This window comes from Brevibacillus reuszeri (genome assembly GCF_001187725.1).
GTDB lineage: Bacteria > Bacillota > Bacilli > Brevibacillales > Brevibacillaceae > Brevibacillus > Brevibacillus reuszeri.
Genome location: NZ_LGIQ01000011.1, coordinates 918,579 through 1,008,415, shown reverse-complemented (window position 1 = coordinate 1,008,415; position 89,837 = coordinate 918,579). Strand labels below are relative to the sequence as shown.

Below are 89,837 nucleotides of genomic sequence, written 5' to 3'. Positions count from 1 at the left end.
CACGAGAAGGAGGAACTAACTTATTTCCTCTCGACCCGTGTCTTGACAATGGGGAGCATTACACCTTGGCGCTTGCCATTGGCATTGTAGCGTGGAAGTTCTGGCAGCTCTATCAGTACCCATCGCCCACTTTTCATACTAAAGCGTTCAAAGCTACGTTTAAAGATGAAGGTTCTCTGGCCAGATTGGCTCTATTCGTGGTTCTCGCCCACTATGCCATCCTGTTCGTGTTTCAAAAAGGTCTGGTTGATCGATGGAACGACGTGAAGAAATGGATGATCGTAGCTTCTCGTCTGGCGCGTAAATGGCATACACCTGCTGCCTTAGTGGCACTTGCACTCATCTTTATCCACGTCATAGGAGCGTTTCTATATGGGATTGAGCTGGACTTTTCAAACGTGAGCGGTCTTCTGGCTCTCCTCGTATTGCTCCCTGTGCCAATCTCCGGATTACTGCGGTATCGGAAGCTGGACAAGAAGTGGCATTTGCGTACAGGACTCGCTTTTGCCTTTCTTTTTTTGCTCCATGCTTTTTTATAAAGAGGAGAGAGGGAAAACGGGGGGAATAGCTATAGGTGAGTCGGTGGTACTCTATGAATAAGGATCAGACTACGGGCTGTCCATAAGGTTTCATCTAGAAGAAACCTTGAATGTATCGAAACTCATTTCGCACCGCCAGAGAGCGGTGTTTTTTTACGTGGAATTCTGGATCGGATGACAAAGTACCTCAGCGCTCCGTGCATTGCTTCGGTGAAACCTTCCGCTAAACGGAGTCGTCCTCTTTAAGGAAGTCTTGCCTCGATAGAGTTATTCATATGATCAAGGGGCAATTTAAAAAAATCAAAAACACCGAACCTTTTCCGGGCAGAGCGACAATATAGGGTGTAAGCTGCTTACTCAGGAGGGCCCTCTGAATGCAAAGTGAATACATGTACCAATTACTTATGGAAATGAAGGATGGCAATCAACAGGCGTTTCATGAGCTATATGATGCTACCTTTCAGGACGTTTACCGGACGGTCTCCTTTCTGGTGGATCATCAGCAGGATCGGGAAGATGTCATGAACGAGATCTATATGCAAATGTGGACCTCACTTGCAAACTACGATACGAATCGACCTTTCCACTTCTGGCTACACGGCTTGGTCATCCGTCAAGTGCAGAGATTTCGGGTAAAGAGCTGGCGGAGGTTCCGAATTTTTGAGCGCATTCGTGCCTTTTCCAGGGAAGAGTCTCATTGGGATCAACCAGGCGTGTTGATGGATGGGACAAACCAAATGATAGCGAAGGCTATCCAGAAGCTGACTGACAAGCAGCGAATGGTGATTATCCTCCGTTTTTTTCACGACTATACGCTTGAGGAAATCGCGACATTGCTTGCTATTCCACTGGGCACAGTGAAGTCCAGATATCATGCAGGCATCCAGGCGCTTCGAAAAAACATATGGAATCTCCCCCCAGAAAGGATGGAAGAGATCAATGAGTATTGAACGCAAAGTTCGTGAACATCTACACGAAACAGCAGAAACGATAGAGTGCCCGCCGGCTATTTCCAAACGAATCAAACAATCCTATTCTCACTATTTGCAACAAAAAAGGAGCGAAAAAACCATGAAAAAACGATTAATTGGTGGAATTGTTGCTGCTGCGTTTTTGATTCCAACTGCAGCATTTGCAGCCCCTGCCGTGATTGAATTGCTTACGAGAACACCAATGACTGCTGAACAAGTCACTGTGGATGAGATTGGCAACGCAACACTTGAGAAGCTGTATAGCGCATTTCCCGAAACAAAATCGTTTGAGATTATTGATGCAAGCAATGTCCAAGGCGTTCAAACAAGCATCACCCTGCAGGAAAATGGCGGCACTGGCAAAAAGATTACGCTTCATACAAATGGTACTACGGGTGCGATTGAACATGTAATTCAAGAGAATTGGGAACCGAAGGATAAGCCGCTCACAGCTTTAACTGATCAGGAGATCAAGGCAAAGGTAGATCATCTCATTGAAAAAATGTACGGCAACAGCAATGCGTACGAGGTTGCAATAGAGCAAATGGAGAACCCGGATCAAAAAACGTTTATGCTGAACTACACCAAAAAGGGATCGACAGCACCGTTCTACCAAGTATTTGTTCAGGGCGATTCCATCAGTGCCTCTCTGATCGGAGGGGAGACTACACCTTCAAACACGAAGGTAGAAGGTTTCTTTACTACAAATGGTAAGCCTGATTATTTTGGTGATGCCTTTTTAAATGATGAAAAACTGTTTTCTCTACTAAACATGAGTGGAACAGAATTGAAACAGGAATTGGCAAAAGGAAAATCTGTTGTGGAGGTTGCTGCCTCTAAAAATGTCTCGAGGCAACAAGTGATTGATGTCATTGCCAAATCACAGGTTGATATACAGATGCAAGGTGAAAAGAATGGCGAAGTTCCTAAAAGCAATGCTTCAAATGCACAAATGTTAAAAGCGATTGAACCGAAAGTATTGCAAGTGATTGAATATAAATCTGAAGCAACAGCGAAGTAATAACAAGTTTCTCTATCAAATACTCCACTAGATGTGGGGTATTTTTTATGCCCAGCGTGATAAAACGGCAGTAACAGCAAAAAGAATGAGTTTAATCAAAAAGACAAATCCCACAGTGATTACATACTCAATGAGCCCACCAATCATCGTACTCAAAATGAAATTTTATTATTAAACTGGTGATCAGCGGTGTACCTCATCTCGAACCCCGCAAAACCGTGATAAACCCATCCAATATCTCATGACTCACAGCAAAGCCCTTCCGTTTATAAAACTCCAAGGCGTTCTCATTTCCATTGGAGACAAAGATAAAATAATCATGAATATCCTCAAATTGCTTTAGCCATTCCATCGACTTGTCAAAGAGAGTTGATCCAATTCCATATTGTCTGTACGCTTCTTTTATATAAAATTGAGATAAGCATCCCACATTCTTTCCGTCAACAGTAGAAAGATCAAAAAAAGTGGCAAATTCATTGTTATAGGCTTCTTTGGGAGAGATGTTGGAATAGACATAGCCTACAATGTCGTCGTCGTGTTTTGCTACGATAATATGGTTGTAAAGTGCTTTTTGGACAGAGGGAACCATTCGGGTGTCAAAATTCATGCTGTCAAACCGCTCAGGGCTGACCTGTGTTTTGGATTTCTGGAATGCCATCAATTCATTGCACAGCTCTCTACAGCATTCTATGTTTTCATCGGGTATCCATTCATATTTTATGTTCATAGAAAATTACCCCCTCTATTTCATCGCTTTAATCATCATGGATTTAGTATAGAACATAGGGAAGCGATAACAAGTATGCAGTTTTTTCTTACTAAGTAAGGAAAAACTGAGTAAAGGAGCGCTTCAAATGAACCAGGAAGAAACGGGATATAAAAATATAAAAGATTGCCCATTAACCTTTGCCTTGAGCATCATTGGAGGATTACGGGTTAATCACACGCAAATTAGTGATAATCAGCGTGAATCCAGTAGTAACCCAAACACGACCACCTGATGAAGGTGGTTCTTTCTTTTTATCGATAAAAATTTTAAAAAGTCAACAGAAAGCGCTTACTCTTTTCTATATGCTTGAAAGCAATATCAGCGAGTGTTAGACTGATTTTTGTTTATAACAAGAGAATGACGAATATTTTCACGTTTGCCAATATTGCTAGGAAGTATAGTTAGAAGCTCCATTCTGACTACGAGGGGACATCCGATGCCTGTCTTACAAAGAAAGACAAACCACTGGAACAAAATTAGCCTGGTCACGCTGTTAACTGGGCTGGTTTCTATGTCTGTTGCTTTAACTGTTACGATTCTTCTCATCTCCTCCTATCAATCCAAAAAGCAAGCCCTGATCAACACAACATTGACCTTAAATCACACAAGTGCACTCAAAATGAGTCACACCATCGACTCTTTGATCAAATCGATGCGGAGCAGCTTGCGGTACTCTTCAAACCTCTTTTCAAAGCCGTTGTCCGCAGCGGAAGGATATTCGAAACTCGAGCTGATCCGTCATACAAACAACTATTTTAATTCGATTACGGTAGTGGATGAAACGGGGCTGGTACGATATGTGTCGCCCGAATCGATTGGAACAGTAGGTCAACATATTACAACGGAGACGGCGAAAACAGCACTGGCATTAAAAAAACCGTACATTTCCAAGCCATATGTAACGGCAAGCACCAATCGCCTCATCGTATTTATTAGCGAGCCCATTTTTGAGGAGAACGGAAACTATCGGGGATTTATCGCAGGAACAATCTATCTGCATGAAAACAATATTTTGAATACGATCTTTGGAAGCAATCCGACAGATGAGCTGGACTCCTCATTTTACATTGTAGGGTCAGACGGCCATTTGTTGTATCATCGTGATACAAATCGGATCGGTGAGGATATCAGTGAGAATCAAGCCGTACGCAAGCTGATTCAAGGAAAAAGTGGATATGAACAGATGGTCAACCTGCGGGGAGAGACGGTATTATCTGCGTATGTGAAGGTTCCAGAGAATGGCTGGGGCGTCGTAGCTGTGTCGCCGATTAGTGCCGTCTATGAACAATTAAATCGGCATCTTGCCTCTATTTTGCTTTATATGCTGCCACCCTTTCTACTATTAATGCTTGTCGTTATTTGGCTGGCGCGCAGAGTTGCAAGACCTTTTGTCTCCCTGGCTGATCTTGTGAGCAAGGCTGGACGAGAAGAGGTTGAGCTCGCCGAAGGAAAACAGCATTGGAATCGAGAGGCTGAGCTGTTAACTCGCGCCATTCGCTATGCATTCAGCGATATGAAAAAACAGACCGATCAATTGGCACATGATGCCAGGACAGACCCTTTGACAGGGCTAACCAACCGAAGAACGCTCGAAGAAACCTTGCAGCAATGGATGGAGGAGCCAATCTCTTTTTCTGTGATTATGATGGACCTTGATCATTTTAAATCAATTAATGATACCTATGGTCATCAATCTGGGGACGAGGTGCTGAAGCATTTTGCCCAGATTGTTTCTGCCTCTCTGCGGTCAGGTGATGTATGCTGTCGTTTCGGAGGGGAGGAATTCGTTGCATTGATTTCACACGCAGATGCTAAAGAGGCCTATCAGGTGGCAGAGCGAATTCGTCATACGCTAGAGACAAGTCCCAATCCAATCGGGCAGCCGATAACTGTGTCTCAAGGAATCGCGCACTATCCTTCGCATACGGATTCGGCAGAAGACCTGCTACATTTGGCTGACGAGGCATTATATAATGCGAAGAGATCCGGGAGAAATCGAACGGAAATAGCGGAAGGTTGAGGCGCTACCCGATGCGCTCGGAGCTGTTTACTTTCAAACAGTTGTTGTGGATTTATCTGCGGCGACTGTTTTTTTGTGTCACAAAATCTGTTCAGCTGGATCAAATAAGTGATCTGGAAGCAGAAAGGGAGAATGACATATGAAGAAACAAACGATAGTAGCTGTAAGCATGGTGGCATTGCTGTTGTCCGCAGCATCCCCGTTTACCAACATGGAGACACCTGTGTACGCAGCTGTTCAGGGTGAAGCTGTAAAAGCAGAAATGAAGACTCTCGCTCAGTTGGATAAAAACGTCGTAGAAGCGGCCAAGCACGCGATGCAAAAGCACGCGGGCAGCGTCCCCATCGAACTGGATAAAATCAGCGGGGAGAATGCCGATTGCTGGGTAATTTCCGCAAAAGACAACAGGGGAGAGGTCCTGGTTACCAAGAAAGAGGGAAAAGTCGTATTTGTAAAAGTAACTCTCAAGTTCAACGAAGTAGAAGCCAATCTGCAAAACACAGTTACGAGTACGTTGAAAGGGATGGATGCAAAACGTACCTATGTGATTGATTCAGTCGAGCGAATCAACCGGGAAAAAGGAAATGTTTGGCAATTTAATGGGGAAAATATATCGGTAAGCATTGACGTCGAGACTGGGAAAGTCAACACGGCGTCTCTGGGGTATACAAACCAACAAATGAACGCCAAAGTGGTCGAGACAGCGCAAAAGACACTGAAGTCGCTTTCTAACGGAAATACATCAGGGTTACTCCCGGACGTAACGCTTGTAAAAGATACGCAAAGACATTGGGATCAAGTATGGAGCTTTATGGATAGTAGTCGGACATATAGCATCATCATAGGGGCAAAAACAGGAAAGGTCGTTTCAGCAACCATTTTCAACGAGTTTAGAAATGACAACTATGTCTCGGACGAAGATATTCCGAAGGTGTTTGCTAAACCTTTCTATACAAAAGAAAAGGCGATTGTTGCTTTGAACCCCATGATGAAAAAAGTATTCAACCTTGATTTAAGCGGATACAATGTCTCGTCTAAATATAATGAGTATACGTTTACGAAAAAGGGAAAACCGACTGTAACGGCATCTATTAACAAAAAAGGTGTCTTCTATGATTTCACCGTTACGCCGGAAAACGGTTTGGTCAATTAGAAAATGGATTTTGCGACCCGACACTACTCTGATATAGAGTGGTGTTTTTTAATTTTAGTGATCAGCTGGATGAGTGATGCTGTACACTCCAAAAGCAGACATTGTTCGTTAAAAGCATGACTTGTTTACCAGAGGCTCGACAAGTAAATGTAACATTTTGTAATTAGATACAGTATAATTGATGAATAGGAAAAAATTACTACGAGAGGAGAATGTGCGTGGAATTCAAACGGCTAGATGGCGGTAGCAAGATGATCTTTATCGCTACTATTTTGGCAATCGTATCTTTATTTTTTAATTGGATTGATGCGGGAATTGTTGCATTAAGTGGATTTCAACAACAAGGTTATCTTCTGCTTATCCTATTTATCTATCCCTTCATGCAAGTGATTAAACTCAAGCCAGTAAATAAGGTTATTGGTCTTGTTTGTTCTATTCTTTCTATCATCAGTATTCTTATTTTTATCATGTCCAAAACGGTAGAGATCTTTGGTACAACGATTAATGTAGCTTCAACGGGTATGTATCTGTACCTAGTTGCTAGTATTCTGCTATTGATTGGCGTAATCAGGCATACAAAAAAAGAGGAAATCGTAAGTGCCTCCTAGGACTAGTTCCGGAGGTTTTTTCATTTCCATTTCGATAACTGTTTTTTACAAAATTTTCTGCATTCATGTAAATATCGTAAAGATCTTACCGATAATCTTTGAAAAACCTTTACCTGCGATTTATTAATTGAAAGTGATTCGCGAGTAGAGTGAAAGTGAAAGGATCACCTTGTGACAAAGCAGAGGGGGAGATCGAATGCGAAATGAAGGGATGCGGCTAGAACAGGGGCAAGTACCTCTTGCGGTCAAGCTGGCTGATCACGATGACGAACGCCAGCAGGTATGGAAGCTTCGCTATGCAGCTTTTATCGAGGAGGCTGGGCTTGCCAACGGGGAAAATGACAGGAAGCTGGATCAGGATCACTTTGACGACTGGTGCGATCACTTGATTCTCAAAGAAGAAGAAACGGGTCGTGTCGTTGGCACTTATCGACTCATGCCGGGGAAGAAGGCAGTGATGAATGGCGGTTTTTTCTCGGAAACATTGTTCGATCTCGGCCAGTCTCCGCTACCTCGCACACGGATGCTCGAGCTTGGGCGCAGCTGTGTGGACCCAGCTTATCGCAATGGCAGGGTCATTTAGCTTCTGTGGGAAGGGATCGCTGACTACGTAAACGAGCATGGGTATGACTACCTGGTTGTAGCGTGAAGGCAGTGCCACAGGAGTGGCTGTATTGGTTTAATGTGGGTGAAAGATGGACGACCGAAGAGCACAGCGTGGAGGAGGTATCATAATGGATACGGGGAGCCATCTGTTGTTTGGCGTGACGTTGGCTGGATTGGCACACGCGACTACACTTGCCGGGAATGATCCAGCAGTGAGTCAGGCATTGATGATTGCTACTGTTGTAGGCTCGCATGCACCCGATTTTGATACAGTAGCCAGATTGCGCGGTTTTTCTGCTTATATTCGTTTTCATCGGGGGGTTACTCATTCCATCCCCGCTTTATTCCTTTGGCCACTGGTCATCAGCTTGCCTCTAGCGTGGTCATTTGACGTGATGGACCAGCTCGGAATGCTATATTTCTGGACGTGGATTGCCGTGGTATTCCATGTCTTTCTCGATATGCTGAATGCGTATGGTGTCCAATGTGCACGCCCGATTAACCGGCGCTGGGTCCATATGGACGTGCTTGCGATTTTTGAACCGTTCCTGTTTGTCATCCATTCGGCGGCTGCCATCTGGTGGCTAGCTTTTGGGGGAGAAGCAAGTGTACTCTTTCCGGCTGCGTACGGGCTTACCTTGCTGTACATTGGTGTGCGCACCTGGCAGCATCGGCGATTGGTCAAGCGCGTGGCAGCTGCTCTGGAAACGAACGGCGTGTGTCACGTCATCCCCAGCTTTCACCCATTTCATTGGCGGTTTGTCGTGGAGACCGATAAGCTCTTTTATACCGGAAAGCTCGAATATGCGCATGTGATACTGGAAGAGGTTTATCCGAAGCAGCAGCATGATGACATTATCAAGGCGACAGTCGGCGTGGATGGCGTACGTGCGTTTCTCGGCTTTGCGCAGCGTATCCACGTTACCTGGAACGAGAGACAGGATGGCTACGAGGTCATTTGGAGCGATGTTCGTTTCTGGTACAATCGCAAGCTGCCCTTTGGTGTAGAGGTCCAGCTGGACAGGGATCTGAATGTCGTGAATCATCAATTGGGCTGGAGAAAAAAAGCGTGGGACCCACCGTTTGTGTAGAGGATAGGGCGGGGGATTGTCTGGTTGACAGTACGCTAAAAAGGAATGGATACAGGGAAGAAGGAGCGCAATTGTTGTCGCTCCTTCTTTTCTTTGTGAGTGACTGTGGTCTACCAATCCCACTGACTATTTCCGAGCCCGAGCTTTTCCGCGATCACATAGGCAATCGGCTGTTTGGCTGGTTGAAGCGAGCTTTCCGTACAGCTTGACTCTGGCTTGTAGTTTGCTTCCTCCGCCTTTTGCAGAGTTGCCTCGGCAATGTTATTGGTCTTTTGCGCTGCTTCATAGCAGGGAGGCGTGATATACGTTTGGTATGTATGCTCTAAAATGACTCGGGTAGCGGGAGAGGGCGCTGCTTCCAGCTTGACGGTAAATAATCCAACTACGATAAGGACAAAAAGGATAACCCAAAATGTGATGCGTTTCACGAGATCAGCTCCAGTGTAGCTTTTTTTCAAAAGGAAGCAAGACGCTTCATTTTAGCACTTTCTGGCATCATTTTTAATGGCTAACTAGGACTATTTTCCGATGTGACAAGCTGAAGTGAATATCGTACTTTTTAGTATAGGTGCTATACTATAAAAGATACAGGATTTTACAACGTTGAGGGGCGGAAAGTGTAGAGAGGGGGTTTCATTTTGCGAATATTGAGTTAAAATGGAACCGTTTTACCGACTACATGTATGAAGCTAACACGAAGAAAGGTGGTTCAAAAGCGATGCCGAGTGAACCTGCAATTGGGAGAAAAGAAGATCAGAAGCACTGTATTCAGCATTACATTCGTTCTCCAGATAGTCAAAGAAAGCTCTACAAGCGTACCTTGCTGATCGTCGTTATCTCTCAAATTTTTGGTGGTGCCGGGCTTGCGGCGGGTGTAACAGTCGGGGCACTGCTCGCACAGGAAATGCTGGGGACGGACAGCTTTGCCGGAATTCCAGCCGCGTTGCTCACGCTTGGTTCTGCCTTTGCTGCACTACTGGTTGGGCGGCTGTCACAGCGATTCGGACGACGTCTTGGACTCGCAACGGGCTTTTTAAGTGGAGGAATTGGCGCGATCGGCGTCGTTCTTGCAGCGGTCACGCAAAGTGTTCCACTTCTCTTCCTGTCCTTGCTGATCTATGGGGCAGGAACTGCTACAAATCTGCAAGCGCGATATGCAGGTACAGATTTGGCAGGGTCGACGCAACGGGCGACAGCTGTCAGTATTGCGATGGTGTCAACTACATTTGGAGCAGTGGCAGGTCCGAACCTCGTTGAAGTGATGGGCACATTCGCTACCTCCATCGGTGTCCCGGCTTTGGCAGGTCCATTTATTTTAGGAGCGGCTGCCTTTACTTTGGCAGGTCTTGTCTTTTTGATTTTCCTCCGCCCTGACCCACTCATCGTTGCTCAGGCGATCGCTGAAGCAAAACGTGCTGAAACGCAGCATGCAAGCACAGACCCAAGTACAGGCGCAGGAAACAATCGTGGTATTATTGTGGGAGCCTCCGTCATGGTTTTAACCCAGATCGTGATGGTCGCGATTATGACAATGACTCCGGTACACATGAAGCATCACGGGCATGGGCTGAGTGAAGTCGGACTCGTCATTGGCATACATATTGGTGCAATGTATCTTCCTTCTCTCATTACTGGTGTGCTGGTTGACAAGATCGGACGAATTGCCATGGCGTTTGCATCGGGCGTCATTTTGCTTAGTGCCGGTTTGCTTGCAGCCTTTGCTCCTGCGGACTCGATGCCAATGCTTATCGCAGCTCTTGCCTTGCTGGGGCTTGGGTGGAACTTTGGTCTAATCAGTGGCACGGCTCTGATTGTGGATGCAACGCACCCTACCACACGGGCAAAAACACAAGGAACCGTCGACGTCACGATTGCGCTGGCTGGTGCATCAGGTGGAGCGCTATCTGGGATGGTTGTAGCGAGTTCAAGCTACGCCACACTTTCACTGGCGGGAGGATTTCTTGCGCTCTTATTGATTCCTGTCGGTATATGGTATCGGAGCGATCAGAAAGTAGCGAAGTCCGAAAATATGAGTATGTAATCAAACATAAGCAAAAATGCCTAAAGCATCGTTCGATCAAGGAACGATGTTTTTTTGTTCGATGGGCTAGATATCCAATGAGGCTTCAAAATTCACCATGAGATGACACATTTTGCCGACTTACAGAAAAGGATTTTTGCAGAATAAATGGAATAATGACTAAACAAGTGCAAATAATCGGAAATAAAGGAGGCGGCAGTGATGTATCAGGGTGGAAAGTATATCAAGGTGGAACCAGGTGTTGAAATCTTTGTTCAGGACGTAGGAAGTGGCGATCCGATTGTATTCATTCCAGGCTGGACATTTACCACGGAGGTTTTTCACAAGCAGGTAGAGCATTTTCAAAAGACGAACAGAGTCGTAGTCATCGACCCAAGAAGTCATGGCAGATCGTCCGTTACGATGCACGGCAATGATTATGTGACACAAGGCTTGGATTTGGCAAAAGTTATCGAGGCTTTGGAATTGAAAAATGTAACGCTGGTTGGCTGGTCATTCGGGTGCTTGACCTCGTGGGAATATATCAGGCAGAACGGAACGCAAAACATAAAATCACTGGTCTTTGTCGACCTGTCACCGAAGCCGCTTTCGACCAACCATGAGCAGGACTGGGTGGAAGGGCCTTTGGATGAGATCGCAGCGGTTTATAGTACCTACTTGCGAGATTCAGAAAAGCAACGGGAGTTTGTGACAGCTTATGCGACAGATGTTATGGTGCAAAGAGAGCTGGAGGAACAGGAGTTAAACTGGATTGTCGAGCAATCTTTAAAAACACCGCATTACGTTGCAGCCAATCTGTTTGCGGCCGGGATGTTCGCGGATTATCGGGAAGAGGCCAAGCTGGCAAGTGATGAGGTACCGACTCTTACGATCATTGCGGAGCATTGGGCAGATCAAGCAAAAGGATTTGTCCAGAAGCATGCGCCCAAATCAGCTATAGAGGTTCTCGGGGGACATTTGATGTTTTGGGAGCATGACGAGAAGTTTAATCAGATTGTAGAGCGTTTTATCCAAGCTTGATTTCTCGAAGCGAGGTCACCTCACGGGGTGGCTTTTTTACTTGGAAAATGCTTGAACAAGGGCATTTTGTATGAATCGCAACTCATCTACTGTTGAAAATTTTTTGTCTCATGGATTATTCTTAATGATAGGAGTTGCTCATGGTGAGGATATTCTTTTAGGTAAGGAGCAAGCAGGGATATGCGCATGGATCAGCCAAACAACAATCCACTTATCTCGACCAAACTTAACGTTCCCAAGTACGGTTCTGATTTATTATGCAGACAACAATTAGTAGAGCAAATCGATGAGGCTGGTGCTTCCAGATTGATCCTCATTTGCGCCCCCGCTGGATTTGGCAAAACAACGGCAGTCAGCCAATGGATACAAAGCGTTGCTTATCCGACAGGCTGGGTTTCCCTTGATGAATCCGATAATGACCCCACCCGTTTTTGGCGCTATTTCGTACAGGCGATCTACATGGTTCAGGGAGAGCTTAGCAGGGAGACATCCCCTTTTTTTCAACAACCGCATTATTTAGCGTCATCGGAGACGGTAATCTCTGTATTACTGCAAGAAATAGCTGAGCTGCATAGCGATTTTTATCTGGTTTTGGATGACTATCATGTCATAAAGGAGCCTACTATTCACGAAGGCTTGCAAATGCTGATTTCGCACGCCTCCACATGTATGCACATCATCCTGATTACCCGCGAGGAACCCCCCTTATCCCTACACCGTTTTCGGGCGCGCAAGCAGGTCGAGCAGCTAGGGCTTGATAACCTTCGTTTTAATGAAGAAGAATGTCGCCGTCTTTTTAACGAAGTAATGGAATTGAATTTGTCACAGCAAGATATAGGCTTGCTAAGCCAAAGAACCGAGGGCTGGATTGCTGGTCTGCAGTTAGCAGCGCTCTCCATGCAGGGGAATAGGGATCAGGTCATTCAACGGTTTTCCGGCAATGACAAATATATCGCTGAATATTTGACCGAGGAAGTATTGAAGAGATTGCCGGAAACTGTTCAGGCATTTTTGCTCAAAACGTCCATCCTGCAACGTCTTTCGGGTGATCTGTGTGCAGCAGTTACCAATGAGCCAGAAGCTCATGACATTCTGCAAATGCTTGAGAGATCGAATTCGTTTGTGATCGCACTGGATAGTGTCAATGAATGGTATCGCTATCATCATTTGTTTGCAGAAATCCTGGAGACTCATTTGCGAAAAAAATATAAGGAACAGCTTCCCGTCTTTCATATGTTGGCGAGCGAGTGGTTTGAGAAAAACGGATGGATGACGGAAGCGATTGAGCATGCACTTGCAGGAGGGGACTGGGCTCGCGCTTCTCGACTGATCATTGCGAATGCTCCGTGGATGTTGAAGCGATACGAGAACAGGACACTGCGCAATTGGATGCATGGCTTTGAGAGATCCTGGCTCGAAAAGGATCCTGAGCTTTGTATAGCCTTTGCCTGGATGCATGTGCTGTCAGACGAAATTGAGCAGGCCGAAATGCTGCTTCGATTTGCTGATCAAAGAGTGTTTCCAGGTAGTGAAATTTTTGAAGAATGTCAGATTGAAATGTGTGTGCTACGGGGTTATATCGAGGTCATACGGCGAAATATAGAGCTTTCTTTAGCGTATATGGAACAATCTGTTCAAATGAAGCCCAAATTCAGCCGGTATTTCACCATAGGTATTGAGCTGAATGCAGATGAGCCTCATGTTCTTCGCAGTCGCGTGGCGATGAACGGATATTTAACCAAGGTCAGTGAGTATTTTCTTAAGCTTCGGACGGTCTTGAAGCACAGTGGGCTTGGCATTTTGGCATACGGATCGATCGTGCTTGCTGAGCTGTATTATGAGCGAAGTGAGTTTGAGCAATTGACTTATTTCGTTCCAAGAGCGATTGAGCTAGGAACAAATACTTTAAATTTCGGTGTACTCGTCCCCGTTTACTTTGTTTTGGCAAGATGGAGAAAAGCAGAGAAACGCTACAATGAGATGTGGTTGGCCATGGATGAAATCAGCGCGCTGTGTCGTGAGCACAATGCCCCCAGTCATTGGAGTGCGTTCGTGGATGTATACCGTGTCCGACTCTGGATCGATGAAGAGGCTCGCGAGAAGGTAGAAAAATGGGTGGAGTCCTTTGCCAAAATGAGCAGCGATGTGATCGCGTCGAGACATGAATTTGAGCGCATGATGCTGGCAAGAGCATTTGTCTATCTGAAAAACGATGAGGCAGCCATCAAGCTGCTAACCAGCATCCTGCATGAGACGGAGATGAAAGCAAGGCTGGGAAGTCGAATTGAAGCCTTTATTTTGCTCAGCCAAGCCTATCAAAATCAAAAGAAGCAGCATGAGGCAACAGATTGTTTTCGTAAGGCTGTAGGATTAGCAGCAACAGAGGGATATGTCCGCATTTTTTTGGATGAAGGTCCTGAGGTTGCCAAAATGCTCTACGGGCTCTACAAAAATAAAACAGCATCTAAGGAAGAACTGTCGTATGTCGCGATGCTTCTTGAGAACATGAAAAAAGAATTCCCTGCGCTCGATATTCAAATTCGTGTTTCCACGAAGCTGGACAAACTGACGGAAAGAGAATCAGAAGTTCTGGCCTTGATCGGAGAAGGCTTATCCAATTCCCAGATTGCCGGGAAGCTGCATCTCTCTCATGGTACTGTGAAAGGGTATGTGTATCATATTTTTAATAAGCTTCAAGTGCGAAATCGGGCACAAGCGATCATGAGGCTAAAAGAAAGCAAGAAAAACGAGTGATACGGTTATGGAATCGATGCATTCCTTTTTGCGCCCCTGCCTTATTGGCAGGTTTTTTGTTGGCGTTTTTTACAAAAAGCAACGGAAACTAGCAAAAATCATAACTAAAGTTAGGTTTCTTTCCAAAAAGATGTTGGTATCATAATCCTGTTTCTGGATTCATTCACCTATTCGGGAGGAAAACATGGAAAATGCCCTCATTGCCTTTGGTGCAACAATCATAGTTGGAATTGTTTCTTATATTGGTACTTGGTTAAGCAGCTTTGAGATTTCGCGAACATTTACGAAATGGTACTTTCTCGTTATTTTAGCAGCCGCGTTGATTCTGGGGGTCATTTCGTATTTCTTCTGGATTGATTAGGGGAATAGAAAAATAGCAGGGAGACTGACGGGAAGCCAGAGCACACTGGTTTCTTTTTTTTGGACTGGTAGTATCAACCTGAATTTTGTTCATCAAAATGACAAGGTATGGTGCAGACAGTCGGTACTTGTTGTGGAAATGGTAAATAAGGACAAAACGGTGAAGAATAGGCAAGGGGAGAAAATACTTCGTGGATAAAAAAGCAAAGCAGATCCTGATGAAAACATTTTGGAGCAGCCAGGGCTGGAAAAGCCGTCCGACCGAATATACGGGAGCGGATTTTGAATATGCGAAAAACAAGGGATTGATGTTTGATCCGCTGACGATCAGTCATGACGAGTGCGCACAAAGGCTGGTTGAGATACGCGAAAAGGTAACAAAGGAGCAAGTTGCGGCAGCCTTTTTGCATAGTCTGTCTACGAGAAAGGTGTATCTGCGCAGTGCGCTTTCCAGCTGGGCTTTGTCCAAGTTATTTACAGCACACGAGTTTGAAAGCAACAAAGGCAAGGATTTTCTGATAGAAAACGGTGTTCATTATGCGATGTATGGAGATTGCCATATTTGTGACGGCTACCATATTGCAAGCCTTGCGAACTATCAGAATGAAGATCTGAACGTACTCAATTTTGAGAGAATCAAGTGGGGCGGTGTGCGTCTGAATCATATATTGTATATGACGCTTGATTTGGAGCTGCTCGGCAGGGAAGAGAATATCGAGGTGCAAGAAGAGGATGTAGCTATATTGCGCCAGGTACTCAAGACGATTTCGGAGTGTGAGCCGACAGATGCAGCCCGTCAGCTGGAGAAGAGGCTTCACGGAGTGTTTCCTTCCAGCAAGGCGGAGCGGGATATGTTCATGGAAATTCTCGGAACGACTGGCATTCTGGTTCCGGCCAAGGACAGACCTGGACGCGGAGGGAAAAACGATTTTATGGCAGTCGTCAATTGGCGCGGTGAAGATGGCTATAGTGAGCCTGAGGTGCAAAATCTGTTTGGTCAATGGCTGTAGCACGCAATTTCACTTGCCCGCGTATGCTCCTCGAAACGTTCTGGAGTCGAGGAGCATCGCGGTAAGTATGGCAAACCCCTACAAATGAACAATTTCAATCCGCTTATCAAACTCCCGCAAATACTCCACAACCAATTTCCGATGGCAATGATGTGGCTTTTCTTCACTGCATAAAAAGCAAGGAACACGATCGCCGAGAAGCTCGTCCATCCTTGTTTCGATTTTCCTCTCCTGCAGTAAATCTGTAAAAGTTCGTTCAAATTCTCCCCAAGAAAGCTCCTTTTGCTTGATTGCTTTTAACAGGGGCTCTGTCGGCGCTAACGAGAGATCATGAATATATTCTATGTTCAGCAATTCCAAAACGTATTCCAGGTCATCTTTTTTGGCAAAGCCGGCGAGCTGCGATGTATTTTGCAGACGAGTATCGATCACACGCCCAACCTTGTGGTGCTGTAGAGTGGAGGCAAAGGTACGCAGAGATTTTTTAGAGAAGCCTATTGTCGTAACGAGCATGTCCATTCTCCTTATCTGTCTGTGCTTGTAATAGGGGGAGTATCACGCCGATTGCGAAAAAATTGTGCTATAGCATGGATTCGACCTAGGTAAGATTGGATCCTTTTTGTATATTTATTCGTTTTCATGTATGATTTTTCGGAAAAAACACAAAATAACTGGACATTAGGTAGCAGTTATAGCTATTGTGGAATTATACCTATATTAAAAGTGGGAATGAATCGCAAAATGATCGTTATCGGGTTTTGGATTGGGAGGTCATTATGTACAAGGTTGGGGTAATCGGTCCTCATTCATCCGTAGAACGCATTATTCATATTGGCAAGGAATATGAGCATACAATGGAGTTTGTTGCGTATCCATATCGTGACTTTCATGAAACGGAAAGCATTGTTCGCAAGCACAATCAGAATGTTGATGTTTGGCTCTTTTCTGGCCAAATTTCCTATATGACGGCGATGAAGGCGTTAAACTCGGAAGAAAAATTAGTTTACATTCAGCATACAGAGTCTGATATTTATAAAAGCCTACTGCACATGGGGTACTACCAGAATGAATTTTTAAATCGGGTGAGTATTGATGAAATTACCACCTCTCATCTGGAGCAGGCACTTCAGCAAATTGACATCGAGCCCAAGGAAATGTATATAAAGACGTTTGACATCAACTCAAGTACACAAGAATTAATAGATTTCCATCTCGAGCTGTGGAAAAGTGGCAAAACGAAGGGAGCCATCACCTGTTTTGAAGCGGTCTATCTCGGCTTAAAGGAAGCAGGTGTTCCGACGTATCGTATTTCTACGACCGACATGGAAATTCGTCAGGCACTGCGAATTCTGGCCGAACGTACACGGACCTTTTACTACAAAGACACGCAGATTAGCGTTCAGATCATTGAGATGGAGCATTTTGATAAGATTACCGAGAAGGCGAAGAGCTCCTATCATTTACAGTATTTTGAAATGAAGGTGAAAGAAACCCTTCTGCGCTATTGTGAGAACCTGGACGGCTCTTTGATGGAAAAAGGAAACGGGCGTTATGTCATTTTCAGCTCACGCGGTGCCATCGAGCGGGAAATAAAGGTTTTACAGGAAACGATTGCACAGCTGGCAGAAGAATCCGATCACTCGGTCGCAGTCGGAATTGGCTACGGGGTCACAGTGCATTCTGCCGAAATCAATGCCCAGCGTGCGATCCAGCTGTCAAAAGAAAGAGCGGAGCATGGGATTGTCATTATTCAAGAGGACGGGACGATGATTCAATCGGCAGGGGAAGAGGAGGAGCTGCGCTATTCCTACCGTTTTGACGATAAGGAGCTGATCGACAAGCTCAAGGATGTCAAAATTAGCGTGAAAAACTATCATAAGGTAGCTGCTCTGATCCGGAGAATGAATTGGAACGACTTTACTATTAAGGATTTGGCTGCCCATCTCTACTGGGATGAGCGAAACGCCAGACGTTTTATGGTCAGTCTGTGCGAGGTAGATTTGGCAGAATATGCAGGGGAAGAAGCATGCTCAACACGTGGAAGACCAAGCAAACGATATCGATTGAAATAACTGTCCAATATATGGGCGGTTATTTTTTTTGCGCGTAAGAAATTGGCGTTGTATCGCGGTTGATCCTCAATTGGAACAGTTCAGGAGAGATTTTTTTTTATAAATCTTCAGAATTTCAGATTGAAAAATAGAAATGATTAAAATATAATCCTTTTAAGTAAATTACCCTTTTATTACCCTTAAATAGATTTGGCTAATCCAAAGAGCTGATCCAAAGCAAGGGGGCGATTTGGGTTGAATGATGCTCAACGTGTCAAAAAATAGAGGAAGGGGGATCGTGTTTCCTGGTTTGTAAAAGGTATGCATCTATAGATACTACTACGTGAAGAGAGAGGTACACTCATGGATCAAGAACAATACCTGAAAAAGAAAATGGGCTTTTGGTCTCTCACAGCACTTTCTCTCGGGGGGATTATCGGGTCGAGCTGGCTCTTTGGTCCTTGGGCGACAGCAAAATTAGCTGGCCCTGCTGCGATTATGTCTTGGTTGATCGGTGCAATCGTCATTACTTTTATCGCACTTGTATATGCGGAATTGGGAAGGGTCAAGCCTGAGTCAGGCGGTTTAGGCCGCTATCCACTCTATTCCCACGGAAAAATGCTGGCAACCGTAACGAGCTATTCGATTTGGCTCGGCTATTGTGCCACGGCGCCAGTGGAATCTGCGGGTGTGATCCAATATGCCAATCAGTTTTGGCCAGGGCTTTATGATGTAGCCAAGGAACAGCTGACAACAGCAGGTATTTTGGCAGCATGCTTCCTGATGATCTTCTTCGTTGTCTTTAACTACTTCGGAGTAAAGCTGTTCGCCGTCACAAATACAGTGATTACCGTCATCAAATTCGTAGTACCAGTACTCACGATCCTTGCCTTCTTTATGACAGGCTTTCATACAGAGAATTTCACGAGTCAAGGCTTTGCACCAAACGGGTATGGAGCAGGGCTGAGTGCCATTTTAACAAGTGGGATTTTCTTCGCTTACACCGGTTTTGGAAACGTCATCATGATGAGTGGGGAAGTCGTCAATCCGCGGAAGAACATTCCGCTTGCCTTGATTGCCTCGCTGGTTGTTGCAGCAATTATGTACGTGCTGCTGCAGGTCGTCTTTATCGGAGCGGTTCCGCCAGAAATGCTGGCAAATGGCTGGAGCGGAATCAAGTTTGATTCGCCGTTTGCAAACCTGGCGATGATTGCCAACATGGTTTGGCTGTCCTGGATTATTACAGCAGATGCGATGGTGTCGCCAACAGGCTCTGCCCTCGCTTATACAGCGGGAACCTCCAGACACGTTTTTGGAATGGCGAAAAGCGGTTTCCTGCCATCCTACTTCGGGGTCATCAACAAGCGATTTGGTGTTCCAACTCGTGCACTTGCTTTCAATTTCGTCATCGGCTTGCTTTTCTTGTTCCCCCTCAAGAGCTGGACAGCGATTGTTGCCATCGTTGGGGCGATCGGAATTTATAAATATGCCTCTGCATGCGTAACCGTCATGGTTTTCCGCAAGGTTGGTTTGACAAAAGACAATGGTCTGCCAGGTATGGCTGTGATTGCGCCACTCGCGTTTGTCTTTGCAACCCTGCTCATTTACTGGACAAAATGGGGCAAGGTACAGCTGGGGATCGCGGGCTTGGCTATTGGAGTAGCAGCGTATTTGATCACTCACTTTCTCAAAAAGGAAAAGTCGGTGGAGATCCTCGGTGGTCTGTATTTGATTGTCTATATCCTGATGCTTATCCTGTTGTCTTACTTGGGCAATTTCGGTGGACTTGGTGTTCTTCCAGAGCCATTTATGTCTATCATTGCAGCTGTATTAGGGTTCATCTTTTACAACTTCGCGGTCTACAACGGTGTCTGGTATATGCGCAAAAAGGGCAACATTGCTGAGCTTGAGGAAAGCGTAACCCAGTAATCGTAAACACTCACATAGAAAAAGGAGAACTTGGATATGAAGCTTTGGGGAGGCCGTTTTAGAAAAGAAGAAAACAAACTGATGGAGGATTTTAATAGCTCGCTGCACGTAGATAAGAGATTGTATGCAGAAGATATTACAGGCAGCATCGCACATGTAAACATGCTTGTGCAATGTAGTCTGCTCACTCCAAAAGAGGGGGAGGATATCGTACAATCGCTGATTTCCATTCGGGAAGATATTGAAAATGGAACTTTGCCGATTGAAGGGAACTACGAGGATATTCATAGCTTTGTGGAATCCAATTTGACCCATCGAATCGGGGATACAGCGAAAAAGCTGCATACTGCTCGAAGCAGAAATGACCAGGTTGCAGTAGATATCAGGCTATACGCGAAAAACAAGGCTCTCGAAGTGGTTGAATACATTGAGGAGCTGCAAAGCAGCCTGGAGAAAAAGGCAAGAGAAAACAACGTCATCATGCCAGGCTATACCCACCTGCAGCGTGCACAGGTAGTGACTTTCCAGCATCATTTGCTGGCGTACTACAACATGCTGAAGCGTGACAGACAAAGAGTTCTGAATGCGATTGATATCATGGATGAAAGCCCACTCGGCTGCGGTGCACTGGCAGGGACTACGCATCAGATCAACAGAGAAATGACTGCCAAAGAGCTGGGCTTCAAAAAGCCAGTCGACAATTTCCTGGATGGAGTCAGTGACCGCGATTATTTGCTGGAGCTGATGTCCAGCTTCTCGATTCTGATGATGCATTTGAGCAGATTGAGCGAAGAATTGATTTTGTGGAGCAGCCAGGAGTTCCGTTTCGTTACGATCGATGATGCGTACTCAACAGGCAGCAGCATCATGCCACAAAAGAAAAACCCGGATGCAGCCGAGTTGATTCGTGGAAAAACAGGCCGTGTGTACGGATCGCTGACATCACTTTTGACAACGATGAAGGGACTGCCGCTTGCCTACAATAAAGACATGCAGGAAGACAAGGAGCCTTTCTTTGAGGCGCTGGATACGGTACAGTCGTCTCTGCAAATCATGTCTAAAATGATTGCGACCATGAAGGTTAACAGTGAAAATATGAAAAAAGCGGTGAAAGAGGGCTTCCTCAATGCGACAGAGGTTGCTGACTATTTGGTTAGCAAAGGTGTTGCCTTCCGGGATGCGCATAGCATCGTTGGCTCTATCGTGATTTATTGCGAGGATCATCAAAAAGCGATTGAGGAGCTGTCGCTTGCGGAATTGAAGCAGCAAAGCCCGTTCATCGAGGATGACATCTATGAATTCATAGAGTATCGCAACATCTTGAACAAAGGGATTAAAGTAGGCTTGCTGAAATAAGTGAAAAGAATGGAATGGGCAAAACCCGAGGACTTTTCCAAGTTTCTCGGGTTTTTGCGTGTTTTACTTGTCTGGTATTTTTTCGATTAGCTGACCAACCCATTTTTCCTTCTCTTGGTGTAGTTCAAGAGCAGCGTAGACACCATTTTCCCGTTTCCAAAGCATATATGCTTGCTTCTCGGTCGGATGGACAAGAAGTAGTGGCATCGTATCCCCTTTGATCCGATATTTTCGCAGCTCCGTTTTGGCTATCTCCTGTAAATAAGCGGCCTCGATGGGGGTGCCCAGGCTTTTTGGGGGATGATGGAGCAGTTCTTCCATCTCGAAATAGTCAATTTTTACCCAAGCGATATTTGTCAACTGGAAAGCGTCAATCGCTTCCTCCCAAACTGCCTGTAGCTTCTGTTCCAACTCTTTGTTTTCCTCACCAGTGCTCCGACTGAATTGAATGCTCATCAGCTCGCCTTGGGCGTCAAGTGTAACAAAGTAAGAAAAAGAGTTGGGGGGAGCAGGCATGCTTCTAGGCTGAAATTCGACGATTGATTTGAGCCGAACCCCAGTAGGCTTTTCCTTTCCTTCTTCTCCACTGATGGTTGCCGATGGTGTGACAGTGGAAGCGATATAGTCTTGCGCAAGCTGTTTGTCGATGTATGTGAGCCAATCAGTAGCTTTTTCTTTGGCTTGTTCGATAGACAGAGGTGTTTGCTCGTCATTTTCCAGTCCGTAGCGGGTGAATGAAATCAGCTGGCCGGTTTTTTCGTCGACGGTAATAGTAGCAACGTCTCCTGCTTTTTTCAATGTCATCTTATAGCCTTGACGATTGGTGGGCCTGTCATAGTCGCTTTCAATTATGTAAGGGAGCTTCAATTCCGGGAATGCCGTCAGCACCTTTTCAAAGGTAGCTTTAGCCGAGTCTGGCATATTGTTCAGCGTGACGTTTTTTGCGGTCGCTCCTGTCGTTATGTAGGGGGAGGGATGGGCCGACTGCTGGACAGGCAAAAGACTCTCGTAATTTTTATAGAATAGAAAGCCAAAAAAGAAGACCGCTGCGCCTATCACAGTCCATTTCAAGTGATAGTACCATTGTAACTTGCTCTTGGATTGCTCTACTTTTTTTAACAGGACCTTCTGAATTTCTTCTGTTTTCTGTCCGGTTAAGGTGTAATGGGGCATGCTTCTCAATTTTTGAAACAATCTTTCATGATCATGAGAAAGTTTCATGCTGTATTCCTCCTTTTGCTACAGGATTTAGCTCGATTTCTAGTTGTTTTAGTGCACGATGCATCGTGACATTTACTTTTGTTAGACTCCAGCCAAGGATTTCTGCCGTTTCTGCTCCTGATAATCGCTGGATTCCCCTCAATATCAATACTTCGCGATAGGACTGCTTTAGCTTGCTGATGGCTTCATATAGCTCGCGAGCATCCTCACTGGCTTCAAGTGCTTCGGTAGGTGTCTTTTCGGTGGATAAAAAGGAAGTCAGTAGCTTTCCGCTAAACAGCTTTTTTAGCTTTTGCTTTCTGTAATGGTCGATTGCTGCGTGACGAGCAATGCTGATAAGCCATGTCTTGCGATTGGATTTGTTCTCGAAACGATCAAAATGGGTGATGACCTTGATGAATACATCCTGAACGATATCTTCTACGTCCATATTTCCTGTGTAATAGACAAGGTAGTTATAAATGTCGTCCTTGTATTGAACAAATAAGCGTTCAATTTCTTGCTTATTCTGCACATTTTTCACTCCAATCTTATTCATGCACAGATTAGACGGATAATCTTTCTTTTTTATTACAGCATCTTCCATATGCATCCGAAGATGTAAGTAGCGTCCTCGTTTGAAAATGCTGCACCTTTGCTAATCTTCCCCCTTTTTACTATGATACAGATACAATCATATGGCTCTCTTCACTTTTGAAAAAATCCCTATTAGGATGATGATTCAATGAACATTTTACTTGTGGAAGATGATAAAACGATCGCGTCTGGACTTGAGTATTCATTGCAGCAGGACCAGTTTTCTACGGTTTTGTGCCATGACGTTGCATCTGCGAAAAAGGTTATAACCGAACAGCTGGATCAATTTTCTCTATGCCTATTTGATTTATCCCTGCCAGATGGAAGCGGGTATGAATTGTGCAAAATGGTGAAGCAGCACAGCGACATCCCCGTAATTTTTTTGACGGCTGTTGATGATGAGGTTAATGTCGTGATGGGACTGGATATGGGAGCGGACGACTACATTACAAAGCCTTTTCGCATTCGCGAGCTGCTTTCACGGATCAAATCGGTTTTGCGCAGGTATCAGAAGCAGCCGCAGCCCAAGACAGTCATCGACTTCGATCCGATCCGCATTCACACGCTGGAAGGAAAAGTATACAAGCATGGCGTTGAAGTTCCATTGACTGCGCTGGAGTACCGCTTACTGCTGATCTTCGCCAACCATCTCGGGCAGATTCTCTCCAGAAATCAGCTTTTGGAACAAATTTGGGATGTGGCCGGGGACTTCGTCAATGACAATACATTAACCGTTTATATGAAAAGGCTGAGGGAAAAACTGGAGGATGATCCAAAGGCTCCAACTATTATTAAAACCGTGCGCGGTTTAGGGTATAAGGTCGGTGAGTAGCATGCTGCGTAATCGCGAAATCCGTCTCGTCTTTTTGGTGATGTGTACGATTAGTTTGGCCTTGCTTGTAGTCGCGACGTTTTTTTCACTGGCTGCCGTCATCCTCGTTCTCCTTACTTCTATGTTACTCATCGGATGCAGCCTCCTTTTTACGAGACTAAGATATCAAGAGATTGAAAAGCTATCGGGCTATGTACGGCGAATTAGCAGTGGGGATTATACCTTTGACGTACGCGACAATCGCGAAGGGGAACTCAGCATTTTGAAAAATACGATTTATAAAGTAACGGTCATGCTATCCGAGCAAAGCGCCCTTTTGCACAAAGACAAAATCCATCTGACAGAAGCGATTTCAGATATCTCCCATCAGCTGAAAGCACCTCTAACCTCGATGATGGTCATGGCGGATTTAGTAGAAGACACCAATCTGCCGGAAGCGAAAAGAAAGGAATTTACGCGCAATATTCGGATTCAGCTCGAACGGCTGGATTGGCTTGTTTCAACGTTATTAAAGCTATCGAAAATTGATGCAGATGCTGTACCGTTCAAGAAGGATCAAGTCATGGTGGCAGGGCTCATTGAAAAAGCGCTACAGCCTGTTCTCATTCCAATCGACATCAAAGAGCAAACGGTTTCGATCATGGGCGAGGACAGCGTCTCGTTTTTAGGCGATCTGAACTGGACAACGGAAGCGCTGATCAATATTTTAAAAAACGCTGTAGAACATACGCAGGAAGGTGGAACCATCGAGATTTCCTTTTCAGAGAATCCATTATTTACGGAGATAATGATCACTGATAACGGGAAAGGCATCCCCAAAGAAGAGCTCCCTTTTATTTTCAAGCGTTTTTATAAAGGAAAGGGCGCAGGCGAGGGGAGCAGCGGGATTGGTCTCTCGATGGCTCACAGCATCATCACGAAGCAGAATGGAGTTATCGATGTTCAAAGTGATGTACATAAGGGGACTGAGTTTCGGATTCGCTTTTACAAGCAAGTCTTCTAATCGGGCTAAGTGACGAGATTGTCACTTTCCAGTCACTGCAGTGTCACTTCGGACAGATATACTACATCCATCAGCAAACGTATGGAGGTTTCAGTATGGAAATTCTGAAGATCGAACATCTGTCTAAAGTATTTGGAAAAGGTGACACGGCAGTAAAAGCGCTCGACGACGTATCCTTCTCGGTGAACAAAGGGGAGTTCGTCGCCATCGTCGGTCCATCCGGTTCGGGGAAATCAACGCTATTACATTTGCTAGGCGGTGTAGATCGGCCAACAAGTGGAAAAGTATTTGTGGATAATACGGACATGTATAGCCTGAATGAAACGCAGCTGGCAATTTTCAGGCGGAGACAAATCGGTTTGATTTATCAATTCTACAATCTTCTTCCGATTTTAACAGTGGAAGAGAACATGCAGCTGCCGCTCTTGCTTGATGAGCACAAGGTGGATCAAACACTTTTTGATGATCTGGTGAAGACCTTGAATTTACAAAATCGCTTAAATCATCTGCCCAACCAGCTTTCTGGCGGACAGCAGCAGCGGGTCTCGATTGGAAGAGCATTGATGAATCAGCCCGCGATCATACTGGCAGATGAGCCAACTGGTAATTTGGACAGCAAAAACAGCAGCGAAATCATTGACTTATTGAAAATGTTCAATAAGACCTTTCATCAGACATTGATTATGATTACCCATGATGAGCGAATTGCTTTGCAGGCTGATCGCATTATCGCAATTGAAGATGGACGGATTGCGAGAGATGAGGTCATCAGGCCATGAATATCATCAATAAGCTAACGCTCAGGCATTTAATGAAAAATAAGAAACAGACGCTTGTGACCATTATGGGAGTCATTATTTCCGTGGCTATGGTAACGGCTGTGATCACGCTTGGCTCGTCTTTTTTGACGCTGATGCAAAAGGAAACGATAAAAGACAATGGAGAATGGCATGTCCTGTACAGAGGCGTAAACAAAGAGCAGCTCGATGCGATCAAGCAGGATACGCAGACCAAACAACTCATGACTTCAAAGGAGCGCGGCTATGCCTTGCTGCCAGGGAGCCAAAATGCACGCAAGCCCTATTTGTTTATAAAAGCGTATAATGCCCAAGGCTTTACGAACTTCCCGATCGTATTGAGCGAAGGGAGACTTCCAGAGCGAGCAGATGAGATTGTTCTCTCGGAAGCGATCGCCACAAATGCCAAAGTCGTTTATCGAATAGGGGATCATGTAACCCTTGAGGTTGGACAGCGCCATATTCCAACGAACCCAAGCGATACGAATCTGTCGCAAAATAACCAATTGCGAACTAGCGCTGGTGCGAGCATGGAAACCTTAGTTGATACAAAAACTGAGGCGTATACCGTTGTCGGGTTTATCAAACGTCCTACGTGGGAGCAGACGTGGGCGCCAGGGTATACAGCCCTTACCTATATAGATGAGACCATGGTAGATGCAAACCAGTCAGTTGACGTGAGCGTTGTTGTGGAGAATATCGATAGCACTGTATTTGATCATGCCAATGACCTGGCGGAGAAAAACAGCATTAGCTCGTTTAAAACGAATGATTCGCTACTCCGCTATTATGGTGTGATGGGTGGCGGACTGGGCAAAACCTACAATTCGTTATTCCTCATTGTTGTGCTTGTGATTGTCGTCGGCTCTGTTTCGTTAATCTACAATGCGTTTGCGATTTCCGTCTCGGAGCGTTCACGTCATCTTGGGATGCTCTCAAGTGTTGGGGCGACGAGAAGACAGAAGCGAAATTCGGTATTTTTTGAGGGGGCGGTGATTGGCTCCATTAGCATACCCCTGGGCGTCATCTTTGGCATGCTCGGTATCGGCATTACTTTTGGCTTTATCAATCCGATCCTTGAGGATGCGATGGGTGTTACTGAAAAACTGACGTTGGTCGTCACACCTTTATCGATTGCCCTCGCTTGCCTGGTCTCGATCATCACGATCTTCATATCTACGTATGTTCCAGCTCAAAGGGCCTCAAAAATTTCTGCTATCGATGCCATTCGGCAAACGGCGGATATTAAGCTCACAAGTAAGGCACTAAAAACCTCTAAGCTGGTCAAACGGTTATTCGGCGTAGAAGCGGAGATCGGCTTGAAAAACTTGAAAAGAAACAAACGCCGATATTACGCCACTGTTTTTTCCCTTGTGATTAGTATCGTGCTATTTCTGGCCGTATCCTTTTTCACCTCCAATCTGCAGAAATCACTTGAGATTTCACAAAAAGGCTACAACTATGACATCGCTATATACACAGACGGCGAAGGGGCAACGCTAGAGGATGAACAATTGGTAAAAACGATCACATCGTTGGAAAATGTCACTGAATCAAATCTGATGAAACAAATGAATGGCAATTTCGTGTGGCTTGCTGAAGAGGTTGTTCCAGAAAATATAAAACCGTACTTGTACCAGGAACGTAACTTGTATAAATACAATATAGGTGTAAATAGCATGCAAGAAGAAAAGCTGAAAGCGTATGCCAAACAGGTTGGTGTAGAGTATGCGAAGCTAACGAATCCGGATCAGCCGAACGCCATATTGATTGATACCATGACGTTCCTCGATGAAAAGGGTAAATTTATCGAAACGAAAGTCAATGGGAAAGTAGGGGAAATGCTGGATCTCGTCTCCGAAGATGCTAAACAGCAAGTGGTCAACAAAATGGAGCTGGCAGCAGTCACTGACAAATTCCCTATGGGAATTGTACAAACCGATAGCATCCTTCAAGTGAATCTTGTCGTGTCCGAACCTGTCTACGAGCAGCTCTTGAAAAAAAGCGTCTTTGTTAGCTCTTATCCAGGACTCTACCTGAAAAGCAAGGAGCCTTTGAAAACCCAACAAGATATTGAAGAAATGCAGAAGGATGTATCTGTCATGAACTTATTTCAAGAAAGACAGCGCTCTGAACGAAAGATATTGTTTATGTCTGTCTTTGTCTATGGCTTCGTGGCGCTGATTACGGCGGTTTCAATGGCGAACATATTCAACACGATTTCGACGAGCGTGGCTCTTCGCAAGCGGGAATTCGCGATGCTGAGGTCGGTTGGAATGACGCCGAAAAGCTTTCATATAATGATCAACTATGAAAGTATTTTTTATGGAATCAAGTCGCTCGCTTACGGCCTTCCAATCAGTGCAGTGATTATGGTGTTGATCTACCGTTCCTTCAGGTATAGTTTTTCGTATGAATTCGTCTTGCCTTGGACTAGCATTTTGTATGTGATTGCTGCCGTGTTTGTAATCGTGAGCTTGTCCATGTATTACGCGAGCATCAAAGTGAAGAAAGCAAACATCATTGATGCGTTGAAACAAGAGAATCTATAGATGTAGAAGAGAAAGAAGCCCTACCTTTGGAGAGGGCTTCTTTCTCTATGCTTACTATGGTCCTAAATTGTAGAGGGAACGACGAACGTCGGATTTTGCTGATTCAGTATATCTTCCATTCGCTGTTTCACACTCTGCTTATAGGCTGGATCAGGCAAAATGTAAAAGCGATTGCTCTTGATCGCAATAAACGTCTGCTCCGCAATCTCATCTGGAGAGATGCCTTGTTCGACACCTGCACGGATGAACTGGTCAATCATGGTAGTCATCGGAGTAGGGGTTGCTATGTCACCAGGCTTGCTCAGCTCCACAGGACGATTGCGATCGGCATCGCAGATTTGCGTACGTACAAAGCCGGGGCACAGGACGGAAACACCGATGTTAGAGCGCATCAGCTTCAGCTCGTGGTAGAGTGTTTCCGTCAGACTGACGAGTGCATGCTTGCTTACCCGGTAAATGCTATTGCCTGGACCTGATTCAAGTCCCGCCAAAGAGGCTGTATTCACAATATGACACTCTGTCTCCTGCTGCAGCATGATTGGGACAAATATTCGTGTCGCGTGAATGGTTCCCCACAGGTTGACGTTCATGATCCATTGCCAATCGGCGGAGGTGCTGTTCCAAATGGTGGAGCCTCCGCCAACCCCGGCATTGTTAAACAGGAGGTGGACTGCACCGAACGTCTCCATTGTTTTTTGAGCCAAAGCCGAGATGTCGCTTTCTTTGCCAACATCCGTGACGACAGCAAGGACGGTTACACCAGCAGACTTCAATTCCTGCTCTGCTGCCTGGAGTGCCGCTTCTTCCACGTCTGCAAGCACGATCTTCATTCCTTCCTGCGCACAGCGCGTTGCGATTGCGCGACCGATCCCACTTGCAGCTCCCGTAATGACGGCTACCTTGTTTGAAAAGTTATTCATGACATCCTCCTTGGATAAATTAATAAACAAACGATTGTGATGTTTGTTTTTATATTAATAGACGTTTAATGTTTTTGTCTATTTATTTTTAGTTTTCTCGTATGCTTTTTGCGCCGACCAGAGCAGGTGTTTCCTAAAGCGGCACGATTGAGCTTGTAAATCCGGGGAAAGCGAGTTGCATACGTAGAAAAGGAGCATCTGGCGAGGTGTGATGGTTACACCAAGCCGAGATACTCCTTTTTTTGAAGCCTATATGAAAAAATACTTCGAGCAGACCTGTTTACCGACGAGCAGAAAACTTGCTTCCCCCATCGAAAATCCAATACTCAGGATCCTCCGCAGCCTTTTGAACCAAGTTCACGGAGCTGTGGGTCTGTGCAAAATGCAATTCATCCTCTGTGATCGGAATCATCCATAACAGATTGACAGGATCACCGCCGATTACAGGAAACGAAATATCAGGAGCTCCTTCTGGTTTTGCGAGCAGCATCGAAGTAAACCGCTCGTCTACCTCACTGATTTCTCGGCACGGAATCGTGTGCCCTTTTGCAAGGAAGGTCAGGTACGACCAGGGCAGAGAGGTTTGTCCACTGATGTAAGCCAAAAGGTGCTGTTCGTTTTTGGCGAGCCACTCGGTTTCGCAAGCAAAAGCGAATTCAAATCTGCGCAACAGCTCTGGTGTCCCTGTATACTGCTCGACCTTTGGCTGAGGCAAAAGGGACACGCCTAGTGTGACAACATAAGTGACGTTGCCCTTCTCAATGGTCACCATGGCTTTAGGCGGAAAGTGACCTCCGTCGATGGAGTAATACTTTTTCACAGGACCAAGGCTTGTGGTGATGGCAGAGAGAAATTGATCCTGTATAGCTGGCCATGGATCTTCGTCCCAGCTCGCCCAAAATTTTTGTGCCGACTCGATGCGGGCAAACAACTCGTTTGTGTCTGGTGTTCCTAGCGGAAAGCAGATAAGTTGTTGGGGCCCCCGCAAAGTATTCGGAATATGCTTCAGAGCATACTCGTCACTTTGTGGGGTATTGGAGGATTCCCCGATGCAATCTTTGGCATAAGGAGGATAACTGGAGCCATCTGGCGCAGAGCCCGCCCACCCGGGAATGACGGAGAGCACCTCACCTTGATAAAGCAGAGCAGCCGCGTCACCTTCCTCAAACCAGACGATGGATAGCTGATCCGGGTCCAGTCTGGGAGCGCCGTCCGGATGAGCACAGCAGTCACGTGGCAGCATCGGAGCTTGACCATCCTCCATCGCTTCAACATCTATGCTCTCAGGAGCCTTCCCGTAGTTTCTCACCCAACCGGCCCGGATGCTGGCGAACTCCTCTCCGGGATCATTCCACAAGTAAAAGTAGACACAATGTTCATCCTCTTCTACAAAGGCTTGAATCTGACAAATGGGTGAAAATTCCTCCAATAGAACGTTTTTCATCGAATCACCTTCAATCATTGAAATCGTTTATCCGATACTTATGTAGGGAGATTTCGTCTTGCGTAGAACAGGGATAGAATACCATAGTTGACTTTTGGTTACAAAATTCGGTCTAGTAAAAAATTGGCTGGGAAACGAGGGAGAAGGATGAAGCACTGCACGTTATACGTCTCCATACAGCAGCACCAAAAAGTAATCGATGCGATCAGCGAGGCTTTTCGTGACAAATCGGTTGAGGTGTCTGCAGATGGGCGGACCGTAACGGTAATAGATAAAAAATGGTTTAGTAAAAGTACTGTCACGTTTACTTTCATGCGCGAGGAGAACGATTCGGAAGCATTTCTGCAAATGAAGCAAGGGATGTACGGCTTCTTCGCACAAATCGAGACGAGACACGAAAAAGTAAAACAAAAGCTGCTACTGCAAATAACAGCGCTCAATGTGGCAGTAGGAATCGCAGCAAGCAAAGAGATCGACGAGGAATTGTTTCGTAGAATTATTACGGTTGCTGGGGAAGTACTCGGCATCGTTTTTCTACCCTCAGGAGATATGCTGGACAAGCAGGGCAGCTTGATCCTGAATACCTCAGGTGAATCGGAGCTCGATGATTTTATGTTAAACGTGAGTGTGGATTTGATCGACAGACACGTTCGGACTTCGGAGTCGGGAGAAGGGCGCAAAGCGCGAAGCATCAATCAATTGCAGGAGCAGGGAATACCTGCCATTGCACATCTGCCGGTCATCGTCGGGGACGAGGAGGCGGTCATCAGGACCAAAGAGGAGATTGTTCAGCGTGCAATCGCTTTATGCTTGATTGCCGTATACGCTGGCGGAATCGCCGAAAACGGAAACGTTCAGGAAGAGCGGGAGTTTATCGAGGAAATTATTGAGCAGTACGGGGCCGCCAGTTTCTTTACGGAAAAAGAAAAAATGCTGTTGGCTGATCCCGCCCCCAACCAGACAGATGCGGTCCAGATGGTATGGATGTACGAGTGCTACTGGGTGCTGTTGTGGGCGCTTGGGTATAAGGAAGAGCTCGAGTTTCCTGGACAAATTTGCGATGTGGGAATGGCGGTTGACGCTCTTCGCAGTGCTGGCGACTACGATACCTTCTATCAGCATGCAGTGGTTCGCAGCAAGGCAGAGATTTTGGATCAGGCCGATTTGATCTACCGCTACGACTGGGCTTGCGTCAATGCGAGAATAAACGGCAGGACTGTAGAGGGCGGGCTGAACGATGAGGTCGTATTGGAACGTCACAGAGCGCTGAACTGGCTCGTCAACTACATGGAAGACAAGTGGGACGATGTGCGGACAGATACGTAAGGACGCTGGATAATTGATGAAAAAGAAGCTGATGTCGTGAAAAGCGACGTCGGCTTTTCTTTTTGCAAAAAGCGTGTTCAGAGTCCATTTCTAATTTTTAGAAGCCAATGCTTCTGAGCTTGAATGGAGAGGGGGAAGCGGCACGTGAGACTTGAGTTCTAAGAAATAGAATGTTCTAAAAATTACGATCAAATTTTTTCCAGCCAGTATTTATCCGTTTGTAATTCTTGTCGGTAAACGAGCGGAGAAAGCAGTGTTTTTCCGCAAACAATGCGAGCCATACACGATGTAGGTTGCGTTTGGAGTGCTGGTTAGCTGCCATGGCATGGATGTTGCTTTATAGACTGGAGCGAGTGCACATTCCATTCCCGGTATTCCAGACAAAAAAGCAGGAGTGGGCTTGGATAGTGGACAAAAAAGCAGCATGTAGGAGGAGAACAGATGAGTGTAAATTGGGGGCGTCTCTTTACGGCTATGATCACACCGTACGATCAGGCTGGTGAGGTAGACGAACAGAAGGCAGCAGAATTGGCAGAGCATTTGTTGCAGCATGGCTCGGATGGATTGGTACTTTGGGGAACGACAGGAGAATCGCCGACATTGTCTGCCGTAGAAAAAGACCGGTTGTTTGTCGCTGTCAAGGAGCGGATTGGGACAAAAGGAACATTGATCGCCGGTACAGGTACGAATGGATTTTGACATAGCGAGTCCTCCTGTTGTTATTCTATTATTATAACATTTCTGCCTATTCAAAAAATATTTTTGTGGTGGATGATAACCGGGAATAAAACGATGAATATAGGGGGAGTTCGCGCGGAACTGGCTTCCACCCATGGAAAAAAGATGAAAAATACGTGTTGAATTTTCTTTAAATTTCAAATAGACTATTTTTAAACAAATAACGACACGATAACGACATGTGTCGTTAGAAGTAGTACCGAACAGGGAGGGGCGAAAGGTGTCAAACGACAGAATGGATCGCAGGGAAGTCAGAAGCAAATATTTTCGTGACAGAGACAAGGGGAGTTATCAATTTGTTGCTTACAGTCGGGTGAGGGCCTCATGAAGCAATATATTTTAAAAAGGCTGCTGTCGGGTGTCATTGTGCTCTTTGGACTCTCCGTTTTTACGTTTATGCTCATTCATTTCATCCCTGGCGATCCTGTGCGGATTATGCTTGGACAGCGGGCTACAGTGGAACAAATCGAGGTGCTACGAGAAGAACTCGGACTTAACAAGCCTCTCGTTCTCCAGTATGTAAACTACGCTTCCGGTGTGATCAAGGGAGATTTGGGCACCTCGCTCAAAACAGGCAGACCCGTGAGCACAGAAATTGCCGAGCGTTTTCCGGCGACGGCAAAAATGGCTGTGGCAAGCCTGGGAGTAGCGGTGGTTGTCGGAATTGGGCTGGGAGTGCTCGCGGCGCGGTTTAAAGATACGTTTCTAGATAGCCTTATCATGACGTTTTCAACCTTTGGCATGGCATTGCCGGGTTTTTGGCTGGGGCTGCTGGTGATTCTCGTGTTTTCCGTGCATCTGGGCTGGTTTCCAATTGCGGGAGGCACTGGGTTTATGGATATCGTCCTGCCTGCGGTTACGCTCGGTACGTTGACGGCGACGGCACTCAGTCGATTGACTCGTGCGGGCATGGTCGAGGTCTTGTCTAATGACTACATCCGAACCGCTCGGGCAAAAGGAATGGGAGAGCGAATCGTACTGCTGCGCCACGCGTTTCGCAATGTGATGATCCCGATTGTGGCGGTCATCGGGCTGGAATTTGCGGGACTATTGGGTGGTGCCGTCATTGTCGAGCAGGTATTCAACTGGCCCGGGATTGGAACCTTGGCGATTCAAGCTATCAGCTCGCGGGATTTTCCCATGATCCAGGGAACGACCTTGTTCATCGGTGCGATTTACGTCCTCGTCGTGATTTTGATTGACGTACTGTACGCCATTCTTGATCCGCGCATCGACTACACGGCAAAAAGGGAGGGAGCGTAGCGTGAGCGAGCTGAACAAAACGATTCCTGTGCGCTCGATATGGCGGAAGGAAAGATCGCTTCCCCGCTTTGAGCTGCTGGACAAGATCATGCAAAAAAGAAAAGCAAAATACAGCTTCTTCATGATGCTGGGGATTATACTCATCGGGATCATTGGTCCGTGGATTGCTCCGCATGATCCAACCAAAACGTATTACGAGGCATTCATGCAAGGACCCTCGGCGGAGTTTTGGCTCGGGACGGATGCGATCGGCCGTGATATTTTATCTCGCCTGTTGTATGGAACCAGAGTGACGTTGACGGTAGCGGTCATGGCATCTGCGATGACGTTTGTCGCCGGAACGCTCATCGGTGTAACCAGTGCGTACCTGGGAGGAATTTTTGACAACGTAATGATGAGGATCATGGATGTTTTGCTTGCACTGCCAGGGATTGTTCTGGCCTTGGCGATTGTGGCGGCACTCGGACCCAGTCAGGAAAATGCGATGATCGCGATTGGCATAGCGTCAATACCTGGATTTTCTATCCTGGTTCGCGGGGCAGCTTTAACGGTCAAAGGCTCAGGATATGTGGAGGCGAGCCGATCAATCGGAAGCTCCAACTGGTGGATCATCATTAACCAACTCATTCCGAATATTTCAAATATACTAATCGTTTATACGACAATGTTCATTGGAGGTGCAATTTTAGGGACGTCTGCGCTCGGGTTTATTGGACTTGGTGCCCAGCCTCCGACTCCAGAATGGGGAACGATGCTGAGTGAGGGCAAGGATTACTTGCGGGAAGCATGGTGGCTGGCGACGTTTCCAGGATTGGCGATTACGATTGTCGTTTTTACTGTATACATGCTAGGCGATGCCCTGCGCGATATTTTTGATCCGAAATCGTAACAGCGTGGTTCATTCATTTGCAAGGAGGAGACAACATGACAAACGTGCTGGAAGTGTCCGGTTTGACAACCACGTTTGCAAAAAATGAAAAGGCTTTCAAGGTAGTGGACGACCTTTCTCTGTACGTGGCAAAGGGGGAAGCCTTGGGCATCGTAGGCGAGTCCGGGTGCGGAAAAAGCGTCGCCTCTCTCTCGATGATGCGCTTGCTTGGAAAGAACGGAAAAATCGAAGGAAGCATTCAGCTAAACGGCAAGGAAATCTTGGCGTACAGCGAAAAAGAGATGCAGAAGCTCAGAGGAAAAGAAATGGCGATGATTTTTCAGGAGCCAATGACCTCTCTCAATCCAGTTTTGACCGTCGGCAAGCAAATGAGCGAGGGACTGGAAAAGCATGAAGGCATGAAGCGGGTCCAGGCAAAGGATACCGTAATTGAGCTGCTTACGCAGGTAGGGATCTCGCGGGCAAGTGAAATCTACCACGAGTACCCGCATCGTTTGTCAGGGGGGATGAGGCAGCGTGTCATGATCGCCATGGCGATTGCCTGCAGTCCAAAGCTGCTCATAGCAGATGAACCGACGACGGCTCTCGATGTAACAATTCAGGCGCAAATTCTCGATTTGATTCAAAAAGTCCGCAGGGAGATGGGCATGTCGCTAATCATGATTACGCATGATTTGGGAGTGGTTGCCGAGACCTGTGACCGGGTCATGGTGATGTATGCCGGGCAAGTGATTGAAACGGCAGACGTACGCTCCCTGCTGCGTAATCCGAAGCATCCGTACACTATCGGATTGATCCAGTCGAGCCCGCATAAAGCCAAAGGGCAGAAGCGCCTGAACAGCATCGCTGGCAGTGTGCCATCCCCAGACGAATATCCCAAAGGCTGTCGGTTTGCCCCGCGCTGTGACAAAGTAATGCCAGTCTGTCTTGAACACAACCCTCAGCTGATAGAGGTGGACCAGAAGTCCCAATGCCGGTGCTGGCTGTATCAGGAAAATAGCGAGAGATCGGCGGTGAATGTATGACGACACCACTGTTGGAAGTGAAAAATTTGCAAAAGCGTTTTCTCCTGGGGAAAGGGTGGTTTCAACAGCCGTCTTACGTCCATGCAGTGAACGGCGTGAATCTGGTCGTAAACAAAGGAGAAACGCTGGGAATAGTCGGAGAGTCCGGCTGCGGCAAATCGACGCTGGGCAGATGCATTCTACGCTTGGTGGAGCCGACAGATGGTGAAATCAGGTTTGAAGGCAGTGACATCCGCACCTTTAGCAAAGCGGGCATGCATGAGGCACGGCGGAACATGCAGATGGTCTTTCAAAACCCTTTTGACACGCTCAATCCCAAGCTGACCATCCAGCACATTTTAACCGAGCCGCTAATTGCCCATCACATACCAAGGCAGCAAAGACAAGCACTGATTGAAGAAACGATTGAAATTGTCGGCTTGAGCAAAAGGCATCTCACGCGATATGCCCATGAATTTTCAGGGGGGCAAAGACAGCGGATCGGAATTGCCCGGGCCTTGATGCTCAGACCCAAGCTGATTATTGCCGACGAGCCTGTGTCTGCGCTGGATGTGTCGATTCAATCCCAGATTCTTAATTTATTGCAGGATTTGCAGGAGCAATTTTCGCTGACTTATCTATTTATTTCCCATGATTTAAGCGTCGTTGAACACATTGCTGACAGAGTGGCTGTGATGTACCTGGGGGAAGTCATTGAGCTGGCGAAAAAGGAAGATCTGTTTCAGAGGCCGCTGCACCCGTACGCACAATCGCTTCTCTCTGCCGTACCTGTCTCTGATCCGGATGAAAAGAGGGAGCGAATTATTTTGACGGGAGATTTGCCCTCGCCATCCAATCCTCCGACAGGCTGCAAGTTCCATCCGCGCTGCTGGGCTTGCATGGACGTCTGCAAAAAGGAAGCGCCTGTCTTACAGGAAGTAGAGGGCAGAATGGTTGCCTGCCACCTCTATTAGCGGCGGGTAGCGAGAAATAAAAAACAGTAGATGGAGGTGGCATGGATCGATGTTGGACTCACGTCTTACCAAACTGGCAGATGTGCTGGTGAACCATTCAACTCACGTACAGCCTGGGGATCATGTCCTGATTGAAGCGATTGAAATAGACCCGCCATTGATTAAGGAGCTGGTGAAAGCTGTCCATCAGGCAGGCGGACACCCTCATGTAAATCTACGGGATTACTCCGTACATCGCCAGCTTTTGCTTGAGGGGACGACCGAGCAGTTTCAGAGCTGGGCAGAGATGGAACGGTTACGGATGGAGAAAATGCAAGCCTTTATCCTCGTAGAGGGCGGTCACAATATCAGCGAGCTGTCTGATGTGCCTGATGAACAGATGAAGCTGTTCACTTCCTTTTCCAATACGGTTCGTCAGGTTCGTCTCCAGAAAAAATGGGTGTATCTCCGCTATCCCAATCCCGCTGTGGCACAGCTCGCGAACAAGAGTACAGAGGCTTTTGAACAATTCTTCTTTGATGTTTGTACGATGGATTATGTGAAAATGGCCAAAGCCATGCTGCCGCTCAAGGAGCTGATGGAAAGGACAGACCGTGTGAAAATTGTTGGACCTGGTACGGAGCTGACCTTTTCGATCAAAGGAATCCCAGCAGTTTTGTGTGCGGGCGAAAACAACATTCCCGATGGAGAAGTGTTCACGTGTCCGGTTCGTGAGTCAGTAAACGGTGTCATTACGTTTAACACGCCATCTCCTTATCAGGGCTTTACGTTTGAGAATGTTCGTCTGGAGTTTGCCGATGGGAAGATCGTGAATGCGACAGCCAATGATTCGCAGAGAATTACAGGCATCTTGGACACGGATGAAGGGGCACGGTATATTGGCGAGTTTGCGATTGGCGTAAATCCTTTCATTCGAGAACCGATGAAGGACATTTTGTTTGACGAAAAAATTGATGGCAGCTTTCATTTCACACCAGGACAATGCTATGACGATGCTTCGAACGGGAACAATTCCAACATTCACTGGGATATGGTCATGATCCAACGACCGGAGTACGGGGGTGGAGAACTCTGGTTCGATGATCGGCTGGTTCGCAAAGATGGGCGTTTCGTGCTGCCAGAGCTGGAACCACTCAATCCTGAGAATTTGCGGTAGAACTACGGAAGTGAAAGCGGGTTTTATAAATAGAGAAACCAATCATGGAAAAGGAGAGGGACACGGCGTATGACAAATATCATTGACGCTCATTTTGATTTGCTGATGGATGTGGCTATCCAGCGGGAATACGGGAGAAAAAACGTCATTGTATCGGAGTATTTGCCTGGCTTTTTGGCAGGCGGGGTGCAAACCATTGTCGCAGCTGTGTATATCGACAGCAAATTTTTGCCGGAGATGGGGCTGCGCAAGGCGCTCCAGCAAATCAGCGCACTGCACGCTGAGGCAGAAGAGGCACCGGACAAAATCATGGTATGTAAAAGCGTGGACGATATCGAAACCGCCAGGAAGGCAGGGAAAGTCGGCTTTGTCCTCTCTCTGGAAGGGGCCGATCCGCTGTACAACGATCTGAGTATGCTCCGTATTTTTTATGAGCTGGGCGTGCGTTTTATGGGACTCGTTTGGAGCAGGCGCAACTTCGTGGGAGACGGCAGCCACTTTTCTCCGGTGCGTGAAGGGAAAAAGGGAGGCATTACCGAGTTTGGCGTGCAGCTGGTCGAAGCGGCGGAAGCGATGGGGATGATCATCGATGTCAGCCATCTAAATGATGAAGGCTTCTGGGATGTTATGGAGATTGCTAAAAAACCGATCATCGCTTCCCATTCCAACTGCCGTTCACTAGCCAGCTCGATGCGCAATCTGACGGATGAGCAGATCAAGGCAATTGCCTCTATCAATGGTGTGATCGGGATCAATGGCGTCAATATTTTTGTTGCTGATCGTGACGACGAATCTGATCTGGAGCATCTGCTGAACCATGTGGACCACATCGCTGCTCTCGTTGGGGTAGAGCACATCGGAATCGGTCTGGATATTATCGAGCCATTCATGAAGTATGAATCGCCAGTTGCCATAACAGAGGCAGCACGCAAAGATTTTGATGTCGTAAAGGGACACATCCAGGTTCCCGAGATTGTCAGTGCTCTTGCCAAGAGAGGGTATACAGATGAAGCCACCCAGCTGATTATGGGTAAAAATTTCATTCGGGTATATAAGGAAGTCTGGAAATAAGCAGGAAAAGGGAATGAACGATGATCATAAGAATAGCGGCAATCTCTTCGGAAGAATTCGTACCAAGGATTAGAAAGAATATCCATGCAGACGCAAATATTCATCTGACAGCGTACACCTACCAAAATCCAAAAGAGAGTGCGGCTTTGCTTGACCTCATTGATGATTGTGACGTACTGCTGTTTGCTGGACCATTGCCGTACTTTTTTGCCAAAGAAAAAACGGAACAAAAAAAGTGGCCAGCGGTGTACATTCCATCTGATGAGTACACGATTTCACTTTCGCTGTTTCATACGATGCTGCATGTCCAGGGGGGATTGGACCGGATTTCCATTGATATGCCAAAGGCTGCGTATATCGAGAAGGTAGCAGAAGAATTGGACATTCCGTCTACACCATGGTTCGTAACCGACTACAGCGAGATTGTCGAAGAAGGTGGAACAAGTTTTGATGTCGAGCAAGTCATCCGTTTTCACAGGGAGCATTGGGAAACAGGGGAGAGTAAATTTGCCCTGACCGGTGTTGATTATGTGTATGCGCGCCTGCGTGAGCTGAATATCCCCTGTGCTCCGCTCATCGTTCCTGATAAAAATATTCGGGATGCCATCCAGCAAGCGGTGGCGTACGGTCAACTGAAGATTAGCAAAAATTCACAGATAGCGGTGGGCATCGCTGCGATCAATCAGGTGGAGGCTGGCTATCAGGCAGAAAGTCAAATGCAGGACGCCACGATCATCCTGCTCCAAGAGCTGCTGGAGCTGGTCAAAGAGACCGATGCCTCTATCCAAAAGCTCGGGATGGATCAATTTATTATTTACGGGACGAGAGGCAGTATTGAGCAGATGATGGAATACGGCAAGATCGCCCATGTATTGGAAAATGTCAGTCGGCTGTGCAAGGTCACGGTATCGATGGGCTTCGGGTTCGGTCTTACAGCGAAAGAAGCGGAAGCAAACGCGCGAATCGCGATCTATCATGCGCGAAAAACGCAAGAAAGCAATGCTTACCTCGTAACCGATGAAAAAGAAGTCATCGGTCCAGTGAACACCGAGGCGAAAATCTTTCAATTAAAAAGCGAAAACAAGGCCGTCCTGGAGATTGCCGAAAAGTCAGGCTCGAGTGTCGCTACGATTAACAAGTTGATCCAGTATGTAAAGCTGAGGCGGGACAATCGGTTTACAGCGACTGACTTGGCCGAATACCTTCAGATCAGCAGACGAAGCTCAGAGCGAACCGTAAAAAAACTGATCGACCATCAGGTGATTGAAGTGGTCGGCGAGGAGCAGCCGTATCAACAAGGTCGTCCTCGCGCTGTGTATCGCTTCAACCATCATTTACTCTCTCGTTAATGAAAGTGAGCATGAAAACGTCCCGGCTGTTCCCAGTGGGGAGCAGTCTCGGACCAGCTCCATGTCATTTTACTTGTAGTCATCTACGAATCGACTCTTTCTCCATTACCTGTTAACTTGCCAAAAAGCAGAAATGAAATTAGCGACTATATGACGACTTATTGTCGTTTATACAAATGCTTTACCCACTATCACAATGCCAAAAAGGAGGCACGCAATGTTACGAAAACAGCTGGATCGCCGCATCAAATACGTTCTGTTCGCTTGCTTACTCGCCTTTTCTGCAGCGGGGTGTACATCTACTCCTCCATCCGCCAAGAACGTGGAGCAACAGCCAAAAGCGACTGCCAATCTGACACCAAAAACGGGGGGAACCATCACACTTGGACTTCCAGCGGAGCCAGATACGTTAGACCCGCAGAAAACAACGATGTCAGCGGGTAACTTCGTAGGTGGCTTACTGGGAGGAGCATTGATGATCCTCGACCCGTACACCTTTGAGCTGAAGCCTCATCTAGCTGAATCGTACACGGTCTCTGCGGATGGGAAGACTGTGACTTTCAAGCTTCGTCAGGGAGTGAAGTTTCATGATGGAACACCGTTGACTGCATCTGTCTTCAAGCAGAGTATAGAGCGAGCAATCGATCCAAAGACGGCATCACCAGTTGCGGGACAAGATCTGGCCGCAATCGAATCCGTTGGCGCACCTGATGACGCTACACTGGTTCTTCGATTAAAGGAGCCGTCAGCATCTCTGCTTAGTGCCTTGTCTTATGGAGGGTATCAACAGCCGATTTTGATGGATGCGTTGAAGAAATACGGCAGTGATTTTGGACGAAATCCGGTAGGTGTCGGACCGTGGAAGCTCGAGAGCTGGAAGACCGGGGAATCCATTACACTGAGCCGAAACGATGATTATAAATGGAGCGCACCGTTTTTGGAAAATCAGGGACCTGTACGCCCGGATAAGCTCGTTATCAAGTTCATCAAAGACAATCAGACCTTGATGGCTGCTCTGGACAGTGGAACCATCGACATCGCGGGTGTATCTGCCAAAGACGTGAAAAAGTACAAGGATGACAAGGAATTCACCGTTTTGGAGGGGATGCAGCCGGTGGAGAGCTTTATCGGCATGAATTTGGAAAATGAGATTTTGCGAGATGTCCATGTACGCAAAGCGATCAATCTGGCGATTAACAAGGAAGCACTGATCATCGCTGATTTACAGGGGGAAGGAGTACCTGTCTACGGACCGATCCCGCCTACCATGTTTGGCTACGACAAAGCAGTAGCGGAGTATGGCTACAAATACAACAAGGAAGAAGCGATTCGCTTGTTGGAGGAGTCTGGTTGGAAGCTGGGTGGGCAAGGAATCAGAGAAAAGGATGGCAAAGTGCTCAGCCTCACCATGATCATCGAAGATCCGAAGCCAGGAGATCAGCTTGTGCAAAGCATGCTGAAGGAAATTGGCATCGATCTGAAAATTCAAAGCTACGAAATGGCCACCGCTCATGCGCAGGCTGTAAAAGGTGAATTCGATTTGATGGCAACCTCTCACGGAGACATAGACCCGAATATTTTGGGGCTATTGTTACACTCCAACCAAATCGGCGGCTTGAACTTTTTCCGTGTGAACAATAAAGAACTAGACGCTCTGCTGGAAAAAGGCTCTATCACAACAGACAGTCAGGAAAGGCAAAAAATATACGCGGCTATCCAGAAGCTCGTCGTGGAGGAAGCTTACTGGGTTCCCCTGTATTCGGCGAAAACATTCCAGGTCATCAACAATCGGATCCAAGGAGTCAAGGCGAACCCGCTTGCGATACTTACCATTCAGGATATGTGGGTGAACGAATGACGTTTGTGAAGCATGAAGTCAAAGGATTTCACTGCCATTTATAGGGGGGAGTCATTGTGAAAAGAAAAAAATTTCGAGCGCGCATCTGGTATGTTGCACTCGTTTGCTTGCTTGTACTAGCGGTGATCGGCTGCAGCCAGTCAGCAAGTCCTGTGGCTCAAGGAGGCACCCAGCCGGAGAGCGGGGGAGAACCAAAGCTGGGTGGTACGATCACGATCGGGCTATCGGCAGAGCCGGATACTCTTGATATACACAAAACGAATATGTCGGCGAGCGAGGTCGTGACGAGGCTGATTGGGGGAGCGCTCTTGTCCATGGACCCTGAAACGAAAGAGGTCAAACCGTATTTGGCGGAGTCGTACAGCATTTCCGATGACCAAAAGACCTGGACATTTAAAATCCGCTCGGGAATCACCTTTCACGATGGCACATCACTGACAGCTGCTTCCTTTAAAGCGACCTACGAACGGGCGATGGCACCGGAAACGGCTTCTCCAGGAGCCGGTCCCTTGCTCGGCGTGATTGAATCGATCTCTGCCCCGGACGAGAAGACACTCATTCTTCAATTGAAGGAGCCTTCTGCTCCACTCTTGTCGTACCTGATTCAGCCGAATGTGACGCAGCCTTTGTCCATGGCTGCAATCGAGCAGTACGGCAAGGAATATGGGCGAAATCCAGTGGGGGTCGGCCCGTGGAAATTCGAAAGCTGGAAGACGGGGGAATCGATCACGCTGGTCCGTAATGAAGCGTACAAATGGGCGGAGCCTTTTGCCAAAGTGCAAGGACCACCTATGCCCGACAAGCTCGTCATCAAATTCATCAAGGATGCGCAAACAACGATTGCTGCCTTGGAAAGCGGATCGATCGACATCGCTTCGATATCGGCAAAAGAAGCGAAGGAATACAGGAGTAACGGCAAATTCGAGGTTTTGGAAGCAACGAAGCTGGGTGTGAATTTCATTCAGATGAATCTGGAAAATGAGATTTTGCAAGATCTTCGTGTACGTCAGGCGCTAAACATGGCACTCAACAAAAAAGCAATCATTCAGGCAGACCAGCAAGGAGAAGGAGAGAGTGCTTTCGGTCCACTGCCGCGGAAGATGTTCGGCTACGATCCTGCTGTTGAAACATACGGCTACCCATTCAATGTCGAGGAAGCCAAAAAGCTCCTGGAGGACGCTGGCTGGAAGACAGGAGCTGGGGGCATACGCGAAAAGGACGGGAAGCCGCTCAGCCTGCAGCTGTTAACTGCTATGAATTCACAAGGAATTCCTTTGATTCAAAGCATGCTGAAGGATATCGGGGTGGAGATCAAGGTGCAAAACGCCGAGCTGGGCAGTGTGCTGGATTTGTCAGCAAAGGGACAGTTTGATCTGAATGTACTGGGCTACACCGATCTGGACCCTGATATTTTGTATTTGTTCATGCACTCCAGTCAAATCGGCGGCCTGAATCACTCCCACATCCAGAATCCGCAGCTGGACGCTTTATTGGAGAAAAGCCGTACGGTAGTCGATCCAGTTCAGAGACAGCAAATTTTTATGGAGATCCAAAAAATTGCGGTAGAGCAAGCCTACTGGATTCCGTATTCCGAAGAGAAAACCTTCCTGGCCGTGAATAAGCGTGTACACGGAGTCAAGCTCGATGCGATGTATGGCATCATGCTGGGAGAGAGCTGGATGAATCAGTAAGGGATCAGCTGATGGATGGGGGATGGAGAATGGAAAACAAGCGATGGCAAAAGCAGTTTGCAGAGGCAGCGCAACCGCATATTGACAAGTGTGGCGTACCGGGCGTGTATGTGGGCTTGAATAAGGACGGTCAAAGCATCTATCGTCACGGATTTGGCTATCGGGATAAAGAGAAGCAATGGGAAATCACGCCTGATACGGTTATGGGCGTAGCATCGATCACCAAGTCGTTTACGTGTGCTGCGATTATGCAGCTGCAAGAAGCAGGGAAGCTACGGGTCCACGATCCCGTGCTCACCTATTTGCCGGAGTTTCGTACGCCTGATCAAGCCTGCACCGAGAAAATGACGCTTCATCACTTTATGACCCATACGTCGGGATTGCCGCTATTGCCGACCGATTATCTGGCAATCAAAGGCTTGCCTGATGGGAATATCGAAGACGGGGACCACCCGATTCACAAGCAAATCAAAAAAGAGGATCAGAAATGGGTGCATACGTACGAGGATTTTATGGAGGTCATCAAGAGGACTGACTTCCAGCTAGTAGGTCAGCCTGGAGCCCGATTCAACTACTCCAATGACGCTTATTCGCTGCTTGGCGCCATCATTGAGCGAGTCAGCGGGAAGACCTACGAGACGTACGTCAAAGAGCATATTCTTCAACCGGCGGGGATGCAAAATAGCTCGTTCGACTTGCAGGATTTGCAGCATTACCAAGAAGTAACGACAATTTATCGACTTAAAAACGAGGCTGGAGGCATGGAGGTATACCCTGATCCTAAGTGGGAGGAAGGCCCGGTCGTGCTCGCCTCCGGTCATTTGAATTCTACCGTCAATGACATGCTGCGTTATGCAGAGTTATACCGTACTGGCGGGCTGGTTGGCAAGGAACGCATTCTTTCCAAAGAGAGCGTGGCGCAGATGACGCATCCACATGTCCAAATGGGATATGGCCAGTATTATGGCTATGGATTAATCATTACACCGAATTACTACGGAGCTACAAAACTGGAACATAGCGGAGGGCTTAAAGGGGTGGCATCCCAACTGGTGATGATCCCCGAGCGAGGAATAACGGGTATCGCAATGGCGAATTTGGCAGAGACGCCTATTATCGAGCTGCTGAACTACGCCGTTCATTCGCTGGAGAACCGTCCGGCAGCTTCTCCCTCCGTGCCATTTCCTGCGGAGTGTAGTGTCAATGAAGCGCAGCTGCGGCAGTACACAGGGACGTATCGAGCAGGGGCCAACCACGATAGGCAAGTGATGATGGAGCAAGGAGCTCTAATGCTTGCTCTGGGCGGTAATATGGTTCCGTTACGCCCGATCGGAGATGATTATTTCGTGATGAAGCTTGATGAAGAGGAGCAAGCGATCCGGTTTCAAAGAGACGAGAGCGGTAACGTATCTGGCTTCTCTGCAGGTGTTCTCTACTTGGTGAAGCTCACAGATGAAAGCGTAAACGATGGGAAAGAGGTGTGAAGGATGAACAGACAAGGGTGGGAAAGCACGTTTGAAGAACTCGCGGAGAAGGTGATAAAGGAGAGCCGTGCACCTGGAATCGTCATCGGGGTGAATCAAGACGGTAAGAGTCTGTATCGAAAAGGGTTCGGGTATCGGGATGCAGAGCAAAAGCTGGAGATTACACCTGATACCGTTATGGGGCTGGCATCCGTCACAAAGTCCTTTACGTGCATGGCGATCATGCAGCTACAGGAAGCAGGCAAGCTGTCCATACATGATCCTGTCCTCGCTTATTTACCTGGGTTTCGAACCCCGGACCGTCAAAAGACAGAGCAAATGACGATTCATCATTTTATGACGCATTCAGCAGGACTTCCGCCGCTTCCTGTTGATTTGCTCGCTATCAAAAATTCCTTGCTCGATACACTTCCAGCAGAAGCAAATCCGATTCACCGATTTTTGAAGCGTGAAGATCAGAAGCCGATTCATACGTATCAGGAGTTTATCGAGGTGCTTTCGCGTGTGGACTATGAATTGCTGGGTTCGCCCGGACAGCATTTCAGCTACTCCAATGACGGCTATTCCCTGCTCGGAGCGATTATTGCCGAAGTCAGCGGAAAACCGTATGACGTCTACGTGAAAGAGCACATTCTTGAGCCGGCAAATATGCCGAGCAGCACCTTTCTTTTGAGTGATCTGCCCCACTTTCCAGATGTAACCACGATTTATCACATCAGGGACAATCAAGGGGTATCCGAGGTGTATCCTGATCCACATTGGGAGGATGGGCCAGCCGTAGCTGCATCCGGGCATTTGAATTCGACAGTGCGTGACATGCTGAACTACGCTGAAATTTTCCGCACAGGGGGAATGGTAGGTAAGGAACGGATTCTCTCCGAAGAAAGCGTCAAGCAGATGACAAGACCTCATATTCAGTGCAACTACAAAAAGTATTACGGGTATGGTCTGATGGTGGAGCCGAACTACTATGGGGCAACGCTCTTGAAGCATGGGGGGGCAATCAAAGGAGTTGCGGCTCATTTGACTATTGTTCCAGAAAGAGGGATTACCGCAGTGGCACTCGCCAATTTAGTCGGTACTCCGGTAGAAAAGCTGTCTTTCGCAGCCTTGAATCTGCTTGCGGGACGAGAAGCAGACGTGCCTCTGGTCACCTATGAAGAATATCGGGCAGCGACAAACCGATTTACGGAGTACGTCGGCAGATTTGTTTCTGGCGAAGGCATGGATATCAGCATAACGATAGAGGACAGTGTACTGACACTTGTCAACAATACGGCTATTTTCACAAGCGACCAAGGAGCGAAGTATCCACTCGTACAGATCGCCGAAGACTACTTTTTGGCCCGCATGGATGGAAGCGAGCTGACGATCGGCTTTACGAGCGGTGAAGACGGGAAAGTAAAAGCCGTTGCATTCGGATATCGCCAAATTCCCAAGGTTTCCTATACGGAGGTTTAGTCGAACATGAAAATAAAGTCTGTCCAGATCCATGCAATCAGATTGCCACTTTTGCGCCCGTTTATTGTTGCGTACGCTTCGTACTATGAGATGCCTTCGATTATTGTAAAAATAGAGACAGATAACGGGCTGATTGGCTATGGAGAATCCGTTCCCGATCAGCATGTCACTGGGGAGACTTGGGAGAGTACGTATGCTTTGCTCATCCATAATCTGATTCCAGCCATCATTGGCGAACATCCGTTTGCGATTGAGCGTATTCACGACTTGATGAATCAGTGCGTATACCAAGCACCGGCAGCAAAAGCGGCTATTGATATCGCGTGCTACGATTTAATGGGAAAGGTCGCAGGGCAGCCTGTCTATCATTTACTAGGTGGAAAATATCATCCGACTCTGTCCCTGCCATATGTGCTCAGTATTCTTGCGCCTGAGATTATGGCAGAGGAAGCAAAACAGGCTGTGGCTTCGGGATTTGACTCTATCAAAATAAAAGTAGGCGCCGACCTTGTGACAGATATCCAGCGCATTCGTGCTGTTCGGGATGCGGTCGGTCCTGCTATCAAGCTGCGGGTAGATGCCAATCAGGGCTGGGTCAATCGTACCAATTCCTTGCTGGCTCTCAGCCAAATCGAGGATTGTCAAATCGATTGGATGGAGCAGCCAGTCGTGGCAGATGATTTGGAAGCCTTGGCGGATATCCGCAGGCAAACGACGATCCCCATCATGGTAGACGAGGGACTGCTTGGCCCACGCGAGATGCGTGAGGTCATCACGAAAAAGGCAGCTGATAAAGTGAATATTAAACTGATGAAGTGCGGGGGAATCTACCCTGCAAGCAAGCTGGTTCATCAGGCTGAAATGGCCGGGATGGAGTGCCAAATCGGCTCCATGCCGGAATCATCGATTGGCAGTGCAGCAGGAGCGCACTTGTCGATCGCGAAGAAAAACATTATATCGAATGAACTGGCAGGTCCCTTTATTTTTGCAAAAGATGTGGGGAATCTGACGTGTCGGGGAAATCAAATTATCCTGAGTGACAAACCGGGCCTGGGTATCGAGGTTGATGAAGCGGTACTCGCCGAACTAACAGTCATGTCGGAGAAAATTCACTAACGTGGAGCTACAGGCAAACGAGAACGAGGAGATGAACAGCCATGAACAAGACAAAGGCGACAACACTTACAGTCGTGGAGACGCTAACGGAAGAACAGCTGATTATGCTGAAGGAGCTGGAGCAGGAAGCCTTTGGCGCAAATGGAGGAATCGATGAATGGGTACTCGTACCGCTTGCGCGACATGGCTGCATTGTCCTTTACCATGAAGAGGGAGACGCTAAGCCCGTTGGCGTTTGCGAGCTGATGAGAGATTTTCGTCATCCCGATAAAGCCTATGTGTACGGGTATTATATTCGAGCGGATAAAAAAGGCTTGGGGTACGGCTTTGCTTTTTTGAACCGATTGCTGGAGCAATTGCAGAATGATGGGTTTAGAAAGGTTTGTTTGACAGTAGGTCCCGACAATGTAGGAGCGGTTGCGCTGTATCAAAAAGCGGGCTTTGAAATTGCGGAGACACGATTTGCGGAATATGGCAGCGGGTATGACCGTTATTATATGGAAAAGACCTTGTAAAAGGAGGAGCCTCTGAGGATGAAAGCATTTCCTGTCTTTCGGATCAGTGGTACAGCGCACGAGAGGGGTAGGCAGTTCGGGCAGCTTGCCAAGGAGCAAATCCTGACGAATCTGCGAGCCTATGAACGAGCCTTTCGTGAGGGAGCAGCGATCTCGTGGGAAGAGGCAACGGCGTATGCTGCCCAATTTATCCCCTGGATTGAGCAGTATGATCAGGAAATCATGGAAGAAATCAAAGGCATTAGTGAAGGGGCAGGTATTGACCTACTGGACATCGTTGCTTTGAATGCCCGTAGCGAAATCATTACGAATCTGGGCAGCTCCACATCAAAAGCAGACGGGTGCACATGCATTGCGGCTGTCCCGCCTGCCACAGAAAAGCAGGAGACGCTCATCGGACAAAACTGGGATTGGATCAATCTTGTTGAAAAAGGGCTGGTCGTGGTCGAAATTGAGCAGTCGCCGCGCCCAACCATTCTGATGGTTACGGAAGCAGGCATTGTTGGGAAAATTGGAATGAATGCCAATGGACTGGCGGTATGCCTGAATTTCCTCAGAACGTCAGAGAAAACGATTGGCGTGCCAATCCACATCGTTTTGCGAGGAATATTGAATAGCAGCACGCTGTCCCAGGCCATCCGCCAAATTACAAGACTGCAAAGAGGAACGGCCGCAAATTATTTGCTTGCCCATCTGGAGGGAGAGGCAGTAGGGGTGGAGGCAGCACCAGTAAATTACGACGTCTTCTATCCACTGGAAGGACATATCGCTCATACGAATCATTTTATCAGTCCACGGATACAGATAGATGATTCCGTTCGGATGGGAGCCTCGGATACGTATTTGAGGATGGGACGAGCGACGAAATTACTGACTACACAAAGAGGCAGCATTGACGCGGAATACATGAAGGAAATCTTTCGCAATCACACCAGCTATCCAGATGCCATATGCAGGCATGGGGAAGCCGTTGCGACTGAAGCGGAGGAGCTGCTAGATTGCACCCTGTTTTCCATCATCATGAATTTGACTGCAGGTACATTGGAATTGACGAAGGGCCAGCCTTGCCAAAACACCTATGAGACGTATCGCTTTTCTGCAAAGAACGCGGTTATCTAAGTAGTCTCTGAGAATGACAAAATAGATGTATAGTAAGCTCGATGGTCGTTGCGCGTACGTTGCGTAACGACTTTTTGGCATGAGCTATCTTTTTCACGACGCGCCGACATAACTCATTTCCTTTAGAAAAGTTTTATTTTTGTCCTCCTTTTTATTTAAATAGTTTTCTCTATCCTGAGCGTATGAAGGGATAGGAGGAAGCTGTACATGAAAAAGAGGTCTTATCTGCTTGTCATTCTTTTGCTCTGCGGTTATATCGTTGTTCAAGAGTTCTTGCAGGGTGGGCTTGATCCATCAAAGAAAAATGTGTCCAATAAGGACTACCAAACCATAAAAATTGCAAAAGAGCAGGTCTATCAGGGTGATCTATTACTGGTAAACAAAGAACACCCCGTTCAGCAGGAAGCTATCAAATCCGATGTGATCCAGCTCTCCAAGAATAAGGACTTGATACAGGGATATCGGTTGCAGGATGATTCGATTCAGCTGTCTGAGAGCTTGGTGCGGGTATTTATGGAGATGGTTCAGGCTGCTAAAAAAGATAACGTGAGCAACTTTATCATCAATAGTGGATTTCGAAGTATGGAAGAACAGGAGCAGCTTCATAATGAAATGGCTCCAGGAGTTGCTATGCCGGCGGGCTTCAGCGAACACAATCTGGGGCTGGCCCTCGATATTGGGTCTACCAAAATGAAAATGGAGCGTGCGCCCGAAGGAAAATGGCTGGAGGACCATTCCTGGAAATACGGATTTATTTTGCGCTACCCAGAGGACAAGACAGAAATTACGGGCACCATGTCTGAACCTTGGCATTACCGTTACCTGGGCCTGCCACATAGTGCGATTATCAAGATGAACAACTTTTCACTGGAAGAATATTTGGCTTACTTGAGAGAGCAAAAACAGATTACGGTTCCTGTCTCTGGCGAAACCTATGAAATCAGCTATTTCCCGATGATGGGAGAGACAACGATTGAAGTGCCAACCCATGCAAATTATCAGATTTCAGGCGACAATATGGGGGGAGTTATTGTGACCGTGCTTCATCAGGGAAATGGCGATGAGTAAAGGAATTGAAAAGAACTACGGCGGTCTTGACGGCTTCAGAATGATTGCCGCAATCCTTGTGATCGCGAACCATACGTCGCCACTACTGTCCTATGATGTGTTTGCTGATATGACCCTCACACGAATCATCTCCAGGGTGACTGTTCCATTTTTCTTTATGTGTACGGGATATTTCTTCTTCCAAAAGATCGGCACAGATAAACGCAAGAATGTTGATAGTCTGATGAAGTTTTTACAGAAACTTGCAAAGCTATACGCGTTTTCAATCCTTTTATACATTCCGATCAATGTGTACGCCGGATATTTTACAAACCAATTTTCAGCTTCGGCACTGGTGAAAGACATCTTGTTTAACGGGACACTGTATCATCTGTGGTATTTCCCTGGTGTCATGCTGGGAGTTTGTATTTGTTATTTTCTCTATACGAGGTTTTCTACGAAAGGAGCTTTCTTGATCTCGCTGCTTCTGTACGGGGGAGGGTTATTGGGGGACAGCTATTATGCTTTTGTACAGATGAATCCGTATCTGGACAGCATCTATCAAGCGATGTTTTCCTTGTTCGATTTCACGAGGAACGGTATATTTTTTGCCCCTGTGTTTGTTATGTTGGGAGGCCTCATTGCGGCACGAGGCAAACCTGATCAGGGAAAGTGTATGCCATACGTTGTTGGATTTATCTTGTTCTTTGGCTTGATGGTCACAGAAGGCTTGCTTGTACATGAATTTCATCTTTTCCGGCATGACAGCATGTATCTGTTGTTGATTCCGTGCATGTATTTTCTGTTTCGCCTCTTGCTTAGCTTTAGAAGCAGAAGCAAGAAGTATCTGAGAAATTTAGGGATGTATGTCTATGTTCTACATCCGATGTGCATTGTCATCATCAGGCTTGTGGGAAAAGCAACAGGGCTGACACCGTTGATCGTTGAAAATAGCCTGATTCATTTTTTGCTGGTAACGGTGCTCTCATTTGTTGTCTCTGTAATCGCGATGAGAGCTGTAAAAAAGATAAAAAATAGAAAAGCAGCTCGTCTGCATACACAGGGTGAGTTGCTCAAAAGGTGAAAATAGTTGACTGATAACATGCATGGGAGGAAACGATGAAGTGCACAACGATATTGATAGCGGATGACGAGGCGGAGATTGCTGAGTTGATTGCCTTACATGTAAAAAAAGAGGGCTACAACTATATCCTTGCATCTGATGGAAAGGCCGCGCTCCAGGCTGTGCAGACGCATTCGATTGATTTAGCGATTCTGGATATTATGATGCCCGAAATGAATGGGTATGACGTAACCCGGTTGATTCGTGAACAGCATAACATGCCGATTATCTTTTTGAGTGCCAAAACCTCTGATCTGGATAAAATCTCTGGACTTGTTATAGGGGCAGATGATTATGTGACGAAGCCATTCAATCCGATGGAAATGATGGCTCGTGTTAATGCACAGCTGCGACGATACAAGCATTTGAATCAGCCGAATGAAGCTGACAAAAAAGCAATTGAAGCGGGAGCGCTGGTCATTTTTCCCGATCAACGCACAGTTAGCCTTTACGGGGAAACGATCGAGCTTACACCAAAGGAGTTTGATATTTTATACCTGTTGGCCAGCTATCCCAAAAAGGTATTTAGTGCCAAAAACATTTTCCAAAGAGTGTGGGGCGAAGCGTATTATGATGGCTGCAATAATACCGTCATGGTGCATATTCGAACCTTGCGAAAAAAGCTCGGCGAAGAAAAGGCGAAGAACAAGCTGATCAAAACCGTTTGGGGAGTGGGATATTCTTTCCATGGCTAAATAATTCGGAGCTTTCGGTATCTATCAAGCTCTCATCTCAAAAAGATGAGGGTTTTTTGTAATGGAGAAAATCCATCATAGACGGACCTTGCTTATGAAAGCATGTGAAAGCGAGACTTCCTTTCTATTATTCAGGTATTATTTAACTATACTGTTCTACCAACATGTATTATAGTAGGCTAGTTGGTTCTCAAACCCGCCCTCCCGTTCTTATGGCGATCGCCATGCATGGTTGTTGTTCCCCCCGGTACAACCATATCCGTCTAGAAAAGAAGTAAACCGTTTTTGCAAGCGCTCTTTTGTATGAAAAAGATCGATAAAGAGATATGAGGTGAGAATTTCTTCGCTTGGACAAAAGCAGAAGAAGCTGGCTTATTCGTTATGCGCTGGCGCCATATATGACGCTTCCGTACAATTTTTGTGGATGGGAGATTCGGTACTATGTTTAAAAAGAGCTTGAAACAGCCAATCGTGTGGGCGCTGATCCTTATTATGCTGCTGGTCACTGGCTGTGGAGCTGCGAAAAAAGAACAACTGATGAATGCAAGTGCGGATACAAGCAAAAAGAAGAACGAGTTGATCCTGGCAATCGGTTATGAGCCGGAAGAGGGGCTGGACCCGACGACAGGTTGGGGACGTTACGGTTCTCCGTTGTTTCAGAGCACGATCTTAAAACGCGATAAAGAGTTGAAAATCGTCAATGACCTCGCTACAGGCTACGAGGTAAGCCAGGATGGATTGACCTGGACTGTACACCTTCGCGATGATGTGAAGTTCTCAGATGGTCATCCGCTGACTGCCGAGGATGTTGTTTATACGTATGAAACGGCCGCCAAGAGCGGGTCGGTTCTCGATGTAACAGTGATGAAGAGCGTTGAAGCGCTTGATGATTATACCGTCAAGTTTACGCTGAACCATCCGCAATCAACCTTTGTTAGCATTTTAGTCTCTACAGGTATTGTGCCAAAGCATGCTCATGGCGCAGACTATAGCAAAAATCCGATCGGATCAGGTCCATTCAAGCTCGTACAATGGGATGTTGGTCAGCAGATGATTGTTGAGGCGAATTCAGAGTACTACGGACCGAAATCCGCATTTAAAAAGCTGACCTTTCTCTTCTTGCAGGAGGATGCTGCATACGCCGCTGCAAAAGCAGGGGAGGTCGACATGGCTTTTGTTCTGCCGAATGTAGCGAAGCAGCAAATCCCGGGGATGCATCTGGTCATTGCCAATAGCGTTGACAACCGTGGCATTCTGTTCCCATTCGTAAAAGCGGGTGAGAAAACGAAGGATGGTATTCCTATCGGCAACGATGTCACAGCAGATATCGCCATTCGCAAAGCGATTAATATCGCCATTGATCGAAAAAAGCTGGTTGACGGAATATTCGAAGGGTTTGGTACGCCTGCTTATTCAGTAGCAGACGGTATGCCTTGGTACAATCCAGAAACCGTAGTGCAAGACGGTGATCTAAAGCAAGCGAAGCAAATACTGTCAGATGCGGGATGGGAAGATGTCAATGGAGATGGAATACGGGAAAAGGGCTCGCTGAAGGCTCAATTTACGCTGATCTACCAGGCGGATGATGCTTCACGTCAATCACTTGCCATCGCTGTGTCAGACATGATCCGGCCACTAGGGATCCATGTAAAAGTTGAAGGCAAGAGCTGGGATGATATTGCGAAAATGATGCATTCGAATGCCGTCCTGTTTGGCTGGGGCAGTTATGATCCATTGGAAATGTACAATCTGTACAGCAGCAAGACGGCAGGACTCGGTTGGTATAATACCAGCTTTTATTCGAATCCTGTCGTGGATGAATATATGGAAAAGGCTCTGCAAGCAACGAGCGAGGAAGAAGCACTTGGCTATTGGAAAAAAGCGCAGTGGGATGGAACCACAGGTTTTAGTGCCAAGGGAGATGCGCCTTGGGCTTGGCTCGTAAACCGTCAGCATTTGTATTTGGTGCGCGACGGGCTGGAAATCGGACAACCAAAAATCCAGCCTCACGGACACGGCTGGCCGATTACAGACAATATCGTTGAATGGCATTGGAAGAATTAGCGATCAAATGAAGGAGCCAGGGGCATGATTACGTTTCTAGGTAAAAAGCTGCTTCGTTTTACTACGCTGCTCATCGCCCTATGTGTTCTCTCCTTTTGGCTCGTGAGCTACTCTCCACTCGATCCGATACAAGCGTATGTCGGTGCTGATATGACGAGAGTAAGCCCAGAACAAAGAGAAGCGATTGCGGAGTATTGGGGTCTAGACAAGCCCCCGGTGGAGAGATTTCTTCACTGGGGGTCTGCATTGGTACAAGGAGATATGGGTACGTCGATGTTATTTCGACGACCAGTAGCAGATGTGATCGGGGAACGGTTTATGGCTTCGCTTGCTTTGATGAGTATGGCTTGGCTGTTTTCCGGAATCCTGGGGTTCGTCCTCGGTGCGATCGCGGGTATGAAGCAGGGCACATGGGTGGATCGCTTGATTAAATGGTATTGCTTTACGCTCGCGTCTACGCCGACATTTTGGCTGGGAATGCTGATGGTCATTGTTTTTGCCGTATGGTTAGGCTGGTTTCCAGTCGGACTTGGAGTTCCGGCAGGGGTGCTGGCAGAAAACGTGACGCTTGCAGACCGACTCTATCATCTCGTACTGCCAGCTCTTACGCTGAGCATACTTGGCGTAGCCAATGTGGCATTGCATACTAGACAAAAGCTCATAGATATACTGGCGAGTGACTACGTTTTATTTGCCAGAGCGAGGGGAGAAAAAGGTTTTCTGCTTTTTTGGCGACATGGCCTGCGCAATGTGGCTTTACCTGCTATTACGATTCAATTTGCCTCCTTTAGCGAGCTGATAGGGGGAACGGTTTTAGCCGAGCAGGTTTTCTCGTATCCAGGGTTGGGACAAGCCACAGTGCAGGCAGGTTTGCGCAGTGATTTGCCGCTCTTGCTCGGAATTGTCATTTGCAGCGCCCTCTTTGTATTTGTAGGGAATCTGGTGGCGGATCTGATTTACCGCTTGGTTGACCCGAGGATTCGAAAGGGGGAGTCGGCATGAATCGCAGACAGAAAACGTTGATGACGACTCTATGTGCGGCCTTGTTGCTGATAGCAGTAGTCGCTGGAGCCCTTTTGATTGGCGAGGAACGAATTGCTACCAACTTTGAGATCAGAAATGCACCCCCTTCGCTGGAGCACCCATTTGGAACGGATTGGCTCGGACGGGACATGCTGGCGAGAACATTAAAAGGCTTGACTGTCAGTATCGGGGTGGGCGTCATCGCAGCAACAGCAAGTGCGGTAATTGCTCTCGTACTGGGTATGCTGGCAGCTACGATGGGGAAAATGGTCGACAGCGCAATCACGTGGCTGATTGATTTACTGCTCGGAGTGCCCCATCTTGTCGCTCTCATCCTGATTTCATTTACACTCGGGGGTGGACTAAAAGGGGTCGTAGTCGGAATTGCGCTCACGCATTGGCCTAGCTTGGCACGTGTCATTCGGGCAGAGGTCATGCAGCTGCGCACAGCCGAATACGTTCTCATCTCGCGCAAGCTCGGAAAATCGCAATGGTGGATTGCTAGCCGACATATTTTACCGCATATGCTTCCACAGCTACTGGTGGGGTTTGTCCTGCTTTTTCCGCATGCGATTTTGCATGAAGCCTCGATCAGCTTTCTCGGCTTGGGACTGTCGCCGCATCAGCCTGCTATTGGCATAATTCTTTCTGAATCCATGCGCTACTTGACTTCTGGTATGTGGTGGCTGGCGTTTTTTCCGGGAATTTCTCTGCTCATGATTGTACGGGCATTTGATATTTTAGGAGAAAACCTGCGGAAGCTGACCGACCCGCATAGTGCGCACCAATAAGGGAAAATGCGCGAGCAGCGTGAGAGGAGGAAGGACAATTGTCTACACAATCAGGGGCGACACCACTTCTTGAGGTTCAAGACCTCTGCGTCTCGTTTGTCCAGTATACGAGTGGTCTTCGACAAAGCACCTTGCAGGTCATCAACAATTTGAGTGTCGCGATCTATCCGGGGGAAATCGTTGCTGTCGTCGGATCGAGCGGATCGGGAAAAAGCTTGCTGGCACATGCTGTACTAGGGATTTTACCGGGCAATGCCAAGGTTTCAGGCGCAATCTCTTATGACGGTCAGCCACTCAACTCCAGGCGGCAAGCTGAACTGCGTGGCAAAGAGATCGCGCTCATCCCGCAATCAGTCAATTACCTGGACCCGTTAATGCGTGTGGGCAAGCAGGTTCGCAAGTCTGTCCGCAGTGGGGATGCCATACAAAGGCAGAGGGAAGTTTTCGAGCGATACAATCTCGGACGTGAAGTCGATCAGCTTTATCCCTTTCAGCTCTCCGGGGGTATGGCGAGGCGTGTACTTGTCTCGACTGCTTTGGTCAGCGGGGCAAGACTTGTGATCGCGGACGAGCCAACGCCAGGGCTGGATGCTGCTGCTGTTGCAGAGACGCTTGATTACTTTCGCGATTTGGCAGACCAGGGGTGCGGTGTCATGCTGATTACGCACGATATCGAAACAGCGCTTGAAATCGCGGATCGGATTGCCGTATTTTATGCAGGCTCAACCGTTGAGATTGCACCCGTCCAGGACTTTGCTGGCGAGGGTGAAGCGCTTCGTCATCCATACACGAAAGCACTCTGGCGGGCGCTCCCGCAAAATGGCTTTGAACCGATACCAGGCTTTCAGCCGCTTCCGCATGAGCTGCCTGTCGGTTGTGTATTCCAGCCTCGTTGCAAGCTGGCAACGTCGGATTGTTCCATGCAAAAACCCGATATGCGGGCCGTGCGAGAAGGGATGGTGAGGTGTATTCATGCTACTTGAAGCAAAACAGATCGGGTTTCGTTATGAGCGTGACCGCCCGGTACTGCGCGGGGTGGACATTTCGATTCAATCCGGTGAGATTGTAGGACTGGTTGGCCCAAGCGGATTCGGAAAATCGACGCTCAGCCGGATTCTTGCTGGCTATGAGCAGCCGCATGAAGGGCAGGTGCTTTTGGATGGAGCACCGCTTCCAGCATCCGGTTTTCACCCGGTACAGCTCGTCTTTCAGCATCCAGAAAAGGCGGTAAATCCTCGCTGGAGGATGAGTCGTACGCTTGCAGAAGCTGGTGATCTGGATGCGTCCTTGCTTGAGCGGCTTGGTGTGCAAAAGGAGTGGCTAGAGCGTTTCCCCAATGAGCTTTCAGGTGGCGAGTTGCAACGTTTTTGCGTGGCACGTGCTCTTGGACGGGGGACACGATTTTTACTCGCAGATGAAATGACAGCTATGCTCGATGCGATTACACAAGCGCAAATCTGGCAGGTTGTGCTAGAGGTTGCCCGCAAAGAGAACATGGGTGTGCTTGTGATTAGCCATGAGAAGCACCTGATTCATCGGCTGTGCACAAGAGTTGTTGATTTAACGATAACGCATGAAAAAACATAAACGAGGATGAAAGCGTGTGATAGAGAGGGCTGCGATAGTGGTTTTCTTAATGCCAAACGAAAGCAAGCAAACTCATGGTTTGTCTCTTTGTTGTGCGTATTCATAAAAAATGCTCAAACAATCAACATAGAAAGCTAAGGTGAAATGAGATGAAACTGACGTATCGTGAACAGGAAAAGCTCTTGATGGTCGTCGCAGCAGATTTGGCCAGACGTCGCAAGGAGCGGGGCTTGAAGCTCAATTATCCGGAAGCGGTGGCGTTGATCTCGTATGAAATCATGGAGGGTGCCCGCGCATGCTCGCCTCGTCCACCCAGGAAATCGAGCAGCTGTTTGAACAGTGCACTCGTTTTGTACGCAAGCAGTGGTTTGATCTGGAGCATGTTTCGTTGCGAAAATATTGATCAGAAAAGACTTCAAACAAGCGAAGCGGGCCTCCCCACATGGAAGGGGATGCCCGCTTTTTTTACGCTAACAATGTAAAGCTGCTTATTTCTCGATATACGCGTATTTGAAGTATGATCCGCCCAGTGGGAAAATGACGAAGTCCTTCACCTTATCATTTTTCACGTACGCATTTCCGCGGAAGTGCAGAGGAGCCAGTGGCATTTCTTCCATCAAAATTTTCTCTGCATCAAACATCAGCTGTTTGCGTTTGGCAGGATCGGTTTCATAGTAGCTTTTATTCAAAAGATCGCGATATTCTTTGTTGTCAAAGCGAATTACGTTGTTGCCGCCATCCTTGTCCTTGTACATCTCCAGGAAGTTGATCGGATCGTTAAAGTCAGCTCCCCACAGCCAAATGCCGAAGTCATATTTTCCGCTCTGAACATCTGTATTAAATACTTTCCACTCGGACGTGCGAATATCGATAGTAATCCCTAATGTTTTTTTCCATTCGTCCTGGAGTGCTTGGGCGATTTTTTTGTCGGTTTCGCCAGTGTCATAGTAGTAGGTGACCTTCGGAAACTCTTTTAAACCCAGCTCCGCCATTCCTTCTGCTAAAAGCTGCTTCGCTTTTTCCATGTCTTCCTTGAAGTATCCGTCCGGGTTTAATCCCATGGAGGTAGGAACCCATCCGTATGCGGCAGGCACTCCTGTTTGCAGGATATTGTCGATCAGCAGTTTGCGATCAATGGAATAGGAGAATGCCTGACGAATCTTTTTATTGGTAAACGGCGGTTTCTGTGTATTGAAGATGACAGCCTTGGTTCCCGGGTTATCGGCGACGACCAGCTTGCCTTCATCCTTGATTTGCCCAATCGCATCAGGAGACAAGCCAAAGGAAGGGTAGCCTCCCCAGTCCAGATCACCGTTTTCAAACATAGACAGGGCAGTATTGTTATCTTCAATTACGGCAATCTCGATTTTGTCCAGCTTGACGTTTGCTTTGTCCCAGTACGTTGGGCTTTTGCTAAAGGCCAGCTTGGCTTTATGCTCCCAGCTGTCGATCAGGAAGGGACCGTTCCCAACGATTGACGCAGCTTCTCCAGCCCATTTTGGATTGCCGTCCACTGATTTTTTATGGAGAGGGTAGTAGGTAGTGAAGGATGTCAGCTCGCGGAACCATGGTGTAGGGGAGCGCAAAGTAAAATCGAGCGTGTAGTCATCCGTTGCTTTGACAGCGACATCCTCTGCTTTTCCCGTCCCGTTGAAAAACTCCTCGCCGCCTTTGATGTAAAACAACTGGTACGCGTATCCGGATGCTGTTTTCGGATCGAGATTGCGTTTGATTGCGTATTCAAAATCGTGCGCGGTAACAGGATCGCCGTTGCTCCATTTGGCGTCCTTACGAATTGTAAAATGAAACTGGGTGAAATCAGGAGAATTGGTGAAGCTGTCCGCTACGGCGTTGATCATTTGCCCTTGTCGATCAACAGTGGTAAGCCCTTCGAATACGAGGTTGATCATGTCCATGGAGGAGGCATCTGTGGCAATACCTGGGTCCATCGTCGGTGGCTCACCTGTGACACTCCAATGTAAGACCATCGGTTCTGTCGATGGCGTGTCCGTTGATTTTGTCGGTTGGGGAGTAGTTGTAGCAGGCTGTGCCTTCTCTGATGGTGTCGTCGAACATCCCGTTACAATACTAAAGAGAAGCGCTGTGCTAAACAAACCTAATAGCCATTTTTTCATACTGACCCCCTGTATTTATCTAAAAATTTTAAAAAATGAAAATGTGATTACAGGGTAATGCAGGAAAAAAATGAAGTCATTCAACAATGTGTACAAAGGTATTGGCAAAAAAAGGGCAAAAAAAACGAATAAATTCATACAACTTGTCCCTCAAATAGGGGAGAATTGGGTGAAATTTCTGTATTACAAAGAAAACCCAAGTGAAGCCACTGAAGTGTTTGCTTCACTTGGGTTTTGGTTGCGAGTCGTGACCTCTATTCTGCCTGATATCGGAACCGAGGTCCTTCTTTATTACCGGTGGTGTTTCGATTCCGAACGTCTCGCTTGGCTTCACTCCATATTTTCGTGAAGCTTGTTGCTGCGCAAATGAGGTGTTTCAGTTCGCATGACGGCGCAGCAGCAAGGAGGCCAGGGCCGAAATCCCGCTGATTGCCCCACTGACCAGGAAAGCAGCATGGTATCCGGACAGTTGGGAGACACCTGCTATTCCGTCAGCAGACGTCTGCCCACCTGCTGCTGAGTGAACCACGGTTACGAGAACCGCTATGCCGAGTGCGCCTCCGAGCTGGCGGGCAGTATTTTGCAGTCCTGCTGCGATGCCTGAATCTTTGGATGGAATGCCAGCGAGCACAGCATGAATGGCTGTCATTAGCATCAGTCCCAGCCCTGCGCCAATGAGCAAGCTGGGTAGCAGCACCCAGGTGACGTAATCCGGATGCAACGGCAGCCAATTCAGCCAGACGAATCCTGCTGCGGCCAGAAGACCGCCGAAGAAAGGAAGCCTGTGGAATCCCGCATCCTCGAGACGGCGAGAGACAATAGCGGTGACGGCCAACGTACCTGCCATCGGCAACAGCGCGAGACCTGTTTCAAATGGACTGTAGCCTTCAATGTTTTGCAGAACAAGCGAGAGAAAGTACATATTGGCCGTCAAGGCCGCGCCGAGTCCAAGAACCATAATCATACCGACAGGCACGTTTCGGTGACGGAAGATTTCAAGTCGAATCAGCGGCTGGGTCGCACGGAGCTCTACCCATACGAATACAGTCAAGAGAATCAGCGATAATCCGAGTGTCCAGAGAACGACCGGTGAGTCCCAGCCTTGATCGACCGTCTGCGTGATCCCGTAGATAAAGGCTGCAACGGAAAGAGTAATCGCAGCCGCACCGGGAATATCCAGCTTCTCCCGTTTGGCGTTTTTCGGCTGGCGCTGGAGACTGAGCGCAACGATGATGATAAGTGCAACGCCGATGGGCACATTGACGAACATAACCCAGCGCCAACTGGCGAAGCTGGTTAACATACCGCCGATGATAACGCCGAAAGCGGAAGCGAGCGACGAAGATGCTGCCCACAGCGAGATCGCCCGTTTCTGCTTGGGACCTTTCGGATAAGCGGACACGATGACCGCCAGCGTGGATGTCGCCAGCACCGAGCCTCCGAAGCCCTGAACAGCCCGTGCAGCGATGAGCATGGCACTGTTTGTGGCGAGGCCACCGACAAGGCTCGCACCTGTGAACAGGATCAGTGCGGTTTGCAAAATGACTTTTCGCCCATAGATGTCGCTTGCCCGGGAAGCGAGCAGCATGAAGCCGCCGAGCATTAACAAGTATGCGTCTACAACCCATTGTTGCCCTGTGGCGGAGAGTCCAAGGTCGGCGCTCATCGCCGATAACGCGACGTTTACGATGGAACTGTCCATGACGACCATAAACGCGCAAACACATGCGATAGTTGAGGCAACCCATGCAGGAACGCCAGGTCGGAGCAATGATATCGAGCCGACTGATGCGGCCGCAGGAGATGCAGAATTCATAAGCTTCACCTCTTGTAACGGTTTACGTCTCGATAGACGTTTTTCGATTATTATCATACACTGGAAAGAAAGAGGCATGATAACGCTATTCGGACAAAATATATCGAGAAATGGCCACAGAGGATTGATTGATATGAAAGATGAGGCAATTGACTATAGCGACCAGCTGGACGGTCCTTCTTTGATCGCGTTTTGGGGCACGGAAAATTCCGATCACGATTTCCGGCTTGGAACGCGCGAATACGATTGGCATAGTCACAAGCGTGGACAAATTTTTTGTGTGGAGAGCGGTCTTATTCATGTTCGCACCGCTCGTGGCTCGTGGCTGCTTCCCCCGCATCGTGCTGGCTGGATACCTCCAGACGTACGGCATAAGGTCAGCGTGAGCGGCGCGATGAACGGATGGTGTGTGCTTGTCCTTCCCGAGATAGGTCGTGATTTGCCACCACACCCTTGCGTGATCGGCATTTCTGAGCTTATGTACGCTTTGGTCCGGCGGGCAGCCTCTTGGTACGATCAGGACTTCCTGGAGCCAGAGCAGGAGCGAATCGCCGCCGTATTGCTCGATGAAATCGTGCAAGCACCGTTGGAGCCTTTGCACTTGCCCATGCCTTCCGAGCCCCGTCTTCTGCGCATTGCGAATGAAATCCTGCAGTGTCCCGAGGATAGCCGAACGCTGGATGACTGGGCTGCGTGGGCCGCTCTTTCTCCACGGACCTTGCGGCGGCTGATTCTGGCGGAAACCGGCTTGACGTTTGCCCAGTGGCGTCAACAGGCACGGTTGACGCATGCGCTGGAAATGCTGGCACGAGGGGATTCTGTCGCAATCATCGCCGACGCACTGGGCTATTCTTCGCCGAGCAGTTTCATTGCGATGTTCCGACGCGCATTTGGGGACTCACCAGGCCGTTATTTAGCAACAAGACGGGAGAAATGATCAGCAAACAACGAAGGGAAGTCAGCCTATGCGGCTGCTTCCCTTTTTTACATGCCTATTATTAATCGAGATAAGTTCCTGAATCACGCGATTTGGATCTCGTCCAAGGGGTTCCCAAATAAGACAGGGCCCAACGATCTACTCCGTACCAGCCAGCTACCTTCCACGCCATAACGAGCCAGGTAGCAAAAACAAACAAGAGAGGATTCGTACTGACTGTACCAGCAAAGAGAAAGCTGACGTTCATCAGACCGCCGAAAAACGCAGCGATTCCTGTCAACAGACCTACCACGAGGCCCAGACCGACGAGCAATTCTCCGTAGGCAACCATGAAGCCAAATACCTTGGCATTTGGCAATACGGTGTTTTCGAGGAACCAGGCGTACCAGGACGTTACATCCTTGCCGTCTGCTGCTTTGGCCAAGGCTCCTTTGATAAAGCCTTCGATGGCACTACCGGCATTTTCGCCCGTCCACGCGTCGGAATTGATTTTCTTCCAGCCGGAGGTAATCCAGATGTAACCGACGTAGAGCCTGACGATGAGCCAAATTGTTGCGGATCTGGTGCTTGTGAATAAGAATCGGGAAACAGGATTTTCAGGAATAATGATTTCTTTACTTGCTTGACTTCGCAAATCCATTTTTACTCCTCCTTCATTCTGCAATAAATATCTCCTATAAAGGATAATTGTTCCAAGAAATTCTAACACATGAATAGGTCGTTTGGACCGTCCTTATGCATAAGTTCATCAGGAGTTCATTGACACTATTGGCACATTGTTAATAGGTGTTTTGGAAAATATAGGTGGCTGTAGGTGGCGGGAGAATTATGTGTGTATTTACAATAAATTTACAATATCGTCTATTGTGAATGGCATTGACAGTAAACTCGCTGGTAAATTATGTTGAAGTTTGGCAAAAAATAACGATCCAGTGGAGAAAACAATGACGCAAAAAATGATCTCATTCCGTACGAAGCTAATGATCACGCTCTCCTTGTTTACCATGCTCGTGGCAATGGTCTTGTCCATTATTGACTATGTCCAGCTGAAGGCAAACATCATTTCCGAGAAGTCCATGCAATATCAGTTAGTTGAAGACCATGTCACAAATTCGATCAAGAACGTAGATCTGGTATATGGCGTTTTTGAAAAAGATATGGAAAAGCGGATGCAGCAGTCATTAGCTACGCTCGCCAAAATATATGAAACAAATCCGGAGATTCAATCGTGGGACTACACGGCCCTACAAAAGCAATTTGGGATGGATATTTTCGTTATCGATCGGTCTATCAAGGTCGTTCATTCCAGTGTTCAGACAGATATTGGTCTTGATTTCAGCAATGCGGGAGAATTTACTGATCTGTTAAAAAAGCGCATTGATGGCACGGGATTTTCTGCTGATGGAATGGAAGTATCGGTGAACACGGGTCAGATCAAAAAGTTTGCATATTTGCCAACACATGACCACAAATATTTGCTGGAAGTAAGCACTAATTTACAGGATAGCGAGCTCTTCCAAGCATTCAATTTTCTCGAGGTATCCGAGGAAATCTCGAAAAAATACAGCATCGTCAAAGATATCACCATCTATTCGCATGACGGCTACGCACTCGGAAAGCAGGGCGACGATGGCAAAGCATTGCGTGTCCCTGAGCATCTGCTGTCGACTTTAACAGAAGCGTTTCAAACCCAGCAGATGAAAAAGGCGGATGACAAGGTCGACGGTCAAAATCAAACGTATCGATTTATCCCGTACAAGCTGGACGAGCAGTCCAATGACCTCAGTCGCTCACGTGTGATTGAAATTCAGTACAACAATACCGAGCTGGAGCAAATGCTTGCAGATAGCCTAGCGTCTGCCCTCATAAGGATGGTCATCGCGGTTGCTTTGGCGGTTGCTTTGTCATACGTCCTCAGTCGCTGGATTACCGGGCCGATTGACAAGATGCGCAGTGTGATTGGAAAAACGGCTAATTTTGATTTAAGTGAACAAATTCAGAGCAATTCTTCCTCCAACACAGATGAAATCGGCTTGATGGAAAGATCGATCCTGCTTATGCGTGAGCAATTAAACGAGGTGGTTCACAAGCTCGTATCTGTCTCTCATGCAGTAGCAGACAATGCCCAGCAAGTGAAGCAATCCACAGAAGAGGTCAGCGAGCAATCCAGAGGCACAGCGGAAGCAACGACCGTGCTGCTTTCGCACATGCAGGAGACGATGGCTGCAACGGAGGAAATGAATGCTACCTTAAACGATATTCAAGCTGTCATTCATTCCATCTCGTTAAACACAGTCGAGGCAGCGACTACTTCACAGGATATCAGCTTGCGAGCAGATCAGCTGAAAGCAAGCTCTGTTCAGGCACAACAGACCTCCACGCAAATTTATACAGAGGTTAAGCAGAAAACGGAGACGGCGATTACACAAACGACGGAGTCCATGGAACAAATCAATCAGCTTGTCGATGCAATCCTGCATATTTCTCAGCAAACGAATCTGCTGGCCTTGAATGCGGCCATCGAGGCGGCACGTGCAGGGGAGAGCGGAAAAGGCTTCTCTGTCGTTGCAGATGAGATTCGCAAGCTGGCTACACAGTCGGCAGAGGTGGTTACAGATATTCAACGGATTATCGAAGGTACGCGAGAAGCAGTCAATCATTTGGCTGTCAGCTCATCTAGCGTGCTAGAGTATATCGATAGCCAAGTTCGACCTGATTACGTGAAACTGATTGACACCTCTGAGCAATACAATCAAGATGCCCGTTACTTCAATACACTTCTGTCTGAATTCAGCGCATCCTTTGAAGAGCTGAACGCAACGATCAGCAGTGTGATCATGGTTGTCGAGCAGGTGACCGATTCGATGAACCAAAGCGGACACAGTGTAGAGGCGATCACGGAGCAAGCACGGATCATTGCGGACAATAACAGCCATATGGCTGCGATTTCAGAGAACAATGTCGGCTATACCGAGACATTGGAGGGTATCGTGAAGCGGTTTAAGCTATAAGACGATAACCAGTATGCAAAAGGGAGACCAAACAGCAAGCGGCTGTCGGTCTCCCTTTTCTATTCATGCTTACGGTGCTCATAAAGAGCCTGTAATTTATCCGGGTTTCTGATGAAAAAGAGGCGAGAAATCGCATTTTCCTCAACATGCAAGAGCACAACCGTATTGATTTGCTCTCCCAGACGAAGGAGAAGCCCGATTTGATTGTTCAAAGGCAAAGGCTCCACTTGAAGTCCGAGTGGCAGAACCGTCTTGCGCATGATACCAAGCAGAAAGTGGGCGATGCGTTCCGCAGAAACAATTGGGTGGATCGCCGCCGATACTTTGCCGCCGCCATCAGAGAGAAGGACGGCGTCTTTGGCGAGCATGCCGAGCAGTGTATCCATTTTTCCATGCTCTAGTGCGTCAATAAAACGGCTTATCCATTGCTCCTCGATTGATTTTTCCGGCGCGAAAAGGGCGTGCTCCTCCGTAGCAGTGATCCCGACTTTGTTCTTGGCGCGGCTGCTGATTTTGCGACAGTTCGCTTCACTTTTTCCTATCAGGTGGGCGATTTCATGATAGTCAAAGCCAAGTGCCTCCCGAAGAACAAACACGGCTCGTTCCGTTTCCGATAACTGCTCGAGCAGCACGAGCATGGCATAGGAGAGCAGATCTTTTTGTACCACGGATTCAGCCGAATCATGAACAGGTGTATGGATTGGCTCAGGCAGCCACGGTCCTGTGTACAGCTCCCGCTTTTTACGTGCCGACTTTAAAAGATCCAGACAGCGATTGGTTGTCATCTTGCATAAATAAGCTTTGGGGTCTGCCATTTGCTCTAGCTGGATCTGGTGTGCTTTCACAAATACATCCTGCACAATATCCTCTGCGTCCGTGGCTGAGCCAATCATCTGATAGGCGAGAGAGAAGAGCAGCCCCTTATATTTCTGGTATAGCCATTCCATCCCTGATTCACTTCCTTTTATCAGCGTAAATCAGACTTGATCTTTTTTCAGTGTAGCATGCTGGCTATATTCCAGGTGTACTGACGTATTTTCCAGCCGAGCTTTCCTGTCAAAATGATATCCAGTCCCCATTTTCGCGTCCAGACTATTCCTTTCTCCGGTCCAAGGCCAATGCAGAAGAATTCCATAAAGCTTTTGTGCGTTGGAGAGGAGGTTCCGTCCAGATCAGCTGCGAGCACACTTCCGAGCCTGGCTGCCTGTGCAGTACCTTCCTTGCATGTCATCCGATCTGCCTGACCGCTGACTGGATCGATGATTCGCGCGCAATCTCCGATGCTGTATACACCAGGTGCACCACTCACCCGATACGATGCATCTACGATGACCTGCCCTTGTGCTGAAATCGGTATGCCGATGGTACGAAGAAGGGGATTCGCGATCAGCCCGAGCGACCAGATGCACAATCCGGTGGAGAATGTATGACCGCTGGACAGTGTTACGATTCCGTCGCGCTCCGCTACTACTTTTTGTCGATGCAGGATCGTTACACCATCGGCTGTTAAGGTCTGCTCCAGCTTTCGCCCGAGCTTGGCCGATCCTTCCGGGAACAGGCGATTGTGGGTGTTGATCAGGTAGACTTTGGTCTCAGCAGGAGGGATACCGAGTCGTGCCGCTTCCTCGTGCATAGCGTAAGCCAGCTCAGCAGCGGTTTCGATGCCGCTTATCCCCGCACCAGCTATTGTTACGGTGAGCAAACGCTGCCGCTCCTCAGGGATCGTTTCTCGAACAGCTTTTTGCATATTAGCGAGCCATGTCTCACGGATGGCCTCGGCTGCTTCTACGCTTGATAGAGCAATTCCTCCTTGCTCCGGCTCTGCTTGACGAATCACGCTGCCTATCGCCAGTACGAGAATGTCATAATGAATTGCTTGCGTGCTGCCTTGTTGGTCTTGGTAGAACAAGGTCTTTTCGTTTTTCTCGATCTTGGTTGCCGTGCCCTGGACGAATTCGACCTCATCAGGAAAAATACTTTTCAAGGGGAGCTCAATTGCGGCTTCTTTACTTACGGCAGGCTTAAACAGCAAAACTTTACGCAGATGATGGGGCTCTTTATCCAGTAAAATAAGGCGAATGCTCCGCCCGGACAATTTATCTCGAATCGCTTTGACAGCATGAATGCCAGCATAGCCTCCACCAACGACGACACAAGTGATTTCTTTCATGCCAATCAGCTCCTCGCTGTAGTTTTCCATATAACGAGGGATGGGGGGAGTTTGTGACAACAAGGATAGCAGTATTGGTTCGTTGTGAAAATAGTTACAATTTGATAAAATTGGAAAATAGTTATGGCAATGAATTCACGAAGTGGGGATCTAACATGACCTATCAAACAGAGTATACATGTGCCTGCTGTGGCAATGTGCATCATGAGCTTCCGCTAAGCTACGGAAGTCCAGCTCCTGCTCTGTGGTTTTCTTTACCACCCGAGGAAAGAGACGAGCGCTGCTTGATGAATGACGAGCTGTGCGTAATCGACGACGAGCATTTTTTTGTCCGCGGGTGTATTGAAATTCCCGTGCTAGAGAGCGATGAGACATTTATTTGGAATGTGTGGGTGTCGCTAAGCAAGGAAAATTTTAAGCGAACCTTTTTATACTGGGAAGAGGAAGGAAGAGAAAACGAATTGGAGCCGATGTTTGGCTGGCTGTCCACGTCGCTGTCATGCTATCCGGGAACGACCCTGCATCTGAAAACTCACGTTCATACCAGACCTGTCGGCGTTCGACCATTGATTGAGCTGGAACAGACAGACCATCCGCTTTCTATCGAGCAAAGAAATGGGATAACAAGAGCGCGGGTGATTGAGATTGCGGAAGCGCTGTGCCAGGGGTAAAGAAATATCGTCCAAAGAAGTAGCGGAGCACTCGGACTTGATGAATAAAGTCTTCGTGCTCCGTTTTTCTATAACCAAGCCTTTTTTAGGAGCTTCACACCAAGCTGGATTTCATCAAATGATAGGTTACTGAAACCTAATTTTATGATTGGTTTATCGGTTTTGCTTTTGAGGAAGAAGGGTGAGGTAGGATAGACCTTCACGCCCTGAATGGAAGCTTGTTGGACGAGCCATTCCTCTGAACGCTCCACATGTACTTTGACTAATACATACAGGCCAGATTGCTCACCAATGATAGAAATGCTCTGCTTGAAATGATCCCTTAATACAGAAACGAAGTGCTGCATTTTTCGTTTATAAACAAGCCGCATGCGTTTAATATGGCGATTCCATTCGCCTTCAGCCATAAATTTCGCCATGGCGAATTGGCTGAGTAGGGAAGTGGTGCTCTCGAAATGGGTGAATTGATTTTTGTAACGCTCTAAAAGGGGCTGTGGCAATACCATATAGCTCAAGCGAATTCCTGGAAGAAAGCACTTTGAGAAATTTCCGAGATAGATCACTCGCGTTGAATCGATGGAAGCGAGAGCGGGAAATGGCTGCTGGGTATAGCGAAATTCACTGTCATAATCGTCTTCGATAATATAGCCCTGCCTCTTGTTTGCCCAATGGATAAGCGCATGTCTTTGTTGAATGGGCATGCTGACCCCATACGGACTGTGATGGGACGGGGCCACATAAATGAATCGTGATGTCATCTGCTCTAGATGTGAAAAATCGGCGCCTGTCTCATAGACGGGCAGTGTTTCAAGCGAAAATTGATTTAATTGAAAAGCTTCCCTGGCTCCATCATAACCAGGGTCTTCTACAATGATGCTAGAAAAGTCATGCTTCAGGACCAGGCCGAGATACACAAGCATTTGCCCGGTACTGCTTCCGATAATGATCGCATCTGGATCTGTTCTCACCCCGCGAGACTGGAGTAGATATGCTGCGATCTGTTCACGCAGGCACCATTCGCCAAAAGGCTCCCCGTATCGAAAGCTGTCCTTTTCCGTTAATACTTGATTCGAGATTCTCCTCCATGTTTTTAAAGGGAAGTGCGATTGATCAACGACGTCCGCGCGAAAATCAATACGAGCAGGTGGGACTGACTCTGTTTGCTTGATAGTCGGAGTGCTGTGAGCCTCTTGAAATAATAGGGGTTCTACTTCGTTGACCACATAACCTTTTCGCCCTTCGCCGCGAATATAGCCTTCGGCAACCAGCTGTTCATACGCCATCAATGTAGTATTACGGCTTACCTGTAAGGAATCTGCAAGCTGACGAATAGAGGGCAGTGGCTCGTCCGCCTTGATGTCGCCCTGCTCAATCAAGTACTTGAAATGCTCATAGATTTGTTTGTATTTCGGGGAGCTGTCTGTAAAAGCAAAAATGGTGTTTATCACTTTTTCATCTCCCTGACATGTGAGTTTTTTCTGTATTGTACCTTTATAAATGTCAGCCTGAATACTATCATATCGTGTAACAGATTTTGTTGAGTATCAAAATGTGAATGGAGGAAGGTCAAATGTATATCCCAGAGCATTATGCGATCAAAGATGTAGCTGCTGCCTACCAGGTCATACAGGAGAACAGTTTCGCCACCTTGTTTTCCGTTCATGAAGGAATGCCCGTCGCTACTCATTTACCTCTTATATTGAATATGGAGAAAACGTATTTGTACGGTCATTTTGCCCGTCCTAATCCACAGTGGAAGGATATTCAAAATCAGACAGTCCTAACGGTTTTCCATGGTCCTCATTGCTATATCTCGCCCTCTTGGTATGAGACGAATAAAGCAGTGCCGACGTGGAATTATGTGACCGTTCATGTTTATGGGGAAGTTGAGCTGATCCGGGATGAGCATGAGTTAATGAGCTCCTTGAATGATTTGGTAGTGAAGTACGAAGCTCCTGACAGTCCTTACAAATTGGAGGATGTAGATGCTGAATATCTCGGTGGTATGAACAAAGGTATTCAAGGCTTCAAAATCAAGATCGATCGGATGGAAGGGAAAGTAAAGGCAAGTCAAAACCATTCCTTACATAGACAAGAGCTCGTGATAAAACAGCTGGAACAGAGTCCATTTCAAAACGAGCAGCAAATTGCCTCCTTGATGAAAGCGAATCTGAAAACGAGAGCGTAATGGTGCTTTCAGCTATCATCATGAGCAAAAATACAACAAGGAGTTGGGTTCGATGGAGTTTTCTACGATTTGGCTTTTTATAGTTGCTGCTACTACTTTATTAATCATACCAGGTCCGGCTGTGTTTTATATTATGGCAAGAAGCATCGATCAGGGGAAAAAAGCAGGTCTGGTATCCGTTCTCGGTGTGGCGCTTGGCGGTTCCATTCATGTCTTGGCTGGAGCTATTGGGGTATCTGCAATCCTTATGACCTCAGCAACAGCCTTTCACATCGTAAAATACTTGGGGGCTGCGTATCTTATCTATCTGGGGTGCAAGACGTTATTGTCTAAATCTGAATCGACGACTTCCGCAATTCATTTCACCTACTGATGGATCGGTCTCTGTACAATTTTTGCTTTTAGGAACAATATTTATTATCCTAGCTTTTATTAGTGATGGTCTGTATGCCGTTCTTGCAGCAAGTATTCGAAAGCGGATTGTGGGTAGCAGCGGCAGCAGCGTGAGTTCAAAGGTACTCAATCGGATAACGGGCTATTTCTATATTGCGCTGGGGGTATTCTCCGCGTTTGCGAGCCCCTCCAAAACATAAGGGCAGTGACACCATAAGGAGAGCGATTTTATGACGAGCTTCATCATTGAAGATGATTTTTGGTCGTTATTCCCACAGGCGAAAATAGGCACAGTGATTTGCCAGGGGATTGATAATTCAATCAGGGACGTTGAAATTTACGAGAAGCTGCTGCAGGAGGCAGAGAAGGAAGCGCAAAAATTCTTCAGTCAGGAGGAATTCAGTGCGAACCCAGTCATATCCGTTTGGCGGGAAGCCTTTCAGAAATTCAAGACAAAGAAGGGCGCAAGATGTTCCATTGAAGCTCTATTAAAAAGAGTGAAAAACGGTAATCACATCGGGACAATAAACCCGCTCGTTGACATCTATAATTCCATTTCCTTGCGCTATGGATTTCCAGTTGGTGGAGAGGATATCGATACTTTTGCAGGCGATCTTCGGCTAACGCAGGCAAATGGTAACGAACCGTTTATCCCATTGGGCAGCGATGAAAATGCGTCGCCCTACGAAGGGGAAATTGTTTATAAAGACGATGAAGGGGCAATATGCCGATGCTGGAATTGGCGTGAAGCCCTCAGGACGATGCTTACCGAGCATACGAAGCATGCATTTCTCTGTATAGAATTAGTCGATGAAACAAGAAGTGAAGAGTTTGATTTGGCACTGAAAGAGTTGGCTGATCTCGTGTCCCATCATCTTGGGGGGACTGTAAGGATTGAAGTGCTGGATATGAATCATCGGGAAATGACAATCGTTGGTTAGGAACTTCCAATTGCAGGTGAGAACAAGAAAAACCGCTGTGGAAACAACGGTTTTTTTCGTTTTTCCGCCAGTATCGCTCAATTTGTCACAAACCTGGACGCAGAAGGATCATACCTAGTAGAAACCAATCAATGAGGTGAACAGGTTGAACGGAGTAGAAACAATCCCGGCCAGCTTAGCGACAACCAGGGAGGCGCGGCTAAAATGGCTGATGCAGGAATACGGGGAAAATGTCTTCCATCTCGTCTGCCTCACGGTAAAAAGCCATTCCTTGGCAGAGGATATCACGCAAAACGTATTTATCAAGGCATATCGTCATTTGGACCAGTTTCGCGGGGAGGGTCAGATCAAGCACTGGCTCTACAAAATTGCCATGAATGAATGCAAAAAGCATTTTCGCTCATGGTCCTTTCGCAACATTTTCCCTACAGTAGATGACCATCTGGGCAATCTTCTGGACGGTAAGGCGACGAATCAGGTAGAAGAAGAGATCCTTAGCCGAGTGAAGCGGGATGAGATCGTGGCGTATATTCATTCGCTTGCACCGAAATACAGGCAAGTGATCCTGCTGCACTACTACGAGGACTTGTCCATTCAGGAGGTAGCAGAGATTCTTTCCGTTTCACAGGAGGTCGTCCGTACGAGATTGCACCGCGCCAGAAAGCAATTAAGAGAAAGCATGTCTAAGGGGGTAGAAGGATGAGCGAGGATCGTGTATGGAAAGAGTGGAGCCAATCTGCAAAGCAAGCAGTAAAAGAGCAATATCCGTTTCAATTGCAGCCGCTGGAAACAGAGGTGTTGAAAAAAATCCAGTTGCAAAATCGGCGCAGGCCCTGGAGGATTGCGGCGTGGACCGCAGGTGTGGCTGTTTCTGCTACGTTCTTTTTACAGGTTGTTCAGCCTCTTCATAGAGTAGAGGATCTATTTGGCTTGACAGGGGCGCAACAGTATCCAGCACAATTTGAATGGTCGACACCGGATCAAGGCTTTTCTCAAGCACGAGATCACGGTTATCCAATCTTGCCTGAGATCAAGGTGGAAAAGGACGGCTTCACGTTTCAGCTCAAAGACCTCATGGTCGATCAACGACGTATTACCTATACGCTTTTGGTCTCGGGTGAAAAGCTGGAGGAGATCGTAAGGGATAACGACGAAGACAAAAAGTTTGCGTTACTGTACGGTGGACTAATAGTAAATCTGGGGGAGATGAGTTTGAGGGGAGGGGCTTCGACGGATCTTCAGCCTATCAAAGGCACCAACTATTTTGTCATAAAGGCCAACTATTTGCTGGAGTCACAGAAAATGCGGGAACTGATGAACCAGCCAAATCCTGTACTTCCTGTAGTGATTGAAAGGCAAAACAAGGATAGTAATGAGGTGCTCGCGGAAATACGAGTGCCATTGCCAAAAGCAGTCCTGGCCGCCGAAAAGGTAATTGAGCCGATACAGGGCAGTCATGCAGAAATGGGTGCCGATAAGCTGGTGGACAATCTTTCGGTGAATCAAATTGTAGCAGCTCCCACTATCATGCTGGTAGAGCTGGAGGCAAAGCTCAACAACGGATTCGAGCTGAAACGATTGCAAAATGCTAGGCTTGTAGATGAAAAAGGAAAGGAGTACAGCGCGGTAGATGATACGATCAATCCAAATGTGGAGCGGATATTGGGCACGGACAAATACACGCTCAAGTTTATCCCGTCTCTTTACTTTGCTGACCTTCCAGAGGGGCTGGAGCTGCGTTTTTCTGGAATCGTAGCGAATCGGGAAATGGGAGAGAGCCTTGTACTTGATAGGAATGCCAAGTACCCGCAGGATATCCCATTTGGCAAACAAACCTTGCGTATCCAACAGGTGTACTACAAGGATGATCATCTCTTTATTGTGATCCCGAACAAGGAGCCTGAAGAGATTACGCTCAGAATCGATAATCAAATCTACAAGGATTTCATCATAGCTGATTCATTGGAGACGGTCACTTTTAGCTTTCCAGTAAAGAAAAAAGATAGCTATGAGTTGTGGCTGAGCGGTTTTGAGCGGGAGGAGTCGACTTTCGAGGGTGTCATTCCGATCACGCCCAAAAAGTAGAGGGACTAAAAAAAGCCACTGCGAAAGTGGCTTTTTGTTTGGAAAAAAGCAGAGACGGATTCTAGCAATTAAACGCGCTCTACAGGGCAAGTGAGGCAAGTAGGACCGCCTGTACCCTTGTAGGAAATTTCCTGACCCTCATATTCATACACGGTTGCACCGGCATCGAGGAGCAGCTGCTTGGTTTCCGGGTTGCCTGCAACGACCATGCATACGCGAGGTGCCAAAGCCAGTACGTTGCTGCCGAGATTTTCGTATTCGTGATCGGATACCTCGACCAGCTGGATACCTCTATCAATGAGCAGTTGGCGGAAGAAGACCGGCATCAGCTTGGAATAGACGACTGCGAGATCATGATCGACCATACTGATGACGGACATCAGATGCAGGCACTCTTCTGCGCCACGATCATACGGAAGGGGAACGACGATGACTTCATCTGTGAAGTCCTTCACCATTTCGGTGATTTGCGCGATGGCCGCCTGATTAGTGCGGAAGCCAAGACCGATTGCAAGCGTTTTCTCATCGAGCCAGACCAAGTCGCCGCCATCTGCGAGAGCATCTCCTGACAGCTGACCCAAGATCGGGATGTTGTTTTCTTGCAAAAAAGCTTTGTACGCTTCAGCCTCACCCTGACGAAGCTGCTTTCCGGACTTTAAAAGAATGGCCCCTTTGGAAGTGAACTTTACCGGGTCATGTGCATAGATCGAGTCGAGTCCCGTTTTATCGGATTGCGGAAGGTGCAGCACATTTTCCACGTGATCTCGTAGAATTGCCTCGAATTTTGCATATTCTTCCTGTGCTTTATTCCAGTCGACATGATCTGTATAGTTGAACGTTTTCCAGGATTGATCCAAATGCTCCTGACTGATGAAGGCTTGATTAGGGTGTTTGATGATGACCGTTTTCATCTTTTTGACCATGGATTGGCTGCCTGAGAACATAGTTACCTCCTTTAATTCCACATTGTAGAATAATATTCATATTTCGAAATATTTTTATACTTAGTTTACACACTGTTGTTTCTTACTGTCAATTGCGGAGCATTATTTTTTTGCGATTCACAAAATTGCAGAAAATAGTTTAAGATATGGGTTATAACGGATACAGACAGATAAAGGGGAGATGAGCGTGATCCAATCGTTTGATCGAGCGATGGCGATCGCGACGGCACTTTCGTCGGACGAGCAAAGAAAATGGTGGACGATAAACGATTTATCGAAAGAGTGTCATCTTCCGGTAAGCACCATCTATCGGCTTCTGTACACGTTGATGAAGCATGGGCTTGTGGAGCAGGATGCAGTAGGAAAGCAGTATGCTCTGGGTGTCAAATGGATGGAATTTGGCCTTCGTGTACTAGACCGGATTGATTATCGGAAAGTGATAAAGCCGATGATTGAGGAGCTTGCCAGAGAGGTAGAGGAAAGCGTTTACTTCAGTCAGCCGAGTGGAGTCGAATCCATCATCGTAGATCGTATCGACAGCCAGCACAACATTCGTGTCTATGATCAGCTTGGTTTGCGAATTCCGCTGAATATCGGTGCGGCCAATAAAACGATTCTGGCGAATATGACCACAAATGAGGCGGAGCAAATTCTGCTGCAGTTAATCGAGCAGGAGCACATGCAGCCATTTTTTGAAAAGCTGAAGGAGATTAAGCAACAGGGCTATGCCGTGAGTTTTGGAGAGAGAACAGAAAATACCGCATCCGTAGCGGCTCCTGTTTTTGACTACAATCAAAAAGTAATCGGCGCCTTGAGCATCGGGATTTTGACGTACGATTTAAAAGAAGAGCGTTTGCAATTTTTAATCGAAAAAGTAAAGGAAGTCGCCTGTAAAACGTCACAAAGATTAGGCAGTTACTAGTCTTTCTTCTTTTGTTCATATGTTGGAATTTGTTTTGGTATGTGAAAAAAGAGCGGAAATGTTCTCCGCTCTTTTTCTTTTTGCCGCCTGCTTTCAGGTGGCCAGGGGAATTATTCGTTTTTTAATGCAACCCAATGCTCATAGGAATGGATCGCGATTCCTTTAAAGGATGGATGAACGGACATCAGCTCTGTAAGCCTTGCGAGCATGTGGTTCATGTACGTTTTTCCTTCTTCATAAAAAGACAGATGGTTGCCTTCGTGGCTTTCTTTCGTTTCTACTGCAAGCAGTATGCTTTTGCCCAGCTCATCAGCCCAGGCTATTTCCTCAGTAACTAAAGCAGTGATACTGTTCGAGCCTTCTACACGATCACGGTAAGACATGATTGTGACATGATCGTGCTTGTCGATCAGCCATTTGCTCAAGGCGGTGGTAGAATCGTCCGGCAAAAATACCTTGTCCAGCCAAAAAGGGATGTCACAGCCGATTTCCAGTGCAGGGTCTGTTTGGGCACGTGATGTGTAAGCCTCTACGTTTGCCTTCCACTGTGATACGACGGACGCTTGATCTGTCTTCCATTGTGGTAAAAGATAGGGCTCGATATCAAGATGAATGCCGCTGAATTTTTCCTCGTCTGCAGCAGTTTGATTGTAGGCGAGAACCCAATCTATGAGCGCAATGATTCTGGAGCGATGTGCTTCCAATCCCCACTGCGGGCTTCCTCCCAATGCGTGAACCTTGATTCCTGCCTCGCTCGCTTTTCGAATAAACGTGCGATAGGACTCAGGCTTTTGCGAGAGATCCATTTGCAGGTAGAGGAGATTTACACCTTGCTCCTTGCTGAAGGAGAGAATCTGGTCTGGTTCAGAAGTTATCAGGTTTGTATGCCAGATCCAGGTTGCTTTGATTGGTTTGCTTTCGGTAGAAAAGCCAGTCAAAAATAAGAATAAAGTAACAAGAGCCAGGATCGAAAAAGAACGGGATGTGTACTGCACTTTACGTTTCCCCCAAGATGTCGAGTAATCGTGATGTCCTCGTATGGATAGAGATAGCATTCACTATATTCATATCGGCCAAACGATGTATTTTCATAAGGGCTTTTATAAGGATTTGCTCCTACATGATTTTAAATGAGGGGGATTTTTGCAGGGAAAAAGGAGTGTATTTTTTGATCAAATATATTTTGTTAATTAGAAATTTTTAGTAAAATGATCATAGATACACGATACCTTTCAGGAGGCGATCTGATGCTCACGTTCAAAAGATTTCATGAATGCACGCTAGACGAGGCAGTACAAGCGTACAACCGAGGCTTTGAAGGCTATTATTTTGACCAATCCAAAACGGCAGATACGCTAGCTTTGAAAATGGGGAAGGAGGAGCTGTCCCCTCTCTATTCAGTCCTTGCATTCATGAATGATGAACCTGTGGGCATTGTCCTAAACGGAATTTGGCAACGCAGGGGCAAAAAGGTGGCCTGGAATGGAGGAACCGGAGTGGCCCCAGCCTATCGCAATCAAGGGATTGGTCGGGCATTAATGGAGGAGACACTTCGGATTTACGAGGAGCAAGAGGTAGAGCTTGCGACACTTGTAGCCATCCGCGAAAATGAGAAAGCGATCTCGTTGTATAAAAAGATGGGATTTCAGCTTGTTGATCAGTCGATTTTTCTGGAGAAGAAAGGGAAGCTTCGCTCACTAGATGATGATCGGCACTCACGCTATCGCATCGTGCACGGAATTCCTCATGATGTCTACCAGCTGCCTTTTTGGAAGAACCCTGTCTGGGATATTCAGTGGCAAACGATTGAAAATAAAGAAGCACTCCTCGTCATAGATAACGAGGAGCAGGTAATTGGATATGCATTGTACCGCCGTATTTTTGCGGATGACCAATCCTTGGCGACGATTCTGTTGTTTCACTGCGAGGCTGATCCAAAATGTCAGGATCAGGCTGAAACGATCCGCTACGCTCTCGCACATGTCTTTGCGCCGCTGGATGTTGACTGTCATCGTTTGACGGTGAATCTGCCAGGAAGCAATCTTCCGGTAGTTACGGCCTTGCAGGATGCAGGCTTTGCGCGAATGGCAGAGCAAGTATTTATGACAAAGGTGCTCAAGCAGTAAGATTCGCTTCGACTTTTTCCTGTGCCAGGCATGGAAAAGTAATCGTAAATTTCGTACCAATAAATGGTTCGCTCGTCACTTGAATTGTGCCGCCGATCGAATGGATGACATGATAGGAATAGGTGAGGCCAAGTCCCGTGCCGCTAGATTTGGTAGAGAAATAAATAGAGCCGAGGCGCTGGATTTGTCCCTCATCCATGCCGATTCCGTTGTCTCCGATCAGGAGAATGGCATTTCCTTTTTCTATCAGAATTGACAGCATGACGCGTCCGTTTGGTACGTCAGCGCAAGCCTCAATCGAGTTTTTCACGAAGTTGACCAATACCTGCTTGATCTCATCAGGATTGGCGATGATGGTCACGGGCGTATCAAAAATTTGTACATCCAGCTCCACATTATGCATGTTGGCAAAAGGCAGCATGACTTCCTGAATGACATGGAGCTGCTCGGATACATTGATCGGCTCGTGGCGCTCCTGAAGTGGTTTCGAGATCGATAAGTACTCGGTCAAAATCGATTCGGTTCGCTGGATTTCATCCAGACTGATCTTGATGTACTGTTCGGTTTTGTATGGCTCATTAGGACCCTCCTGCATCAAGCGCAAAAAGCCTTTCACAGCAGTCAGCGGGTTTCGTACTTCATGTGCGAGAGACGCGGCTACATGGCTCATCGCCTGGATTTTTTCATTTTGCGCGTGAATGATAAATAGCTCCTTATCAGCAATCGCTTTGCTAAATAACGACATCAGAAGCCAAATTCCTACTGAATTTTGAAAAGGAATGACAAACACATGATAAGCGAGATGCTGCTTCACATAGGCAGGAAAAAAGAGGTAGGTCAGACCAAGGGCGACAAGGGAAAAGAGAATACCCGCCAGGAACGTATAAAGAGTTTTCCGGTGAGTTTTCTGGTACAGCTTGTAAATCACGACGGAGAGAAGAAAGGTGCACACGAGCATGAGAAGAGCAACTCCCATTCCTTCGCCGCCCAAATAACATCGATAAAGGACAAACTCAAGAACCAAAATCAGTGCAGTCTGCATCCCGCCATAGACGAGCCCAAAAAATAGGATGACATAGCGAATATCAAAAATAATGCCGTCAACCACACTGGACGCAAACGTCATCGCTAGAAAAAGACTGATCGAGCTGGTAATGAGAATAAAAGTTCGGCTGTAATTTTGGAGCTTGTCGCGGTAATATATGTTGTATAAAACAAACGGAGTAAGAGCAAAGAAGAGCTGCAGAATCACTTCTTTTAGTAGGCTCATTGGACATCCCCATACCAGACTGTTTTGGTTATGTATCGTGTCAAAATATTTCGACAAGACACAACACAATTCCTCTCGTTCTTTGGGAGTGCTTCTTGGGCAGAAAGAACCAAAAATTGGTTTAAAAACACCCAGTTGACAGATGGGTAATGGAAGGATTATAGTCTGTATATACTAATACAAACGTTTTGAATATAAGTACAACTCTTATCCAGAGAAGGCTGAGGGAATGGCCCTATGAAGCCCGGCAACCTAGCATGTGAGACGTTTCTCAACTCTTGCAAGCCAAGGTGCTAACTCCAACAGGTAGATGATACCTGACAGATAAGAGGCGGGAATCTTGTTGATTGAAGCCTCTTTCATCTGTTGAAAGAGGCTTTTTTGGTTGCTTTCGCACATAGCTTTAGGCGGAAAAGGAAGAAAAAAAGGGGGATTATGGAGATGAAAAAGAAACTCGGATTGGTAAGCTCAGTAGTGTTGGCACTGTCGGTGGTGTTGACGGCGTGCGGAAGTGGCGGTGCAGGTGGAGCGTCTGGTGACAATGGAAAGAAAATCGCACTGATCATGCGTCAAAACGTAGGTACATTCTCAGCGCAATACATCAACGGTGTAAAAACTGAAGTAGAGAAAAATGGCGGACAATTGACTGTATTCAACGCGGATACTGACCTGGCGAAAATGGCTTCCAACCTTGATGCAGCTGTTAACCAGCATTTTGATGGCATTCTGATCGACCACGGTACAGCAGAAGCGCTGCAACAAGGGACGCAAAAAGCCATTGATAAGAAAATTCCGGTTGTTCTCTTTGACACGGATATCAAATTGCCAGGTGTACCGGTAGTCGAGCAGGACGACAACAAGCTGGCTGAGCTGAGCCTGGAGCAGCTGGCAGCAGATACGAACGGCAAAGGAAACATCGTAAAAATTTGGGTAGCTGGCTTTGCCCCAATGGAAAAACGTCAAGTAACGTATGATGCATTCCAGAAAAAGTACCCGGATATCAAGGAAATTGCAGCGTTCGGTTCAGCAACCAACAATACAGCGCTAGACACTCAAACACAGATGGAAGCGATTCTGAAAAAGTATCCAAACAAGGGTGATATCACAGCAGTTTGGGCAGCATGGGATGAATTCGCCAAAGGTGCAACACGCGCCATTCAACAAGCAGGACGCAACGAAATCAAAGTATATGCAATCGATTTGAGCGATGAAGATTTGCAATTGATTCAAGAGGAAAACTCTCCATGGGCAGCGACCGCAGCGGTTGATCCATCCAACATCGGACGCATCCATGCACAAACCGTTTTCCAAAAAATCAAAGGCGAGCAAGTATCAGACAGCGTGAAGCTGAACCCAGTTCTCGTAAAGCAAGCTGACTTGCCAAAGGATAAAAAAGTAACGATGGGTGATCTGTCCCAATACGTAAACGAGTGGGGCAAGTAAAGCAAGGATCCTCTAAAACGCGGTCGCTCCCTGGTGAGCCGGCCGCGATAGAGGTTTTTTTTAACATAAATTCCGGGGGAGGTGTAAAACATGTCTACCTTGCATATGAAAGGGATCGTAAAGCAATTCTCCGGTGTTCCGGCACTTCGATCGGTTCAGTTTGAAGTAAAGGCTGGCGAGGTTCACGCGCTGCTCGGAGCGAATGGAGCGGGGAAAAGCACGCTGATGAAAATTCTCACAGGCGCTTATCAGGCAGATGGAGGAACGATTTCCATAGATGGCCAAGAGGTGACGATTCAATCACCACAGGATGCCAAGGCGCTGGGAATCCAGTGTGTATACCAGGAGGTCGATACGGCACTCGTTCCCTATTTAAGCGTGGCGGAAAATATCTTACTGGATCAGCTTGTATCGTCCAAGAAAAAGGGACTCATCAACTGGCAGAGCTTGTACGCGGAGTCGGAAAGGATTTTGCAGGGCTTCGGGTTTTCGATCCCTGTAAAAATGCTGGTGGAGCAATGTACCCTGTCAGAAAAACAGCTGATTTTGATTGCTCGCGCTACAGTCCAAAAAGCGAAATACGTCATTTTCGACGAGCCGACAGCGCCTTTAAGCACCAAGGAAAGTGAACGGCTGTTTCAAATCATCGCACAGCTAAAAAGCGCCGGAGTAGGAATCATTTATATTTCCCATCGATTGCCGGAGATTTTTGAAATCTGTGATCGGATCACCATCATGCGGGACGGTCAGGGCGTCATTACGACAGAAACAGCAGCGACGAACATGGATGAAGTGATCTCGCACATGCTGGGCAAAAGCTTTTCTGAGGAGTTCCCCAAAGTTGAGGTGCCGATAGGGGAAACCGTTTTCGAGGCCAAGGCTGTAGCAGGGGGCAAGGTTCGCAGGGCCGATTTGCATGTGAAGCAAGGCGAAATTGTGGGTGTGGTCGGACTTGTGGGAGCGGGGAAGACAGAGCTTGCCCGCTTGTTGTTCGGGGCAGATAGTATGGAGGCAGGGGAGATCAGCTTAAAGGGAAAGCAAGTAAGATTGGCCTCTCCCAAGGATGCTGTTGATGCAGGGATCGTACTTGTGCCGGAGGAAAGACGGAAGGAAGGGATTTTTGTAGAGGAATCCGTCAACCACAACCTGTCGGTAGCCACTTTGGCCAGCTTTTCACCACTTGGCTTTATCCGTAAAGGAATCGAATCCAGACAGGCGAAGGATTTGGTGCAGAAGCTGGGTGTGAAAACAGCAGATATTGCCCAATTAGTCGGTCATCTCAGCGGTGGAAATCAGCAAAAGGTCGCAATCGGGAAATGGCTGAACACGGATTCAAGCATTTTTATGTTCGATGAGCCGACCAAAGGGGTAGATATTGGCGCCAAGAGCGACATTTATCGTTTGATCGGGAAACTGGCGGAGCAAGGAAAGGGAGTTTTGTACTTTTCTTGCGAGTTTCAGGAAGTGATCGGGATTGCTGACCGGATTCTCGTCATGTTTGAGGGGAAAATCGTCAAAGAGCTGAGTCGTGACGAGGTGACCCAAGAGCTGATTATGTATTATGCAAGCGGAGGTGAGTAGCGTGGAAGGAAAGAAATTTAGCTTGTTTGATTTTGTTTATAAATACGGTACGGTCTCAGTTATCGTCATCGTCATGCTGCTATTCAGCCTCACCAACCCGTACTTCTTTACGTATGACAACATCACTGATATCCTTCGTTCGATTTCGATTGTGACGTTTGTAGCGATTGGGGTTACTTTCTCGCTTATCGTTGGGGGCTTCGACCTTTCCGTAGGCTCGACAGTTTCTCTGACGACTGTCGTATCCGCGTCCATGATGGTGTGGTATGAGCAGGGCGTGTTTGCAACATTGGTCATTCCGATTGCCCTCAGCCTGCTGGTTGGCTTGATCAATGCTTTCCTGGTTGTAAAGATTCGGATTCCTGATCTGCTTGCCACCCTGGCGATGCTGTACATTGTAAACGGTATTCATATGACGTATTCCAAAGGGTATTCGATTTACGCAAACATGCCGATGACTGATGGAACAACAGCGCCTGGAAAATTCGACGAATGGTTCCTCTGGCTGGGTCAGGGGAAAATCCTTTCGCTGCCCGTTCCTGTTATATTAACGTTTTTGCTTGTTGTGATTACCCATGTATATTTAACGTATACGAGACAGGGACGGATGCTGTACATGACAGGGGGCAATCTGGAAGCCGCGCGCTTGTCCGGTATTCCAGTGAATCGCTATCGGACACTGGCGTATGTACTGTCTGCCTTATTCGCGGGGCTGGGTGGAATGCTACTCGCAGCACGGATCGGTACCGGACAAGTAAGCAGTGGCGGTTCGATGCTGATGGATGCGGTAGCTGCGGCGTTCGTCGGATTCTCCGTCTTTGGTGCAGGTAAGCCAAACGTTTTTGGTACCTTCGTTGGAGCGATTCTCATCGGGGTCCTGCTCAATGGTATGACGATGCTGAATCTACCTTATTATGCGTACGATATTATCAAAGGGACCGTGCTTGCGCTGGCATTGGCCGTCACGTATTACCAGCTGCGTCGGAAAAGAAAGGCGTAGCAGGCTTCTTATAGTGAAAGAGAGATGGGCCGTCAATGAGAGCTTTGGCGGTCTTTTTCTTCGTCGTTTTTTCAATAATATGGTAACACTTTCACTCTTGACATCCCTCCGATATAATACGGTGAGGGGGAATATAAGTGATTCATTATAAGACATACATACGTGGTGAAAATAATGAATGGGTCACCTTTGTTCATGGGGCAGGGGGAAGCTCATCCATTTGGTATAAACAGATCAAATCCTACAAAGAGAATTTCAATATTCTCCTCGTCGATCTGCGCGGGCATGGCAAATCAAAAAACATCAAGCGCAAGCTGTTCAAGGACTATACCTTTGCGGATGTAAGCAGAGATGTCATTGATGTTCTGAATCATCTGCGTATTACATCGACTCATTTTGTAGGCATATCGCTTGGTACGATCATTGTTCAGATGATTGCTGAAAAGGAGCCGGAAAAGATCCGCTCCATGGTTTTGGCAGGAGCTGTGACCAGACTTAATTTCCGTTCGCAAATGTTGATTACGCTGGGGAATCTGGTCAAACATATCGTTCCGTACATGTGGCTTTACCGCTTGTTTGCTTGGGTGATCATGCCGAGCGAAAGACATCGTGAATCTCGCTCGCTATTTGTCAGAGAAGCGAAAAAGCTATGCCAAAAGGAATTTAAAAGATGGTTTAAGCTGACGAGAGGCGTCAATTCCTTCCTGAATGTACTGCTGGCAAAAGAGCCTCCGATACCAACGATCTTCATCATGGGCGACGAGGACTACATGTTTTTGCCTTCTGTGCAGACGCGGGTAAGTCAGCGCAAGTACGCAGAGCTGAGTCTGGTGGCGAATTCCGGTCATGTCGTCAATGTGGACCAGCCTGACGAGTTTAATCGTATTTCGATTGGGTTTATTCAAAAGCAGGCTAAGCGTAAGCAGCACGTATACACGATGAATTTAGCCTGATGGCTTGATGGGATAATCATGGAACAATGATGCACAAGAACCGCAGTACAAAGGCTGGGGTTCTTTTTTGTACCCCTAAACAATCCCAATTGTAAAAAGGTATAATGATGGACAAGACTACGAAAAGGACGGGAATGGGATGGCGAGAAGTCAGCTGCAAATCAAGCGCATGCTCCAGTATTTTGTGGATGCAACCGTCGAGATTATCGAAGAGGAAGGAATCGAGCAGGTCAGTGCCAGAAAAATTGGACAAAAGGCGGGATATACAGGCTCTACGATTTATAACTATTTTGAAGAGCTGTCTCACCTGATTTTTTTCGCTTCGATGCGATTTGCAACGGGATACTTGCAAGAGCTTCCTGACTATTTGGAGCGGGGACAGACGTATTTGGAGAAATACGTTTTGAGCTGGGAGTGCTTTTGCAAGCATTCTTTTGCCCAGCCTCAGATCTATCACGCCCTGTTCATCGCGGATTTGGGAAAGAAGCCAGAGGATATTTTGGCGCACTATTTCTCCATTTACTCCAGCGATTTGATTGGATTGACCGAGGAGATCAAGCCGCTGCTGTACAATCCTGATCTGACCTCTCGCAGCTTGGCGCTTTTGAAGCTCGCGAAAAAGGAACGGGAGCTCGATGATCAGACGATTGCCGATGTGAATGAAATGACTGTCCTCATGTGGGAAGGCATGCTGACTACAATATTAAATAAACGCAGAGAGATGGACCCAGAGGAAGCGGTAGATAAAACAATGAAGCACATTCGAAACGCGATGATAATCCTTGAGAACAGCGATCCGAGGTAACAATGGAGTTGCAATCATAGTCGTTTTTGTATATAAGAGGGTATATATTCATTTGTCGAGGAGGTATGTAAATGTCCATTCAAAATGAACAGGATTTAATTAGCTTGCAACGCATTGGGAGAATTGTGGCTGAAGCGCGGGAAACCATGATCAAGGCAGTGCGAGTCGGTATGACGACGAAAGAATTGGATCAGATCGGTCAGCAAATATTGGAGCAGCATGGTGCCAAATCAGCACCGCGTAAAGAGTACAATTTTCCTGGCTACACCTGCATCAGTGTGAATCATGTAGTCGCACACGGGATTCCGGATGGTACTGTGCTCAAGGAAGGCGATGTCATCAATGTAGATGTATCTGCTGAGCTGGACGGATACTATGCGGATACGGGAGCTTCAATTGTCGTGGGGGCAGCCGATGAAAGGAAGCAATCGTTGTGCAAATGCGCTGAAGACTCGCTGCACAAAGCGCTTGAATCAGCCAAGGCAGGCTCAAAAATGAGTCAGATCGGACGTATTGTTCATAATGAAGCGCGGAAAAATGGCTTTACGGTAGTGAAGAATTTGACAGGTCATGGCATTGGAAAAAGTCTTCATGAGGAGCCTGATCATATCCTGAATTACTACGACAAGATGGATAAGCGCTTGTTAACAGAGGGGCTAGTTCTGGCAGTAGAAACGTTCATTTCCACCGGAACCGAGTACGTCGATGATGGACGGGACGGCTGGGCGCTGGTAACACCGGACAAGAGCTACGTCGCGCAATATGAGCATACGATTGTCATAACAAAAGACAAACCGATCATTTTAACAGCTTGATGATCGCATGAAATAGGAAGGGACCTCAGACGTCTGGGGTCTTTTTTTGTTAGCCAAAAGACTTACTAGAAAAACTTGCAGAATAGACAAAGTTTGTATATGATCTAAATAAGAATATATGTTCGTAATTGACGGGAGGGATGTTTCGAATGAATCGCTGCGGCTGGGTAAATCAAGACCCTTTATATATGGATTATCATGACAATGAATGGGGCGTGCCCATTTACGACGATCGTCTCCTCTTTGAATTTTTGAATTTAGAAGGTGCACAAGCTGGATTGAGCTGGTATACCATTTTGAAAAAAAGAGAGAACTACCGACGGGCGTTTGATCAATTTGATCCGGAAAGGATTATTCACTACGATGAGCAAAAAATTGAGGAATTGCTACAGGATGAGGGGATTGTGCGCAATCGTTTAAAGGTTCGAGCGGTCGTCACGAATGCCAAAGCTTATTTTAAGGTCGTCGAGGAATTTGGCTCTTTTAGCAGCTACATCTGGTCATTCGTAGGCGGCAAACCAATTCACAATCATTTTCAGGAAATGAAGGACGTACCGGCCTCCACCGAGACCAGTGACAAGCTCAGCAAGGATTTGAAAAAGCGTGGCTTTACCTTTGTGGGTACAACGATATGCTATGCCTTTATGCAGGCAGTCGGCATGGTGAACGATCATGTCGCAACATGCGACTGCTATCAACAATAGGAAGTGCGAGAATAGAGAGGAGGGAATGGCATGAATGAGAATGACCTGCTTATTTTGAACTTTGAGGAAGTCAGACGTAGAAGCATCAAGGTGTGGAGAAGCATTCCGAGCGACCTGTTGAACTGGAAACCGGATGATAAAGCATTTACGTGTGCAGAAATGATTCGTCATGTAATCGAGGGAGAATTTCTTTATCATCAGATTCTGATCCATCGAGGCAGTGCAGCATTATCAGCCATTCCCAATCCTTTTGAAACAAAGGAATTTACGACAGTGGACGAGGATTTGCGGTTTGCCGCGCCATTTCGTGAAGAGTTTTTGAAATACGTGAAAACATTGACGAAAAGCGATCTGGAAAGCATTCGGATTGATCGTTCCGAGGTGGGGTATGTTCGTACTTTGGGGGACATGCTTCTGCGTATCGCTTATCATGAATCCGTCCATACCGGGCAGCTGTTGGATTATATGCGCACGATGAGAATCGAATGTCCGAATATCTGGGACTAATTAGCGCACTCATAAAAAGAAGAACAGAGTCAGAGCTTCTGTTGAAAGACAGGGGTACTGGCTCTTTTTTGTGTCTTTTGGGTATTTGTTGCACCTCCTTGTATTTTTGCAAAGAAATGGTAGAAATATCTTGAACATTGATCGTTAGTATGAGATACTTGTACTAATAATACGAACAAACGTTCCTTTCATACGATACATGGAATACCCGATAGATGCTTTAATAAGGAGGAATTGCAATGGCACAAGCGACACTGCTCAGTAAGGATGTACTAATGGAAGCGGTATGTGAAGGATGTCCGGCTACGTGCTGGGGGAAAAAATCCCATTGCCAGGTCCATGATAAGCATGTTGGAAAAATAGAAGCTTGCCCGGAGTGGGACAAGTACATGCAGGATCAAAAGCGAACAGAGAGCGCGCCGGAGAAACAGCGAGTCCCATACATGAAAACAGATAGCTTTAGTCGTGTGAACGAAGAAGAGCCAACTCTGGAGATTGTCCAGAAAACCGAGGATGAAATTCGCGACTATCATTACATGCTGATCGAGGTTGTTCGCATCCAGCGCTATTTGCGTGAAGCAGGTGAGGGGATGGTCGGACAGTACGGTCTGGAAGCAGCATTGCCAAAGGGAAAAGGGAGCAATGGAGACAAGACTCATGCAGAAGTAGTGCGCCGGGAACGCAAGTGGAAAAGGCTGCAAAATCTCCAGGAGAAAATCGAGCGGATCAACAAGGCTGTGGAAACAATTCCGGGTGAGCAGGAGCGTTTGATCGTCGAAGCGCTTTTGGACGGAGACAAAAACAACCTGATTGCCAAAGAGATCGGCGTTTCCCGGCAGCGTTACTACGAGATCAAGCGAAGCGCGGTACTGAAAATGGCACGGGCCATGTACGGAAACAGATTTCAACAGATCGGGTGATGGACGGAAAGGCTAGGCTTGCTAGATTAGAGGCAGTCGTACACAGCCTTTCGCAAGGCAAGCTCTCTCGGCTCGTTTGCCATTCCGAAGCCATGTTTATTCATGGCATATGCATAGCCCAGCTTCTCATCTGGGTCGGCAAAGCAAAACGAGCCTCCTGCGCCCGGATGACCAAATGCGCTTTCACTCCTGCCAAATTTCAGACCGGAAAAGGGCTTCCAGAATCCTAGAGAATAGGCGATATTCATGCAATTGACATGGTCATAGTAGCCTTCCTGCGGAGATATAGCCGGGTTGTGCAATTCCTTCAAGGTGCATTCCTTCAATCCTAGTACTTCAGCTCGACTCGCAAATGCGGCGTAGATTTTGGCCATCGAACGCACTTGTCCGATCCCATTACCAGAGGGGAATTCAATCGAGAGCATCGGGCGATGGTTAAAATGGTGATTGGCAACAAGCTTTTTTGGGTCGACCAAGCTTCGCGCTACCAAAGAGGTAGGGCTGAGAAACCCGAGCAGCATTTTTCCTGGTAGTCGTGTAATGCCCTTCATTAGTTGAAGCGGAGATGGACTGACAGTGGTTTACACAACCTGACACATGCGTGACTTTTGCCTTTATTTACCATTATTGAGTTATACTTGAGTCAAGCGAAGTGAATAGAAGAGTAGCACAAAGCCATCCGGGAGTTTTTCGGGTGGTTTTTTTGTGCAGAGCGGAAGTGCCTGGCGAGCAAGGAAACAGGCGATAGGCCGCATATTTTGCGAGTTTAAGGCGTATGTCCACTCGCTCCTTGCTCGGCGGGCATGGCTCGCTAATTCGGTCGAGAGGGTGATGGTTTGGAGATGAAAAATGGACGCTGGTTGGGCTAATAGGCTCAGAACATCGTTCCATCACAGAGTCTTGATCAGAAGCTCGTAATCTACGAATGGAAAGGAGAAATAATAAAGGATGGGAATTATGGTCAACGCATCTACACCGGGTGATTCATTTACAAATGCAATTGTCGTGTCCGGCACCTCAGCAAGCGGAACGTTAAGCGACACGAAGGACTTGTTTTTCAAGTATACGGCTCCTCGCACTGCCAGCTACTTTTTTACTACTGCATCTGGCTTCGATGCTTATTTGCAAGTTATCGACACAAATCAGGTAACGGTTCTTGGCGCAGATGACGACAGTGCAGGTGGAAATCAGCCGAAAGTGATTGTCCCGTTAACAGCGGGGAAAGTAGTCTTTTTGAAAGTTTTTGGGTACAACCATTTGGCAGGTAAATTCGGACCAGTAACATTGAATATTGCCGAGGCTTCCGCTGGTACTGCTCCAGGCACTGTCTCCATGGCTGTCGCTTCTCCAACGACAAATTCGCTGACACTGACCTACTCTGCAACGGGTGCGACATCCTACGATATTTACCGCAACGGTGCAATAATTGCCACAGGACGCACAGCAACTACGTTTACCGATCCAAATCTATCACCGCTTTCGACATACACCTACTATGTATTAGCTCGTAAT

General features: G+C 47.1%; 81 protein-coding genes, 2 pseudogenes and 1 riboswitch (1 of these 84 only partly in view). Of the genes and pseudogenes, 66 read left to right on the top strand and 17 right to left on the bottom strand.

Going from position 1 to position 89,837, the window contains the following annotated elements:
* The 3 genes from ADS79_RS29805 to ADS79_RS29795 all read left to right on the top strand — a co-directional run.
* Window positions 1–539, top strand: a 539-nt coding sequence (locus tag ADS79_RS29805; protein WP_049742070.1) for a hypothetical protein, incomplete at its 5' end; no start/stop codon positions are given.
* A 374-nt stretch (window positions 540–913) separates the two neighbouring features.
* Window positions 914–1,489: a sigma-70 family RNA polymerase sigma factor gene (locus ADS79_RS29800; RefSeq protein ID WP_049742069.1), complete on the top strand. Its 576-nt coding sequence runs from the start codon at window positions 914–916 to the stop codon at window positions 1,487–1,489.
* Window positions 1,479–2,531 carry a hypothetical protein gene (locus ADS79_RS29795; protein WP_174769607.1) on the top strand — a complete coding sequence of 351 codons (1,053 nt, stop codon included), beginning with the start codon at window positions 1,479–1,481 and terminating at the stop codon, window positions 2,529–2,531. The genes ADS79_RS29800 and ADS79_RS29795 overlap by 11 nt, the downstream gene beginning before the upstream one ends.
* Before the next feature lie 196 nt (window positions 2,532–2,727).
* Here ADS79_RS29795 and ADS79_RS29790 read toward each other — a convergent pair whose 3' ends face one another.
* The gene (locus ADS79_RS29790) at window positions 2,728–3,258 is read right to left on the bottom strand and encodes a GNAT family N-acetyltransferase (RefSeq protein ID WP_049742068.1); all 531 of its coding nucleotides are present in this window, start codon (window positions 3,256–3,258) and stop codon (window positions 2,728–2,730) included.
* Window positions 3,259–3,385: 127 nt separating this feature from the next.
* Here ADS79_RS29790 and ADS79_RS35405 point away from each other — a divergent pair, with 127 nt between their 5' ends.
* The 6 genes from ADS79_RS35405 (at window position 3,386) to ADS79_RS29765 (ending at window position 8,778) form a co-directional block, all read left to right on the top strand.
* Complete coding sequence (locus tag ADS79_RS35405) at window positions 3,386–3,532, top strand: hypothetical protein (protein WP_161807328.1); 147 nt, start codon at window positions 3,386–3,388, stop codon at window positions 3,530–3,532.
* 204 nt (window positions 3,533–3,736) lie between these two features.
* Window positions 3,737–5,320 carry a sensor domain-containing diguanylate cyclase gene (locus ADS79_RS29785; protein WP_049742067.1) on the top strand — a complete coding sequence of 528 codons (1,584 nt, stop codon included), beginning with the start codon at window positions 3,737–3,739 and terminating at the stop codon, window positions 5,318–5,320.
* Between the two features lie 139 nt (window positions 5,321–5,459).
* Window positions 5,460–6,473 (top strand): hypothetical protein, encoded by a 1,014-nt coding sequence (locus ADS79_RS29780; protein ID WP_049742066.1) that lies wholly within the window; start codon window positions 5,460–5,462, stop codon window positions 6,471–6,473.
* 218 nt (window positions 6,474–6,691) lie between these two features.
* On the top strand, window positions 6,692–7,081 hold the full coding sequence (locus tag ADS79_RS29775) for a hypothetical protein (protein WP_201783431.1): 390 nt from the start codon (window positions 6,692–6,694) through the stop codon (window positions 7,079–7,081).
* 196 nt (window positions 7,082–7,277) lie between these two features.
* Window positions 7,278–7,664 (top strand): GNAT family N-acetyltransferase, encoded by a 387-nt coding sequence (locus ADS79_RS29770; protein ID WP_049742064.1) that lies wholly within the window; start codon window positions 7,278–7,280, stop codon window positions 7,662–7,664.
* A 151-nt stretch (window positions 7,665–7,815) separates the two neighbouring features.
* On the top strand, window positions 7,816–8,778 hold the full coding sequence (locus ADS79_RS29765) for a metal-dependent hydrolase (protein WP_049742063.1): 963 nt from the start codon (window positions 7,816–7,818) through the stop codon (window positions 8,776–8,778).
* Window positions 8,779–8,888: 110 nt separating this feature from the next.
* Here the strand turns inward: ADS79_RS29765 and ADS79_RS29760 are convergent, their stop codons facing one another.
* Window positions 8,889–9,206, bottom strand: coding sequence for a hypothetical protein (locus ADS79_RS29760; RefSeq protein ID WP_049742062.1), 318 nt, complete (start codon window positions 9,204–9,206; stop codon window positions 8,889–8,891).
* A 290-nt stretch (window positions 9,207–9,496) separates the two neighbouring features.
* Here ADS79_RS29760 and ADS79_RS29755 point away from each other — a divergent pair, with 290 nt between their 5' ends.
* The 5 genes from ADS79_RS29755 (at window position 9,497) to ADS79_RS29740 (ending at window position 15,963) form a co-directional block, all read left to right on the top strand.
* Window positions 9,497–10,819 (top strand): MFS transporter, encoded by a 1,323-nt coding sequence (locus ADS79_RS29755; RefSeq protein ID WP_049742061.1) that lies wholly within the window; start codon window positions 9,497–9,499, stop codon window positions 10,817–10,819.
* A 201-nt stretch (window positions 10,820–11,020) separates the two neighbouring features.
* Complete coding sequence (locus ADS79_RS29750; RefSeq protein WP_049742060.1) at window positions 11,021–11,839, top strand: alpha/beta fold hydrolase; 819 nt, start codon at window positions 11,021–11,023, stop codon at window positions 11,837–11,839.
* Window positions 11,840–12,019: 180 nt separating this feature from the next.
* Entirely contained in the window at window positions 12,020–14,593 is a 2,574-nt protein-coding gene (locus tag ADS79_RS29745; RefSeq protein WP_236700139.1) for a winged helix-turn-helix domain-containing protein, read from the top strand.
* 184 nt (window positions 14,594–14,777) lie between these two features.
* Complete coding sequence (locus ADS79_RS35400; RefSeq protein WP_161807327.1) at window positions 14,778–14,954, top strand: hypothetical protein; 177 nt, start codon at window positions 14,778–14,780, stop codon at window positions 14,952–14,954.
* Between the two features lie 190 nt (window positions 14,955–15,144).
* Entirely contained in the window at window positions 15,145–15,963 is an 819-nt protein-coding gene (locus ADS79_RS29740) for a hypothetical protein (protein WP_049742059.1), read from the top strand.
* 78 nt (window positions 15,964–16,041) lie between these two features.
* Here the strand turns inward: ADS79_RS29740 and ADS79_RS29735 are convergent, their stop codons facing one another.
* Window positions 16,042–16,476, bottom strand: a complete 435-nt coding sequence (locus ADS79_RS29735) for a DUF488 domain-containing protein (protein WP_049742058.1) — start codon at window positions 16,474–16,476, stop codon at window positions 16,042–16,044.
* 263 nt (window positions 16,477–16,739) lie between these two features.
* Between ADS79_RS29735 and ADS79_RS29730 the strand changes: the two genes are divergently transcribed.
* The 3 genes from ADS79_RS29730 to argH all read left to right on the top strand — a co-directional run bounded on the left by ADS79_RS29730 (window position 16,740) and on the right by argH (window position 21,299).
* The gene (locus ADS79_RS29730; RefSeq protein WP_049742057.1) at window positions 16,740–18,035 is read left to right on the top strand and encodes a hypothetical protein; all 1,296 of its coding nucleotides are present in this window, start codon (window positions 16,740–16,742) and stop codon (window positions 18,033–18,035) included.
* Between the two features lie 342 nt (window positions 18,036–18,377).
* On the top strand, window positions 18,378–19,943 hold the full coding sequence (locus ADS79_RS29725) for an APC family permease (RefSeq protein WP_049742056.1): 1,566 nt from the start codon (window positions 18,378–18,380) through the stop codon (window positions 19,941–19,943).
* A gap of 36 nt (window positions 19,944–19,979) precedes the next feature.
* Window positions 19,980–21,299: an argininosuccinate lyase gene (argH, locus tag ADS79_RS29720; protein ID WP_049742055.1), complete on the top strand. Its 1,320-nt coding sequence runs from the start codon at window positions 19,980–19,982 to the stop codon at window positions 21,297–21,299.
* A 63-nt stretch (window positions 21,300–21,362) separates the two neighbouring features.
* Here argH and ADS79_RS29715 read toward each other — a convergent pair whose 3' ends face one another.
* Window positions 21,363–22,520 carry a hypothetical protein gene (locus tag ADS79_RS29715; RefSeq protein ID WP_049742054.1) on the bottom strand — a complete coding sequence of 386 codons (1,158 nt, stop codon included), beginning with the start codon at window positions 22,518–22,520 and terminating at the stop codon, window positions 21,363–21,365.
* Window positions 22,504–23,034 carry an RNA polymerase sigma factor gene (locus tag ADS79_RS29710; protein ID WP_236700138.1) on the bottom strand — a complete coding sequence of 177 codons (531 nt, stop codon included), beginning with the start codon at window positions 23,032–23,034 and terminating at the stop codon, window positions 22,504–22,506. The genes ADS79_RS29715 and ADS79_RS29710 overlap by 17 nt, the downstream gene beginning before the upstream one ends.
* Before the next feature lie 210 nt (window positions 23,035–23,244).
* Here ADS79_RS29710 and ADS79_RS29705 point away from each other — a divergent pair, with 210 nt between their 5' ends.
* The 4 genes from ADS79_RS29705 to ADS79_RS29690 all read left to right on the top strand — a co-directional run bounded on the left by ADS79_RS29705 (window position 23,245) and on the right by ADS79_RS29690 (window position 28,280).
* A complete protein-coding gene (locus ADS79_RS29705) occupies window positions 23,245–23,928 on the top strand; it encodes a response regulator transcription factor (RefSeq protein WP_049742053.1) in 684 nt (227 codons plus the stop codon).
* A 1-nt stretch (window position 23,929) separates the two neighbouring features.
* Window positions 23,930–24,931, top strand: a complete 1,002-nt coding sequence (locus ADS79_RS29700; protein ID WP_049742052.1) for a sensor histidine kinase — start codon at window positions 23,930–23,932, stop codon at window positions 24,929–24,931.
* A gap of 95 nt (window positions 24,932–25,026) precedes the next feature.
* A complete protein-coding gene (locus ADS79_RS29695) occupies window positions 25,027–25,710 on the top strand; it encodes an ABC transporter ATP-binding protein (protein WP_049742051.1) in 684 nt (227 codons plus the stop codon).
* Window positions 25,707–28,280, top strand: coding sequence for an ABC transporter permease (locus tag ADS79_RS29690; RefSeq protein ID WP_049742050.1), 2,574 nt, complete (start codon window positions 25,707–25,709; stop codon window positions 28,278–28,280). The genes ADS79_RS29695 and ADS79_RS29690 overlap by 4 nt, the downstream gene beginning before the upstream one ends.
* Window positions 28,281–28,342: 62 nt before the next feature.
* Here the strand turns inward: ADS79_RS29690 and ADS79_RS29685 are convergent, their stop codons facing one another.
* The gene (locus tag ADS79_RS29685) at window positions 28,343–29,200 is read right to left on the bottom strand and encodes an SDR family NAD(P)-dependent oxidoreductase (RefSeq protein ID WP_049742049.1); all 858 of its coding nucleotides are present in this window, start codon (window positions 29,198–29,200) and stop codon (window positions 28,343–28,345) included.
* A 280-nt stretch (window positions 29,201–29,480) separates the two neighbouring features.
* Window positions 29,481–30,644 carry a suppressor of fused domain protein gene (locus ADS79_RS29680; RefSeq protein WP_049742048.1) on the bottom strand — a complete coding sequence of 388 codons (1,164 nt, stop codon included), beginning with the start codon at window positions 30,642–30,644 and terminating at the stop codon, window positions 29,481–29,483.
* A gap of 147 nt (window positions 30,645–30,791) precedes the next feature.
* On the opposite strand from ADS79_RS29680, the gene ADS79_RS29675 reads away from it, so the two are divergent.
* From ADS79_RS29675 to ADS79_RS29555, 25 genes and pseudogenes are all read left to right on the top strand, one after another.
* Window positions 30,792–31,970, top strand: a complete 1,179-nt coding sequence (locus ADS79_RS29675; RefSeq protein WP_049742047.1) for a DUF4272 domain-containing protein — start codon at window positions 30,792–30,794, stop codon at window positions 31,968–31,970.
* A gap of 441 nt (window positions 31,971–32,411) precedes the next feature.
* Window positions 32,412–32,669, top strand: coding sequence for a dihydrodipicolinate synthase family protein (locus ADS79_RS29670; protein WP_049742046.1), 258 nt, complete (start codon window positions 32,412–32,414; stop codon window positions 32,667–32,669).
* A gap of 363 nt (window positions 32,670–33,032) precedes the next feature.
* Complete coding sequence (locus ADS79_RS29665; RefSeq protein WP_049742045.1) at window positions 33,033–33,971, top strand: ABC transporter permease; 939 nt, start codon at window positions 33,033–33,035, stop codon at window positions 33,969–33,971.
* Window position 33,972: 1 nt separating this feature from the next.
* Window positions 33,973–34,860 (top strand): ABC transporter permease, encoded by an 888-nt coding sequence (locus tag ADS79_RS29660; RefSeq protein ID WP_049742044.1) that lies wholly within the window; start codon window positions 33,973–33,975, stop codon window positions 34,858–34,860.
* Window positions 34,861–34,895: 35 nt separating this feature from the next.
* Complete coding sequence (locus ADS79_RS29655; RefSeq protein ID WP_049742043.1) at window positions 34,896–35,885, top strand: ABC transporter ATP-binding protein; 990 nt, start codon at window positions 34,896–34,898, stop codon at window positions 35,883–35,885.
* Window positions 35,882–36,838 carry an ABC transporter ATP-binding protein gene (locus ADS79_RS29650; RefSeq protein ID WP_049742042.1) on the top strand — a complete coding sequence of 319 codons (957 nt, stop codon included), beginning with the start codon at window positions 35,882–35,884 and terminating at the stop codon, window positions 36,836–36,838. The genes ADS79_RS29655 and ADS79_RS29650 overlap by 4 nt, the downstream gene beginning before the upstream one ends.
* Window positions 36,839–36,887: 49 nt before the next feature.
* The gene (locus ADS79_RS29645; RefSeq protein ID WP_049742041.1) at window positions 36,888–37,994 is read left to right on the top strand and encodes an aminopeptidase; all 1,107 of its coding nucleotides are present in this window, start codon (window positions 36,888–36,890) and stop codon (window positions 37,992–37,994) included.
* A gap of 69 nt (window positions 37,995–38,063) precedes the next feature.
* Window positions 38,064–39,065: a dipeptidase gene (locus tag ADS79_RS29640; RefSeq protein WP_049742040.1), complete on the top strand. Its 1,002-nt coding sequence runs from the start codon at window positions 38,064–38,066 to the stop codon at window positions 39,063–39,065.
* A 20-nt stretch (window positions 39,066–39,085) separates the two neighbouring features.
* Window positions 39,086–40,414 (top strand): hypothetical protein, encoded by a 1,329-nt coding sequence (locus tag ADS79_RS29635; protein WP_049742039.1) that lies wholly within the window; start codon window positions 39,086–39,088, stop codon window positions 40,412–40,414.
* A 217-nt stretch (window positions 40,415–40,631) separates the two neighbouring features.
* On the top strand, window positions 40,632–42,272 hold the full coding sequence (locus ADS79_RS29630) for an ABC transporter substrate-binding protein (protein WP_049742038.1): 1,641 nt from the start codon (window positions 40,632–40,634) through the stop codon (window positions 42,270–42,272).
* A gap of 56 nt (window positions 42,273–42,328) precedes the next feature.
* Window positions 42,329–43,963 carry an ABC transporter substrate-binding protein gene (locus ADS79_RS29625; protein WP_049742037.1) on the top strand — a complete coding sequence of 545 codons (1,635 nt, stop codon included), beginning with the start codon at window positions 42,329–42,331 and terminating at the stop codon, window positions 43,961–43,963.
* Window positions 43,964–43,992: 29 nt separating this feature from the next.
* On the top strand, window positions 43,993–45,447 hold the full coding sequence (locus ADS79_RS29620) for a serine hydrolase (protein WP_049742036.1): 1,455 nt from the start codon (window positions 43,993–43,995) through the stop codon (window positions 45,445–45,447).
* 3 nt (window positions 45,448–45,450) lie between these two features.
* Entirely contained in the window at window positions 45,451–46,908 is a 1,458-nt protein-coding gene (locus tag ADS79_RS29615; RefSeq protein WP_049742035.1) for a serine hydrolase domain-containing protein, read from the top strand.
* A 6-nt stretch (window positions 46,909–46,914) separates the two neighbouring features.
* Complete coding sequence (locus ADS79_RS29610) at window positions 46,915–48,024, top strand: mandelate racemase/muconate lactonizing enzyme family protein (protein ID WP_049742034.1); 1,110 nt, start codon at window positions 46,915–46,917, stop codon at window positions 48,022–48,024.
* 41 nt (window positions 48,025–48,065) lie between these two features.
* Entirely contained in the window at window positions 48,066–48,539 is a 474-nt protein-coding gene (locus ADS79_RS29605) for a GNAT family N-acetyltransferase (RefSeq protein WP_049742033.1), read from the top strand.
* An 18-nt stretch (window positions 48,540–48,557) separates the two neighbouring features.
* Window positions 48,558–49,658 (top strand): C45 family autoproteolytic acyltransferase/hydrolase, encoded by a 1,101-nt coding sequence (locus ADS79_RS29600; RefSeq protein WP_049742032.1) that lies wholly within the window; start codon window positions 48,558–48,560, stop codon window positions 49,656–49,658.
* A gap of 207 nt (window positions 49,659–49,865) precedes the next feature.
* The gene (locus ADS79_RS29595) at window positions 49,866–50,726 is read left to right on the top strand and encodes a M15 family metallopeptidase (RefSeq protein WP_049742031.1); all 861 of its coding nucleotides are present in this window, start codon (window positions 49,866–49,868) and stop codon (window positions 50,724–50,726) included.
* Window positions 50,719–51,789 carry an acyltransferase family protein gene (locus ADS79_RS29590; protein ID WP_084766139.1) on the top strand — a complete coding sequence of 357 codons (1,071 nt, stop codon included), beginning with the start codon at window positions 50,719–50,721 and terminating at the stop codon, window positions 51,787–51,789. Before ADS79_RS29595 ends, ADS79_RS29590 begins: the two co-directional genes overlap by 8 nt.
* A 35-nt stretch (window positions 51,790–51,824) precedes the next feature.
* Window positions 51,825–52,523, top strand: coding sequence for a response regulator transcription factor (locus ADS79_RS29585; RefSeq protein WP_049742029.1), 699 nt, complete (start codon window positions 51,825–51,827; stop codon window positions 52,521–52,523).
* 441 nt (window positions 52,524–52,964) lie between these two features.
* Window positions 52,965–54,587, top strand: coding sequence for an ABC transporter substrate-binding protein (locus tag ADS79_RS29580; RefSeq protein WP_049742028.1), 1,623 nt, complete (start codon window positions 52,965–52,967; stop codon window positions 54,585–54,587).
* 24 nt (window positions 54,588–54,611) lie between these two features.
* Window positions 54,612–55,589, top strand: coding sequence for an ABC transporter permease (locus ADS79_RS29575; RefSeq protein WP_049742027.1), 978 nt, complete (start codon window positions 54,612–54,614; stop codon window positions 55,587–55,589).
* A complete protein-coding gene (locus ADS79_RS29570) occupies window positions 55,586–56,401 on the top strand; it encodes an ABC transporter permease (protein ID WP_049742026.1) in 816 nt (271 codons plus the stop codon). Before ADS79_RS29575 ends, ADS79_RS29570 begins: the two co-directional genes overlap by 4 nt.
* 38 nt (window positions 56,402–56,439) lie before the next feature.
* Window positions 56,440–57,384 carry an ABC transporter ATP-binding protein gene (locus ADS79_RS29565; RefSeq protein ID WP_049742025.1) on the top strand — a complete coding sequence of 315 codons (945 nt, stop codon included), beginning with the start codon at window positions 56,440–56,442 and terminating at the stop codon, window positions 57,382–57,384.
* Window positions 57,374–57,988: an ABC transporter ATP-binding protein gene (locus ADS79_RS29560; protein ID WP_049742024.1), complete on the top strand. Its 615-nt coding sequence runs from the start codon at window positions 57,374–57,376 to the stop codon at window positions 57,986–57,988. The genes ADS79_RS29565 and ADS79_RS29560 overlap by 11 nt, the downstream gene beginning before the upstream one ends.
* A gap of 149 nt (window positions 57,989–58,137) precedes the next feature.
* Window positions 58,138–58,281 (top strand): annotated as a pseudogene (locus ADS79_RS29555) (urease subunit gamma); the annotation flags it as partial.
* A gap of 195 nt (window positions 58,282–58,476) precedes the next feature.
* On the opposite strand, the gene ADS79_RS29550 reads toward ADS79_RS29555, so the two are convergent.
* Together ADS79_RS29550 and ADS79_RS29540 are read right to left on the bottom strand one after the other, a co-directional pair.
* On the bottom strand, window positions 58,477–60,123 hold the full coding sequence (locus ADS79_RS29550; protein WP_049742023.1) for a peptide ABC transporter substrate-binding protein: 1,647 nt from the start codon (window positions 60,121–60,123) through the stop codon (window positions 58,477–58,479).
* A gap of 376 nt (window positions 60,124–60,499) precedes the next feature.
* Entirely contained in the window at window positions 60,500–61,939 is a 1,440-nt protein-coding gene (locus ADS79_RS29540) for an MFS transporter (RefSeq protein WP_049742021.1), read from the bottom strand.
* 133 nt (window positions 61,940–62,072) lie between these two features.
* Between ADS79_RS29540 and ADS79_RS29535 the strand changes: the two genes are divergently transcribed.
* Window positions 62,073–62,876 (top strand): AraC family transcriptional regulator, encoded by an 804-nt coding sequence (locus ADS79_RS29535; RefSeq protein ID WP_049742020.1) that lies wholly within the window; start codon window positions 62,073–62,075, stop codon window positions 62,874–62,876.
* Window positions 62,877–62,937: 61 nt separating this feature from the next.
* On the opposite strand, the gene ADS79_RS29530 is transcribed toward ADS79_RS29535, so the two are convergent.
* Entirely contained in the window at window positions 62,938–63,516 is a 579-nt protein-coding gene (locus tag ADS79_RS29530; protein ID WP_049742019.1) for a DoxX family membrane protein, read from the bottom strand.
* 304 nt (window positions 63,517–63,820) lie between these two features.
* On the opposite strand from ADS79_RS29530, the gene ADS79_RS29525 reads away from it, so the two are divergent.
* A complete protein-coding gene (locus tag ADS79_RS29525; protein ID WP_049742018.1) occupies window positions 63,821–65,887 on the top strand; it encodes a methyl-accepting chemotaxis protein in 2,067 nt (688 codons plus the stop codon).
* A gap of 59 nt (window positions 65,888–65,946) precedes the next feature.
* Here the strand turns inward: ADS79_RS29525 and ADS79_RS29520 are convergent, their stop codons facing one another.
* Window positions 65,947–66,834 (bottom strand): RNA polymerase sigma-70 factor, encoded by an 888-nt coding sequence (locus ADS79_RS29520; RefSeq protein ID WP_049742017.1) that lies wholly within the window; start codon window positions 66,832–66,834, stop codon window positions 65,947–65,949.
* A gap of 47 nt (window positions 66,835–66,881) precedes the next feature.
* Window positions 66,882–68,057 (bottom strand): NAD(P)/FAD-dependent oxidoreductase, encoded by a 1,176-nt coding sequence (locus ADS79_RS29515; protein WP_049742016.1) that lies wholly within the window; start codon window positions 68,055–68,057, stop codon window positions 66,882–66,884.
* 155 nt (window positions 68,058–68,212) lie between these two features.
* Between ADS79_RS29515 and ADS79_RS29510 the strand changes: the two genes are divergently transcribed.
* A complete protein-coding gene (locus ADS79_RS29510) occupies window positions 68,213–68,728 on the top strand; it encodes a DUF2199 domain-containing protein (RefSeq protein ID WP_049742015.1) in 516 nt (171 codons plus the stop codon).
* Between the two features lie 68 nt (window positions 68,729–68,796).
* Here ADS79_RS29510 and pdxR read toward each other — a convergent pair whose 3' ends face one another.
* Window positions 68,797–70,176, bottom strand: a complete 1,380-nt coding sequence (pdxR, locus tag ADS79_RS29505; RefSeq protein WP_049742014.1) for a MocR-like pyridoxine biosynthesis transcription factor PdxR — start codon at window positions 70,174–70,176, stop codon at window positions 68,797–68,799.
* A 122-nt stretch (window positions 70,177–70,298) separates the two neighbouring features.
* Between pdxR and ADS79_RS29500 the strand changes: the two genes are divergently transcribed.
* The 5 genes and pseudogenes from ADS79_RS29500 to ADS79_RS29480 all read left to right on the top strand — a co-directional run bounded on the left by ADS79_RS29500 (window position 70,299) and on the right by ADS79_RS29480 (window position 74,335).
* The gene (locus ADS79_RS29500; RefSeq protein WP_049742013.1) at window positions 70,299–70,916 is read left to right on the top strand and encodes an FMN-binding negative transcriptional regulator; all 618 of its coding nucleotides are present in this window, start codon (window positions 70,299–70,301) and stop codon (window positions 70,914–70,916) included.
* 52 nt (window positions 70,917–70,968) lie between these two features.
* Window positions 70,969–71,509: pseudogene (locus ADS79_RS29495) on the top strand (LysE family translocator).
* Window positions 71,510–71,539: 30 nt separating this feature from the next.
* Entirely contained in the window at window positions 71,540–72,250 is a 711-nt protein-coding gene (locus ADS79_RS29490; protein ID WP_049742012.1) for a B3/B4 domain-containing protein, read from the top strand.
* A 211-nt stretch (window positions 72,251–72,461) separates the two neighbouring features.
* The gene (locus ADS79_RS29485) at window positions 72,462–72,953 is read left to right on the top strand and encodes a sigma-70 family RNA polymerase sigma factor (protein WP_409362415.1); all 492 of its coding nucleotides are present in this window, start codon (window positions 72,462–72,464) and stop codon (window positions 72,951–72,953) included.
* The gene (locus ADS79_RS29480) at window positions 72,950–74,335 is read left to right on the top strand and encodes a hypothetical protein (RefSeq protein ID WP_049742010.1); all 1,386 of its coding nucleotides are present in this window, start codon (window positions 72,950–72,952) and stop codon (window positions 74,333–74,335) included. Before ADS79_RS29485 ends, ADS79_RS29480 begins: the two co-directional genes overlap by 4 nt.
* A gap of 68 nt (window positions 74,336–74,403) precedes the next feature.
* Here the strand turns inward: ADS79_RS29480 and ADS79_RS29475 are convergent, their stop codons facing one another.
* A complete protein-coding gene (locus ADS79_RS29475) occupies window positions 74,404–75,279 on the bottom strand; it encodes a dimethylarginine dimethylaminohydrolase family protein (protein WP_049742009.1) in 876 nt (291 codons plus the stop codon).
* A 187-nt stretch (window positions 75,280–75,466) separates the two neighbouring features.
* Between ADS79_RS29475 and ADS79_RS29470 the strand changes: the two genes are divergently transcribed.
* The gene (locus tag ADS79_RS29470) at window positions 75,467–76,201 is read left to right on the top strand and encodes an IclR family transcriptional regulator (RefSeq protein ID WP_049742008.1); all 735 of its coding nucleotides are present in this window, start codon (window positions 75,467–75,469) and stop codon (window positions 76,199–76,201) included.
* A gap of 110 nt (window positions 76,202–76,311) precedes the next feature.
* Here ADS79_RS29470 and ADS79_RS29465 read toward each other — a convergent pair whose 3' ends face one another.
* Window positions 76,312–77,196, bottom strand: coding sequence for a hypothetical protein (locus tag ADS79_RS29465; RefSeq protein WP_049742007.1), 885 nt, complete (start codon window positions 77,194–77,196; stop codon window positions 76,312–76,314).
* A gap of 252 nt (window positions 77,197–77,448) precedes the next feature.
* Between ADS79_RS29465 and ADS79_RS29460 the strand changes: the two genes are divergently transcribed.
* Complete coding sequence (locus ADS79_RS29460) at window positions 77,449–78,327, top strand: GNAT family N-acetyltransferase (protein WP_049742006.1); 879 nt, start codon at window positions 77,449–77,451, stop codon at window positions 78,325–78,327.
* Here the strand turns inward: ADS79_RS29460 and ADS79_RS29455 are convergent.
* Window positions 78,317–79,597 carry an ATP-binding protein gene (locus ADS79_RS29455; RefSeq protein ID WP_049742005.1) on the bottom strand — a complete coding sequence of 427 codons (1,281 nt, stop codon included), beginning with the start codon at window positions 79,595–79,597 and terminating at the stop codon, window positions 78,317–78,319. The genes ADS79_RS29460 and ADS79_RS29455 overlap by 11 nt on opposite strands.
* Window positions 79,598–79,801: 204 nt before the next feature.
* Window positions 79,802–79,928, top strand: a riboswitch (SAM riboswitch).
* A 110-nt stretch (window positions 79,929–80,038) separates the two neighbouring features.
* On the opposite strand from ADS79_RS29455, the gene ADS79_RS29450 reads away from it, so the two are divergent.
* The 9 genes from ADS79_RS29450 (at window position 80,039) to ADS79_RS29410 (ending at window position 88,325) form a co-directional block, all read left to right on the top strand.
* Window positions 80,039–81,040, top strand: a complete 1,002-nt coding sequence (locus ADS79_RS29450; protein WP_084766111.1) for a sugar ABC transporter substrate-binding protein — start codon at window positions 80,039–80,041, stop codon at window positions 81,038–81,040.
* A gap of 90 nt (window positions 81,041–81,130) precedes the next feature.
* Complete coding sequence (locus ADS79_RS29445) at window positions 81,131–82,621, top strand: sugar ABC transporter ATP-binding protein (RefSeq protein WP_049742003.1); 1,491 nt, start codon at window positions 81,131–81,133, stop codon at window positions 82,619–82,621.
* A gap of 1 nt (window position 82,622) precedes the next feature.
* The gene (locus ADS79_RS29440; protein WP_141260923.1) at window positions 82,623–83,621 is read left to right on the top strand and encodes an ABC transporter permease; all 999 of its coding nucleotides are present in this window, start codon (window positions 82,623–82,625) and stop codon (window positions 83,619–83,621) included.
* Window positions 83,622–83,758: 137 nt separating this feature from the next.
* Complete coding sequence (locus tag ADS79_RS29435; RefSeq protein WP_049742001.1) at window positions 83,759–84,574, top strand: alpha/beta fold hydrolase; 816 nt, start codon at window positions 83,759–83,761, stop codon at window positions 84,572–84,574.
* A gap of 139 nt (window positions 84,575–84,713) precedes the next feature.
* Window positions 84,714–85,379, top strand: coding sequence for a TetR family transcriptional regulator (locus ADS79_RS29430; protein ID WP_049742000.1), 666 nt, complete (start codon window positions 84,714–84,716; stop codon window positions 85,377–85,379).
* Window positions 85,380–85,450: 71 nt separating this feature from the next.
* Entirely contained in the window at window positions 85,451–86,194 is a 744-nt protein-coding gene (map, locus tag ADS79_RS29425; protein WP_049741999.1) for a type I methionyl aminopeptidase, read from the top strand.
* Window positions 86,195–86,343: 149 nt separating this feature from the next.
* Entirely contained in the window at window positions 86,344–86,898 is a 555-nt protein-coding gene (locus tag ADS79_RS29420) for a DNA-3-methyladenine glycosylase I (RefSeq protein ID WP_049741998.1), read from the top strand.
* 30 nt (window positions 86,899–86,928) lie between these two features.
* Window positions 86,929–87,405 (top strand): DinB family protein, encoded by a 477-nt coding sequence (locus tag ADS79_RS29415; RefSeq protein WP_049741997.1) that lies wholly within the window; start codon window positions 86,929–86,931, stop codon window positions 87,403–87,405.
* Between the two features lie 254 nt (window positions 87,406–87,659).
* Window positions 87,660–88,325 carry a hypothetical protein gene (locus ADS79_RS29410; protein WP_049742181.1) on the top strand — a complete coding sequence of 222 codons (666 nt, stop codon included), beginning with the start codon at window positions 87,660–87,662 and terminating at the stop codon, window positions 88,323–88,325.
* Window positions 88,326–88,351: 26 nt separating this feature from the next.
* On the opposite strand, the gene ADS79_RS29405 is transcribed toward ADS79_RS29410, so the two are convergent.
* Complete coding sequence (locus ADS79_RS29405; protein WP_236700136.1) at window positions 88,352–88,801, bottom strand: beta-lactamase family protein; 450 nt, start codon at window positions 88,799–88,801, stop codon at window positions 88,352–88,354.
* Between the two features lie 472 nt (window positions 88,802–89,273).
* Between ADS79_RS29405 and ADS79_RS29400 the strand changes: the two genes are divergently transcribed.
* A protein-coding gene (locus tag ADS79_RS29400; RefSeq protein ID WP_049741996.1) for a hypothetical protein crosses the window boundary here: on the top strand, window positions 89,274–89,837 show its 5' portion. It continues 480 nt past the right edge of the window; the window shows 564 of its 1,044 coding nt (coding positions 1–564); its start codon is at window positions 89,274–89,276; its stop codon lies off the right edge, out of view.

Bases quoted from the DNA above. Each gene is read 5' to 3' on its own strand.
- ADS79_RS29800 (WP_049742069.1), top strand. From the start codon at position 914: ATGCAAAGTGAATACATGTACCAATTACTTATGGAAATGAAGGATGGC.
- ADS79_RS29795 (WP_174769607.1), top strand. From the start codon at position 1,479: ATGAGTATTGAACGCAAAGTTCGTGAACATCTACACGAAACAGCAGAA.
- ADS79_RS29790 (WP_049742068.1), bottom strand. From the start codon at position 3,258: ATGAACATAAAATATGAATGGATACCCGATGAAAACATAGAATGCTGT.
- ADS79_RS35405 (WP_161807328.1), top strand. From the start codon at position 3,386: ATGAACCAGGAAGAAACGGGATATAAAAATATAAAAGATTGCCCATTA.
- ADS79_RS29785 (WP_049742067.1), top strand. From the start codon at position 3,737: ATGCCTGTCTTACAAAGAAAGACAAACCACTGGAACAAAATTAGCCTG.
- ADS79_RS29780 (WP_049742066.1), top strand. From the start codon at position 5,460: ATGAAGAAACAAACGATAGTAGCTGTAAGCATGGTGGCATTGCTGTTG.
- ADS79_RS29770 (WP_049742064.1), top strand. From the start codon at position 7,278: ATGCGAAATGAAGGGATGCGGCTAGAACAGGGGCAAGTACCTCTTGCG.
- ADS79_RS29765 (WP_049742063.1), top strand. From the start codon at position 7,816: ATGGATACGGGGAGCCATCTGTTGTTTGGCGTGACGTTGGCTGGATTG.
- ADS79_RS29755 (WP_049742061.1), top strand. From the start codon at position 9,497: ATGCCGAGTGAACCTGCAATTGGGAGAAAAGAAGATCAGAAGCACTGT.
- ADS79_RS29750 (WP_049742060.1), top strand. From the start codon at position 11,021: ATGTATCAGGGTGGAAAGTATATCAAGGTGGAACCAGGTGTTGAAATC.
- ADS79_RS29745 (WP_236700139.1), top strand. From the start codon at position 12,020: ATGCGCATGGATCAGCCAAACAACAATCCACTTATCTCGACCAAACTT.
- ADS79_RS35400 (WP_161807327.1), top strand. From the start codon at position 14,778: ATGGAAAATGCCCTCATTGCCTTTGGTGCAACAATCATAGTTGGAATT.
- ADS79_RS29735 (WP_049742058.1), bottom strand. From the start codon at position 16,476: ATGCTCGTTACGACAATAGGCTTCTCTAAAAAATCTCTGCGTACCTTT.
- ADS79_RS29730 (WP_049742057.1), top strand. From the start codon at position 16,740: ATGTACAAGGTTGGGGTAATCGGTCCTCATTCATCCGTAGAACGCATT.
- ADS79_RS29725 (WP_049742056.1), top strand. From the start codon at position 18,378: ATGGATCAAGAACAATACCTGAAAAAGAAAATGGGCTTTTGGTCTCTC.
- argH (WP_049742055.1), top strand. From the start codon at position 19,980: ATGAAGCTTTGGGGAGGCCGTTTTAGAAAAGAAGAAAACAAACTGATG.
- ADS79_RS29715 (WP_049742054.1), bottom strand. From the start codon at position 22,520: ATGAAACTTTCTCATGATCATGAAAGATTGTTTCAAAAATTGAGAAGC.
- ADS79_RS29705 (WP_049742053.1), top strand. From the start codon at position 23,245: ATGAACATTTTACTTGTGGAAGATGATAAAACGATCGCGTCTGGACTT.
- ADS79_RS29700 (WP_049742052.1), top strand. From the start codon at position 23,930: ATGCTGCGTAATCGCGAAATCCGTCTCGTCTTTTTGGTGATGTGTACG.
- ADS79_RS29695 (WP_049742051.1), top strand. From the start codon at position 25,027: ATGGAAATTCTGAAGATCGAACATCTGTCTAAAGTATTTGGAAAAGGT.
- ADS79_RS29690 (WP_049742050.1), top strand. From the start codon at position 25,707: ATGAATATCATCAATAAGCTAACGCTCAGGCATTTAATGAAAAATAAG.
- ADS79_RS29685 (WP_049742049.1), bottom strand. From the start codon at position 29,200: ATGAATAACTTTTCAAACAAGGTAGCCGTCATTACGGGAGCTGCAAGT.
- ADS79_RS29680 (WP_049742048.1), bottom strand. From the start codon at position 30,644: ATGAAAAACGTTCTATTGGAGGAATTTTCACCCATTTGTCAGATTCAA.
- ADS79_RS29675 (WP_049742047.1), top strand. From the start codon at position 30,792: ATGAAGCACTGCACGTTATACGTCTCCATACAGCAGCACCAAAAAGTA.
- ADS79_RS29670 (WP_049742046.1), top strand. From the start codon at position 32,412: ATGAGTGTAAATTGGGGGCGTCTCTTTACGGCTATGATCACACCGTAC.
- ADS79_RS29665 (WP_049742045.1), top strand. From the start codon at position 33,033: ATGAAGCAATATATTTTAAAAAGGCTGCTGTCGGGTGTCATTGTGCTC.
- ADS79_RS29655 (WP_049742043.1), top strand. From the start codon at position 34,896: ATGACAAACGTGCTGGAAGTGTCCGGTTTGACAACCACGTTTGCAAAA.
- ADS79_RS29650 (WP_049742042.1), top strand. From the start codon at position 35,882: ATGACGACACCACTGTTGGAAGTGAAAAATTTGCAAAAGCGTTTTCTC.
- ADS79_RS29645 (WP_049742041.1), top strand. From the start codon at position 36,888: ATGTTGGACTCACGTCTTACCAAACTGGCAGATGTGCTGGTGAACCAT.
- ADS79_RS29640 (WP_049742040.1), top strand. From the start codon at position 38,064: ATGACAAATATCATTGACGCTCATTTTGATTTGCTGATGGATGTGGCT.
- ADS79_RS29635 (WP_049742039.1), top strand. From the start codon at position 39,086: ATGATCATAAGAATAGCGGCAATCTCTTCGGAAGAATTCGTACCAAGG.
- ADS79_RS29630 (WP_049742038.1), top strand. From the start codon at position 40,632: ATGTTACGAAAACAGCTGGATCGCCGCATCAAATACGTTCTGTTCGCT.
- ADS79_RS29620 (WP_049742036.1), top strand. From the start codon at position 43,993: ATGGAAAACAAGCGATGGCAAAAGCAGTTTGCAGAGGCAGCGCAACCG.
- ADS79_RS29615 (WP_049742035.1), top strand. From the start codon at position 45,451: ATGAACAGACAAGGGTGGGAAAGCACGTTTGAAGAACTCGCGGAGAAG.
- ADS79_RS29610 (WP_049742034.1), top strand. From the start codon at position 46,915: ATGAAAATAAAGTCTGTCCAGATCCATGCAATCAGATTGCCACTTTTG.
- ADS79_RS29605 (WP_049742033.1), top strand. From the start codon at position 48,066: ATGAACAAGACAAAGGCGACAACACTTACAGTCGTGGAGACGCTAACG.
- ADS79_RS29600 (WP_049742032.1), top strand. From the start codon at position 48,558: ATGAAAGCATTTCCTGTCTTTCGGATCAGTGGTACAGCGCACGAGAGG.
- ADS79_RS29595 (WP_049742031.1), top strand. From the start codon at position 49,866: ATGAAAAAGAGGTCTTATCTGCTTGTCATTCTTTTGCTCTGCGGTTAT.
- ADS79_RS29590 (WP_084766139.1), top strand. From the start codon at position 50,719: ATGAGTAAAGGAATTGAAAAGAACTACGGCGGTCTTGACGGCTTCAGA.
- ADS79_RS29585 (WP_049742029.1), top strand. From the start codon at position 51,825: ATGAAGTGCACAACGATATTGATAGCGGATGACGAGGCGGAGATTGCT.
- ADS79_RS29580 (WP_049742028.1), top strand. From the start codon at position 52,965: ATGTTTAAAAAGAGCTTGAAACAGCCAATCGTGTGGGCGCTGATCCTT.
- ADS79_RS29575 (WP_049742027.1), top strand. From the start codon at position 54,612: ATGATTACGTTTCTAGGTAAAAAGCTGCTTCGTTTTACTACGCTGCTC.
- ADS79_RS29570 (WP_049742026.1), top strand. From the start codon at position 55,586: ATGAATCGCAGACAGAAAACGTTGATGACGACTCTATGTGCGGCCTTG.
- ADS79_RS29560 (WP_049742024.1), top strand. From the start codon at position 57,374: ATGCTACTTGAAGCAAAACAGATCGGGTTTCGTTATGAGCGTGACCGC.
- ADS79_RS29550 (WP_049742023.1), bottom strand. From the start codon at position 60,123: ATGAAAAAATGGCTATTAGGTTTGTTTAGCACAGCGCTTCTCTTTAGT.
- ADS79_RS29540 (WP_049742021.1), bottom strand. From the start codon at position 61,939: ATGAATTCTGCATCTCCTGCGGCCGCATCAGTCGGCTCGATATCATTG.
- ADS79_RS29535 (WP_049742020.1), top strand. From the start codon at position 62,073: ATGAAAGATGAGGCAATTGACTATAGCGACCAGCTGGACGGTCCTTCT.
- ADS79_RS29530 (WP_049742019.1), bottom strand. From the start codon at position 63,516: ATGGATTTGCGAAGTCAAGCAAGTAAAGAAATCATTATTCCTGAAAAT.
- ADS79_RS29525 (WP_049742018.1), top strand. From the start codon at position 63,821: ATGACGCAAAAAATGATCTCATTCCGTACGAAGCTAATGATCACGCTC.
- ADS79_RS29520 (WP_049742017.1), bottom strand. From the start codon at position 66,834: ATGGAATGGCTATACCAGAAATATAAGGGGCTGCTCTTCTCTCTCGCC.
- ADS79_RS29515 (WP_049742016.1), bottom strand. From the start codon at position 68,057: ATGAAAGAAATCACTTGTGTCGTCGTTGGTGGAGGCTATGCTGGCATT.
- ADS79_RS29510 (WP_049742015.1), top strand. From the start codon at position 68,213: ATGACCTATCAAACAGAGTATACATGTGCCTGCTGTGGCAATGTGCAT.
- ADS79_RS29500 (WP_049742013.1), top strand. From the start codon at position 70,299: ATGTATATCCCAGAGCATTATGCGATCAAAGATGTAGCTGCTGCCTAC.
- ADS79_RS29490 (WP_049742012.1), top strand. From the start codon at position 71,540: ATGACGAGCTTCATCATTGAAGATGATTTTTGGTCGTTATTCCCACAG.
- ADS79_RS29485 (WP_409362415.1), top strand. From the start codon at position 72,462: ATGCAGGAATACGGGGAAAATGTCTTCCATCTCGTCTGCCTCACGGTA.
- ADS79_RS29480 (WP_049742010.1), top strand. From the start codon at position 72,950: ATGAGCGAGGATCGTGTATGGAAAGAGTGGAGCCAATCTGCAAAGCAA.
- ADS79_RS29475 (WP_049742009.1), bottom strand. From the start codon at position 75,279: ATGTTCTCAGGCAGCCAATCCATGGTCAAAAAGATGAAAACGGTCATC.
- ADS79_RS29460 (WP_049742006.1), top strand. From the start codon at position 77,449: ATGCTCACGTTCAAAAGATTTCATGAATGCACGCTAGACGAGGCAGTA.
- ADS79_RS29455 (WP_049742005.1), bottom strand. From the start codon at position 79,597: ATGAGCCTACTAAAAGAAGTGATTCTGCAGCTCTTCTTTGCTCTTACT.
- ADS79_RS29450 (WP_084766111.1), top strand. From the start codon at position 80,039: ATGAAAAAGAAACTCGGATTGGTAAGCTCAGTAGTGTTGGCACTGTCG.
- ADS79_RS29445 (WP_049742003.1), top strand. From the start codon at position 81,131: ATGTCTACCTTGCATATGAAAGGGATCGTAAAGCAATTCTCCGGTGTT.
- ADS79_RS29430 (WP_049742000.1), top strand. From the start codon at position 84,714: ATGGCGAGAAGTCAGCTGCAAATCAAGCGCATGCTCCAGTATTTTGTG.
- map (WP_049741999.1), top strand. From the start codon at position 85,451: ATGTCCATTCAAAATGAACAGGATTTAATTAGCTTGCAACGCATTGGG.
- ADS79_RS29420 (WP_049741998.1), top strand. From the start codon at position 86,344: ATGAATCGCTGCGGCTGGGTAAATCAAGACCCTTTATATATGGATTAT.
- ADS79_RS29415 (WP_049741997.1), top strand. From the start codon at position 86,929: ATGAATGAGAATGACCTGCTTATTTTGAACTTTGAGGAAGTCAGACGT.